Consider the following 115,343-nt stretch of genomic DNA (forward strand, 5'->3'; position numbering starts at 1 on the left):
ATAAAGCCCGGGCCGGCAAGGGTGCTGGCCTGGCGTTCGAATATGGCGCGCTGCGCGGCCTCTACACGCGGGGCCCAGGCATAGGCCTGGGTACGGTGCAGCAGCGGCCGGGCATAACCGGCAAATTCCCGGGGGGTTATTTCATCGGAATAGCTGAAAAACCAGCGCAGCCCATCCAGGCGCTGCTGCTGTTCGGCAAAACGCTCGGCGATGCGGCCAAAGCGCTCTCCCGCCAGCAACTCGAAGCGCTGGCGCAGCTGCTGGTTGTACAACGACTGCGCGGCCAGAGCCAGGGCGGCCGTCAACAAGCCGCCGGCCAGCAGCGCAATCAGGGCCATCACCCAGGCGGACATCGCCTCTGCGCGCAGGCCAGGCACCCGCGCAAGCACGCCACACTTTGACATACACCCGTCTCGTCACGTCAGCGTCCTGCGGATTATCCAGCCATGAACCAAGTTATAGCTATTGGCCACTACCCGCGCAATGTACCCCGTCGGCTCAGCGCAGCTGGAAGCGCCAGGCTCGGTGGATACGGTTGTTGCGGGCGAAATCCGGGTCCAGCGTCTGGGCTGTGATTTCCTCCACTGCGTAGCGCGCCATCAGGTGTTCGTCCAGCTGGAACTTGCGGAAGTTGTTGGAGAAGTAAAGCACGCCACCGGGCGCCAGGCGGGCCATGGCCAAGTCCAGCAACTGCACATGGTCACGTTGCACGTCGAACACACCTTCCATCCGTTTGGAGTTGGAGAAGGTCGGCGGGTCGATGAAGATCAGGTCGTAGCTGTCACGGTTACCCTCCAACCAGGCCATGACATCACTCTGCTCCAGCCGATTACGCTCGGAATAACCATTGAGCGCCAGGTTGCGCCGCGCCCAGTCCAGGTAGGTTTTCGACAGGTCGACGCTAGTGGTGCTGCGCGCCCCACCCTTGGCCGCGTGCACGGTGGCCGTGGCGGTGTAGCAGAACAGGTTGAGGAAGCGCTTGCCGGCTGCTTCGCGCTGAATACGCATGCGCATCGGGCGATGGTCGAGGAACAGGCCGGTGTCGAGGTAATCGGTGAGGTTGACCAACAACTTCACGCCGCCTTCGTTGACTTCCTGGAAACGGCCCTCGGTAGCCTGACGCTCGTACTGGCGGGTACCGCTTTGCCGCTCGCGGCGCTTGAGCACCACGCGCTGCGGGGCAATGCCCAATGCCTGCGGAATGGCCGCCAGGGCATCGAGCAGGCGCGCCTGGGCCTTGTCCGGGTCCACCGAGCGTGGTGCGGCATATTCCTGCACGTGTACCCAGTCGTGGTACAGATCGACTGCCAGGGCATACTCAGGCATGTCGGCATCGTACAGGCGATAGCAGTCGACCTGCTCGCGTCGGGCCCATTTGCCCAGTTGCCTGAGGTTTTTCTGCAGGCGGTTGGCAAACATCTGCGCCCCTTCCGACAGGCGTGCCGGCTCGCTGGTGACGGGTACCTGCTGGCCGACCTCACGGGTGTCGGCCGGTGCCTCGCGGCGCTCACCGGTGACGAACTGGTCAGGCTGCACCTTGAACAACAGCAGCTTGCACGGCAACGCGCCGTTCCAGAACGCGTACTGCTTGTGGCTGCGAATGCCCATGCGCTTGCCCAGTTGCGGCGCCCCGGTGAATACCGCAGCCTCCCAACCCATGCACGCCTGGCGCAGACGCTCACCCAGGTTCTGGTAGAGGTACAGCAGGCTGGCTTCGTCGCCCAGGCGCTCACCGTAGGGCGGGTTGCTGATGACCAGGCCTTTCTGGTTCTGGTCCGGGCGCGGCTCGAAGGTGCTGACCTCGCCCTGGTAGATTTTCACCCAGTCACCCAGGCCTGCGCGCTCCACGTTGTTACGACCCGGCTGAATCAGCCGCGGGTCGGCCTCGTAGCCACGGATCCACAGCGGGGGTTTGGCCAGGCCAGCCTGGGCCCGTGCCTGCGCTTCTTCATGCACCTTGCGCCAGAGCGCCGGCACATGGCCGAGCCAGGCGCTGAAACCCCAGCGTTCACGCTTGAGGTTGGGCGCGATATCGGCAGCAATCATGGCGGCCTCTACCAGGAACGTACCTACACCGCACATCGGGTCGGCCAGCGCACCGCCTTGCGCGGCAATACGCGGCCAGCCGGAGCGGATCAGCACAGCGGCCGCCAGGTTTTCCTTGAGCGGCGCGGCGCCCTGCTGCAGGCGATAGCCACGCTGGTGCAGGCTGTGCCCGGACAGGTCGAGGGACAGGATCGCCTCGCCGCGCTCCAGGCGCAGGTGCACGCGAACGTCAGGATCGATTTTTTCCACCGACGGGCGCAGGCCTTCGCGGTTGCGCAGCTTGTCGACGATAGCATCCTTGACCTTCAACGCACCGAAATGGGTGTTGTCGATGCCCGAGCCATGGCCGCTGAACTCGACCGCCAGGGTGCCATCGGCCGCCAGGTGGTCCGCCCAGTCGACGGCGTGCACGCCGTCGTACAGGTCGTCGGCGTTCTTCATGGAAAAACGCTTGAGCACCAGCAGCACACGGTTGGCCAGACGCGACCAGATGCACAGGCGGTAGGCGGTTTCCATGTCGGCGGCGCCGCGGATGGCCGAGGTGTGCTCACGCACTTCGTCCAGGCCAAGGCCTTTGGCCTCTTCGGCAAGCAGGCCTTCAAGGCCTTTGGGGCAGGTGAGGTAGAGTTCGAAACGGTCCGACATGAATATTCCAGAGCCTTGGGCTATTGACTGACGAGGCGACGCATCGCCCCGCGATGTTTGCCCGCACGCCTTTCCAGCAGGCGTGCAGGTGGCCGGTTGGGCACAACGTGTGCCGCAGCGGGCCGGGCCACCTGACAGATCTGCGCTTTGCCGGGTGGCAAAGACAGCTTAGATCATCAGGCAGTACGAAAAATTCTGGCGACGTAGAGCCCTGTGTGACCCTTCGTCGCATTTCAAATTATTTCTCTGTTCCTTGAGTGACGCTGGCAAAATGACGTCAATGATCGGCAAACCCCGATCGTAGCGGGCTCAACGCTAAACAAGGTTGAGTCGCATTTCTTTACTTATCCCCACACCCTCACAAACGTTACGTCCTTATGACAAATCGATCATTCACACCGTGACTCGCATTCGATAGAACTGGTCTCAGGCCGCTTCGCAACGAGGCGGCACATTCAGCTCGCGACGCCGGCAGCGAGCGCAAACCGGCAGAAAGACTCTGCCCGGCCTCGGAGAGGCCGACGGGACATTACAGTCAACAAGTGAGGGCAACACCCTATGAGAAGACTTAAGCGTGATCCGTTGGAAAGAGCATATTCACGTGGCTACCAATACGGGGTCACCGGCAAATCCCGCGAACTTTGCCCGTTCAATCTTCCTTCTGTTCGCCAAGCCTGGATCAACGGCTGGCGTGAAGGTCGCGGCGATAACTGGGACGGAATGACTGGCACCGCTGGCATCCATAGACTCAACGAAAATCACGCCGTAGGCTGATCGAGGATACTGAATTCGATTTACATGCACGCCCCAGTCGGGCGGCGGGCGTAGGCCCAGGGGCCCCTTCAAGGGGCCCTTTTTAATGGGCTGGCAAAGCGCCAAACTAGCGCGGCATCGCCGCGATCGCATCCACCGCTTCGCGAATCAGTGCCGGCCCCTTGTAAATGAAGCCCGAATAGATCTGCACCAGGCTCGCCCCAGCAGCGATCTTCTCGGCAGCGTGGCGCCCTTCGGTGATGCCACCGGCGGCAATGATCGGCAACTTGCCACCCAGTTCGCCCGCCAGCACCTTGACGATATGGGTGCTCTTCTCCAGCACCGGCGCGCCTGACAGGCCACCTGCCTCGCCCCCATACGGCAGCGCTTCGACACCCTCACGGCCCAGCGTGGTGTTGGTGGCAATCACCGCATCCATGCCCGACTCCATCAATGCAGCCGCCACCAGGGCGGTTTCTTCGTCGCTCATGTCCGGGGCGATCTTGATCGCCAGCGGCACGCGCTTGCCATGTGCAGCAGCCAGCTGCTCACGGCGCTCGGCCAGGGCATCGAGCAGTTGCTTGAGCGAATCGCCGAACTGCAGGCTGCGCAGGCCCGGGGTGTTCGGCGAACTGACGTTGACCGTGATATAGCTGGCAGCGGTGTACACCTTGTCCAGGCAGATCAGGTAGTCGTCGACCGCGCGCTCGACCGGGGTGTCGAAGTTCTTGCCGATGTTGATACCCAGCACACCGCTGTAGCGCGACGCACGAACACGACCCAGCAGGTGATCGACCCCCAGGTTGTTGAAGCCCATGCGGTTGATGATGGCGGTGGCTTGCGGCAGGCGGAACAGCCGAGGCTTGGGGTTGCCCGGCTGCGGGCGCGGCGTGACGGTGCCGATTTCGACGAAACCGAAGCCCAACTGGGCAAAGCCGTCGATGGCCGCGCCATTCTTGTCCAGGCCGGCGGCCAGGCCGACCGGGTTGGCGAAGTTCAAGCCCATGACCGAAACCGGCAACGCCGCCGGTTGCTTGCACAGCATGCCGTTTAGGCCAAGACGGCCACCGGCACCGATCAGGTCCAGGGACAGGTCGTGGGAAGTTTCCGGGGAAAGCTTGAACAGCAGCTGGCGGGCCAGGGTATACATGGGCGGGCAAGGCTCAGGGTGAGTGAGGGGGCGATTATAGCCAGCGCGGCGCCGGCATGACAGCACATCGTGGGGCCATGGGGCGAGGTGGTCGCGTAAATGGCACATCGGTTGCACCCCAACTGCCCACAGCCTTATCAGTATGGGCGAGGAACCTTGTGAACACCGCACCCCGAGCAACGCCCCTGGCCTGGGTCAACGGCAGCGACGCGCCGGAGAAACCCAGCCTCAACATCGGTTTCATGGGCCTCACCGACTGCGCCTCGGTCGTGGTCGCCGCCACCCAGGGCTTCGCCCAGCAGCACGGCCTGACCCTCAACCTCAAGCGCCAGGGCTCGTGGGCCGGCCTGCGGGACAAACTGGTCAGTGGCGAACTGGACGCCGCGCACTGCCTGTATGGGCTGGTCTACGCCGTGCACCTGGGTATCGGTGGCGTGCCGGGCAGCGACATGGCCGTGCTCATGGGGCTGAACCAGAACGCCCAGGCCATCAACCTGTCCCCAACCCTGCAACGCAAAGGCGTGACCAACCCTGAGGCACTGGCGCGGCTGGTGCACCAACATGGCCCACGGCTGACCTTCGCCCAGACCTTCCCCACGGGCACTCACGCCATGTGGCTGTATTACTGGCTGGCCAGCCAGGGCATCCACCCATTGCGTGACGTCGACAGCGTAGTCGTACCGCCTGCGCAGATGGCCGCACACATCCAGGCCGGGCGCATCGACGGCTTCTGCGTCGGCGAGCCGTGGGCCGCCGACGCGGTAGCCAAAGGCCAGGGCTTTACCCTGGCCACCAGCCAGTCGATCTGGCCCGACCACCCGGAAAAGGTCCTGGCCTGTGCCCGGGCCTTCGCCGAACAATACCCCAACAGCGCGCGCGCATTGATCAAGGCGATCCTCGCTGCCAGCCGGTTCATCGAGCAAAACCCGGACAACCGCCGCAGCGCCGCGCAACTGCTCAGTGGCAGCGCCTACCTGGACACCGCGCTGGCCAGCATCGAGCCACGCCTGCTCGGCCACTATCAGGACGGCCTGGGCAACCACTGGCAAGACCCGCACGCCCTGCGCCTGTTCGACCAGGGCCGAGCCAACTTTCCATACCTGTCCGACGGAATGTGGTTCATGACCCAGTTTCGCCGCTGGGGCCTGCTGCGCGAAGACCCGGATTACCTCCAGGTCGCGGGCCAGGTCCAGCACCTGGCGCTGTACACCGAGGCCGCCCAGAGCCTGGGCGTGGCATGCCCGGCGCACCCCATGCGCAGCAGCCTGCTGATAGACGGTAGCCGCTGGGACGGCAGCGACCCCTACGGCTATGCCCGTAGCTTCAGCCTGCATGCGTTGGGCGAGCTGCCCGACGCCCAGGTTGGCAGGTAAGGGGGGACGACCATGCTGCGCATCCTGCTGATCGACGACACCCAGAGCAAACTAGGCCGCCTCAAGGCCGCTTTGACCGAGGCCGGCTTCGACGTCACCGAAGCCCCAGGCCTGACCATCGACCTGCCCGCCTGCGTCGAAACGGTGCGCCCGGACGTGGTGCTGATCGATACCGATTCACCGGACCGCGATGTGATGGAGCATGTGGTGCTGGTCAGCCGTGACCAACCCCGACCGATCGTGCTGTTCACTGACGAACACGACCCCGGGGTGATGCGCCAGGCGATCCAGGCAGGGGTCAGTGCCTATATCGTGGAAGGTATCCATGCGGCGCGGTTGCAGCCGATTCTGGACGTGGCCATGGCTCGCTTCGAAAGCGACCAGGCCCTGCGCGCCCAGTTGCTGGCGCGCGACCAGCAACTGGCCGAACGCAAGCGTATCGAGCAAGCCAAGGGCCTGCTGATGAAAATGAAAGACTGCAACGAAGAACAGGCCTACACCCTGATGCGCCGCCAGGCCATGAGCCGCCAACAGAAGCTGATCCAGGTGGCCGAGCAGATCATCGCCATGCACGAGATGCTCGGCTGAGGGGGCCGGTGCACTGCCTGGCCCCCCTGACCAGGCACAGTTGGCCCATCTCTTGCTCAACAAAACGCACCGGTAACCAACGGCGGTTGCCCCACTTAAATTCCGACAAAGACGTCGCTCGCCCCTCCACAGCCGTGGAGCGGGTGGCGGCGTCTTTTTCGTTCCGTTGCATGACCGAGTGAGGTGTTCGATGAGTACCAGCTTCTGGAAATCCGGGCATGTGCCCACGCTGTTCGCCGCGTTCCTGTACTTCGACCTCAGCTTCATGGTCTGGTACCTGCTGGGCCCGCTGGCGGTGCAGATTGCCGCCGACCTGCAATTGAGCGCACAACAGCGGGGCTTGATGGTGGCGGTGCCGATCCTGGCCGGGGCCATCCTGCGCTTTGCCATGGGCGTGCTGGTGGACCGCCTGTCGCCCAAGACCGCCGGGCTGATCGGCCAGGTAGTGGTCATCGTCGCGCTGGCCGCTGCCTGGCGCCTGGGCGTGCACAGCTATGAACAGGCACTGCTGCTGGGCGTGTTCCTCGGTTTTGCCGGCGCCTCGTTCGCCGTGTCGCTGCCACTGGCTTCGCAGTGGTACCCGCCACAGCATCAAGGCAAGGCCATGGGCATCGCCGGGGCCGGCAACTCGGGCACGGTGTTCGCGGCCCTGCTCGCCCCGGCACTGGCAGCCGGCTTTGGCTGGAACAATGTCTTCGGCTTTGCATTGCTGCCACTGTCGCTGGCGCTGGTGGTCTTCGCCTTGCTGGCACGTAACGCCCCACAACGGCCCAAGCCCAAAGCCATGGCCGACTACCTCAAGGCACTGGGCGACCGCGACAGCTGGTGGTTCATGTTCTTCTACAGCGTCACGTTCGGTGGTTTCATCGGCCTGGCCAGCGCGCTGCCCGGCTACTTCAGCGATCAGTACGGCCTGAGCCCGGTCACCGCCGGCTACTACACGGCGGCCTGCGTGTTCGCCGGCAGCCTGATGCGCCCGCTTGGTGGCGCCCTGGCCGACCGCTTTGGCGGCATCCGCACGCTGCTGGGCATGTACAGCGTAGCGGCCGTCTGCATTGCTGCCGTCGGCTTCAACCTGCCCTCCGCGGCCGCCGCCCTGGCCCTGTTCGTCAGCGCCATGCTCGGCCTGGGTGCCGGCAATGGCGCAGTGTTCCAACTGGTGCCGCAACGTTTCCGCCAGGAAATCGGCGTGATGACCGGGCTGATCGGCATGGCCGGTGGTATGGGTGGCTTCCTGCTGGCGGCGGGGCTGGGCACCATCAAGCAGCACACTGGCGATTACCAACTGGGGTTGTGGCTGTTCGCCAGCCTGGGCCTGCTGGCCTGGTTCGGCCTGCACGGCGTGAAACAACGCTGGCGCACCACCTGGGGCTCGGCGGCCGTGACCGCAGCGCGGGTCTGAGGCACACCCATGAGCCTGCAACTGAGCTTTGCCCAGGCCAGCGCCACCGGGCCGCGCGCGGAAAACCAGGATGCCTTGCGCCTGGTCACCCCGGCGCCCGAACTGGCCGCCAGCAAGGGCTACCTGTTCGCCCTGGCCGACGGGGTCAGCCAATGTGCCGACGGCGGCCTTGCCGCGCGGGCCAGCCTGCAGGCGCTGGCCCTGGACTACTACGCCACGCCGGCCACCTGGGGCGTGGCCCAGGCCCTCGACCGCCTGCTGCTGGCACAGAACCGCTGGCTGCGCGCCCAAGGGAATGGCCAGCCGTTGCTGACCACCCTCAGCGCACTGGTGCTGCGTGGGCGGCGCTTCACCCTGGCCCACGTAGGCGACTGCCGGGTGTATCGCTGGCACGCCGGCCAGCTGCAGTGCCTGAGCGAAGACCATGTCTGGGACCAGCCCGGCATGCAGCATGTACTCAAACGCGCGCTGGGCCTGGACCAGCATCTGCTGGTGGATTACCTGGAAGGCGAATTGCAGCCGGGTGAATGTTATCTGCTGGTCAGCGACGGTGTGTGGGCCAGCCTGGGCGACCAGCACATCCAGGCGGTGCTGCGCGAGCAACCCGACCTGCAGCTGGCCGTGGACACGTTGGTTGCCAGCGCCCACCTCAACGGTAGCCAGGATAACGCCAGCGCCATGCTGGTGCAGGTCGAACAACCGGGCACGGCGAACCTTGGCGACACCTTGGCCCAACTGCAGCACTGGCCCGTGCCCGAGCCGTTACGGGCAGGCCAGTCGATCGATGGCTGGCAGGTCGAACAACTGCGCGCACACAGCCGTCAGTCCCTGTTGTACCGGGTGCGCGATGGCCAGGGCCAGGCGTGGCTGCTCAAGACCTTGCCGCCCGAGCGGCGGCAGGAGCCTGGTGCGGCGCAGGGCCTGCTGCTCGAAGAATGGTTCATGCGAAGGGTCGCCGGCCGGCACTTTCCCGAGCTGCACGCCTGCAGCCAGCGCCAGCAGTTGTACTACGTGATGCGCGAATACCCGGGCCAGAGCCTGGCCGCACTGCTGGCCGAAAATGGCCCACTGCCGTTGGCCCAGTGGCTGGAGCTCGCCCGGCAGTTGCTACAGGCGGTAGGGGTGCTGCACCGGCGCAACCTGCTGCACCGCGACATCAAGCCCGACAACCTGCACCTGGGCTGCGATGGCCAGTTGCGCCTGCTGGACTTCGGCCTGGCGTACTGCCCCGGGCTCTGCGAAGACCCGCAACATGCCTTGCCCGGCACCCCGTCCTACATCGCCCCGGAAGCCTTCGACGGCCAGCCGCCCAGCCCCCGCCAGGACCTGTATGCCGCAGGCGTGACGCTGTATCACCTGCTGACCGGGCACTACCCGTATGGGGAAGTGGAAGCTTTTCAGCGGCCACGCTTCGGCCAACCGGTCAACCCGGCGCGCTACCGGCCCGACCTGCCGGAGTGGCTGCAGCACAACCTGCAGCAGGCCGTGGCCGCCGACCCGGCGCAGCGCTTCGAAACCGCCGAACACTGGTTGCTGCTGCTCGAACGGGGCGACCGCCAGGAATTGCCCGGCCGCCCGCGGCCATTGCTGGAGCGCGAGCCACTGAAAGTCTGGCGCACCCTGGCCGTGCTGTCGTTACTGATCAACCTGATATTGCTGCTCACCCTGCTCAAGGGCTGAATGCACCTTGCCAATGAGGAAACACGAATGAATGCAAAAGTGTGGCTGGTTGGCGCCGGCCCGGGTGACCCGGAACTGCTCACCCTCAAGGCTGTACGCGCCTTGCAGGAAGCGGCAGTGGTGATGATCGATGACCTGGTCAACCCGGCAGTGCTGGCGCATTGCCCGCAGGCGCGGGTTATTGCAGTGGGCAAGCGTGGCGGCTGCCGCTCGACGCCGCAGGCGTTCATCCAGCGCCTGATGTTGCGCCACGCCCGCCAAGGGCGCTGTGTGGTGCGGCTCAAGGGTGGCGACCCGTGCATTTTCGGCCGCGGCGGCGAGGAAGCCCTGTGGCTGCAGGGGCATGGTATCGAGGTGGAGATTGTCAACGGCATCACCGCAGGCCTGGCAGGCGCCACGCAGTGCGGTATTTCCCTGACCTCGCGGGGCGTCAGCCGCGGGGTAACGCTGGTGACCGCGCATACCCAGGATGACAGCGCACTGAACTGGGCAGCATTGGCCCAGGCTGGCACCACGTTGGTGGTGTACATGGGCGTGGCCCGGCTGGAGCAGGTCCGCCAAGGGTTGCTGGACGGGGGGATGCCACCCTGCATGCCGGTGGCCATGATCGAGAATGCCTCGCTGCCCGAGCAACGCGAGTGCAGGAGCGATGTGCAGGGGATGGTCGAGGATGCGCGTGGGTTCGCCTTGCGTAGCCCGGCGATCCTGGTGATTGGCGAGGTGGTTGGGACGCAGGTGGTTCAGCAGTGGGTGGCCGCTACCGGCTGACAGCCACGGCCCGCCGGCCGGTAAAACCCAGCCAAAGAAAAACCCGGCCGAGGCCGGGTTTTTCGTGAAGCTTCAAACCAATTACTTGGCCTGGGCTTCTACCTGAGCTTCAACGCGACGGTTGATAGCACGGCCTTCTTCGGTGGCGTTGTCAGCAACCGGACGGGTTTCGCCGTAGCCAACCGAGTCAACACGGCTGGATTCTACGCCGTACTGCTGGGTCAGGACTTGCTTGACAGCGTTGGCACGACGCTCGGACAGCTTCTGGTTGTAAGCGTCTGGACCCACGGAGTCAGTGTGACCTTCAACCACGGTGGTGGTTTGTGGGTACTGCTTCATGAAGTCAGCCAGGTTCTTGATGTCGCCGTAGCTGTTTGGCTTGACGACCGACTTGTCGAAGTCGAACTTCACGTCCAGCTCAACACGAACGACTTCGGCAACAGCCGGGCAGCCGTCGGCGTCAACGGTAACGTTGGCCGGGGTGTCTGGGCACTTGTCGACGTTGTCGCACACGCCGTCGTTGTCGGAGTCGGAGCAAACTTCAGCAACAGGTGCTGGAGCAGGGGCTGCGGTTTGCTTCGGGCTACCGCCGAAGTTCAGACCAACACCAACGCTTGGGGCCCACTCGGTGTCGCCCTGGTCGATGTTGTACTGGGCTTCAACGCCAGCACGGGCGTAGAACATGTCGGTGATGTACCACTTGGCACCGGCGCCAACGTTGGCGAAGGTGGAGTGGTCACGACCGCCACGGCCGGTCTGGCCCAGCGACTGGTGCGAGAAACCAGCGGAAACGTACGGACGGATAGCGTCGTACGGGTTGTTGAAGTGGTAAACGGCGTCCAGGGCGGTGTTCGAGCCCTTGATGTTCTTGCCGTCATCGCCACGAGCATTGTGCACTTCGTCGTAGCCCAGACGCAGTTCAACGTCGTCGGTCAGGAAGTAACCGATCGAACCGCCGAACAGGTTGCCGTCGTTCTTGAAGTCGCGCTGGCTGTCGAAGAATTCTTTCTTGTAGAAGATTTCAGTCTCGACCGCGCCTTGACCTTGTGCCATAGCGCCAATCGAGGTGGCGGCTACGAGCGAACCAATGGCCAAGCCCAAGGTGTTTTTCAATTTCATCCGTTAAATCCCCATCTGGTGATAGTTAAGCAGTCCCACCATAAACAAGGGGGACAACTCGACGGCAAGTCTAGCAGAACTCGCCGATTCGTTAGAGATATTTGCAGACGACTAAGTTTCATCGAGGCCCGCAAATTTCTCACGAAGCTTGTCTAGCGCACGCTTGTATCGCATCTTGGTCGCGCTCAGGCCCATGTGCATGATGTCGGCGATCTCCTGGAACTCCAGCTCTGCGACAAAACGCAGCACCAGGATCTCGCGGTCGATCGGGTTCACATGCACCAGCCACTTGTCCAGCCCGCCTTTTTCTTCCGGCTTCGGTGCCTTGTCCTCGGACGCCTCTTCAACAGGGTCCAGGCTCAGGGCATCCATCAACCGGCGTTTGCGGCGCTCCTTGCGGTACTGGGTAATGCACTCGTTGTAGGTGATGCTGTAGAGCCAGGTCTTGAACTTGGATTTACCCTCGAAGTTCTTCAGGCCATACAGCACCTTCAGCATCACTTCCTGACAGACATCGTCCGCGTCACGGTCGTTCCCTAAATAACGTGCACAAACGTTGAACAGGGTCCGCTGGTAGCGCCGCATGAGCTCCTCATAGGCGCGGGTGACGTGGTACAGCTCCTCATGCGAACGCGCCACCAACTCTTCGTCGGTGAGCTCGCGAGGGTCATAACGCATGGGCGGCGTAGGAACTTTATTCAAAACGGATCTGGCCGACAGTCAGGTCAATGTCGCCGCGCGACCCCGTGGGTCGAATTTCGCGGCGGCATACATTAACAGCTTTCACGCGGTTAGCGGCTATTGACTCGCTGTTCCAGCAGCTCGCGATTGGACAACGACACCAGCTCCCCCTCATCGGTCAGCAGGGTGGTTTTCACCGTGCCGATTTCCTCGATGAGCCCTTCGACCTCTCCAATCCGCACCTGCTGGCCTACCTGGTACAACTCGCGAACATAAATGCCGGCCAGAATCTGCCCGGCAATTTCGCGGCTGCCCAGGCCCATGGCCAGGGCAACCGCCAGACCAACGGTAATCAGGCCGATGACGATCACATGGTTGAGCAGGTCGGTTTTCACCTCCAGCTGGCTGATGGCCACCGAAATGCTGATGATGATGACCAGCCCTTGCGCGATACGCCCCAGGCCAGCCGAATACTCCAGGCCAATGCCTTCTGCAGCACCGCGCACCAGGCCATTGGCCACCTGTGCCAGCAGCACGCCGGCCAGCAACACCAGGGCCCCGCCGAACACCTTCGGCAAGTACAGGGCAAGCATGTCGAGGGTCGCCGAAACCCGCTCCAGGCCCAGCGATTCAGCGGCGGAAACCAGGAAGATGAGCAGAACGAACCAGTAGACGATCTTGCCGATGAGGGTGGAAATGGGCACTTGTATGCCGACCCGGCCCAGCATTTTGGTCAGGCCGGTACCGGCCATGAGGCGGTCCAGGCCGAATTTGGCCAGCAGTTTGGACAGCAGTGTATCGAGCAGCTTGGCTACCACGAAACCGAGCAGCACCACGACCAGTGCGCCGAACAGGTTAGGGATGAAGTTCGCCACTTTGGTCCAAAGGGCGGTCATCGCGGTGACCAGGCTCTGGGTCCAGAGATCGAGTTCCATATTCAATCGGCCTTATCTGCTTTGCTGCCAGTGGCAGCGTTGCGGGAAGTGTGTCGACGCACCGGCGCGACATGCGCCGAGCCATTGTTCACGGCGATCAGCAGCGCCTGGCTCCAGCGGCCAAGCAAGCTGAACAGATCACCCGCACCGACCTGGCGGTTGGCGGTTTTCAGCACGCGGCCCAAGCAGGCAGCGTCATCCCGGTCGTCCCGGTCGTTGCCGGAGGGTGACGCCTTGAGCAGGTCGCGCAGGGATTCTTCAAACGGATCGTGCATGTGCACCTCGCGCAGTGTCAGCTAGAGACGAGATGGCCCGGCGATGGGTCACACATCCGATTGGCACGAATGTTTCGAATGGTGTGATGTTCGCCTGCAGCCCACCCACGCGTCATACCCACCGCAACCGGCGGAACAACCACCACTGCCCCACCGCCAGCCCCAGCACCACAATGCAGGCGAACAGGAAGCCGTAGGGGTTTTGCGCCCCCGGAATGCCACCGACATTGATGCCCAGCAGCCCGGTGATGAAGCTCATCGGCAGAAAGATGCAGGTGATGATGCCAAAGCGGTACATGGTGCGGTTCATCCGCTCGCTACGGCGCCGGTCTTCGCTCTCCAGCACCAGCGCGGCGCGCTCGCGGGTCAGCTCCAGCTCCTCCAGGTAGCGGATCAGGCTGTTGTTAAGCTCGTTCCAGTAATCGGCATCGGCATAGGCGAACCAGCCCCATTTACTGCGTGACAACTGGGCATAGATTTCCCGTTGCGGGGCCAGGAACCGGCGCAACCCGGCGGCCCGCCGACGGATCTGCTGCAGGCTGCCCTGTTCGGGGGTATACCGTTCGTCGGATTCGACCTTTTCTTCTTCCAGGTCGACCAGTTCGGCGAGGTCACTGACCAGGCCCTGCACCTTTTCGGTCAGCAGTTCCCCCATCAGCAGCAGCAGTTCGGATGCGGATGTGGGCCCCCTGCCCTGTTCCAGTAGCTGGAGTACTTCGTCGCTGGCGCGCAGGGGCCGCAAGCGCAGCGAGATGACCCGCTGCGCCTCGGCGAAAATGCGCACCGAGACCATGTCTTCCGGCTCGGCACCCGGGTTCAGGTTGACCCCACGCAAGAACAGCAGCAGCTGTTCATCGGCCATGGGCAGCAAGCGCGGGCGAGTGTTTTCCTCCAGCAGCAGCTCGCAGGCGAACTCGCTGAGGCCGCTTTCATGCAGCAGCCAGGTACGGGTTTGCGGGTGGCTGCGGTCCCAGTGCAGCCACAGGCTCTGCTGGGGCTGCAATTGCAGGTCGGCCAGTTCGGTACGGGCAATCGGGCGCGCGCCGCCTTTGCCATCGAGCACCAGGGCGTGCACCAGCCCCCACTGCGCGTTGTCTTCCTCGAACATCAAAGCTCCATCAGCGCGTGCGGCGCATCACTCCGGCATTTTCAGCGGGCTTGGCGACACCAGCACGCCATTGTTGTCGGCGTACACATACTCGCCCGGGCGGAACGTCACGCCGGCGAAGGTCACTGCCACGTTGAGGTCGCCGATGCCGCGCTTGTCGGTCTTCATAGGGTGGCTGGCCAGCGCCTGCACGCCGACGTCGGTCTGGATCAATACATCGACGTCGCGTACGCAGCCGTAGATCAACAAGCCTTCCCAGCCGTTTCTGGCAGCCTTCTCGGCAAGCATATCCCCCAGCAATGCCCGACGCAGTGACCCACCGCCATCGACTACCAGCACCTTGCCTTTGCCATCGAGTTCGACCTGCTCCTTGACCAGCGAGTTGTCCTCGAAGCACTTGATGGTGACGATCTGGCCGCCAAACGAATCGCGGCCACCGAAGTTGCTGAACATCGGTTCCAGCACCTGAACCAGGTCCGGGTAGGCGTCACACAGGTCGGGCGTTACGTAATGCTGCATGGGAAGCTCCTGTCAGTCACAACGAAAGCGGGTATCGGCCAAGGCTACACCGTAGAGCCCATTGCAGTCATCCGGGACCAAGCAGTCAGTTGGGTTTTGCCTGTGCTGACCTCTTCGCGGGCATGCCCGCTCCCACAGGTTCACACAGGGCTGAATGCTGTGAGGTCCTTGTGGGAGCGGGCGCGCCCGCGAAGAGGCCAGCACAGGCGACGCAAACTCAGCTGACCGGCACAGGCTCTGCAACCACTGTGGACGCATGCACCGGCAACAGCGGGTTACGCAGCCAGCGCTCCACCAGCGGCCACACCTGCACCTGCGCAGCCTTGCTCACCAGCATGTCGACATGCCCGAAGGCTTCAAAACCTTCTTCACGCCCCAGCCGCAGGAACTGCTTGCGCTCGCCCCCCACCTGCTCGAACAGCTTGCGGCAGGCCCACACCGGGTCCTGGAAGTCGCCGGCGCCGGCCACTGCCAACAGCGGCACATCAACCTCAGCCAGCCCTGCCCACCAATCCTGCTTCTTGTCGCCAAAACGCCCGAACAAGCCATGCCAGCGCAGGCTTTCCAGGGCCAGCCCCAGGGGTTCGTCCTCTGGCCCACGCTTGAAGCGCGGCCCGGAAATCTGCCCCCAGCGCTTGAGCAGCCACTTCGCGCCCCAGGCCACTGGCGGGACTTTCAACGGCCAGTACACACGGCTGACCTGTGTGCCGAACAGTGCCACGCTCGCGACCTGGTCGGCGGTCAGAAAACCGCCACCCAAGGCTGCCACCAAGGTTGTTCCACCCAGTGAGTGGCCCACCCAGTGCGGCGCCTGGCCGGCTTTTTCGCGCACGAAGGCGTTGATGGTTGGCAGGTCGTCACGGGCGTAGCCGGCTACGCTGTTGTGTCGCCAGGCTGCATTGCGTGGCGACAGGCCGTGGCCACGCATTTCCGGGATCCATACGTCGAAACCGGCACGTGCCAGATAGGCCCCCAGGCCGATGCCCTTGGGCGAATACCAGAAACGCCGGTTGGAAAAACTGCCATGCAGCAGAATCACCGGCACGCCCTGGGCGTGCTCCTGGTCTGCCAGCCCCAGGCGGGTAACGGCCAATTCCACACTGGGATCAGGGCTGTTGCCGGCCTTGATCCGGTACACGTCTTCACTGAGGTCGCCGCGGCGCTCGGCACTGAGCAAGGCCACGGGAAATAAACGGCTACTGCTTTGCATAAGGTTGCTTGGTGCACAAAAAAGGGCGGGATCCATTGCTGGAACTCGCCCTGGAAAAAACCAGGCGGGGGCACGCCAGACGCCCCCCGCGTTTTATTGCGTCAGGCTGCGCCCTGGCCTTCGGCGAGGAAGAACCAGGTTTCGAGTACCGAGTCGGGGTTCAGCGACACGCTTTCGATGCCCTGCTCCATCAGCCACTTGGCCAGGTCCGGGTGGTCCGAAGGGCCCTGGCCGCAGATGCCGATGTACTTGCCAGCCTTGTTGCACGCGGCAATGGCGTTGGCCAGCAGCTTCTTCACGGCCGGGTTACGCTCGTCGAACAGGTGGGCAATGATGCCCGAGTCACGGTCCAGGCCCAGGGTAAGCTGGGTCAGGTCGTTGGAGCCGATCGAGAAGCCGTCGAAGTACTCCAGGAATTCCTCGGCGAGAATGGCGTTGGACGGCAGCTCGCACATCATGATCACGCGCAGGCCGTTGTCGCCACGGGCCAGGCCGTTTTCTGCCAGCAGGTCGACGACCTGGCTGGCCTCGCCCAGGGTACGCACGAAGGGCACCATGATTTCAACGTTGGTCAGGCCCATCTCGTTGCGCACGCGCTTGAGCGCGCGGCACTCGAGTTCGAAGCAGTCACGGAACGACTCGCTGATGTAGCGCGAGGCACCGCGGAAGCCCAGCATCGGGTTCTCTTCTTCCGGCTCGTACAGCTTGCCGCCGATCAGGTTGGCGTACTCGTTGGACTTGAAGTCCGACAGGCGCACGATGACCTTTTTCGGGTAGAAGGCCGCGGCCAGGGTGCTGATGCCCTCGACCAGTTTCTCGACGTAGAAGCCGACCGGGTCGTCGTAGCCGGCAATGCGCTTGTCGACGCTGTCCTTGAGGTCGGCAGGCAGGCCTGCGTAGTTCAGCAGTGCCTTGGGGTGCACGCCGATCATGCGGTTGATGATGAATTCCAGGCGCGCCAGGCCCACGCCTGCGTTGGGCAACTGGGCAAAATCGAAGGCCCGGTCCGGGTTGCCGACGTTCATCATGATCTTGAACGGCAGCTCGGGCATGGCATCGACCGAGTTCTGCTTGACGTCAAAGCCCAGTTCACCCTCGAAGATGAAGCCGGTGTCGCCTTCGGCGCAGGAAACCGTGACGCCCTGGCCGTCTTTGAGCACCTGGGTGGCGTTGCCGCAACCGACCACGGCCGGAATACCCAGCTCACGGGCAATGATCGCCGCGTGGCAGGTACGGCCGCCGCGGTTGGTGACAATGGCGCTGGCGCGCTTCATTACCGGTTCCCAGTCCGGGTCGGTCATGTCGGAAACCAGCACGTCGCCCGGCTGCACCTTGTCCATTTCCGATACATCGTGGATCACGCGGACCTTGCCGGCGCCGATGCGCTGGCCGATGGCACGGCCTTCGACCAGTACCGTGCCCTTTTCCTTCAGCAGGTAGCGCTCCATGACATTGGCGCTGGAGCGGCTTTTCACGGTTTCAGGGCGGGCCTGGACAATGTACAGCTTGCCGTCGTCACCGTCCTTGGCCCATTCGATGTCCATCGGGCGCTGGTAGTGCTGCTCGATGATCATCGCCTGCTTGGCCAGTTCGCTGACCTCGGCGTCGCTCAGGCAGAAGCGCGCACGTTCGGCGCGGTCGACTTCCACGGTTTTCACCGAACGGCCGGCCTTGGCTTCGTCGCCATAGACCATCTTGATCGCCTTGCTGCCCAGGTTGCGGCGCAGGATAGCCGGGCGGCCAGCCTGCAGGGTGTTCTTGTGCACGTAGAATTCGTCAGGGTTGACCGCACCCTGTACCACGGTTTCACCCAGGCCATAGGCGCCGGTGATGAACACCACGTCGCGGAAGCCCGATTCGGTATCGAGGGTGAACATGACACCGGCGGTGCCGGTTTCGGAACGAACCATGCGCTGCACACCGGCAGACAGGGCGACCAGTTTGTGATCGAAGCCCTGGTGCACGCGGTAGGCAATGGCACGGTCGTTGAACAGCGAAGCGAACACTTCCTTGGCCGCGCGGATCACGTTGTCCACGCCGCGGATGTTGAGGAACGTTTCCTGCTGGCCGGCGAACGAGGCGTCCGGCAAGTCTTCAGCAGTGGCAGAGGAGCGCACGGCAACGGCCATGTTGTCGTTGCCAGCGGCCATTTCGGCAAACGCCGTACGGATTTCCGAATCCAGACGCGCCGGGAAGTCGGCTTCCATGACCCACTGGCGGATCTGCGCGCCGGTCTTGGTCAGGGCGTTGATGTCATCCACGTCGAGGGCGTCGAGCGCCGCATGGATTCGGTCGTTGAGGCCACTCTGCTCGAGAAAATCGCGGTACGCCTGCGCCGTAGTGGCAAAGCCGCCCGGCACCGATACACCAGCACCGGCAAGGTTGCTGATCATCTCGCCCAGGGATGCGTTCTTGCCCCCCACATGCTCCACATCATGGACGCCGAGCTTATCGAGGGAAACTACGTACTCTACCAAGGTGATCTCTCCACTAACTGTGTTGGAAAAGCTCAAAGGGCGCCCGCCTGTCCGCTATGACTTGGCCGGGCGTTTGTGGCCTGTACCTGGAAAATAGGCTTTGCAAATGTGGCAGAATGTCGACAGCCGCATTCGGCAAACCGAACTTATCATATCCAAGAATCTTCATCAGCTTAAGGCCCAGGTCGCAAATGAAACGAACCGCGTTCTTCATCTCCGATGGCACCGGTATCACAGCCGAAACCCTGGGCCAGAGTCTGCTCGCGCAATTCGAGAGCATCCCGTTCAACAAATTCACCCGGCCGTACATCGATTCGCCCGACAAGGCGCGGACCATGGTCCAGCAGATCAATGCCGCGGCCGAGCGTGACGGGGTGCGCCCGATCATCTTCGACACCATCGTCAACCAGGACATACGTGAGATCCTGGCCACGTCGAATGGCTTCATGATCGACATCTTTTCGTCGTTTTTATCCCCTCTTGAGCAGGAATTGACCGCCCATTCGTCGTATTCCGTGGGTAAGTCCCATTCGATCGGCGGCAATTCCAACTACATGGAACGCATCGAGGCGGTGAACTTCGCCCTGGACAACGACGACGGCGCGCGCACGCACTACTACGACAAGGCCGACCTGATCCTGGTGGGTGTGTCGCGCTGCGGCAAGACCCCAACCTGCCTGTACATGGCCATGCAGTTTGGCATCAGGGCCGCCAACTACCCCCTGACCGAAGACGACATGGAACGCCTGCAGTTGCCGGCAGTGCTGAAAAAGCACCACAACAAGCTGTTCGGCCTGACCATCGACCCTGACCGCCTCACGGCCATCCGCCACGAGCGCAAGCCCAACAGTCGTTACTCAAGCTTTGCCCAGTGCGAGTTCGAGGTGCGCGAGGTGGAGAGTTTGTTCCGCCGGGAGAACATTCCCAACATCAATTCCACGCATTTTTCGGTGGAAGAGATTTCGGCGAAGATCCTGGTGGAGAAAGGCGTGGAGCGGCGGTTCAAGTAAACCTGCACCGGCCGCTTCGCGGGTAAACCCGCTCCTACAGGTATTGCACAGACCCGAAGGCTTGTGGGGTACCTGTAGGAGCGGGTTTACCCGCGAAGAGGCCGGGACAAGGAATACAAAAAGCCCCGGCATCGCTGCCGGGGCTTTGTTTTACCTCACGACAAGGCTCAGGACGGCACCACCGCGGCCTGCCCGCTCATGGCCAGGTCGACCAGCTCGCGGTTGGCCACCGCATACATCGCATAGTCGTTGCCGCTGGCATTGCGCAGGTCATCGAGCATGGCGCGCCAGCGCTCTACCATCACCCGGTGCTGCTCGGCCCACAGCGCCACACGGGCGTCCATGTCTTGCGGCCCGTCGGCCATTTGCAGGACCGAAATGGTGATCGCCCGCTGCTGCAAGTCGATGTCGTCACGGAAGGCCTCGCGGGCCAGCGCCTGCCAGTTGTTTTCCACCGGCAGGTTGCTGATTTCCTGCAGGTACCAGGTCAGGTCCAGCGCGCTGCCCACGGCGAAGAACGCCTTGGCCACCTGCGCCGGCTCATGCCCGGTAACGTCAGCCGCCTCGATGATCGGCAGCAACGTGTACAGGTGGCTGGTACCGGCCACCATGCGCGCCAGCAGTTCCGGCACGCCAGCCTCGACGAAGCCCTGGTAGCGCACCATCCAGCGTTCGCGGGTCGGGCCTTCGAGCAACTCATCCAGCTTAAGCCCGAGCTGCGCGATTTTCGGCCCGAAGTGCGCGGTGTCGCGCCCGGCGTCCTGCTCGTTGCGGCGGCTGCGCAGGAACCAGCGGGTCGCGCGACGGCCCAGGCGCATCAGCTCATCCATCAACGTCAGCTGGACCTCCGCCGGCACCTGGTAGTCGAGGGCCTCGATCTGGCGGAACCAGTGCGGCAGGTGGAAGATGTCGCGCACGATCACGTAGGCCCCGGCCACGTTGGCTGGGCTCATGCCAGTCGACTCCTTCAGGCGCTGGACGAAGGTGATGCCCATATTGTTGACCAGGTCGTTGGCGATCTGGGTGCTGACGATTTCACGCTTCAGGCGGTGGCGGCGCATGGATTCGGCGAACTTGCTGACCAGCGACGGCGGGAAGGCGGTTTCCATGTCGCGGGTCAGGTAGTCGTCGTCGGGCACCTGCGACTTCAGCAACTGCTCCTTGAGGTCGATCTTGCTGTACGAGATCAGCACCGACAGCTCGGCGCGGGTCAGGCCATGGCCGGCGGCCAGGCGTTCGGCCAGTTGCTCCTCGGACGGCAGGAACTCGATGGCACGGTCCAGCTTGCCCCGCGCCTCCAGGTCAGCCATCAGGCGCTTGTACTCGGCAATGCGTTCGCGGGCGCGGCGGGCGGCCAGCGACAGCGCCTGGGTCTGCTTGTAGTTGTTGCCCAGCACCAGGCTGGCGACTTCATCGGTCATGCTGCCGAGCAGCTGGTTACGCTGCTTCTCGGTCATGTCGCCACCCTGCACCACTTCATTGAGCAGGATCTTGATATTGACCTCGTGGTCAGAGCAGTCCACGCCGCCGGCGTTGTCGATGAAGTCGGTGTTGGTCGCCCCGCCGTGCAGGCCGAACTCGACCCGGCCAAGCTGGGTCATGCCCAGGTTGCCACCCTCGCCCACCACCTTGCAGCGCAGCTCGTTGCCGTTGACCCGCAGCGCGTCGTTGGCCTTGTCGCCGACGTCGGCGTGGCTTTCGCTGCTGGCCTTGACGTAGGTGCCGATCCCGCCATTCCACAGCAGATCGACCGGGGCCTTGAGCAACGCGTTCAGCAACTCGGTCGGGGTCAGGCGGTCGGCTTCGATGGCGAAGCGTTCTTTCATCTGCGGGCTGATGGCAATGCTCTTGGCGCTGCGCGGGAAGATGCCACCGCCTTCGGACATGATGCTGGTGTCGTAGTCGGTCCAGGCCGAGCGCGGCAGGTCGAACAGGCGCTTGCGTTCGGCGAAGCTGGAAGCCGGCTCGGGGTTGGGGTCGATGAAGATGTGCAGGTGGTTGAACGCGGCCACCAATTGCAGCTTGTCGGACATCAGCAGGCCGTTGCCGAATACGTCGCCGGCCATGTCCCCCACACCGATGACGGTGATCGGGTCTTCCTGCACGTTGATGCCGCGCTCACGGAAGTGCCGCTGCACGCCGACCCAGGCGCCGCGCGCGGTAATGCCCATTTTCTTGTGGTCGTAGCCGGCCGAACCGCCCGAGGCGAAGGCGTCGCCCAGCCAGAAGCCGTAGTCGATGGCAATGCCGTTGGCGATGTCGGAGAAGGTCGCGGTGCCCTTGTCGGCCGCCACCACCAGGTACGGGTCGTCATCATCGTGGCGCACCACGTTGGCCGGCGGCACCACGCCGCCATCCTTGAGGTTGTCGGTGATGTCGAGCAATCCGGAAATGAAGATGCGGTAGCACGCCACGCCTTCGGCCGCGATCTCGTCACGGCTGCCGCCCAGCGGCAGGCGCCGCGGCAGGAAGCCGCCCTTGGCACCCACCGGCACGATCACCGAGTTCTTCACCTGCTGGGCCTTGACCAGGCCGAGCACTTCGGTGCGGAAGTCTTCTTCGCGGTCGGACCAGCGCAGGCCGCCACGGGCCACGTTGCCAAAGCGCAGGTGCACGCCCTCGACCCGCGGCGAATAGACGAATATCTCGAACTTGGGCACCGGCTTGGGCAGCTCGGGAATCAGCCGCGGGTTGAACTTGAAGCTGAAATACGACTTGTTCTGGCCATTGGCGTCCGGTTGGTAGAAGTTGGTGCGCAGGGTGGCCTTGATCAGGTCCAGGTAGCGGCGCAGGATGCGGTCTTCGTTGAGTACCTGCACCTCGTCCAGCGCGGTCAGAATGGCCTGTTCCAGGCGCTGCTGCTTGTCGTCCAGGTCGTCCTGGGTCAGCTTGCGCGCCAGGTAGAAGCGGGTCTTGAACAGCCGGGTCAACTCACGGGCGATGTCGGTGTGGTTGTTCAGGGTGCTGGCGATGTAGCCAAGGTCGAAGCCCAGGCGGATCTGCTTGAGGTAACGGGCGTAGGCACGCAGCAGTGCCACGTCGCGCCAAGGCAGGCCGGCGGTCAGCACCAGGCGGTTGAAGGCATCGTTCTCGGCATCGCCGCGCACGATATGGATGAACGCGTCCTGCAGGGTGTCATTGAGCTGCTGGATATCCAGGCTAAGGCCTTCGCTGTAGGTGAAGGCGAAGTCGTGGATCCAGTATTCACGGCCACTGGCATGGCGCAGCCGGTACGGGAACTCGCCGAGTACGCGCAGGCCGAGGTTTTCCAGAATCGGCAACACATCGGACAGCGCCAGCGGCGTGTCCACGTGGTACAGCTTGCAGTGCAGGATGCGCTCGCCGACCTGGGTCAATGGCTGGTAGAAGCTCATCGCCAGGGGCTTGCTTTCCGACAGGTTGAGCACGTGCTGCAGGTCGACCACCGCCGAGTGGGCGGCGAAACGCTCGCGGTAGCCCGCCGGGAAGCCGGTGGGGAAGTCGGCCAGGATGTTGGTGCCCTGGGCTTCGCCGAAGTTCTCCACGACCAGCGCAGAATAGTCGTCGCGCCACGAGCGGCAGGCCTGCACCACTTCGCGCTCCAGCTGCTGCGGGTCGATGTCGATGCGGTTTTTCGGGTCGACCCGCAGAATCAGCTGCACGCGGGCCAGCACCGACTCGGAGAAGAACGTCCAGAACTCGCAGTCGCTGGCCTTCAGGCGCTCCATCAATACCTGCTGGATCTTCTGCCGCACTTCGGTGGAGTAGATTTCCCGCGGCACGTAGGCCAGGCAGTAGCAGAAGCGGCCGTACGGGTCCTTGCGCAGGAACACGCGGATCTTGTTGCGCTCCTGGATCTGCACGATCGCCATGACTGTGGTGAACAGCTCGTCGATCGGCGTCTGGAACAGGTCGTCGCGCGGCAGCACCTCCAGCACCTGGGCCAGCTCCTTGCCCAGGTGAGCCTTGGGATCGAAGCCCGAGCGGCGCTCCACTTCAGCGACCTTGCCGCGGATGTACGGTATGGCATGCACGCTTTCGCCGTACACCGACGAGGTGTACAGGCCCATGAAGCGGTGCTCCTTGATGACCTTGCCGTCGGCGTCCAGCTGGCGGATCGAGACGTAGTCCGGGTAGGCCGGGCGGTGCACGCGGCTGGGCAGCGCGGCCTTGGCGAACGACAGCAACAGCGGCTCGTTGAGGTAAGCCACGGCGTAGTCTTCGATGCGCAGTTCGTCGGCCGTCAGGCCCACACGCAGGCGGCGCGGCAGGCCGAGGAACGACTGTTCGTCGTAGACCATCTGGCCGCCATCGGCGGTGCTGGCAACGGTGAATTCCTCATAGCCGAGGAAGGTGAAGTGGTTGTCCAGCAGCCACTCGAGGAAGGCCTTGACCTCGCCCTTCTCGTTTTGCGCCGGGCCGAACGCGGTTTGCTCCACCTTGGCGAGCACTTCCTGCAGCTTGGCTTTCATCGGCTCGAAGTCGGCAACCGCCACCCGAACCTCAGCCAGCACCTGTTCGATCTCGCGGGTCAACACGGCCAGTTCGGCGGCATTGGCGCAGCGGTCGATCTCCAGGTACATCAGCGACTCGTGCTGCACCCCCTCGCCCCGGCTACCCTTGGGCAGCAGCTCCAGCAGCTCGCCGTTGGCGCCCCGGCGCACGCTGAGCACGGTGGTTTGCAGGGTGTGGATGCTATAGCCGCGGCGGTTGAGCTCGGTACGTACCGAGTCGACGAGGAACGGCAGGTCGTGGTGCAGCACCTCGACCACGGTGTGGGTCGACTGCCAGCCGTTGCGTTCGTAATCGGGGTTGTACACGCGTACTTGCGGGGACTGGGGGTCGAAACGCTCGATGATGCGCCAGGCCGACAGGGTGCAGCCGGCCAGGTCGGAAAGCCTGCGCTGGGTGAGTTCGTCCAGAGAGATGATGCCGAAGAACTGATCGGCGAACAGCGCCACTTGTGGCAGGGACTGTTCGCTGATGTGCTGCGCCAGGGCCGCTTGCAGTTGGTGCTGGAAGTCGGCTTTGCTGGCTGCGGTGAAGAACGCCATCTGTGGTACTCCGCTTGGGCTTTGTAATAGTTGAAGCGTCGCTGCGTGCGCCATTTACGGATCAACGATAGCCAACCCGTGGCAAGGCGGACGGTAAAAACCAGAGGTGGAACGTGCGCAGGCACGCCCGGGCCTGGCGAAGCTTAACGACTGATCGGTCATCAAGGCTTGCAGCGCTGCGACAATTTCGGTCAAGGGGCGGTAACTTTACGTTTATGCATGTAGCCAAGACTGTCAGAATTCCCTTCCGTTTCCTTTGATCCGAGCCTGCTCATGCAAATCAACACCGCCCTGCTGTTCGCCACCCCTTGCGATGACGAGGAAGACAACATGGCGACCCTTTGCTGCCATAGCGACAAGGGCCAGATGTTCCTGCTTACCCGCTACCCGGACGAAGACACCGTCGACCTGACCCTGGATGACGAGCCGTCGACGCTGGACGGGCTGAAAGTGACCTTGTGTGCCAAGCGCCTGCTGATCGAAGTGGCCGCCGGTGACCGCGATGCGCTGAAGGGGGATGAGGTGCTGGAAATCAACCTGACCAGCGACCTCAGTGACCTGGATGAGGTGAAGGAAACCCTGGAGAACATCCTGGCCGGCACTGGCACCTTCGTCTGCGAGCTTTAGGGCTTCATACGCCGCGCGTCGCCCCTGATCATGCCAGCGCTTGTTGCATTGCTTTAGCCTGCGCCCGCAATGCCTCACAAAACGGCTCCACCGCAGCCGAAGCCGGCCGATGATCCGGGCGGATCAGCATCACCTGGTATGGCACCGATACCCGCAACGGCCGGATCGGCAGCCCGCCCTGCGCGGCCTCCAGCCCGCTCAGCGGGTTGATGATGGCAACCCCCAGGCCCTGGCGCACCATGGCGCAGACCGAGGCCGCACTGGTCGTCTCGATCACCGTGCGGCGGTTCACACCCGCCGCGCGGAAGTGCTGGTCCAGTTGCTGGCGGTAGGTGTCCAGGCTGGCCAGGTTGATGAAATCGACTTCGTGAAAATCGCTCAACGCCAGCTCGGCCTTGGCCTGCAACGGGTGGTGTTCGGGCAGCACGCACACCATGTTGGCGCTGAACAGCCGCTCCCCATACGCCCCGCGGGGTATCTGCTCGACCTCGGTCAGGCCCAGGTCGTGCTGCTGGGCCACCAGTGACTCCTCCAGCAACGGCGATTCCTGGGCCAGAATGCTCACACTCACCCCCCGGTGCTGCTGGTGGAAGCGCTGGCAGGCCTTGGGCAGCAGGGTTTGCGAGAACAGCGGCAGGCAGGTGATGGCCAACCGGCCCTGCTCGAAATTGCGAATGGCCTGGGCAAAGCGGTCGATCCGCTCCAGCCCGACATAGGCGCGCTCCACCTCCTCGATCAACAGCAGTGCCTGGGCTGTCGGCACCAGCCGCCCACCTTCGCGCTGGAACAGGTTCAGCCCGGTGACCTGCTCCAGCCGGGCCAGCTCGCGGCTGACGGTGGGCTGCGAAGTGAACAGCAGGCGAGCTGCGGCGGTGACGCTGCCCGCCGCCATGATGGCGCGGAACACTTCGATATGGCGGACGGACAATTTCACGGCAACGCCCTGCGTAATGACAGTGGCCATATCAGATATGAATGGCCGACAGAAAAAAAGCTATTTTTCTGAATTCCTGCTTTATCGCATCCTGCTTTCCTTCCTGGTATCACCTGAGCGAGTAGCGCCAACATGACAACACCCTTCACCCTCCTGGCCGAGGCAGTGCGCCAACATGGCTCGCCGTTGTGGGCCTACGACACCGGCACCATCGCCGAGCGTGTCGAACAGCTGAAGGTGTTCGACACCGTACGCTTCGCCCAGAAAGCCAACCCCAACCTGCACGTGCTGCGCCTGATGCGCGGCCACGGCCTGGTGCTGGACGCCGTGTCGCTGGGCGAGATGGAGCGGGCCTTCGCTGCCGGCGCCAGCGTTCAGGGCGATCCGGCCGGCGTGGTGCTGACCTGCGATGCACTGGACCGGCCTACCCTGGAGCGGGTGGTGGCAGAAAAGATCGAAGTGAACGCCGGCTCCATCGACATGCTGCGCCAGCTGGGCGAGCGCTCCCCTGGCCACCGCGTGTGGGTCCGCATCAACCCCGGCTTTGGCCACGGCCACAGCCGCAAGACCAACACCGGCGGTGAAAACAGCAAGCACGGCATCTGGCATGAGCAGCTGGACGAAGCGCTGGGCGTGATCAAGGCACACGGCCTGCACCTGGTCGGCGTGCACATGCACATTGGCTCGGGCGTGGATTACCAGCACCTGGAACAGGTAGCCCGCTCGATGATCGAGCTGGTCGGCCGCCTGGGGGTGGACATCGAGGCGTTTTCCATCGGGGGCGGGCTTTCCACCCCCTACCGCAGCAGCGACAAGCCGGTCGACCTGCAGCGCTACGCCCAGACCTGGGCAGTGGCACGCAAGGAAATCGAAGCGATGCTCGGCCACCCGGTGCGTATGGAGATCGAACCCGGCCGCTTCCTGGTGGCCGAGTGCGGCTACCTGGTGGCCGAGGTGCGGGCGGTGAAACAGGTGGGGCGCAATACCTTCGTGATGATCGACGCCGGCTTCAACGACCTGATGCGCCCGGCCATGTACGGCGCCTACCACGGCATGACCCTGCTCGATGCCAACGGCCAGCCGGTGGAGCGCCCACGCCAGCCAACCGTGGTGGCCGGGCCGCTGTGCGAGTCGGGTGACGTATTCACCCAGGACGACCAGGAACTCACCCCGCAAGACCTGCCGCAAGCACAGGTGGGCGACCTGCTGGTGATCCACGATGCCGGGGCCTATGGCGCATCGATGTCGTCCAACTACAACAGCCGGCCACTGCTGCCAGAGTTCCTGATCGAGAACGGCGCACTGCGGATGATCCGCCGGCGGCAGACCGTGCAGGACCTGCTGGACCTGGAAGCGGGCCTTTAAGCACCCTTCTGCCGGCTAGGCCATACCGCCCATGTAGTGCTCGAGGCGGCCGCGCAGCCAGCGCTCGGCCGGGTCATTGTCGGTAGTGCTCAGCCAGACCATGGCCAGCTCCAGCGCCGTGGCCGCGAACGGCAGTTGCTCGGCCTGCAGGTTGCCCCAGCGCTCCATCCCCTGGGCCGCGTAATCGGGGCAGCAGGCCAGCAGTTCGGTACCGGCCAGGATCGCCGGCAGCGTACTGAATTGCGGCACCGACAACACCACCTGGCGTTCGCGCCCCAGCTCCTTGAGCCAGTCATCGACTACACCGTGGGTATTGGCCGTGGGCGAAACCTGAACGTGCGGGCGGGCGCAGAACTCATCCAACGTCAACGCCGTGGTCGATTTGTCGGCGCGCACCACCCTGGCCTGCATGCAGCGCAATACCTTGCGCTTGGCATTGGCCGGCAGGCCCCGGGTCTGGCTGATGCCGACCGTGACATCACCCGCCGCCAGCAAGTCGGGAATGCGCCAGTAATCCACGTGCTGCACGACCACCACCACGTTCGGCGCCTCGACCCGCAGCGCCCGCAACAAGGGCGGCAACAGCCCGGACTCGACGTCATCGGACAAACCGATGCGAAAGGTCATCTTGCTGGAAAGCGGGTCGAAGTCGTGGGTCAGGCTAAGGGCCACAGACATCGCATCCAGGGCCGGGGTGAGGTGCTTGATCACCTCCTGGGCGCGAGCCGATGGCTCCATGCGGTTGCCCACACGGATCAGCAACGGGTCATTGAACATCGCCCGCAACCTCGCCAGCGCAGCGCTGACCGTAGGTTGGGCGACGAACAGCTTTTCTGCGGCGCGGGTAAGGTTGCGCTCCTGCATCAGCGCTTCGAACACCACCATCAGGTTGATATCGGCTTTGCGCAGTTCGTTGCGGTTCATTGGCGCTCCCGGCCCATTGTGGTTGTGCTTGCTCGATTTCAGCACTGACAAGCACCCTGGTCGAGTCAACGTTGGTAGATAACCTGGCAGCACGGCCCTTGGCGGCGACCCGATTGCCCGACAACGGACAGTCCGGTTACCCTTGCTTCCCATCCCCTCACGGCCGCCCCAGCCGTGCTCCGCCCAGGCTCCCACCGCGATGAACCGTAAAGCTGACCCGCCACCGTCCGACTGGGTAATCCGCAGCGACCAGCCGGGCGGCATCGAGCGTATCGAGGCCTGGTTCGGCAGCCACGGTTACGACCCGCATCGCCACGATACCTACTCGGTCGGGCGAACCCTGGCCGGCGTGCAAAGCTTCCATTACAAGGGCTCGCTGCGCCACGGCATACCCGGCAACACCCTGGTGCTGCACCCGGACGAGCTGCATGACGGCATGGCCGGCACCAACGCAGGCTTTCGCTACCGCATGGCTTACGTCGACCCGGCCCTGATCCAGAACGTCCTGGGTGGCCAGCCGCTGCCCTTCATCGCTGGCGGGCTGTCCAGCGACCCACGGCTGTACCAGGCCAGCGAGGCACTGGTACAGGCCGTGGACCACCCGTTGGAGCCGCTGGAGCAGCAGGACGCCCTGTACGACCTGGCCATGGCCTTGTTGGCGGTCGGCGGCAAACCACGCGGGCGCAAGCGCCTGGACTACCAAGCCGCCGAACGTGCCCGAGCCTTCATCATGGCGCACCTGCACCAGAGCATTACCCTGGACATGCTCGAACAGGCCAGCGGCCGCGAGCGCTGGAGCCTGTCGCGTGATTTTCGCACGCTGTACGGCACCAGCCCCTACCGCTTCGTCACCTTGCGCCGCCTGGACTGTTTGCGGCGCATGGTGGTCGACGGGTTCAGCCTGGTCGATGCGGCGCTTGCTGCCGGCTTTCATGACCAAAGCCACATGACCCGGCATTTCACCCGTTGCTATGGGGTGCCGCCCATGCGCTGGCTGGAGCGCCTGCGCCCCACGCGCTGACTTGCAGGATCGTACAAGATGCGCCTCTTGCAGACCGTTAGGCTGGCCACTCCACTCAACGAGGAATTGTCATGTCTGAAGCCCGTATCCCCTCCCAGCCTGCCAACCTGCTGCACAAAGCGTCGCTGATCGAGCAGCAGTGGAGCCCCAGGGTCGTTGCCGAAATGAACGACTACCAGTTCAAGGTGGTGCGCATCGAAGGCGAATTCATCTGGCACGCACACCCGGAAACCGACGAAGCATTTCTGGTGCTGGAGGGTGTTTTGCGCATCGATCTGCCCGATGGCTGTGTGTACGTCAACCCCGGTGAGCTGTACGTCGTGCCGCGCGGTATCGAACACAGGACAGCCGCAGAGGGCGAAGCGAAACTGATGATGATCGAGCCCCGCGGCATTCTGAACACCGGGCATGAAGGCGGCGAGCGCACCGCGGTCAATGATGTCTGGATCTGACAAAAGAAGCCGCGTTACTTGTTGCGCGTAGCACTCGCCTGGCAATAATTCACCACGTTCAACTGCCAAACAGCCATTTTGCGTCTTGCTCACCCCTTTTCCATGCCTACCATCGCAACCCGATAAAAATCCACCGCCGTATAATTGGATCCAATATCGAGGATGCCTTGAATGCGAACACTGGAAAGGGACTACGGCCACGGCGACCAGGTCGCCAGCCATTGCCACGCTGAAGACCAGCTGATCTATGCCGCCAGCGGGGTAATGCGCGTCAGCAGCGTGGGAGGCGACTGGGTGATCCCCGGCGGGCATGCACTGTGGGTGCCTGCCGGGGTCAGCCACGCCATCCGCATGCAGGGCGTGGTGAGCATGCGCACGTTGCTGCTCGACGCCGGCATCGCGTGCTGCCAGGTCATCGTGGTATCCGGCTTGCTGCGGGAACTGATCCTGGCCGCGTCACGCATGCTCGACCGGCGTGACGGCGAGCATGCACGGGCATTGATCCTGAACGAGTTGTCCGCCGCTCGGCGCATCCATGCCTTCGTGCCCACGCCCTCGCACCCGCGCTTGCGTGCCTGGTGCGAGGGCTTTCTCCAGGACCCGGCCCAGGACCTGACGCTGGCGCAGTGTGGCGCGCAGTTGAACCTGAGTGCGCGCAGCGTGGCGCGGCTGTTTCAACGCGAACTGGGCATGTCGTATGGCGAGTGGCGCGCCCGCGCGCGGGTAATGCTCAGCCAGCAATGCCTGGCGCAGGGGCAGCCGATTCTCAACGTGGCGCTGGAGCACGGTTACCAAAGTGCAAGCGCGTTCACCGCCATGTTCAAGCGCATCCTCGGCTACGCGCCGAGTGACTGGCAGCACAACCTCACTCGCGGCCACTGAACAGCAGGTTGTCCCGCTTGCGCGCAGGCTTGTCCTGCTTGCGACAGCGCCGCTTTCCCGTCCCTGGTTAACCTCGCATCACCCTCTTCAAGTGGCCTGTGTGATGCCTTTACTGCACTTTTCTCCCTTCGCTGCCCGGCTGGGCGCCACGCTCGCCGTGCTCGGTGCCCTCACGGCGTGCACGCGGCAGCCGGCCCCCGCCGCGCCGCCACCCGTGCTGCAGGCAAACCCGTTGGCAGACCTGCCGGCGGGGGTCAGCCAGCAGCCGTTACCCGCGCAATGGTGGGCGCTGTTCCAGGACCCGCAACTCAACCACTGGGTACAGCTGGCCCTGGCGCATAACCAGGACCTGGCCCAGGCAGACGCCACTGTGCAGGCCATGCTGGCGGGTATCGGTGAATTCGACGCGCGCCGCTGGCCCGCCACTGCAGTGGAGATTGGCGCAACCTATGGCAAGAGCGCCGATGACCAGACCCTGGCCGAGGCCACTGACAGCCATGCGCCGTCACAATGGCAATTCAGCCCCGGCATCGAGCTGGCCTACCAAGTGGATGTCTGGGGCCAGGTACGTGCGGCCATCGAGCGTGCCCGCGCTCAAGCCGATGCCAGCGCTGCAGCACGGGACCTGGTACGCCTGCAGGTGGTCACCCAGACCAGCCGCGCCTACCTGGCTCAATGCGTGTATGGCGCACGCCTGGCCCAGGCCAGGCAGTCGTTGCAAAGCCTCGAGCGCAGCGTGCAACTGAGTGAACGCCAGCAACAGGCCGGCGTGGCAACGGCGCTCGACAGCGAGCGCCTGCTGGGCTTGCGTGAGCAGGTGCGGGCGCAACTGCCGATGCTCGTTGCCAGGCGGCAAATGGCGCTTTACGAACTGGCCATGCTCAGTGGCCAGGCGGCTGCGGCACCGGTAGGCGACTGCAGCGCCATCCCCACGGTGTCGGTGCCGCTACCGCTTGGCGATGGGTGGCGCCTGCTTGAGCGAAGGCCGGATCTGCGCCAGGCAGAACGGGAACTGCGGGCTGCTGCGCTGGAGACCGAAATCGCCCGGGCGGACCTGTACCCGAAGGTCAGCTTCGGCGCCTCGTTGACCTCCTCCGCCGCTCACCTGGCCGACCTCGGCGACAGCCGCGCGGTGATGTTCGGTATCGGCCCGCTGATTCACTGGCAGTTCCCCAACCTGAAGGCCAATCGCGCTCGGGTTGGCAAGGCCCGAGCATTGCAGCAGGCGCAAGTCGCCCGCTACCAGGGCGTAGCGTTGAATGCGCTAAAGGACGTGCGCCAGGCCCTGGCGCGTTACGCCGGTGAGCGGCAGCGCCTGCAGGCACTGGAGGCAGCGCTTGGCCATAGCGAGCGGGGCTTTGCCCTGGCCCAGAACAACTACCGCGCCGGCACGGTGGACGGCCTGGCATTGCTCGACAGCGAACGCGAACTGATCCGCTTGCGCGCCAGCCAGGTCGAGGCCCAAGGGCGCCTGGCGCAGGCACAGGTCAACCTGTTCCGCGCGCTGGGTGGTCGGTGGTAGCGCGCAGCAACAACCCACAGGGACCGCGCTGGGCCGAGAGCCTTTTCAATGATCAGGGAGTCGCTGCCCTGTAACAAACGCCAAGGCCAGCGCGGTCCCTGTGGGAGCTGGCTTGCCGGCGATGGGCTGCGCAGCAGCCCCAACATCAGAAATGGAAACCGAACATGAATGCCGCCGTAGAACAGAACGCCCCCGCCGAAGCAGCACAGCAAGCTAGCACCAGACCCCGTCGCCGCCAGGCGTGGATCGCCGGCGGCAGCCTGGCGGCCGTCACGGTGCTGGCCTTCGCCAGCTACTGGCTCACCACCGGCCGCTACCTGCAGACCACCGACGATGCTTATGTCCGTGCCGATTGGGTGGCACTGAGCCCGCGCGTCGCCGGCTATGTTGCCAAGGTGGAAGTGGCGGACGACCAGCCAGTCCAGGCCGGCGATGTACTGGTACGGCTGCAAGACCAGGACTACCGCGCGCGCGTCGAGCAGGCCCAGGCCAGCGTGGCCGAAGCCCAGGCAGCACTAGCCGCCGCACAGGCAGGCCAACAGCTGGCGGCCGAGCGCATCAACCAGCGCCAGCACGCCATCCAGCAGGCTGAAGCGACCGTGCGCAGCGCCACCGCCGAACGCCAACGCACTGCCCTGGACGTGCACCGCTACCGCGGCCTGGTACGCGATCAAGCGGCCACCGCGCAGCGGCTGGAAAGTGCCAACGCCCAGGCGGCTCAGGCCCAAGCGGCGCTGCAAGGGGCCCAGGCCGCGCTGCGCGAACAACGCGCTCAACTGGCCATGGCCAAGGCCCGCTCCACCCAGGCCGACGCCGAACTGCAACAGCGCGCAGCCGCCTTGGCCCACGCCCAGGCTCGCCAGCGACTGGCCAGCCAGGACCAGCACGACACCGTGATTCGCGCCCCGCTCGCTGGCATCGTGGGCCAACGCCGCGTGCGTGCTGGCCAGTACGTGGTGCCGGGCCAGCCGCTGCTGGCAGTGGTGCCGGTACAGCAGGCCTACGTGGTCGCCAACTACAAGGAAACCCAACTGGCCCGCATGCGCCCCGGGCAACCCGTCGAAATCCGCGTCGACAGCTTTGCCGGCCAGCCACTGCACGGCCGTGTGGCCAGTTTCTCCCCCGCCTCGGGCAATGTCTTCGCCCTGCTGCCGTCGGACAACGCCACTGGCAACTTCACCAAGATCGTCCAGCGCTTCCCGGTGCGCATCCTGCTCGACCCAGCGCCCGCAGGCCTGCAGCTGCTGCCGGGCATGTCGGTGGTGAGCATCGTCGACACCCGCCCCGCCGAGGTTGCCGATGGCCACTGAGCAACCCGTCACGTTGCGCGCCTGGGTCGCCGTGCTCGGCGGCCTGTTCGGCTGCTTCATGGCCGGCATGAACGTGCATGTCACCAGCGCCGCGCTGCCGGAAATCCGTGGCTCGCTGGGGGCCAGCTTCGAGGAAGGCTCATGGATCTCTACCGCCTACCTGGTGGCGGAAATCGTCATGATCCCGCTGACCGCGTGGCTGGTCGAAGTGTTTTCGCTGCGCCGGGTGATGTGGACCGGCTCGCTGATCTTCCTGCTGGCCTCGGTGGCCTGCTCGTGGGCCCCCAACCTGGAAACGATGATCACCCTGCGCGTAGTACAGGGCGCGGCCGGCGCGGTGCTGATCCCGCTGTCGTTCCAGTTGATCATCACCGAGCTGCCAGCCAGCAAGATGGCCATGGGCATGGCGCTGTTCAGCCTGGCCAACAGCGTGGCACAGGCGGCCGGGCCGTCGATTGGCGGCTGGCTGACCGACGCCTATTCATGGCGCTGGATCTTCTACCTGCAACTGTTCCCGGGTATCGCCCTGCTGTTCGCCATCGCTTGGTCGATCGACGCCAGGCCGATGCAACTCGCGCTGCTGCGCAAGGGCGACTGGCTGGGTATCGCGGCCATGGTGATCGGCCTGGGTGGCTTGCAGATCGTGCTGGAAGAAGGCGGCAGGCTAGACTGGTTCGGCTCATCGTTCATCGTTGGCATGAGCGCGATTGCCGCCATTGCCCTGGTGGTGTTCGTGGTTACCCAACTGCGCGGCCAGCGCGCCTTCATCAATTTGCGCTTGCTGGGGCGTTACAACTTCGGCGTCGCCAGTGTGGCCATGTTCATCTTCGGCGCGGCAACCTTCGGCCTGGTGTTCCTGGTGCCCAACTACCTGTCGCAACTGCAGGGCTTCAGCGCCCACGACGTGGGTGTAGCACTGATTGCCTATGGCGTGGTGCAGTTGCTGCTGGCGCCCATGATGCCGCGGCTGATGGGCTGGACCAGCGCCAAGTTCATGGTCGCCAGCGGTTTCCTGATCATGGCGCTGGGTTGCTGGCTGGGGGCAGGCCTGAGCGCCGACAGTGCCGACAACGTGATCATCCCATCCACTGTGGTACGTGGCATCGGCCAGCCGTTCATCATGGTTGCGTTGTCGGTGCTGGCGGTGGCCGGGCTGGACAAGCGTGAAGCCGGGTCGGCGTCGGCCGTGTTCTCGATGCTGCGCAACCTGGGGGGCGCGGTCGGGACGGCCGGGTTGACCCAGCTGGTGGCCACCCGCGAGCGTTTCCACAGCGAACGCATCCACGAGCAGGTCAGCGTGTTCGAGCCGGGCATGCAGGAACGCATCAACCACACGGTGCAGAGCTGGTTGCCGCAGCAGCAACAGGCGCTGGAGGGGTTGGCGGCGACCATTCGCCGCGAAGCGTACCTGATGGCCTACAGCGACGCATTCTACCTGGCGTGCCTGGCCTTGCTCGGGTGCGCCCTGGCGGCGATGCTGTTGCGGGCCCGGCAGAACACCTGAAAAGCGTCAGCGGGCCCCGTAAATGCTGGGCTGCACCGCCAGGTGCAGCCTGCTCGCCGACCACCCGGCGCAGGTCGCTGGTACACTCTCGGCCGACGACAGGTGCGAGACAGAACACAGGTATGAACCCGACGCGCTATGCCACTGTAGCCAAGGACTTGATGGCAGGCATTGCCAGTGGCCGCTATCCGGTGGGCAGCCTGCTGCCAACCGAGCACGAGCTGTGCGACCTTTACGGTGTGAGCCGGCACACGGTACGTGCCGCGATCGACCAGTTGCTCGGCCAGGGGCTGGTATCGCGACGCAAGCGCGTCGGCACCCGGGTCGAGGCCAGGAGCCCGCGCGGGGGCTACACGCAGTCGCTGGCCAGCGTCGCCGACCTGACACAGCTGGCGCCAGATCAGCGCTGGCAGATCCGCGATGTGCAGCACTTCGTTGCCGACCTGGGCCAGGCGGCACGGCTGGGGCTGGTGCCGGGTGAGCACTACTTTTGCCTGTCGAGCATCGCCGTGGCGCAGGCTGCGCCGCCGCTATGCTGCACCCAGGTCTATGCACAGCGGGACTACGGCGAAGTCATCGAACGCGCCCGCGAGCAGCCCGAACAGCCGATTGCCAGGCTGATCGAGCAGCATTACGGCCGCGCGATCGCGGTGATCGACCAGCAAGTACGGGCGGTAGCGCTGACGGCCGAGCTGGCCCTCGCGCTGAAGGCGCAGGTGGGTTCGGCGGGGTTGCAGATCATTCGCCACTACCGCGAAGAGAACGGCGACCTGATGGCCGTGACCGAGACGATCCACCCGCATGACCGTTTTACCCTGGTTACCCAGTTGCGCCGGGATCGCGCAGCGGGGTAAGCCGTTTCACAACTCAAGGCGCCCTTACAGCGCTCAACCCAAGGCAAGGTCGACAGGCATGGCAGCAGACAACACGCGGATGCTTACAGTGGGCGAAGTCGCCAAGCGCAGCGGTGTGGCAGTGTCAGCGCTGCACTTTTATGAAGCCAAGGGGCTGATCGCCAGCGTTCGTACGGCGGGCAACCAGCGCCGCTACCCTTCGCTGGTACTGCGCACCCTGGCGATCATCAAGGTGGCACAGCGCACCGGTATCGCACTGGAGGAAATCCGCCAGGCATTGAGCCGCTATGCGCCCAACAGCAAGCTGACCGCGGCGCAGTGGGGCGAAATGTCGAGCGCCTGGCGCGAAGACCTGAATGCACGCATCCGTACCCTGGAGGCGCTGCGCGACAGCCTCGACAACTGTATTGGCTGCGGCTGCCTGTCACTGCAGGACTGCCCCCTGCGCAACCCCGGGGATGTGCTGGCCAAGGAAGGGAGCGGCGCGCGGATTCTGGAAAAGAAGGCGCGCTAGCCTCGCCCACTCACGCCACGTGCGATTCCCTGCAGGGGCGTGTGGCTTGAAGGTGATGAGTAGTTGGAACCATTGCCGCCCTTCACCTCCCTAACCCTGTGCTATCAACCCAAAGCCGCTTACAGGAAGGAATATAGCCATCATGAAACGCGAACAGATCGAAGGTGTTGCCGAGAACCTTGCAGGCAAGGCGCAGAGCGCTGTAGGCCGGCTGGTCGAAGACCCGGCGCTGGAAGCCGAAGGCGATGCGCGTCAGGCGGCAGGCCAAGTGACCAAGACCTATGGTGATGCCGTGGACACGGTGACTTCGTTCGTCAAGGAAAAGCCTTTCGCCGCACTGGCCATCACCGCCGCCGTCACACTGGTGATTTCTCGCCTGCTGCGCCGTTGACCCAAGGCGCAACAGGTGGTTCAGGGCCGGACATGGCGTCCGGCCCACGCCATCACCGCTGGCGATATCGTAGCCAAGACAAAGGTGCAATACCTGTGGGAGCGGGCATGCCCGCGAACACCGGCTCAGCCGGTGCCATGCACCGCGCTGGTTTCTTCGCGGGCTTGCCCGCTCCCACAGGGATCGCATCAGGGCTGGCAGTTGTTGGCCAGAAGGTGCTGAAGAGGCTGGGGCGAGCGACCTGCGGTGTTAGTCATTCTTCCCCAACATGTACTGTTCAAAATGCTTGATATGCTCGTCCAGGTTATCTTCGAGCATCATCCGGTACTGCTCGCAGAAGTATTTCAGGATCTCGTCCCGCGCAGCGCCCAGTTCGGCGCCGCTCTTGAAACTGCGGGCGCTCATCCAGGCGCTGAAGCGCGCAGCACCAAAGGTCAGCGAGGCGCTAACCTTGCCCAGGTCCTCGACCCTGTCGATCTGCTGGTTGGCCAGTTCTATGTGCGCATCGGCACGGTCGTAGAAGGCCTGGTCGGTAGCTTGGGTCATGGCGGTTCACCTGGTTGTGCAAGACGAGCGAAAGGCCAAGCCTTGCATGTCGCGGCGCATACGTGCAAGGCTGAAAAAGGATTACCAAAGTCGAAAAAGGACTCACAGTACCTCATGCTCGGAATCACACGTATCCATCGCTATTTGCGCCCACTGCCTGCAAAACCGACTGCAGCCAGTGGGCGTGACCTCAAGGCCAAACGTGCCGCCCGCCTCGCTTCCAGGTTCGCCAACCTGCTGTGTACCCCCCGCTCCATCCCCCCCTACCTCTGCGTTAACCCCCAGCGCCCTCCTGTCGAACGCGTGCCCCCTACCTGACTGCCATTGCTGCAGCTCGCACGCCAAGCTCGCCTGTTGCAGGCGGGATGTCCGACCCACCGACAAGGGGCAACAACCCATGCTTTTCTTTCACGGCAAACGCATCTTCAGCGCTATCTTCGATATGGATGGCACCCTCTTCGACACCGAACGCCTGCGCTTCAAGACCCTCAAGCAAGCGTCGCTGGAAATCTTCGGCAAACCGCTGGGCGACCACACACTGCTCGGCTCTCTGGGCCTGAGCGCGAAAAAAGCCGAAGCCTTGGCCAAGGCGCATAACGGCGAAGACTTCCCCTATGCCGCCATCCGCCAGCGCGCCGATGAACTGGAGCTGGAGTACGTGCGCAATCACGGCGTGCCGATCAAGCCCGGCTTGCTGGAGGTGCTGGAGCGCCTGCGCAAGGCCGGCTTGACCATGGCCGTGGCCACCTCGAGCCGCCGCGCCATCGCCGAGGAATACCTGATCAACGCAAATGTGCTGAAGTACTTCGACATCACCGTGTGTGGCGATGAAGTCAGCCAGGGCAAACCCCACCCGGAGATCTTCCTGAAGGCCGCCCGCGCACTCAACTGCACGCCAGCGCAGTGCTTCATGGTCGAGGATTCGGAAAACGGCATGCTGTCGGCCATGCGTGCCGAGGGCCAGGCGATTCTGATCGAAGACATCAAGCCACCTGCCGCCGACATCAAGGCCGGCGCACTCAAGGCTTACCACAGCATGCCGGAGTTCCTCGCCGACCTGAGTGCATGCGTGCCCGAGCTGGGCATGCCCGCGCTCAGCGAACCCTTCCCGGCGTCGTTGAACCAGTTCCGTGTCGGTATTCATGGCTTTGGCGCCATCGGCGGCGGTTACCTGACCCAGGTGTTTTCCCATTGGGACGGCTACACCCGGCCCTGCGAAATCATCGCCGCTACCCGCTCACGCATGCTGCGCGAGAGCGTGAGTGCCTTCGGCAGCTACAGCGTGCGCTATGGCAGCACCTCGTTCGACCAGACCATCGACAATGTGCGCATGATCGACCTGGACGACGAACAGGCGGTGATCGCCATGTACAACGACGCCGAGATCATCGGCCTGAGCCTGCCTGAACAGGCCATTCGCAACCAGGCCAGGGTAATTGCCCAAGGCCTGCTGCAGCGTTTCGAGCGCCGCGGCCGCGAACTGACGTTGCTGATCGTGCTGAACAAGGTGGGTGGCGGCGCGTTCGTGCGCCGGCATGTGCAAGCCGAGCTGGCGACCTTGTGCCCGCCAGCGATCTGCGAGCAGGTAATGCTCAAGACCCATTTCGCGGAAACGGTAGTCAGCCGCATCGTTTCCAAGCTGAGCAACGATGCGCTGGTGCGGCAATTGCGGATCAAGTCGCAGATGTTTCGCAACAGCCTGGAAGAAGAGCCTGCCGCCCCCCGCAGTGCCTCGGCGCCGCCGGCTGAATACGAGCGATTGCTCGGGCATTTCAGGCCCTTTGCGCAGCCCAGCAGCGCCATGAGCCAACTGCACCTGGTGCTGTTCAACAGCGAAGCCGACATGCCGTTGTATGTCGAGCGCGGCAGCGATCTGCTCGAACGCCTGCGCCAAGTGCACACGGTGCCGGATATTACCGAGATCCAGGTCATCAAGAACCGCCTGTGGAACGGCCCGCACGCGATCATTGCCTGGTACGCCAGCCTGCTGGGCCATGCGTGGGTGGGCCAGGGCATGGGCGACGCCCGCGTCAATGCCCTGGCCGAGCGGCTGATACGCCAGGAAGTGGCGCCCGCCCTGGAAGCGGAGTACCCGCAAATGAGCGAGGTGATCAGCCGGTTCGCCGACGCCTTTCTGGCGCGCTGCAAAACCTCGTTCAAGGACCCGTGCGCCCGCGTCGGCCGCGACCCGCTGCGCAAACTGCAGCGCAATGAACGTATCCTCAGCAGCATCGAGCTGGCCAGCAGGCACGGCATCGACACCCCGGCCCTGGCCTTTGGCGCGGCATTGGCCATTCACCACGCCCTGCGCTGCGACGATGCGAAGAACCTGGACGCCCAGGCGATCAGGCAGGTGTACCTGGACCATGATCACAGCGTCGAGGCTGTGCTGACCTACCAGGGCATCTGCAACGGCAAGCGCTTCCCGGCCTTGAACCCGCTCAGCGACGCGCCGCTGATCAATGCCATTGCCGAGGCCTTCCGGCAATACCAGCACGCGCACCCGGCCCCGCTGCCCGCTTCGCGCTGCATAGGCGCGTAACGCGCGCCTTTTTGCCGCGGCGCCAGCTGCGAACACCGGCCCGGCCGGTGTAAGCGCCTGCGCCGCGCGCTTTGCCAACGCCCCCTCGCGCACCTCCTTGCCGCCCGGCCCGCCACCTCTGGAGCCCCACTGCAGGCTAATTGTGTCATTCCCTGCTTGAAAATGACACAAGGTGTCATTATGATCGCCGTGTGTCCTGGCGACCTCCCTGTGTCGCTCAGCAATTCACCGCCCTTTCCTGCAGGTACCGCCCATGACGACCACCATGCACGCCCCCAAGGACCAACTGGTCAAGCACGCCCAGCAGCAGATGCTGACGGCCCTGGCCGACAACACCTACAGTACCCGGCAAAAGCTGGCCCTCACCTGCCGCATCCTGTTCGACGGCGGCCACGACTCGGGGCTGGCCGGGCAGATCACCGCCCGCGCCCAGGAGCCTGGCACCTATTACACCCAGCAACTGGGCCTGGGCTTCGACGAAATCGCCGCCTCCAACCTGCTGGTGGTGGACGAAGACCTGACCGTGCTGCAAGGCCGTGGAATGGCCAACCCGGCCAACCGTTTCCACAGCTGGCTCTACCGCGCCCGGCCTGACGTCAACTGCATCATCCACACCCACCCGCTGCACAGCGCCGCCCTGTCGATGCTGGAGGTACCGCTGGCCATCTCGCACATGGACCTGTGCCCGCTGTTCGACGATTGCGCCTTCCTCAAGGACTGGCCTGGTGTGCCGGTAGGCAATGAAGAAGGCGAAATCATCGCGGCGGCCATCGGCGACAAGCGCGCGATCCTGCTTTCCCACCATGGCCTGCTGATCGCCGGCGGCTCGATCGAAGAAGCCTGCGTGCTTGCCCTGCTGTTCGAGCGGGCCGCCAGGATGCAGTTGCTGGCCATGGGGGCCGGTGACATCCGCCCCATCCCCGAAGCCCTGGGCAAGGAAGCCCACGACTGGATCTCCACCCCTAAGCGTCATGGCGCCGCGTTCAGCTATTACGCGCGGCGTGCCTTGCGGGCCCACGGCGACTGCCTGGCCTGACTCGAAGCTGTACTCTTCCCTCAACAACGGCAAAGGTGCCTGGTCATGTCTACACCTGTAATTCGCGGCGTCATCGGCTACACCATCACTCCCTTCTCGGCAGACGGCACACTCGACCTGGAGGCTTTGGGCACGTCCATCGACCAATTGATCAAGCATGGCGTGCACGCCATCGCGCCGCTGGGCAGCACCGGCGAAGGGGCCTACCTGAGCGACAGCGAATGGGAAAGCGTAGTGCGCTTCAGCCAGGCGCGCATCGCCGGGCGCGTACCCAGCGTGGTCAGCGTCTCCGACCTGACCACCGCACGCACCGTGGAGCGTGCGCGCCTGGCGCAGGCATGCGGGGCCACGGCGGTCATGGTGCTGCCCATTTCGTACTGGAAGCTCACAGAAGCGGAAGTGGTGGCCCACTACAAGGCCGTCGGCGCCGCCATCGACATCCCGATCATGCTTTACAACAACCCGGGCACCAGCGGCACCGACCTGTCAGTGGAACTGATCCTGCGCATCCTCGCCGAGGTGCCGAATGTGACTATGGTCAAGGAAAGCACCGGTGACATTCAGCGCATGCACCGCCTGTTCCAGGCCAGCAAGGGTCAGGTAGCGTTCTACAACGGTTGCAACCCGCTGACCCTGGAGGCCCTGGTGGCAGGCGCGAGCGGCTGGTGCACCGCCGCGCCCAACCTGATCCCGGCATTGAACCTGGCATTGTGGGACGCCGTGCAGCAAGGCCAACTGGCCGAAGCCCGCACGCTGTTCTACCGCCAGTACGAACTGCTGGAATACATCACCCGCCGCGGCCTGCCCACCACCATCAAGGCCGGCCTGAAGCTGCTGGGCCAGGATGTCGGCGCGCCCCGCCTGCCGTTGCAGGCGCTGGATGTGCAAGGCAGCGACTATCTGAAAAACCTGCTGACCGAACTGGCTGCCTGACCCTCGACAGCGCAGCCCTTTAAGCGCGGGTTACCCGCGCAACAGGCAACGCGCTTGGTGGCGGGATCGCTGCCGGCGTTTGCATGGCCGCCTTCGGGCGCTGCGCAGCTACGCCCGCCAAGCGGGCATTCCATCCCCCTTGCCGTGCGCCAGGCGCGCACGCTGTCTACAGGTCCCGACATGCGCTACGTTGCTGCCCCCAAGCTGCTGACCCAGGTTGCCGCCGTACATTTCGTCAGCCATGTGCACATCATGCTGGTCCCGGCACTGCTGCCAGTGCTGCCCTCCCTGCTGGGGGTCGGTTTCGTCGAACTCGGCGTCGCCCTGGCGGTGTTCAATATCGTCTCTGCCCTGGTGCAGGCCCCACTGGGTCACGCCGTCGACCACTTTGGCGCGCGCAAGGTGCTCAAGGCCGGGCTGCTGTTGGGCAGCCTCAGTTTCCTGCTGCTGGCCGCCAGCCCCGGCCATGCGGCGTTGCTGGTGAGCATGGCGCTGGCCGGCCTGGCCAATGGGGTGTACCACCCGGCCGACTATGCGCTGCTGGCCAAGGGTATCGAGCCAGACCGGCTGGGGCGGTCATTCTCCATTCATACCTTCGCCGGCTTTCTCGGCTCGGCGATAACCCCGGCACTATTCCTCGGTATCGCTACCGTGTTGGGTACACGGGCAGCCCTGGCGACGGGCGCAGTGTTCGGCGCTGCTGCGCTGCTATTGATATCGCTGCCAGGCAGTGGGGTGTACCGGGTAACGGAGATGGGCAACCCAAGCATTACCGGCGCGCCCCCGGCAAACGGCCGAGTGCGCTTGTTCACCCCCATGATCGGCGTGCTGACAGTGCTGTTCATATTGCTCAACCTGAGCACCAGTGCCATCGAGAAATTCTCCGTTGCCGCACTGGTGCAAGGCCAAGGCCTGACCTTGGCCTGGGCCAATACCGCGCTTACCGCCTTCTTGCTCTGCAGCGCCGCAGGGGTGCTGTGTGGCGGTGCCCTGGCCGACCGTACCCGCCGGCATGGCCTGGTGGCGGCGCTGGCTTTCGCCCTGGCCGCTGTGCTGACCGCAGTGGTTGCCCTGGGTGTGCTGCGCGAATGGGCATTGGTGGTGGTGCTGGGCAGCATCGGCCTGCTGACCGGAATGATCGCCCCGTCGCGGGATATGCTGGTAAAAGCGGCCGCGCCCAAGGGTGCCGAGGGCAAGACCTTCGGGCTGGTCTCGACCGGGTTCAACATCGGTGGCGCCGTCGGGCCAGTGGCGTTCGGCTGGATGCTCGACCGGGGGCTGCCAAATGGCATTTTCGTTGCTTCGGTAGCGTTCATGGTGCTGACGGTGGCGCTGACCTTGGCGCAGGAGGGGTATATGGCTCGAAAACGCAGGAACGCGCAGCGATGAATGAATGGGGTGGCGACCCCCTGCCACCCCAGGCGCATTTACCCCACCGGATTCCCATGCACCACCCGCCCCGCCACCCCTGGCCGGTTGACAAACAACACATCCAGCACGCTGTTACGCAACCCTTTCAGCGCATTCCAGTTCGCCGAAGCGTGCACATACTTGTCGCGCAATAAGCGCTGCTCTTGCTCGCTCAGCGCCAATTGCCCGGTTTCGCCCAAAGCGAAGCCATGCAATTTTGCGCTGATCACCTGCAATTCAGCCGGCAAACGGTGCTCCGCCTGGCCGCCCAACGGCGCAAACGGCACGCCAGCCCGTACCGCCAGCTCGCGCATCACGCTCAGGTAGACGCGCGACAAGTGCCCGGCCACCTCTCGCTCGCGGGCTACCGCTGCGTAGACTTGCTTCTCTGCTTCACGCGGGTGGCCGCCAGCGATCGGCTCCTCCCAGGTGATCACCCGTGGCCGGGGTTCCCCCATGTCGGCAAAATCCGTCGCCAACAGGCCCTGCATCACGGCATGCACGCGGCATTGCCCGGCAGGCGTCGCCACCGGCACGCGCTGGGACTGGGGTTTGCACAACAGCACCTGTTCCCATGCGGTTTCCGGGTAGCCGCCACCGATATTCGAGTGCACACCCGGCAGCACTATGTCGTGGCCACTGCTCACCAGCGGGAAGTTATGCCGCTGCTCATCGCGCGCCACCAGGTGCACCACCTGCCGGGCAATACCCGCCCCCAGGCCCAGGCGCAAGCCACCGTGGCGCTCGTCGGCGGGGTCGAAGTCGCCCTGCAACGGCGCGATGATCGCGGCCACCGTGTCGAACAAGCCCATGAAGTTGATCGCGATGTCACACGCTACCGGCAACAATCCCCCGGCACCGTCGTGCAACAGGTTGGCCAGGTGGCGTACCGCCGCCGCGCCACGGCTGAAGCCGAACAAGTCGAACTCCAGGCGTGCCGGCACACACTGCGGGTGCGCCTGGCACCAACCCTGCAGTTGCCCGGCAATCACCTGCAACGCCTCGGCCACCCGGGCTTCGACGCCCGTGCGGCCACGCCCGGTGGCAGAGGCATACACCGGGTCGGTTTCACCGGCCAAGGTGCCGATGCCTTCCATGTAGCATTTGAAAAAGACCTGGCGCGCCTCGCCATCGGCCGCTTGCGCCGGGTACAACGCATGCAGCAGGGCTACGTTGCTCAGCGCATTGGCATAACTGCCGCCGTGCCCCGCCAATACCGTGGCGTTGTGCTGATTGTTACCGGTGCCATCGAAGAACACCCCGAAACGCAGGGTTACCCGCCGAGGGGTCGGCGTACCGCCGTTGCTCGCTACCATCTTCGTGCCTTGTGCTTGACCCAAAAGCACAAGCAGGCGCCAGTACGCCGTCAGGCAACATCAGGCAATCGCCAAGCCTTCGTGAGAGTTTTCCATACCCCAGGCCCGCTGCAGCGATAAATTTACCCCGTGCCATTAGTCGCCGCCCCCCCGGATGGATTAAAGTATCAGCCCTTGCCAGGGCAGCTGCCGTCAGCCGCCTCCGGCCCCCTACCAGGAACCGTCGCCGATGGAACACCGTGAAGCGCTGATCGCGCTGCGCACCTTTCTTTCAACCCAGATCCTAGGCCAGGAGAAACTGGTCGAGCGGCTGTTGATCGTGCTGCTGGCAGACGGCCACATGCTGGTCGAGGGGGCGCCCGGGCTGGCCAAGACCAAGGCCATCAAAGAGTTGGCCGAGGGCATAGAAGCGCAGTTCCACCGCATCCAGTTCACCCCTGACCTGCTTCCGGCCGACATCACCGGCACGGAAATCTACCGCCCGGAAACCGGCAGTTTCGTGTTCCAGCAGGGGCCGATCTTCCATAACCTGGTGCTGGCCGACGAAATCAACCGCGCACCGGCCAAGGTGCAGTCGGCACTGCTCGAGGCCATGGCCGAACGCCAGGTCAGTGTGGGCCGCAGCACCTACGACCTGTCACCCCTGTTCCTGGTCATGGCCACGCAGAACCCGATCGAGCAGGAAGGCACCTACCCGCTGCCCGAAGCCCAGCTCGACCGCTTCCTGATGCACGTGAAAATCGGCTTCCCGGACGCCGCGGTCGAGCGGCGCATCCTGGCGCAGGCCCGCGGCGAAGCGCTGGGCGGCGAAGTGAAACCCGAACGGCGGGTCAGCCAGCAGGCGATCTTTGCCGCGCGCAAGGAAATCCTCAACCTGTACATGGCCGATGCCGTCGAGGAGTACCTGGTGCAGCTGGTCATGGCCACCCGCACCCCGGCCAAATTCGATACCGAGCTGGCTGACTGGATCGCCTACGGCGCCAGCCCGCGCGGTTCCATTTCGCTGGACCGCTGCGCACGTGCCCACGCCTGGCTGGCCGGGCGCGACTTCGTCAGCCCCGAAGACATCCAGGCGGTGCTGTTCGACGTACTGCGCCACCGCATCATCCTCTCCTTCGAAGCCGAGGCCGCGGGGATCGACCAGGACCGCGTGGTCCAGCGCATCCTCGACGTCGTCGCCGTTGCCTGACCCCATGCCCACTGCGCACCTGGCCGAACCCGGCATCCGCATCGGCCTCGCCGAGCTGATCGACATGCGCCACCGCGTGCGCGAAATCCAGCTGTTTTCCAAGCCCGGCCAACGCAGCCCGCTGGTCGGCCTGCACCATTCCAAACTGCGCGGGCGCGGTGTGGACTTCGACCAGGTGCGCGTGTACCAGGCCGGCGACGACGTGCGCAACATCGACTGGCGCGTGACCGCACGCACCCAGGAGCCCCACACCAAGCTGTTTCACGAAGAACGCGAACGGCCTATCTTCATCCTGGTCGAGCAGAGCCAGCGGCTGTTCTTCGGCTCGGGCCTGATGTTCAAGTCGGTGCTCGCGGCCCAGGCCGCCGCCTTGTTCGGCTGGGCCGCGCTGGCCCATAACGACCGCATCGGCGGCCTGGTGTTCGGCGACAACGAGCACCACGAAATCAAGCCCCGGCGCAGCAAACAGAGCCTGCTGCAGTTGCTCAACCGCATGGCCAAGGTCAACCAGGCACTGCACACCGAGGCGGTTGCCGGGGCCGACAGCCTTGGCCTGGCCCTGCGCCGCGCCCGCGAAGTGCTGCGCCCGGGCAGCCTGGCCATCGTGATCTGCGACGAGCGTTCGCTCAGCGCACAAGTGGAGCAGCACCTGGCCATGCTGTCACGGCATTGCGACCTGCTGCTGCTGCCGGTGTCCGACCCGCTCGACCATGCCCTGCCGGCCGCTGGCCTGCTGCGTTTTGCCCAACGCAGCGCGCAGCTGGAGCTCGACACCCTCGACGCCAACCTGCGCCAGGCCTACCGCCAGCAGGCCGAAGCCCGCATCGAGCGCTGGGAGCTGCTGGCGCAAAAGCTGCGGGTGCTGCTGATGCCGCTGAGCACGCAAAGTGAAATGATCGAGCAATTGCGCGAATACCTGAGCGCACAGCGCCCGCGGAGCGCGTCATGAACCCGCTCGATCAGTTGCAACCGCTGATCGAACCGGCGCCCATCGGCCTGTGGCCGCCAGCACCCGGCTGGTGGGCATTGCTGGTCATCCTGCCAGTGCTGGGCTGGGGCCTGTGGCGGCTGCGGCACTGGCGCCCGCGCAAGCGCCGTGTCGTACGCGCCGAGCAACCGCTGGACCCGGTGCGGGTAGAAGCGCTGGCCGAGCTGGCACGCCTGCCACGCCCCTACGACGGCGCCCCCGCCGGCGCCTGGCTGCAACAGATCAACGCCCTGCTCAAGCGCCTGTGCCGCAGCCACTACCCGGGCGCCAACAGCCACACCCTCAACGGCCGCCAGTGGCTGGCATTTCTCGACAACCGCTGCCCCGCAGCCGGCCTCACACGCTGGATGGTGCTGGTCGAAGGCGCCTATAAACCCGAGTGCAAACTCGACGACAAGGCCATCGCCGGGCTGAGCCAAGCCGTCGAAACCTGGATCCGCAAGCATGTTTGAACTGGCTTGGCCGTGGGTCTTTGCCCTGTTGCCGCTGCCGTGGCTGGCGCGCCTGCTGCTGCCCGCCGCCGACAGCGGCGAACCGGTACTCAAGGTTGGCTTCCTCAACGAACTGGAAGGCCTGGCCGGGCGGCGCGCGCGGCTGAACCTGCCCACCTGGCGCCAGCAAGGGCCATTCGTGGTCATCTGGCTGTTGCTGCTGTGCGCTGCCGCGCGCCCGCAATGGCTCGGTGACCCGGTGCCGGTGGCGGCCAGCGGCCGCGACCTGCTGGTGGCGGTGGACGTGTCCGGGTCGATGGACTTCCCGGACATGCAGTGGAAAAACGAAGACATCAGCCGCCTCGACCTGGTCAAGGCCCTGCTCGGCGATTTCCTGCAGGACCGAGAAGGCGATCGCGTGGGCCTGATCCTGTTCGGCAGCCAGGCCTACCTGCAGGCCCCGCTCACGTTCGACCGGCGTACCGTGCGCACCTTCCTCGACGAAGCGCAAATCGGCATCGCCGGCAAGAACACGGCCATCGGCGACGCCATTGGCCTGGCGGTGAAACGCCTGCGCCAGCGCCCGGCGCAAAGCCGGGTACTGGTGCTGATTACCGACGGTGCCAACAACGGCGGGCAGATCCACCCGCTGACGGCAGCCCGCCTGGCAGCCCAGGAAGGCGTGCGCATCTACACCATCGGCATTGGCGCCAACCCCGAAGCCAGTGGCACACCAGGCCTGCTCGGCCTCAACCCGAGCCTGGACCTGGACGAAGCCGCACTCAGGGAAATCGGCGAAATCACCCACGGCGCCTACTTCCGCGCGCATGACGGTGCCGAACTGGATGCTATTGGCGACACCCTCGACCAACTCGAACCGGTGGCCCAGCAACCGACCCAGGCCCGCACCGCCCAAGCCCTGTACGCCTGGCCGTTGGCCCTGGCGCTGCTGCTGAGCGTGCTGCTGGTGGTGGCCGTGCAATGGCCCGACAACCTGATGCAGCGCCTGCTGCGCAAGCCGCGCTTCTTGCAGCCACACCCGGAATGGCGCCAACGCCTGAAGCGCTTGCGCTTGAGGAGGCGGCGATGATCGACCTGTGGCCGCAATGGTTGCGCCCGCTGTGGCTGCTGGCCGTGCCCTTGCTTGGCTGGCTGCTGTACAAGCTGTGGCATCGGCGCAAACGCGCCGGGCGCTGGCAGCTGATCCTGCCGCCGGCATTCCACGCTGTGCTGCTGGGCGGCGGCAACGGCAACACCAGCAAACTGCCGTGGGTGGCGCTGGGGTTGGCCTGGCTATTGGTGATCCTGGCCCTGCTCGGGCCCAGTTGGCAGCGGGTGGAAGAAAACCGCCAGCGCCCGGCCGACCCGCTGGTGATATTGCTGGAGCTGACCCCGCAGATGCTCGCCGAGGACAGCCCGCCCAATCGCCTGGAACAGGCCCGGCGCAAAATCCTCGACCTGCTGGAGCACCGCCGCGACAGCCAGACGGCGCTGGTGGTCTATGCCGGCTCCGCACACACCCTGGTGCCGCTGTCCGATGACCTGGCCACCACGCGCAACCTGCTGGAGGCCATCGACCCGTCGATCATGCCCAAGCCCGGCCAGCGCGCCGACCTGGCCGTGCAGAAGGGCCTGGCCCTGCTGGCCCAGAGCGGGCTCGGCCAGGGCCGCCTGCTGCTGATCGGGTCGTCGCTCAGCGCCCCGGAGCGCCAGGGCATCGCCCAGGCCCTTGGCCGGCAGGGCCCAAGCCTGCTGATGCTGGGTATCGGTAGCCGTGACGGTGCCCCGGTGCGCCAGGCCAATGGCGAATACCTCAAGGATGACCAAGGCGGCATTCTGGTGCCCCGCCTGGACAACGCCAGCCTCAAGGGTTTCATCAACGGCACCGGCGGGCGCTACCGGCATGCGCGTATCGACGACCTGGACCTGCGCGGCCTGGGCCTGTTCGACCAGCCGCGGGCCGGGCGCAACGACGGCCAGACCCTGCAGCTGGACAGCTGGGCCGACCAGGGCTACTGGTTGCTGATTCCGCTGCTGCTGCTGGCCGCGTGTGCCGGCCGGCGCGGTTGGCTGTTCTGCCTGCCGTTGCTGCTGGCCCTGCCCCAGCCCAGCCAGGCTTTCGAGCTCGATGACCTATGGCTGCGCCCCGACCAGCAAGGCCAACGCCTGCTCGAGCTGAACCGCCCAGCCAGCGCGGCTCGGCACTTCCAGGACACGCAGTGGCGCGGCCTGGCGCTGTACCAGGCGGGCGACTACGCGGGTGCGGCCGAGGCATTTTCCCAAGGCGACACGGCCGCCGACCACTACAATCGAGGCAATGCACTGGCCCGTGCCGGTGAGCTGGAAGCGGCCCTGGACGCCTACGAGCAGGCGCTGGAGCGCCAACCCGATCTGCAAGTGGCACTGGACAACCAGGCATTGGTGCAACAGCTGCTGCAACAGCGCCAGGCCAAGGCCAAGGAACAACCGCCCGGTAACGATGCCCAAGGCACGCCCGGCAGCGACACCGAAGGCAACAGCAGTTCGGCCAGCAGCGCCGCCCAGGGCACCCCCAGCGGTGATGAACAAGCCAGCGCCGAGCAGCCTGGCGAAAGCAGCAGCAACAGCCAGGGCGCACCGGGTAACCAGCCGGGTGCCGATGAGGGCGTCATCCAGCCGCCCCAGCGCCCGGTGTCGACCAGCCTCGACGCCGAACAGCGCCAAGCCCTGGAACAATGGCTGCGGGAGATCCCCGATAACCCGGCGGAGCTGCTGCGGCGCAAATTCTGGTACGAACAGCAACTGCAACAGGAAACCCCACGATGAGTCGCTTCGGCGTCTTGCTCCTCTCCCTGCTGTGGGCCACCCTGGCCCAGGCTGAACCCCTGCTGCAGGCCAGCGTCGACCGCACCCGCCTGGAGGCTGGCGAAAGCCTGGAACTGACCCTGGAAAGCCAGGACGTCACCCAGTTCGGCAAGCCCGACCTGCGCGCCCTGGAAGGCGACTTCGAGGTGCGCGGCACGCGCCAGCTGAACAGCCTGCATACCCTCGACGGTGAAACCCGCGCCAGCACCCGCTGGATCATCACCTTGCTGCCGCGGCGCAGCGGCAGCCTGCGTATCCCCGAGCTGCAGCTGGGTCAGTCACGCAGCCAGGCCATCGACCTGCAAGTGCTGCAGGCCGATGCCAGTCGCCAGGACACTTCACAGGTCTTCATCGAGGCCACCCTCGACAGCCCCGACGTCTACGTGCAGGCGCAGGCTGTGCTCACCTTGCGCATCTATCACTCGGTGGCGCTCTATGACGACAGCAGCCTGAGCCCGCTGCAGCTGGAAGGCGCCAAGGTCGAACCGCTCGGCGAATCGCGCACCTATGAAAAGGAAATCAATGGCGTGCGCCACGGCGTGATCGAAACCCGCTATGCCGTGTACCCCCAGCAAAGTGGCACGCTCGAGATCCCGCCATTGACGTTCAGCGCCACCGCCGCAGCCAGCAGCGACGAAACCCCGCAAGCCAATGGCACGGCCCGGGCCGGGCACCAGGTACAGGTCAGCTCGCTGCCGCTGCGGCTGGCGGTACGCCCGATTCCCGCCGCCTGGCCTGCGGGTGTGCCGTGGTTGCCGGCGCGTAGCCTGACACTGGAAGAGCACTGGAACCCCGACCCCGGCAACCAGCAGGTGCAGATTGGCGACTCGCTGACGCGCAACATCACCTTGCGCGCCGAAGGCCTTTCCAGCACCCAGTTGCCGCCGTTACCCGCCACCGAGATCATCGGCCTGCGCCGCTACCCCGACCAGCCGCTGCTGCGCAACGAAATCAACGAACGCGGCATGACCGCCAACCGCGAGGAACGCGAAGCACTGGTGCCCACCCATGCCGGCACGTTGGCCCTGCCGGCGCTGGAAGTGGCGTGGTGGAACACCCGTGAAGATCACCTGGAGCACAGCAGCCTGCCGGCGCGTACGCTGAACGTGCAAGACAACCCGGCATTGAGTGCCGACAGCCCGGTGGGCGATAGCAGCAGCGCCAGCAGCGCGCTGTGGCCTTGGCAACTGGCGACTCTGCTGTTCGCCCTTTCCACCGTACTGGGCTTCGCCCTGTGGTGGCGCGCCCGCTCGCAACCGGCGGTGCTGCGTGCGGCGCAGAACGGGCCGAGCCCGCGCACCTTGCTGGATGACCTCAAGCGCGCCTGCCTGGCGAACGACCCCCAGGCCACCCGCCAGGCGCTGGACGCCTGGGCCCGGCAGCAACCGGAGACCCTGGCCGAGATGGCGGCGCGCTTCGTGCCGTTGTCGGATGCGCTGGATGGGTTGAATGGCGCGTTGTACAGCGAGAGTGGGCAGTATTGGCAGGGTGAGGATTTGTGGCGGGCGATCGGCACGATACCGCCGGCCGAGCAGGTGTTGTTGCCGGCTGGGGAGAACGGCAGCTTGCCGCCGCTTTATCCCAAGTAGCCGGCTGCCTGCCAGGGCCTCTTCGCGGGCATGCCCGCTCCCGCAGGTACAACGTATGCCTGAGCTTTGCGCGGTGCCTGTAGGAGCGGGCGCGCCCGCGAACACCGGCGCAGCCGGTGCCAGCCCTCCCCCCATTCCCCGCCCTGCCCCCCACCCCCCTGCTTGGGTTACCATACCGCCCTCGCGCAACGCCCATCCCCAAAGCCAAGCCCTCTGGCTTGCTCGACTCGACACCACAGGTCATCCATGCGTCTGTTTCATACCTCCGACTGGCACCTGGGCCAAAGCCTGCACGGCCAGGAACGCGATTTCGAACACGCCTGCTTCCTCGACTGGCTGCTCGGCCAGCTTCGCCTGCGCCAGCCGGATGCGCTGCTCATCGCCGGCGATATCTTCGACACGGTCAACCCCCCGGTCAAAGCTCAGGAGCGCCTCTACGACTTCATCGTCCAGGCGCATGAACAACAGCCCAAGCTGGACATCGTGATGATCGCCGGCAACCACGATTCCGGCTCGCGCATCGAGCTGCCTGCCGCACTCATGCGCCGCCTGCGCACCCACGCCCTGGGCCGTGTGCACTGGCTGGACGAGGGCCAACTGGATGCCGAGCGGCTGCTGATCCCGCTGACCAATGGCCGCGGCAAGGTCGCAGCCTGGTGCCTGGCGCTGCCGTTCCTGCGGCCGGCCGAAGTCACCGGCCCCCACCTGGGCGACGACTACCTGCAAGGCATCACCCAGGTGCACCAGCAACTGATCGCCGCAGCACTGCAAAAACGCAAGAAAGACCAGGCGCTGATTGCCATCAGCCATGCGCACATGGCCGGGGGCGCAGTGTCGGAAGACTCCGAGCGCAGCCTGATCATCGGCAACGCCGAGGCGCTGCCGGCCAAGCTGTTCGACAAGGCCATCAGCTATGTCGCCCTCGGCCACCTGCACAAGCCACAGAAGGTCAACCGCGAAGAACGCATCCGCTACAGCGGCTCACCGATCCCACTGTCGTTCGCCGAAATCAACTACCCGCACCAGGTGCTGGAGGTGGAACTGGACGGCAGCGGCCTGGTCAGCGTCGAGCCGCGCCCGGTACCGCGCGCCGTGGCCCTGCAACGCATCGGCCCGGCACCGCTGGGTGAGCTGTTACAGCTACTGGCAGACCTGCCGGTAATCGACCTGCTGGAAGACCCCAATCGCCAACCCTGGCTGGAGGTGCGGGTCATTCTCGACGAGCCGCAACCGGACCTGCGCCAGCAGATCGAGACCGCGCTGGCGGGCAAGGCAGTGCGGTTGGTGCGCATCAGTGCCGAGTATGCTGGGCGCAACAGTAGCGAAGATGATGACCTGGCCTTTGTCGAACTGGCCCAGATGACCCCGCAAGACCTGTTCAGCCGGGCCTGGGAGCAAGCCTACGGCAGCGCTGTCGACGAGCAGGCGCTGGCCGACTTTGCCCTGCTGTTGCAGGACGTGCAGCAGGAAGAGGAGCAGCCATGAAGATTCTTGCCATCCGCCTGAAGAACCTGGCATCGCTGGCCGGCCCCGTCGACATCGACTTCACTGCCGAGCCCCTGGCCAGCGCCGGCCTGTTCGCCATTACCGGGCCCACCGGCGCCGGCAAGAGTACCCTGCTCGACGCCCTGTGCCTGGCCCTGTTCGGCACCGTTCCGCGGCTCAATGACATCGGTCGGGAAGCCAAGGTGCCGGATGCCGACGGCGACATCCCCACATCCGACCCGCGCAACCTGCTGCGCCGTGGTACCGGCAGCGGCTTTGCCGAAGTCGATTTCGTCGGCGTCGACGGCCGCCGCTACCGTGCCCGCTGGGAAGCCAACCGCGCCCGCGACAAGGCCAACGGCAAGTTGCAGCACAGCCGCCAGAGCTTTTACGACCTGGACAGCGAGCAGGTCCTGGCCAGCGGCAAGAACGAATACAAACAGTTGGTCGAAGCCCGCCTGGGCCTGAACTTCGAGCAGTTCACCCGCGCGGTGATGCTGGCCCAGAGCGAGTTTGGCGCGTTTCTCAAGGCCGACGACAGAGAGCGCAGCGAACTGCTGGAAAAACTGACCAACACCGCCATCTACACCCGCCTGGGCCAGCGCGCGTTCAGCAAGGCCCGCGAGGCCGGTGAGGTGCACAACGACTTGCTCGCGCGCGCCAGCCACCTGCTGCCGATGGACGCCGAAGCCCGCGCCCAGCTCGACCAGCAACTGGAGCAGGCGCAGCAGCACCTGAAGGCTGACCAGGCCGGTGAGCGCCAGCTGGAACAGCAACGCAACTGGCTGCACGAGCAAAACCGGCTACAAGCCCAGCACGCCGAGGCGGCCCGCGCGCTGCAGGCCGCCGAGCAGGACTGGCAGCAGTTGGCCGAACCGCGCCTGGACCTGCTGCGCCTGGAGCGCCTGGCACCTCAGCGCCACCAGTTCCACCGCCAGCAGGCGCTGAACGCACAACTGGCCCCACTGGCGGCAAGAATTGCGCAGCAGCAACAGCAGCAGGACGAACTCCAGGCACGCGCAAATACCCTGGAGCAAGCACTGAACGCCGCACGCCAGGCGCTCGCCGACAGCCAGGCGCAACACGGCGAGAATGCCCCACGCCTGCGCCAGGCCTTCGCCGCCCAGGACAACCTGGCGCGCCTGGACGAAGCGCTGGCCGCGCAACGCAGCAGCAGCCAACAGGCTGAACAACACGTCGCCGATGGCCAGCAGCAGTTGCAACAGCTGGAGGCCAACCAGCAGCGCAGCCTGCAGCAATTGGCGCAGATCGACAGTGCCCTTGCCGACAGCGAGCACCTAGCAGGCCTGGCCAGTGCGTGGCACGCCTACCTGCCGCAACTCAAACAGGTGATGCTGATTGGCGGCCGCCTGGCCAAGGGCCGCGAAGAGCTGCCCGGCCTGCAGGCCCAGGCCAGCCAGGCCAATGTGCAGCTGCAGGCCGAGCGCGATGCCTACGAGCTGCTGTTCCGCGAAGCCAAGGCCGAACCCCAGGCCCTGGCCGAGCAGATCGACCTGCTCGGTGGCATGCTGCAGGACAACCGCAAGCAGCAGCGCGCCGTTGAAGAGATGTCGCGCCTGCACGGCCGCGAACTGGAACTGCGCCAGCAACTGGACAGCGTTCGTGAACGCCAGCAACAGGCCATGCAGCAACGCCAGCAGTTGATCAGCGAGGGCACCGCGGCGAAGGCCGAGCTGGAGGCGGCCGAACAGGCGCTCAACCTCACCCGCCAGTTGCTGGAGCGGCAACGCCTGGCGCGCACCACCAGCGTGGAGGCACTGCGCGACCAATTGCGCGATGGCGAACCTTGCCCAGTCTGCGGCAGTGCCGAACACCCGTTCCACCAGCCTGACGCACTGCTGCACAGCCTGGGCCGCCATGACCAGGCTGAAGAAGCTGCCGCGCAGCAACAGGTCGACACCCTCAACGCCAAGCTGGTCGAGCTGCGCACCCAGCTGGGCGTGGTCAACGCCCAGCTCAAGGACTTCCAGCAACAACAGCAGCAACTGGGCGATCAGTTGCAACCGCTGGTGGCGCAAGTTCAGGCGCACAGCCTGTGGCCGGCCCTGGCCCCGCAGGATGACAAGGCCCGTAGCACCTGGCTGGCCAGCCAGCTGCAGCGCCTGGAGGCGGAAATTGCGCAGGACGAGAAACGCCAGAGCGCGCTGCTCACGCTGCAACGCGATGCTGCCCGCCTCAACCAGCAACTGCAGGCCGCCCAAGACGCTCAACAGCAGGCCCAGCGCCACCTCGAACAACAGCACCAGGCCCTGGCCAACGACGAGCAGCAGTTGCAGCAAGGCTTGCACGACTTGGCCGGTGTGCTGCCCGAACAGGCCCTGAAGGCACTCGACGAAGACCCGGCCAATGCCTTCCTGGCCCTGGACCAGCAGATCGCCCAGCGCTTGCAGCAACTGGAACAGCGCAAGGACGAACTGGAAGAACAGCAGGCCCGGCAGACGCAACTCGACAAGCTGCGCGACCAGCACCAGGCCCGCGTGCAAGGCCTGCAGCAGTTGCAGCAGCAACTTGCCGCCCTGGACGAGCAGCGCCAGCAGGCCCAGGCCGCCCTCGGCGAACTGCTCGGTGAACACGCCACTGCCGAAGCCTGGCAACAGCACATGGACGCCGCGCTGGACCAAGCCCGCGCCCTGGACGCAGACACCGCCCAGCGCCTGCAGGAGCTGCGCACGCAAGCCGTGCAACTGGCCAGCGAGCTGAAGGCCGACGGCCAGCAGCAACAGGCGCTGGTTGCCGAATGCCAGCAGTTGCAGGGCCAGATCGCGCAGTGGCGCAGCCAGCACCCGGAGCTGGATGACGCCGGGCTGGACCGCCTGCTGGCCATGGAGGATGCGCAGGTCACAGCATTGCGCCAGCGCTTGCAAGGCGCGGAAAAAACCATCGAACAAAGCCGCGTGTTGCTGCAGGAACGCGAACAGCGCCTGCAACAGCATGTGGCCGACATGACAGTGGACACCACGGCCGAAGCCCTCGAGCAAGCCCTGCTGGAACTGCGCGAGCGCATGGCCAGCCACGAGCAGCAATGCGCCGAACTGCGGGCGCAGCAGGCCGATGACCAGCGCCGCCAGCAGGCCCATCAGGCACTGGCAGCCGAGATCGAGCAAGCCCGCCAGCAGTGGCAGCGCTGGGCCCGCCTGAATGCCCTGATCGGCTCGGCCTCGGGCGATGTGTTCCGCAAGATCGCCCAGGGTTACAACCTCGACCTGCTGTTGCACCATGCCAACAGCCAACTGCGCCAACTGGCCCGCCGCTACCGCCTCAAGCGAGGCGGCAGTGCCCTGGGCCTGTTGGTCCTGGACACCGAAATGGGCGACGAGCTGCGCTCGGTGCACTCTCTGTCCGGCGGCGAAACCTTCCTGGTGTCGCTGGCGTTGGCCCTTGGCCTGGCTTCGATGGCTTCCAGCACCCTGCGCATCGAATCGCTGTTCATCGACGAAGGTTTCGGCAGCCTGGACCCCGAGTCGCTGCAGCTGGCCATGGATGCCCTTGACGGCTTGCAGGCCCAGGGGCGCAAGGTGGCAGTGATTTCCCACGTGCAGGAAATGCACGAGCGCATCCCGGTGCAGATTCAGGTGCGCCGCCAAGGCAATGGCCTGAGCGAAGTGCAGGTGTGCGGGTGATCCTGTACTCGTTCCGTCGCTGCCCGTGGGCCATGCGCGCGCGCCTGGCCCTGCGCTATGCCGGCTGTGAGGTCGAGGTGTGCGAAGTGGCGCTGAAGAACAAGCCGGCAGAACTGCTGGCCTTGTCCCCCAAGGGCACGGTGCCGGTGCTGGATACCGGCAGCCAGGTGCTGGAAGAGAGCCTGGATATCATGCGCTGGGCGCTGGCGCAGAACGACCCGCAGGATTGGCAACTGCACGCCGACCCCATTGCGGCGCAGCAGGCGCATGCCCTGATCGCGCGTAATGACAGCACGTTCAAGGCGCAGGTGAACCTGTACAAGTATGCCGAGCGCTACCCGCAGCACCCTCGCGCCTACTACCGCCAGCAGGCCGAGGCCTGGCTGGCGGAGCTCGAAGGGTTGCTGGAGAGCCGGCCGTACCTGTTGGCTGACCAGCCGAGCATCGCCGACGCCGCCTTGCTGCCCCTGATGCGCCAGTTTGCCGGGGTGGAACCGCAGTGGTTCGCAGAGGCCGCTTATCCGCGGCTGCGGAGCTGGCTGGAGGGGTGGCTGGCATCAGACCTGTTCCGCTCGATCATGGCCAGGTAGCTTCACGCGGCTCCCTGTAGGAGCGGCCTTGTGTCGCGAAAGGGTCGCGCAGCGGCCCCGGGTTCTTGCGTTACCGCCGACATTGCCGGGGCCGCGCTGCGGCCCTTTCGCGACACAAGGCCGCTCCTACAAGGCGTGGTGTTTGATATCAGTCGATGAACTTCAAGTCCGAGGGTGCGTCCTGGGCCAGGGTCTGCACCGTCTCGCCCAGCTTGCCAGTGGTAGTGTCACGGCGCATGACCACGATCTGGTTGCTCTTCTGGTTGGCCACCAGCAGGAAGCGGTTGTCGGGGTCCAAGGCAAACTCGCGGGGGTGGTCGCCCTCCACGGAGCGGCGCTGCACAAACGTCAGCTTGCCATCGCCCTCGCCAACCGCAAACACCACGATTTCATTCGCTGTACCGCGATTGCTCACGTACAGGAAGCGCCCGTCCGCCGACAGGTGCAACCCGCCCGCCGCCTTGGCCGTCGACGTCGAGGCTTCGGTGAGTGCCAGGCGCTGACCCTCGGTCAGGCCCGCACCCTTGACATCGAACATCACCACTTCACCGCTCATTTCCAACGTGAGGTAGGCATGCTGCCCCGTGGCATCGAACAGCAGGTGGCGTGGTCCGCTGCCTGGCGGCAACGCCACCGACGCCGGCGTGGCAGGGCTCAGCGGCTGGTCCGGGCTGGCGCCGTCGTAGCGGTAGATGAATACCTTGTCGGCACCGAGGTCGCAGGCGTACAGATACTGCCCATTGGGTGACAGCACCAGTGAATGCACATGCCCCCCCGCCTGGCGCTCGCGGTTGACGCCACTGGGCCGGTGTCGCAGTTGCTGCACGACCGGCTTGAGCTGACCGTCCCTGGCTACCGGCATCACTGCCAGGCTGCCGCCGGGGTCAGGGTTGACCGCGTAGTTGGCCACGAACAGGTAGCGCTGGTCATGGCTGAGGCTGGCATGGGTTGGCTCGTCGCCTTGGCTGGCCACCTGGTTGAGCGGCTTGATGTCGCCCTTTGCACTGACACTGAAACTGCTGGCATTGCCGCCCGGGGTTTCATTGACAGCGAACAGCAGGCGGCGGTCGGCCGACAGCACCAGCCACGACGGGCTGACACTTTTCACCACTTGCTGCGGGGTAGGGTCGATGTGGCCCCGTTGTTCGTCGAACTGGTAGCGGTAGATACCCTGGCTGGCACCATCGGTATAGCTGCCCACCAGCAGGGTCGCGGCGTGGGTCGGGATAGTCAGGCTCATCAGGCTAGCGGTCAGCAGGGTCGTCCAGGTGCGGTTCATCTTGGTCTTCATCCGGGGCGCGAAAGGCACTCATGCAGACTAGCCGATGCGCGCCGTTGGCATCGTCCAGTTGCCACTCGTCACCCATGGCGGTCGCCGCGGCGACCTGCTCGGGGGTAAACGACCAGCGGCGCAGTTGGCGGCCGTCCATGCACTCGACGCGCAGGCCAGTGGTATCGGCGGTGAAGTCGAAGGCGTGCAGGCCGTCGATCAGGAGCATGTCGCAGGACTGCAGGGCGTGGTTGAGGGAGGACATTGGGTTACCTGTCAGGGAAGTGCTGCCAGTATACCCTGTGACATCCCTGTGGGAGCTGGCTTGCCGGCGATTGGGCCGCAACGCGGCCCCCTGCCTTCAATGGGCGAAAATCGACCCTCCTTGCTTGCCCACCATCTTTTCCGGCTTGATCAGGAACCGCGCCAGGGCCGGCAGCAGCCACAACGCCCCGAACATGTTCCAGAGCAACATGAAGGTCAGCATCAGGCCCATGTCGGCCTGGAACTTGATCGCCGAGAAGATCCAGGTGCACACACCAATGGCCAGGCACAGCCCGGTGAACAGCACTGCCTTGCCGGTCGAGCGCAGGGTCTGGTAGTACGCCTCCTGCAACGGCAACCCGGCGCGCAGGAAACTTTCCAGGCGGCTGTAGATGTAGATGCCGTAGTCAACGCCAATGCCCACGCCCAGCGCCACCACCGGCAAGGTGGCCACCTTCACACCGATGCCCATGTAGGCCATCAGCGCGTTACCCAGCACCGAGGTCAACACCAGCGGCAGAACGATGCACAGGGTAGCGGCCAACGAGCGGAAGGTGATCAGGCACATCACTGCCACACAGATGTACACCAGGATCAGGATGGTCAGTTCGGCCGACTTGATCACCTCGTTGGTCGCGGCCTCGATCCCGGCATTGCCTGCTGCCAGCAGGAACTGCAGGCCCTCCTTGTTGTGGCTGTCGGCAAACGCCTGGGCTACCGCCGTGACCCGCTCCAGGGTTTCGGCCTTGTGGTCGTTGAGGAACACCAGTACCGGCGCCAGCGAGCAGTCACCGTTGTACAGCCCATCGGCACGGGCGATGGAGTTGTTGAGGATGTCGGGGTTGCGCGACAGGGTTTCCCATTTCAGGCTGCCCTCGTTCATGCCCTTGATCACCTGCTTGGACACGGTGACGAGGGAGATCGCCGACTGGACCCCCGGGGTGTTTTCCATGGTCCACATCAGCTCGTCGATCGGGGTCATGGTCGAGTGGATGGAACACTGCTCGGCCGGCGTCTTGACCATGATCACCAGCACATCGGAACTGGTCGAGTAGTTGCTGATGACGAAGTTGTTGTCCTGGTTGTAGCGCGAGTCGGGGCGCAGCTCCGGCGCGCCCTGGTCGAGGTCGCCGATTTTCAGGTTCTGGCTATACCACAGCCCCCCGCCGAAGGCGAGCAGCGCCAGCGCCACCGACACCGGCGCCACCCTGGCGCTGGCAAAGTTCGACAGCAGGCGCCAGAACGGGTGTTCGCGGGTGGCGTCCTTCTTGCTGCGTTCGATGGCCTTCTTGCTGATACCGACATAGGAGATGGCGACCGGCAGCAGGATCAGGTTGGTGAACACGATCACCGCCACCCCGATGGACGCGCCGATGGCCAGCTCGCGAATCACCCCGATGTCGATGATCAGCAGGGTGATGAAGCCCACCGCATCGGCCAGGATGGCGATCATGCCCGGCAGGAACAACTGCCGGAACGTTCGCCGTGCAGCGGTGAGCGCGTTGTCGGCGTCACTCGACTGCAAGGCGATGCCGTTGATTTTCTGCACCCCGTGGGAAATGCCAATGGCGAAGATCAGGAACGGCACCAGCATCGAGTACGGGTCCAGGCCGAAACCCACCGCGTGCATCAGCCCCAGTTGCCAGACCACCGCCACCAGGGTGGTGATGAGCACGGCGATGGTGCTGCGGATACACCAGGTGAACCAGTACAACAGCACCCAGGTGATCACCAGGGCGACGCCGAAGAACATCGCCACCATCACCAGGCCGTCGATCAGGTCACCGACCTTCTTGGCAAAGCCGACAATGTGCACTTTCACATTGGGGTTCTGCGCCTGGAACTTGTCACGCACCTTCTCTTCCAGCAGGTGCGAGAACTGCTGGTAATCCAGTTTCAGCAGCCGGCTGGGGTCCTGCGGGTCAGGGTAGCTTTCCAGCAGTGGCACATCGATGATACTGGACTTGAAGTTGTTGCCGACCAGCCGCCCGACCTGGCCGGACTTGAGCACATTGTCGCGCAGGGTATCGAGGCTGTCCTGGGAGCCGTTGTAGGTGTTGGGGATCACCTCGCCACCGGAAAAGCCCTCTTCCGTGACCTCGCTCCAGCGCACGCTGGGGCTCCACAGCGACTTCAGCCCGGCACGGTCGACGCCAGGCAGGTAAAACACCTCGTCATGGATCTGGCGCAGGGTCTCCATGTAATCCTTGTCGAAAATGTCACCCTTGACCGCCTCCACCGAGATGCGCACGGTGTTGCCGAGGTTGGCCAGGTCGTTGCGGTGCTCCATCATCTGCTCGATGAACGGGTGCTGCAGCGGGATCATCTTCTCGAAACTGGTGGAGGGGCGAATCTGCGTCGCCTGCCAGAACAGGAAAATACTGATCAGCACGCACAGGGCGATGACCACGGGGCGGTTGTTGAAGATCAGCCGTTCGAGCAGCGTAGGCTTGTCCTGGTGATGCGGATGCATGGTGATGCTCTCCCGGCTGGTCATTGGCGCGGCTCCTCGGCAATGCGATCGGCACCTTGCGCGGTTGCCAGGTGCACACCGCCCTGGCCCACCAGCAGCAGGCCGCCATCGGCCAGACCACTGACGCCGGCCAGGGCGATGCGGTCGCCACGGTTGTACACGCTGAAGGTCTGGCCATCGTCGGTACTGCGCAGCACGCTGCCGCCGTTGCCGACCAGCACCAGGGCGCCATCAGCCAGCAGCGCAGCGCCAGCCAGGCCGAATTCCAGGCTGCCGCGCGCGGCCTTCAATTCGACCTGCTGCCAGCTGTCACCGAAGTCGGCTGAACGGAACAGGTTGCCGCGCAAGCCATAGGCCAGCAGGGTGCGGGGTGAACGGGTGCCGATCACGCCAAACAGCGAGCCCTCGTAGGGGCCTTGCACCTTGGCCCAGGTCTGGCCGTTATCTGCAGAGCGGAACATGCCGCCCTGCTCGCCAACGATGAACAGGCCGGCATCGCGCACCTGGGTGATGCCGTTGAGGTGCAACTGGTCGGGGTTGTCCAGGCGCTCGGCCACGTCCTGCCAGTGCTGGCCGCCGTCAGTGGTTTCCAGGAAGGCCCCGTAGGCGCCCACGGCAAAGCCATGCCGGGCATCCAGGAAGGTGACATCCAGCAACGGCGCTTCACGGGCAAGGTCTTCGAACTGCTTGGTCCAGGTGGCGCCGCCGTCGCTGCTGGTGAGCACCTGGGCGTCATGGCCGACGGCCCAGCCGCGCTTGTCGTCGATGAAGAACACGGCGGTGAGCAACTGCCGGGTAGGTACCCGGGCCTGGGTCCAGGTGTTGCCCTGGTCGTCGGAGAACAGGATATGGCCGCGATCACCGACCACCACCAGGCGCTTGCCGGCGTGGGTGGCGCCGATCAACAGGCTCTGGCTGGCCTTGGCCGATTCGGTGGAGTACTGGTCGGCACTGGCGGCTTGCACGCTGCCGGCCCACGCGCCCAGTGCCAGCGCCAATGCCGCTGCCAATGGCCAGGCGCGGCGCCTGTTGTGTTCCCTCATGACTGTCCCCTTGGTGTTTTTATTCGGCGGGTCAATGCATTGCAGGCACTGCGAAAAGCCTGATCTAGAGGCCTGCAACAGCTTGAAGGGATCGTAGCGGGGATGTTCGCGGGATTACAACGGGCGGGGTGTTATGTTTTGTTGTCGGCCTGAAAAGCTTCGCGGGTGAACCCGCTCCTACAGGCACCGCACCGCCCATGAAAGCAGTGCAGTTCCTGTAGGAGCGGGTTCACCCGCGAAGAGGCCAGCCCAGGCTACAGAATCATCAAGCCAGGCTCTTGCTCACCACTTCATAAACATCACTGGACAGCTCACCCGAAGCCAGAATCCGCTCCAGCTCGCCCTTCATCAGCGCCTGGCGCGCCTCGTCATACTTGCGCCAGCGTGTCAGCGGCGCCAGCTGACGCGAAGCGATCTGCGGGTTCAGCGCATTCAGTTCGATCACAAGGTCAGCCAGGAAACGGTAGCCAGAACCATCGGCGGCATGGAAGTTGACCAGGTTCTGCCCGGCAAACGCACCGATCAGCGCACGCACCTTGTTGGGGTTCTTCAGGGTGAACGCCGGGTGCTGCATCAACGCCTTGACCCGCGCCAGCCCGCCCGGCAAGGTGCTGGCCGCCTGCACGCTGAACCACTGGTCCATCACCAGCGGGTTGTCCTTGAAGTGCTCGGCGAACGCCTCCAGCGCTTTCGCCCGCTCGGCCTGGAACGGCGAGTTGACCAGCACCGCCAGCGCGGTCAGGCGCTCGGTCATGTTGTCGCAGTGCTCGAACTGCTCCAGGGTCGCTTCCAGCACGTGCGGCTTGCCGCTCAGCATCAGGTACGACAGGGCGATGTTCTGCAAGCTGCGGCGGGCGAAGTGCTCGGCCGAGGCCACATAGGCAGTGCTGCGCGAGGCTTCGCGGTGGGCCTGGTAGCGCGCCCACAACGCGTCGAACAGTTGCTCGGCGATCTGCTGGCGGGCGAACTCGCGGGCGGCATGGATGGCGTCCACGTCGGCCACCTGGCTGATTTCGGTGAGGTAGGCCTCACCCGGCAGCGAGAGCATTTCGGCAACCATGGCCGGGTCCAGCGACGGGTTGCCCAGTACCGTGCCCAAGGCCGTGATCAGGCGCTGGTCCAGTTTCAGGGCTTCGCCACGCTGGTGCTGGCCGATCAGTTCCTGCAACACCTGGACCGCCAGCTGCTGGCCCGCTTCCCAGCGGTTGAAACCATCGCTGTCATGTTGCATCAGGAACATCAACTGGTCGCGGTCGTACGGGAAACTGAGCTTGACCGGGGCGCTGAAGCCACGCAGCAGCGACGGCAGCGGCTTGGCCTGGATACCCTGGAAGGTGAAGGTCTGCTCGGCCTCGGTCACCGACAGCACCCGACTGGTGGCTGGTTCGGCCGCCGTGGCGGCGCCTTCACCTGCCAGTTGCAGCGGCAGGTCGTTGCCGGCAGCATCCAGCAGGCCCAACTCCACCGGGATCACGAACGGCAGCTTCTCGGCCTTGTCCGGGGTGGGCGGGCAGCTTTGGCGGAACGTCAGGCTGTAGGTCTGGGCGGCGGCGTCGTACGCTTCGCTGACTTCCAGGCGCGGGGTGCCTGCCTGGCTGTACCAGCGCTTGAACTGGGTAAAGTCCACGCCGTTGGCGTCTTCCATGGCCTTGATGAAGTCGTCGGTGGTCACCGCCTGGCCATCGTGGCGCTCGAAATACAGGTCGCTGCCTTTGCGGAAACCATCGGCACCCAGCAAGGTGCGGACCATGCGCACCACTTCGGCGCCCTTCTCGTACACTGTCAGGGTGTAGAAGTTGGAAATCTCGATGAAGCTGTCCGGGCGCACGGGGTGGGCCATGGGGCCGGCATCTTCGGCAAACTGGTGAGTACGCAGGTAGGCCACGTCCTCGATGCGTTTGACCGTGCGCGAGTTCATGTCGGCACTGAACTCGGCATCGCGGAACACCGTGAACCCTTCCTTCAGCGACAGCTGGAACCAGTCGCGGCACGTGACGCGGTTGCCCGACCAGTTGTGGAAATACTCGTGGGCGACCACACCTTCGACACGCTGATGCGCGGCATCGGTGGCCGTTTCGGCGCGGGCCAGCACACAGCTGGAGTTGAAGATGTTCAGGCCCTTGTTTTCCATGGCGCCCATGTTGAAGTCGTTGACGGCAACGATCATGAAGATGTCCAGGTCGTATTCACGGCCGTAGACTTCCTCGTCCCAACGCATCGACTTCTTCAGGCTGACCATGGCGTGGTCGCACTTGTCCAGGTTCTCGGGCTCGACATAGATGCGCAGCAGCACATCACGGCCCGACTGGCGCGTGAAGGTGTCTTCGACGCACCACAGGTCACCGGCCACCAAGGCGAACAGGTAGGCTGGCTTCTTGAACGGGTCTTCCCAGGTGGCCCAGTGGCGGCCGTCCTCGGCCGGCCCGCTGCCGGTGGGGTTACCGTTGGACAGCAGCACCGGGTAGCGATGCTGCTCGGCGATCACCGTGGTGGTGAAACTGCTCATCACGTCCGGGCGGTCGAGGTAGTAGGTGATCTTGCGGAACCCCTCGGCCTCGCACTGGGTGCAGAACATCTTGCCGGATTTGTACAAACCTTCGAGCGCAGTGTTGCTTTCCGGGTGGATCTTCACGCTGGTGTCGAGGGTGAAGTGCTCGGCTTGCGGCTGCACGGTCAGGCTGTCACCGTCCAGCTGGTAGTCGGCGGCCTGCAATTCCCGGTCATCCAGCGCGGCACGCAGCAGCTCCAGCTGCTGGCCATCGAGCACCAGCGGCGGCAAGCCGGCACCGCGTGCCGGGTTGCGACGCATCACCAGCTGCGCGTGAACCAGGGTGTGGTCCTCGAACAGCTCGAAGGTCAGGTGCGTCTCGTCGATCAGGTACTCGGGCGCCTGGTAATCCTTCAGGTAGATCACTTGCGGTTGTTCGGTGCGCATGTGCAGGTCCTTTTTACTGGAGCACGGCCAACTGGTAGGCCGTGTACTTGCGAATATTGATCACACCGGTGTCGAAGATCAGGTACTGGCCCTTGATGCCCAGCAGCGTGCCTTCGGCGACCGGGTCCTTGTCCAGGTTGAAGCTGACGATCTTTTGCGGGTAGGCCTGGACCGGGTAGTTGATCTGCACCACTTCGGCGTCCGGCAGCGGCTGGATCGCCTGCAGCCCGAAACGCCCCTGCAGCTCGCCCAGGCGCTCGGCGCACGCGTCGAATACCTGCTCACGAATGGCCGCCAGGTCGAGCACCTCGGCATCGCCCTTGAGCAGTGCACGCCAATTGGTGCGGTCGGGCACCTGGCTGCGCAGCACGTCTTCGACCAGGCCAGACTGCTGGCGGGTAGCCACGCGCATGATCGGCAGGGCCTGGCTGGCCCCTTGGTCGAGCCACCGGGTGGGCAGTTGGCTGGCGCGGGTGATGCCGACCTTGATCCCTGACGAGTTGGCCAGGTAGACCACGTGGTCGGTCATGCAGAACTGTTCGCCCCAGGCCGGTTCACGGCAGGTGCCGGCCTCGTAATGGCATTTTTCCGGGGCCATGATGCACACATCGCACTGGGCCAGCCGGGTCATGCACGGGTAGCAGTAACCTTGGCTGAAGCTGGTCTTGGTGCGCTTGCCGCAATGGCTGCAGTGAATGGCGCCAAGGTATTCCAGGCGCAGGCGCTGGCCGATCAGCGGGTTGACCGGCACCTGCGTGTCACCCAGGCGGAAGCTGTACTGCACCACCGGCGCCTGCAGGCTTACCGCCATTTTGCTCAACGAGCCACGAGCGAGTTCGATCAATGTACCGAGTCCGACTTGAACAGAATGTTGGCGATCGGTGCAGACTTCGACGCGCATTCCTGGGGGCCCATGTAACCGGTGCGCTGGTCTTCTGGCAGGTTTTTCATCTCCCAGGCGATCACGGCCTGCAGCGACAGCTCTTTCTGCTCGGCGGTGAGCTTGCGGCCATCCGACCATTTGCCGATTTCCACGGCCAGTTTCAGGCTTTCGTAGATTTCCGGGGTGATGTTTTCAATCATTTGCGCGAAAGTGGACATACAGTCTCCTGATTCAAGCCGACAGTTTACGCCGGGCCAGCGCCCCACCCAAGAGCCCGGTCAGGCATCCGATGAGCAGCCCGCCAACGTGGGCGGCGTTGGCGATCTGGCCAAGGCCGAGGCTGCCGACCACACCGGTCAGGCACACCACCAGCCAGATCAGCATCATCACCAGCACACCCTTGGGCAGGTTGAAGTAACGGTTCGGTGCCAGCCACTGGAACAGCCATACATGCCCCAGCAGGCCGTACAGTACGCCAGACAGCCCGCCGAACAGGCTCGGCCCGCTGGTGTAGTGCTGCGCCAGGTTGGAGACCAGGCTGTACAGCAGGGTCAGGCCCAGCAGCATCCAGGGGCCCTGGCGCAGCTCGATGCGCTTGCCCAGCTCCCAGTACCACAGGCTGTTCATGGCCAGATGCAGCACGCCGAAGTGCAGCAGCATGGGTGATACCAACCGCCACCATTGCCCTTGGTCGAGGGTTTCTGCCAGCGGGGTGAAATACAGGTAGTCGCCCTGCACCCGGAAGTCGAGGAAGGTAAACCAGCTGATGGTGGTGAAGTTGTCGCCCAGGCTGGTCAGGCCGGCGACGATGAAGCACGCCAGCAGGGTGAGCGTGGTGACCTTGCAGGCCCGGGCCTGTTCTGCCAGGGACGGCACTTTCGCAGACATGCCCGCTGCCACCGGCTCGGGGGCAGCCGGCAGCTCGGCGTTGCCTTGCGGGTAGCGCTGGTAAAGTTCGCGGACGTCTTCGGCCAGGGTGTCGGGCGCCCAGAGTACCTGCACGTCCCCCTCTTCGCTGACCCGGTGCGGCACCTGCAGGCGCTGCAGCATGTGAATGAAGCCGCTGAGGTCGACCGACAGCGGCAGGCGCATCACTTCGATTATGTTCATTGGTTGGCCTGTGGGCGGTCTACGTCGACCCACACGAACTTGTGCGGGTCGATGCGGGTTTCGTCGTCCAGCCGGTAGGCCGCCAGCTTGCCGTACAGCACCGCGCTGTAGTCCAGGCAGGCCAGGTTGGGGCGAATCGGCGCGGGGTGGCCGCTGCGCCAGTAGTGGCCGACGAACAGCATCGGCTCGTCTTCGGCATAACGCAGCAAGGCATTTTTCTGGCTGTGGCTGAGGGGCGCATTGGCTACCTCGGCCGGCAGGGCATCAGGCTGGAACACGATGTCGCCGTAGGTTTGCGGGTCTTCCTCCCAGAACTTGGTGCGGAAGAAGGCGCGCGTCAGGCCGTCGCCGCCGGTCAAGGTCAGGCCGTCGGGCAGGCGCATGTCGGTACCGCGCAACAGGCGGTTGCACACGGTGGCGGCGAAGCTGTTGCTCACGGCAGAAGCCTGGATGAAGTGCTCATCGATGCGCCCGTCGGGGTACTGCTGGCGCAGCGGCTCGATCAGTTGCCGGTCCCAGCAGGCGTGTACCAGGCGGAAACGCCCGGCATCGATGAATAACGGCAGCTGGTAGAACCAGTTGACGAAGTCGTGCCAGTCAGCGGGGTGCTGGGCGAACTGGGCCAGGGTTTCGTCGATCAGCCGGGCGTGCCGCGGGGTGTGCTCGCGGACGAAGGCCTTGCCGCTGCCGGGCAGCGCCGGCGTGACCCAGCCCAAGGCGTTGTACTCGTGGTTGCCCATGATGCAGAACGCCTGGCCAGCCTCGACCATGTCGTGGACGATGTGCAGGGCCTCGCGGATGCGTGGCCCACGGTCGACGATGTCGCCGAGGAACAGCGCCTGGCGCCGTGGGTGGCGCCACACGCCGGCCACGCGCTTGTAGCCGAGGGTATCGAGCAGGCGTTCAAGGGTATGCGCACAACCGTGCACGTCGCCGATGATGTCGAAACTGCGCGCCGGGTCGAGCATCAGTCGTCACTGCTCCCAAGGCGGCTGCCCCAACCAAGCTTGGTGCGGCAGACCTCGTAGTAATTGTGGTCGAGCGGGTGGATCAGGCGCAGCTTCTGCGGTTTTTTGCTGACCGTGATGGTGTCGCCGGGGGCACAGGTGAAATGGTTCTGGCCATCACAGGAAACCTGCGGGTAGATCTGCAGGTCCTTGGACACCACGATCTTCAGTTCGCTGTTGCCGTCGACCACGATCGGCCGCCCCGACAGGGTGTGCGGGTACATTGGCACGATGACGATGGCGTCCAGCTTGGGGTGCATGATCGGGCCGCCAGCCGACAACGCGTAGGCGGTGGAGCCGGTGGGGGTGGCAACGATCAGGCCGTCGGCCTTCTGGCTGCAGACGAACTGGCCGTCGATATAGATTTCGAACTCGATCATGCGCGTGGACTTGCCCGGGTGCAGTACCACGTCGTTCAGCGCATCGCCCTGGCCAATGGCTTCGTGATGGCGGCGCACCTCGGCCTGCAGCAGGAAGCGGTTTTCCACCAGGTAGTGGCCGTCGAGCACCTCGGCGACCTTTTCTTCCAGCTCGTCGGGGCGGATGTCGGTGAGAAAGCCCAGGTTGCCCCGGTTGATGCCCAGCACCGGAATATTGTGACGGGCCAGGGCCCGGGCGGCGCCGAGCAGGCTGCCGTCGCCGCCCACCACGATGACCAGGTCGCAGACTTCGCCCAGCAGCTTGCGCGTGGAGGTCTGCAAGCCATGCCCGGGCAGCACTTCGGCAATGGTGTCCTCGAGAATCACGTGCAGGTGGCGGTCGAGGAGGAATTTTTTCAGTCGGCGGATGGTGTCGAGCACCTGCGAGCTACCGAGGCGACCGATGATACCGATATTGCGAAATTGCTCCATGGGGCTCCTGCAAGGCTCTGCGGCGGGTGACGATGCGCCGATTATGGGCGAAACCACCGGGCAGCGGCAAACCGGCTATGCTCGCAGGATGACACCCTTCAGCCAACTCCACGATCTGCCCCGGCAACTGCAGCGCCCGGCCGTACGCGACCTGGCCTGGGCAGTGCTGTCGCCGCCCTTGCTCGCTGGCACGCCCTGCCCTCAGCGCCACCCGCTGGCGGGCAGCCTGTGGGCACAGCAGCCGCACCGCCTGGAGCAGTGGCTGCGGGCGCTGGATAAGGATGACCATCCGTTGCGCGATTGGCTGGCGAAACTGGGCAGCCGGCGCCTGGGGCTTTACTACGAACGCCTGTGGCAATTCGCCCTGAGCCACGCACCGGGCATTGAACTGCTGGCCGCCAACCTGGCCATTCGCGAGGGCGGCCTGACCTTGGGCGAGCTGGATGTACTGCTGCGTGATGCAGACGGGGTCCACCACCTGGAGTTGGCGATCAAGCTGTACCTGGGCCCGCCCGGTGGCGGGCACGATACCCAGGCCTGGCTGGGGCCAGGCTGTCATGACCGGCTGGGAGCCAAGCTGACCCACCTGGCGCAGCACCAGTTGCCGATGTCGCGGGGGACGCACAGCCAGCAGGCGCTGGCCCGGCTTGGGGCGCAACAGGTGCAGGCGCATATGTGGCTGGGGGGCTATCTGTTCTATCCGTGGCCTGGGCATGCCGAGGAACCGGAAGGCGCCAACCCGCAGCACCTGCGCGGGCGCTGGGTCAGGCGGCGGGATTGGGCCATAGCGGTTGGCGAGCGCTGGCAACCGCTGCCGCGCAGCGCGTGGCTGGCGCCAGCGCGGGTCGAAGCGGCGCAATGCTGGCAGGCAGAGCAGTTTGCAGCGTGGCTGCATGTGCTGGACCCGCAGGCCCCGGCGCAACTGCTGGTACGGCTTGAGCAGGAGGCCGATGGCGCCTGGCAGGAAGCCGAACGGGTGTTTCTGGTGGCTGACAATTGGCCGCAGCTTCGCAGTGATTGATGCGGGCCTGACGCAGGTCAACGCCAGCCCGCACAAAAGCCCGTGCAGGCAACACAATTTTCACAGGCCTGGCGCAACTATCTGCTGCCGGTAGCCATTAAAGTGACACCTGAGCGCCAACAAGAGCGCTATTCAAACCTGATGACGAGGACTGATCATGGTTTCATCCACCCCAGCACCGCATTACGCACGCCTGTCCATTGCCCTGCACTGGCTGATGCTGGTGCTGCTGGCCGCTGTCTACGCCCTTATCGAACTGCGTGGCCTGTTCCCCAAGGACAGCGCCGAACGCAACCTGATGAAAGACCTGCACTTCATGCTTGGCCTCAGTGTCTTCGTGCTGGTCTGGTTGCGCCTGGCGATGCGCCTGAGCCGGCCTACCCCGCCGATCCTGCCCAAGCCGCCCGCCTGGCAGACCGGCCTTGCCCACCTGATGCACCTGGCACTGTACCTGCTGATGATCGGCATGCCGCTGGCCGGCTGGCTGATCCTCAGCGCCGCCGACAAACCGGTACCGTTCTTCGGCCTGGAGCTGCCGCACCTGATCGGCCCGAACCCGGACCAGGCCAAGTTCATCAAGGGCTGGCATGAGCGCGTCGGCAGTTGGGGCTACTGGCTGATCGGCCTGCATGCGCTGGCCGGGCTTTACCACCACTATGTGGTGCGCGACAACACGCTGTTGCGCATGCTGCCCTACAAGTAACCACGTCGGCCTTGCAGGCCGCCGGTATGCACGAAGATCATGCGGCTGCCGGGCGCCAACAGCCCGGCGGCGACATGATCGCGCAGGGCCAACAGGGCCTTGCCGGTATAGAGCGCTTCCAGCGGCACCCCCGTGTGCTGCTCGCAGTCGGCGATGAAGGCCAGCAGTTCGTCGTCGAACCGGGCAAACCCACCTCGGCAGGCCTCGTGTAGCTGGTAGCCATGTGCGCCCGCCAGTGCTGCCACCCCTTGCGCCACACCGTGGTCTGCAGGTACCGCCAAGGCGCCATGCACGGTACGCGCGCCCGCCTCGGCCATGGCCAGGCCAGCCACGGTAGTGCCTGTTCCGGCAGCCAACCACCAGCCATCGTAGTCCGGCCAGCCCAGGGCCGAGATCTGCGCCTGCGCCTGCTGCACGATCAGCGCGCAGCCCTGCGCGCCAGCCAGCCCACCGCCGCCTTCGGGAATGCACTGCCAGCCCGGATAGCGCGCTTGCCAAGGTTTCCAGAAACCGGGCTGGTGGCGTGCGCGGTAGCCGCCATAACCCAGCCAGTGCAGGTGCATGCCCAGCGCCTGCAGGTCCCGTACGGTGGGCGTGTCCTGGGCATGGCCGCGTAGCAGGCCGGCAGTGGCGAAGCCAAACCGCTTGCCGGCCGCAGCCAGCGCATGCAGGTGGTTGGAGTGGTTGCCACCCAGGCTGATCAGCCCGGGGGCATTGCCAGTGGCGGCCTGCTGCAGGTGGTGGCGGAGCTTGAACCACTTGTTGCCGCTGATCAGCGGATCGATCAGGTCCAGGCGCAGAATGGCAACCTGCACCTGGGCGTGTTGCAACCACGGCAGGTTCAAGCGTTGCAGTGGGGCTTGAGGAAGGTCGAATGCATGCATGGATCGCAGTTTACAGGCAAAGCCCGGGGCAGCGCTTGTGGGCTGCCCCGGGCCGATCTCAGAGCTGCGCCGCCAACCGCGACCCTTGGTTGATCGCCCGCTTGGCATCCAGTTCTGCCGCCACGTCGGCGCCGCCGATCAGATGCACCGATTGCCCCGCAGCCACCAACCCATCCTGCAGTTCGCGCAGCGGCTCCTGCCCGGCGCAGATCACGACGTTGTCCACGGCCAACACCTGCGGCTCACCGCCCGCCACGCGAATGTGCAAACCGGCATCGTCTATGCCCAGGTACTCGACACTGTTGAGCATCTGCACGCGCTTGTTCTTCAAGCCGGTGCGGTGGATCCAGCCGGTGGTCTTGCCCAACCCGTCCCCCACCTTCGATGCCTTGCGCTGCAGCAGGAAAACCTGACGCGCCGGCGCATGCGGCTCGGCCTTGATGCCGGCAACGCCGCCGCGTGCCTCAAGCCGGGTATCGATGCCCCACTCCTTCCAGAACGCATCACGGTCCAGGCTGCTGGCCCGCCCTTCCTGCACCAGGTATTCGGATACATCAAAACCGATACCGCCGGCCCCGATCACGGCCACCGCCTTGCCCACCGGCTTGCGCTCGAGCAGTACATCCAGGTAGGTGAGCACCTTGGCATGCTCGACCCCGGGGATGGCCGGGGTGCGCGGGGCAATGCCAGTGGCCAGGATGATCTCGTCATAGCCGCCCTGCACCAGCGCCTGCACATCCACGCGGGTATTGAGGTGCAGGTCGACGCCAGTGCTCTGCAGCTTGTTGCGGAAGTAGCGCAGCGTTTCGAAGAACTCTTCCTTGCCCGGGACGCGCTTGGCGACATTGAACTGGCCGCCAATTTCGCTGGCAGCGTCGAACAGCGTCACGTGATGCCCGCGCTCGGCGGCAACGGTGGCGGCGGCCAGGCCCGCCGGGCCGGCGCCGACCACGGCAATGCGCTTCGGCGCTGGCGCAGGCAGGTAGTTGAGCTCGGTTTCGTGGCAGGCCCGCGGGTTGACCAGGCAACTGGTCAGCTTGCCGCCGAAGGTGTGGTCCAGGCAGGCCTGGTTGCAACCGATGCAGGTATTGATTTCGTCGGCACGACCGGCAGCAGCCTTGTTGACGAAATCCGGGTCGGCCAGGAACGGCCGAGCCATCGAAACCATGTCGGCATCACCTTCGGCCAGCACCGCCTCGGCCACTTCCGGGGTGTTGATGCGGTTGGTGGTAATCAGCGGAATGCTCACCACACCCCGCAGCTTGGCCGTGACCTTGCTGAACGCCGCACGCGGGACCTTGGTGGCGATGGTCGGGATCCGCGCCTCATGCCAGCCGATCCCGGTGTTGATCAGGGTAGCGCCGGCCTGCTCGATGGCCTTGGCCAACTGCTCGATTTCCGCCCAGTCGCTGCCGCCCTCGACCAGGTCAAGCATCGACAGGCGGAAGATGATGATGAAGTTCGGCCCTACTGCCGCGCGTACCCGGCTGACGATTTCCACCGCCAGGCGCATGCGGTTTTCGTAGCTGCCGCCCCAACGGTCGGTGCGCTGGTTGGTGTGGGCGGCGAGAAACTGGTTGATGAAGTAACCTTCCGAACCCATGATTTCGACGCCGTCGTAACCGGCACGCTGGGCCAGCACCGCGCAATTGACGAAGTCGGCGATCTGCTTCTCGATGCCTTGCTCGTCCAGCTCCTTGGGCTTGAACGGGTTGATCGGCGCCTGTATCGCGCTGGGTGCCACCTGCCGTGGGCTATAGGCATAGCGCCCGGCATGCAGGATTTGCAGGCAGATCTTGCCACCGGCGGCGTGCACCGCCTCGGTGACGATGCGGTGCTGGTCGGCCTCCGCCTCGGTGCTGAGTTTGGCCGCGCCGGAATACACCCCGCCTTCATCATTGGGCGCAATACCGCCCGTGACCATCAGGCCGACGCCGCCCCGGGCACGCTCGGCAAAGTAGGCCGCCATGCGCTCGAAACCCCCGGGGCGCTCCTCGAGGCCGGTGTGCATCGAGCCCATCAGGGTGCGGTTGCGCAAGGTGGTGAAGCCAAGGTCCAGCGGGGCAAGCAGGTGCGGGTAACGTTCGGCGGCCATGGAAAGGTCCCCAGGTGGCGTGATTCACGGTATGCGGGTGCCTCACCGAATGGCGGGCCTCCGTCGTTTGTCTGTCAGCGACATTAAACAGCCGTTTGAATTGGCTCAATGATCGAAACTGACAAGTTATTGATCCTGGCAAACAGGGCGCTTACCCTAGAGAGCCTTCGTCAGCCAATGTGCCGTCCTGTTTCATGCGAAAACTTCTGGCAAGCGCCCTGGCGCTGGTAATGATCGCCGCGCTCTGCGGCTACGGTTTCTGGAGCCAGCAGCGCCCGGAAGGCCACTACCTGTCCGACCTGCGCATCGAACTGGCGTTGAACCATGGCGTGCCGGGGGACCGCGGCAACCTGCTGGGTATCGAGCCGTTGCTGTTCCCCAGCGACTACCAGAACCTGCAACGCCTGCACCGCAAGCTGGCCGCCTACCTTGAGCAGGCGCGCGCCCAGGGCCTGGTCGGCCCGCGCACCGTGGTCGTGCTGCCGGAACACATCGGTACCTGGCTGTGGGCACGCGGCGAAAAGAACGAGCTGTACCAGGTCACTCAGAGCCGCGAGGCCCAGCAATGGCTGGAACTGAGCAACCCGCTGCGCTACGCGCTGGCCATGCTCGCAGCCGAGGGCGACGACCGGCGTGCCGACGCCCACCTGCGCATGAAGGCCGAGCAGATGGCTGCCGACTATCAACAGCTGTTCGGTGGCCTGGCCAAGGAGTTTGGCGTGACCCTGGTGGCCGGCTCCATCGTGCTGCCCGCCCCCTATGTGCAACAAGGCGTGCTGCATGCCGGGCGTGGCGCACTGTTCAACAGCAGCGTGGTGTTCGCCGGTGACGGTTCCCTGCTCGGCCAACCGCAACGCCAGCAATACCCCGACAGTGACATGCGCCGGTATGTGCAGGAAGGCCGCGATTATCCGCTGCAGGTCGTGCAAACCCCCGCCGGGCGCCTGGGCGTGCTGGTTGGCAGTGACAGCTGGTACCCGCAGAACCATCAGCAACTGGCCAGCCAGGGCGTGCAGCTGGTAGCCAACCCGGTGTTTCTCAGCGGCAAAGGCAGCTGGCAAGCCCCCTGGCGTGGCAACCGCCACCAGGCGGCCAGTGCCGAGCTGGCCGTGCAGCGCGGCCAGGTCAGTGAACAAACGGCCTGGCAACGCCTGACCGAGGCGGCCGGGGCCAGGGTCAGCAGCATGAGCGTATTCATGCGGGGGCAGTTCTGGGAACACGGCAGTGACGGCCAAGGCTTCGCCCGCCAGGCCGGTGAGTTGCTGGCAGGCACGCCGAGCCCTGGCGCCCGCTTGCTGAACCTGTGGTTGTAAGGCCATGGCCCGCCCCCGCGTGCGCCTGGGCGAGCTGTCGGTCGGCTTTGTTCAGCCGCTGATCGAAGCCCTGCGCGAACTGGGCCACGCCCCCGAACCGCTGCTGCGCCGCTATGGGCTGGAGGCACCGCGCCTGAGCGAAGCCAATGCGCGCCTTTCGATCCCGCGCTACATGCACCTGGGCCATGCAGCCATCGAGCAATGTGGCGAAGCCGCGCTGGGCTTGCACATGGGCCGCCTGAGCCGGCTGGCCCAGGCGGGCCTGGCGGGGGTCACTGCAGCCCAGGCGCCTACCGTGGGCGAAGCCGCGCGCGCCTTGCTGCGCTTCGAACCGCTGTACGCCGCCAACTACCGCGGCCACTCCAGCTTTCATGAAGACGCCGAAGGTGCCTGGCTGCGTTTCTACTCCATCAGCCCCTACAACGCCTACAACCGCTTTGTGGTGGACTCGGTGCTGGCAGGCTGGCTGGCTCAACTGGCCGACCTGGCGGGCGTTGCGCTGCAGGCCGAGCGCCTCGAAATCGAATTTGCCGCCCCCGCCTACGCCGCGCAGTACCAGGCGCTGTGCAGCACCCCGGTGCAGTTCGCTGCCGACGGTAATCAATTGCGCCTGAGCCGCGCCACCTTGCAGTTGGCCAACCCCAGGCACTGCCCCAGCACCTGGCAGCACCTGCTGCAGTTGTGTGAAGCAGACATGCTGCAGCGCACTCGGGTGCGCAGCCTGGGTGAGCGCATCACCCACCTGCTTGGCCCATTGCTCAACGGTGGTCGCGAACCGGACCTGGTCGAGGTAGCCCTGCACTTGCAGCTGCCCACCTGGACACTGCGGCGCAAGCTGGCCGAAGAAGGCACGCGGTTTCGTGACCTGCTCAATGAAACACGACGCGACCTGGCCGAGACCTATATCCGTGATACGGAACTGGCGTTCGGCGAGATTGCTTATTTATTGGGGTTCGCTTCGGCCGAGGCCTTCCAGCGCGCGTTCAAGCGCTGGACGGGCCTTACGCCGGGAGAGTTTCGCCGCAGCCAGCGGCGGGCAGGTCAAAGCTCGGTGGCGTCGTCGGCCGGTTCCGGGGTGTCCAGCTCGTAGGCTTGGGATTCGAGTAGTTCTTCCTGGTATTCATCCATGGTCCTGCTCCCTCTTTACTCATTTCATCTTCGTAGTTATCGCCGTCATGCTAAGCCAGTGGCATGACGCAATGATGACAAGCTTATGATCGGGCAACGCGGCCATCGTTCCAGTGAAGACGCGATGCAACGCTGCTCGAGTACCACAAAATCCTTTTTAGGAGGACAGGCGTTCAGGCGCCAGCGGAAATGTTTTCAGGAATTGTCAGCCCAGTCGCAATAGCACTGGCGACGAGCTTGGCACGCTCGCTATCAAGCACCTCATACGCGGCCTGCAGCGTCTGAATCCTGGCCTGGATTTCAGCCATTTTGCCAGTGACCAGCAGTGCACCCTGCACGCAATCGAGGGTATTGCCGCGCCTGGCGGCCAGTATCTCCCCTATTTCGGCAAGCGTGAAACCGCCCCGCTGGGCAGTTTGCACGAAGTTCAGGTCAGCGACGGCCTGCTCGCTGTAGCTGCGATAATTGTTGGCTTGCCGCTGGGCCACGATCAGCCCGAGCTGCTCGTAATAGCGCAACGCATGGCGGCCGACGCCGCTGCGGCGCTCCAGCTCCCCGATGTTCATGGCACAAAACCCCTTGACCTTAGAGTGCGCTCTACACCCTAACCTGCGCCCATCTTGCAGACAAGGAAACTGACATGAGCGTGGAATGCTTCGTTACCGGCGGTAGTGGTTTTATCGGCCAGCATCTACTGGCGCGGCTCACCGCCACCGGGCACACCGTGCGGGTGCTGATGCGCCACCCGGAAAACCTCGCCCGGCTCCGTGAACAGGTAGGCCGCCTGGGGGGCAAGCCTGAATGCGTACAGGCAGTTGCCGGCGATATCGGCACAGAAGGCCTTGGGCTCAGCGAAGCCGACCGCCAACGCGTGTCGGCTGCCGCAGTGGTGTTCCACCTCGCGGCGCACTTCACCTGGGGGCTTTCCCTGGAACATGCCCGTGCCGTGAATGTGCAAGGTGCGCTGCGGGTCGCGCAGATGGCGGCGAGCCAGGGCACCCGCCTGCTGATGGTGGGCGGCTACATGCTGCAGAACCTCACCCACTTGGCCAGCATCGGGGTGGATCACGAGCACCCGGAGCTTACCGACTGGCCCGCGGTTTACCGCCGCGTAGGCGGTTATGAGGCGAGCAAGCTGGAAGCGCATTACGCTGTCATCCGCTACATGCAGGGTGCGGGCGCAGCGTACTCGATCGTTCACCCTGCCACGGTCTGCGGCGACAGTGTGCGCGGGCACATCCTCGACGGGCAGCCGTTGGCAGCGCTGATTAGCGGCCTGGCGTTGGGCCGGTTCAAGGCCATTCCGGGCTCGCCCAACCATTGGCTGCCACTGGTCAGCGTCGACTACCTGGTTACCCTGATGGCCTGCGTGGCATTCGACCCTTCAATGGCCAACCGCCAGGTGCTTGCACTCGACCCGCACACCCCTAACCTGCAAGGCTTGCTGGAGGACATCGCCGCCACCCTGCAGGTAAAAGCCCCGCGCCACCACGTGCCGATAGGCGTGCTGAAGTGCTTGTTGGCAATTCCCGGGGTAGCGACCCGCCTGGCAATCAGCCCCGAGTCGCTGAACTTCATCCAGCCGCAGCGCTTCGACCTAAGTTTCAGCGAGCAACTGGAACGCAGGTATCAGCTCACTCACCCGGACATCAAACACACATTGGCAAAAACCGTGCGCCACGTCGAACGCAACCTGGGCCACGGCAGCATGCCTGGGGCAAACATACCGACCAACACCTGAACCCACATGGCCGCCCGCAAGCGCCTGCACGTCGCCCCGGCGCGGCCGGCCACTCAGGCTGAGCCGCCAGGGCTGACTGCGGCGCTCAGCCCTTACCAGAGGGCGATGTCGTAGGTCAGGTAGATGCGGTTGCTGTCACGCCCGCGGGAGAAGTCGGCGCGGTACACGTAGTTGCGCAGCTTCACGCCAAGGCCCTTGACCGGCCCGGATTGCACCACGTAGGCAAGCTCCATGTCGCGCTCCCACTCGCTCAGCCCGGCGTCAGCCGAGCGCCCGTTATCCCCGCTGAGGTAGCGGGTCATGAAGGTAAGCCCTGGGATGCCCGCCGCAGCGAAGTTGTAGGCATAGCTGGCCATCCAGGTTTTCTCTTCTTCCTCGATGAACTTGCCGATACCCACGTTACTGAACGAGTACACCGTGGCGCCGCTGATGTAGGGCAGCCCGGCCTTGCCGTCGAGCACTTGGTAGCCACCACCGAACGTGTGCCCGGAGTGGGTGTACGACAGTTGCCCGCTAAACATGTCATTGTCGATTTCGCCGCCCCGGGCAGCGCCGCTGTCGCGGCTGTTGAAATAGCGCAAGTCGGTGGTGAGCACGCCGCCGGCCAAGGGCAGGTCGTAGATCAGGCCGGCAAAGTCCTGGCGGTAGAAGTGTTCCAGCTGGCCGTGGAAATAGCTCAACTTCAACTGCTTGTTGACGGCGTAATCGGCGCCGGCAAAGTTGAAATCGCCAGACTCGTCACCGCTGTAGCCGTCCATGTACAGGCCAGTGCTGTCAGAGGAATCGCGCAGCTTGAAGCGGTTCAGGTGCCCGGCAGTCAGGGTCAGGTTGTCGATGTCGGTGCTGGTCAGCTGGGTGCCCTGGTAGGTTTGCGGCAACAAGCGTGCATCGTTGTAGATCAGCACCGGGGTTTTCGGCAGCAAGGTGCCATGCTTGACCACGGTCTGCCCCAGGCGCGCCTTGGCCGTCACGCCGGCACTGGCAAACTCGTCAGCGGCGCGGCCATCGTCATGCGTCGGCAGCAAACCGGTACCGCTGCGGCCGCGGCCCGAATCGAGCCGCACGCCGAGCAGCCCCATGGCGTCGAGCCCCAGCCCCAGGGGGCCCTGGGTGAAGCCGGACTGATAGTCGAGCAGGAAGCCCTGCGCCCATTCCACCCGCTCGCTCTTGGCGGTGGCGGCGGCGCGCGGGCTCATGCCCTGTTCGTCGCGGAAGTTTTCGTTGAAGTACACATTGCGCAGTTGCAGCTTCAGCTTGCTATCGTCGATAAAACCGGCGGCGCCGGCCACAGGCAGCCAGCCGCACAGCAGGCCACAGGTGGCCCCACGGAAAACAGCTCGGGACATGATCGATACTCTATTGTTGTTTTTGGAGGAGCTGGGCGCCCCGCGGCGCCCGAGGCAGTTCAGACGAACAAGGACAAGGCACCCGTGGCGATCGCCAGCGCAGTGATCACCAGCGATGTGAGCACCGCCCATTTCACCGTGGCTTTCTGGAAGTCGCCGATATCGCGGTCGACCATCCCCACCAACAGCAGGGTCGAGGCCACCAGCGGGCTCATCAGGTGCACCGGCTGGCCCAGTACCGAGGCGCGGGCGATTTCAATCGGGTCGATGCCGTAGGCAGTCGCGGCATTGGCCAGGATCGGTACCACGCCAAAGTAGTAGGCATCATTGGACAGCACGAAGGTCAGCGGCATGCTGGTCAGGGCCACCACCAGCGGGAACCAGTGGCTCCAGGCGGCAGGAATCCAGTCGACCAGGGTCTGCGCCAGGGCGTCGACCATCTTGGTGCCCGAGAAGATCCCGGCGAAGATGCCTGCGGCAAATACCAGCAACACCACGGTCATGGCATTGCCCGAATGGGCGAGGATGCGTTCTTTCTGCAGGTCCAGTTGTGGGTAGTTGATCATCAGCGCGGCGACGAAGCCGATCATGAAGAGGATCGCTGCGTGCATTACCCCGAATACCAACGCGGTCATCACGGCGATCACCAGGGCCAGGTTCACATAGGCCAGGCGTGGACGCTTGTGGGGAGCGTCGCCGAGGATTTCCTTGATGTAGCAATTGCCACCACCCGACTCCAGGGCGGTGTTCCCGATGCGGCGACGCTCGGCACGGCCCAGCAGGAAGGCGGTGAACACCACCCAGGCAGCGCCACCGATCACGGTCGGCAACATCGGGATGAAGTATTCGGTGGCGTCCAGGCCCAACGCGGCGATGGCTCGGGTCGCCGGCCCGCCCCAGGGGCTCATGCCACTCATGATACTCAGCGACAGCATCGATACCGTGGCCAGGATCATCGGGTTCATGCCGATGCGCCGGTACAACGGCAGCATGGCAGCGCACGTGATCATGTACGTGGTGGTGCCGTCACCGTCCAGCGCTACCACCAGCGACAACAGCGCGGTGCCGATGGCGATCTTGACCGGGTCGCCATTGACGCGCTTGAGGATCTTGCGGATCAGCGGGTCGAACAGGCCGGCATCGATCATCAGGCCGAAGAACAGGATGGCGAACAACAGCAGTGCGGCTGACGGTGCCACCATTTTCAAGCCATCGAGCATCATCTTGCCCAGTTCGGGGGCAAAGCCACCGATCACTGCAAAGACAATCGGTACGACGGTGAGCGCCACGATGGGTGACAGGCGTTTACTCATGATCAGGTAGGTGAAGGTCACCACCATGATCAGGCCCAGGAGTGCGAGCATGGTTTTTTCTCTTGTTTTTATTGTGTTGCGGCCGCCAGCAGGGCAGACGGCCCCCTACCCCACCCGCACCGTCAGGGTGCTGGGTGGGATTTCAAGTCAGCGAGGACAGATGGAAAAGGTATTCAGACGTGGTGCCGAGGCTCTGCAGCCCAGTCGGCCTGCGCCGTGTCGGTTTCGTCTGCAGCGGCCGGGATCCCGTTCAGGCGGCGCAGCAGCGTTTTCCGGTCACAGGCATTCTCCGACAAGGAGATGACCACGGTCGCGACGGCGTTGCTGGCCAGGCTGGTCAGGGCGCGCGCTTCGGACATGAAGCGGTCGATACCGATCAGCAAGGCAAGCCCGGCCAGCGGGATGTCGTGGATCACGGTGAGGGTCGAGGCCAGGGCCACGAAACCACTGCCGGTCACGCCTGCTGCCCCTTTGGACGACAGCAGCATGATCGCCAGCATGGTCACCGTCTGGCCAAGGGTCAGGTCGATGTTGCAGGCCTGGGCGATGAACACCGCGGCCAGCGACAGGTAGATGGCAGTGCCGTCGAGGTTGAAGGAATAGCCAGTCGGCAGCACCAGCCCGACCACGCCCTTCTTGCAGCCCAGTTTCTCCAGCTTCTCCAGCATGCGCGGCAGCACCGGCTCGGTGGAGGACGTGCCGAGTACCACCAGGAATTCCTCGCGGAAGTAGCGCAGCAGCTTCCACAGGCTGAAGCCATACGCACGGCAGATGCCGCCGAGCACCACCAGCACGAAGAACGCACAGGCGATGTACAGCGTACCGACCAGCTTGGCCAAGGCACCCAGCGAGGTCACGCCGTACTGGCCGACCGTGAACGCCAGTGCACCGAAGGCGCCGATGGGGGCGAAGCGCATCAGGTAGCCGAAGATGCGGAACACCATGGTCGAGGCCGATTCCAGCACATTCAGTACCGGCTTGCCCTTCTCGCCCATGGACGACAGGGCAAAACCGCTGAGCACGGCGATGAACAGCACCGGCAGCACCTCACCCTTGTTGAACGCACCGATGAAGGTATCCGGGATGATGTGCATGAAGAAGTCGACCACGCTGAGCTTGGCCGCCGACGCAGCGTACTGGCTCAGCCCGGCAGTGCTGAGGGTCGCAGGGTCAATGTTCATGCCGACGCCCGGGCGGAACAGGTACACCGCCGCCAGGCCGATCATCAGGCTGACCACGGTCAAGCCCAGGAACAACAGCAATGTCTTGCTCATCAAGCGCCCCAGGGAGCGCTTGTCGGTCATGCCGGCGATGCCGGTGACGATGGTGCAGAACACCACGGGGGCAATCATCATCTTGATCAGCTTGATGAAAGCATCACCCAGCGGCTTGAGCGCAACAGCCTGTTGCGCCCAGAAGTGGCCGACCACTACGCCCAGCAGGACGGCGCAGAGGATCTGAAAGTACAGCGATTTGGCGAGTCTCATGAGGCATCACCCATTGTTGAAATTGTGCGGATGCGCTTGTTGCAATTGTTTGGAGCTGAACGGCTGCCAGAGCTACCCGGCCAATCTGCGGAATGTAGGGGCGTAAACGAAACCTGAGAACAACCGTCGGGCAGTTCGCACCACCGAGGCCTGGATGGTCTTGCCATCGGCGCCGGTGCGCGACAATGCCACATCGATGCCACCGCTTGGGTGTTCCAGGCGCACTTCGGTCAATTGCTCGGCGCCCTCGCCCAGCAGTTCACCGATCACGGTGCCAGGGCTGACACAGGCAGTGGCCAACCCGATCGAACCTGTAATGGCCAGCGCGCGGTGGCAGCTGTGCGGCATGAAGTAGCGAACCTGCAGGGTGCCGTCATAGCGCGGCTTGGAAACCAACACCGGCTTGGGGATGACCATCCCGCTGACATCGCCCAGGCCCATGGCCTTGCCGGCCTTCAGGCGCAGCGCTTCCAGGCGCTTGAGCAGGTCTTCGTTGGCATCGAGTTCGGCAGGCGTTTCCGAACCGGTGACACCGAGCTGGCTGGCCTCGACCACCATCATCGGCATGGCCATGTCGATGCAGGTGACCGGTACGCCGTCAATCACGTCCGTGGCCTGGCCGGTCGGGAACAGCTTGCCGGTCTTGCTGCCAACCGCATCGAGGAACGTCAGCTGCACCGGGGCGGCAGTGCCTGGAACGCCATCGATCGCCGTGCGGCCTTCGTAACGCACGATCCCGCCGGGGGTTTCCACCAGCGAGTTGACGAACGTTCCGGTGTTGAGGTTGCGGATGCGCACCAGGGTCTTGCCTTCCTGGCCCTTGACCAACCCTTGCTCGATGGCGAACGGGCCAACGGCGCACAGCATGTTGCCGCAGTTAGGGGCAGTGTCGACCCGGCGCTGCGCGACCATGACCTGCACGAACAGGTAATCTACGTCAGCGTCGGCATGCAGCGAAGGGCTTACAATCGCCACCTTGCTGGTCTGCGGGCTACCGCCACCGATCCCGTCGATCTCCAGTTCATGCCCGGAGCCCATCAGGTTGATCAGTAATTCGTCGCGCTCGACCACGTTGGCAGGCAGGTCCCAGGCGTGGAAAAACGGCCCCTTGGAGGTGCCACCGCGCATGAGTACGCAAGGAATTCGTTGCATGATTTCGCACTCTTGTTGATCAATGGACATCATTGATGTTGTGGACACAAGATTGACAGGGATGGATAAATCAATCCAATGCAAATATCGTAGTTATTATTCCGATCCAGGCATCAATTAGACACCGGGGCCAGAGAGCGATTCGAGATGGAATATGAACTCCAAGACATCCGATCTTTCGTGAAAATCGCCGAACTCGGCAGTTTCCACGAGGCTGCGGAAGCGCTGCATTTGTCCCAGCCGGCGCTCAGCCGGCGGATCAAGAAGCTGGAAGAAGGGTTGGGCACGTCCCTGCTTGAGCGCACCACCCGTCGCGTCAGCCTGACCAGTGTCGGGCGCGACTTCCTGCCCAAGGCCAGGCGCCTGCTGGATGACTTCGAAGACTCGATCCTGAGCATTCGCGAGCTGGCCGAGCGCCAGACCGGCCAGGTGACCCTGGCCTGCATCCCCACCGCCGCGTTCTATTTCCTGCCGTCGGTGATTCGCGACTACAACGAGCAATACCCGAAGATCCGTATCCGCCTGCTTGACCTCAGTGCCAACGACGGGCTTGAAGCCGTGCTGCGCGGTGAAGCCGACTTCGGCATCAACATGATGAGCGGCCAGCACCCGGACATCGAGTTCGTCTCGCTGGTACAGGAGCATTTCGTGCTGGCTTGCCGTCGCGACCACAAGCTGGCAAACCGGGATTGCGTGACCTGGACGGAACTGGCCGACTACCGCCTGATTGGCGTGGGCCGGCTGAGCGGCAACCGAATGCTGCTGGACCACGCCCTGTCCGGGCTCAACCTGCGGCCCAAGTGGTTTTATGAAGTGCAGCACCTGTCCACCTCGCTGGGCATGGTCGAAGCCGGGCTGGGCGTGTCGGCCATGCCCAGCCTGGCGATGCCCAACGCCGACCACCCGACGCTGGTCAGCGTGCCGCTGACCGAGCCCGAGGTCACTCGCACCCTGGGCCTGGTCTACCGGCGTGGCGCCTCGCTGTCGCCGGCGGCGGAAAAATTCGTCTCGATCCTGCTGGAGAAATGGCCCAACCGCTGACCGGTCAGCCTGGCGTTGGCCTGGGTGCAGCGAGGGGTACAGGGCGGCAGCACTCATCGTCATTCCCCGCCCAGGCCGAGGGTGTTGGGGCGGCGCTTCTCGATGGCGAACTTGAGCAGGGCGGCCGAGCGGAACAGCCCATGGGCAAACTTGCCATAGGGCAACGTGATGAACAGCGCCATGACCGTACCCAGGTGCAGCGCCAGCACGATCGCCATCGCTGCGGTATCACGCAGGCCCAGCAAGGCAAGGCCACTGGCGCTGACCAGCAGCAGGAGCAGAATGAAGGCACGGTCCATGGGGCGCTGGGCGACGTCGCCCTGCTCCGGGGCCCGGCGCAGGTTCAGCGCCAGCAACCCGAGCGGGCCGACGATCAGGCCGATACCCCCCAGGGTACCCAGCAGCACCGGCGCGCTGAGCAGCGGGTATGGCGCCTGCTGGCCCAGCAGGTAGTGGTAGCCGGTAGCGACCACCGTGGCGGCAAAGCACAGCATGAAGCCGTAGAAGGTCATGTGATGGAACCGCCGGCGCCACAGCGTGTAGCGGTCATCGGCATTGTTGCAGCCCTGGCCATGGCCACCGTCCAGGTACTTCAAGGTCAACACCGCGCTGGTTGCCTCCAGCACGGCGCCTTGGGCGGGTTGCGCCTGGGCGTTTGCAGGCGAGACAGCGCGCCAGAAGCGACGTACCGCCACCCCAAGCGCCAGGCCCGCCGCAGCGAATACCCCACCGAACATCAATGCCAGGGTGTTGTGCGGGAATACCGCGTAGAAGTTGCCGGCCAGCCGCCCAGGCAACAACGTGCCATTGAGCCACAAGGTCAGCAGCAGGAACAGCGATAGGGCCAGCGACAGGGCAACGGCGACGTAGGTGCCGTTGTGCTGATACAGCCGGCCGAAGCGGGCCGGCCAGGCATACTCGGCGTAGGTCTGGCCACGCACCTTGGCCATGGCCTGGGGCACGTTCACAACAAATTCGTGGGGGTCGGCGTACTGGCAGGCATGCAGGCAGGCCCCACAGTTGTGGCACAGGTTGGCCAGGTAGTGGATGTCGGCCTTGCCGAACTCAAGCCGACGGGTCATTGCCGGGAATACGGCACAAAAGCCTTCGCAGTAGCGGCAGGCATTGCAGATACGCATTTGCCGGTCGACTTCCTGCTCTTCCAGGTTCAGCGCAGGTATCAGTTCGAGTGCTGCGGGTTGGGCGACGGGCTGGCGTGCTTCAGGCAGTTGCGCGGTCATGGTCGTTCTCGTGTTCTGGATAGTCGTGGCCGGTTGCGGCAGCGGCGCTGGTGCCGGCGATGCGGCCGAAGGCAGTGCCGATGGACATGCCGACACCTGCCGTGTAGCCCTTGCCCAGCACATTGCCCGCCATCATTTCGCCGGCGACGAACAGGTTGGGGCTGGGGCGACCGGCAAAATGCACGGCCGCCGTTTCATCGGTGCGCAGCCCCAGGTAGGTGAAGGTCACGCCGGGGCGCAGCGGGTAGCCGTAGTAAGGCGGCGTGTCGAGCGGCCGAGCCCAGTGGCTTTTCACCGGTTGCAGGCCTTGGGTGTGGCAGTCGTCCAGGCGGGTGTGATCGAAGCTGCCGACCCGGCAGGCGCGGTTGTAGGCCTGCACCGTCTCGACGAAGGCCGGCACGGGCAAACCGAGCAACGCCGCCAGCCCCTCCAGGGTGTCGGCGCGGGCGCCCGGGAACACTGGCGGCATGAAACGACCTAGGGCTTTCTGGTCAATGATCGAGAAGCCCACCTGCCCTGGCTGCTGAGCCACCAGCCGGCCCCAGATGGCATAGCGCTTGGGCCAGAAATCCTCGCCTTCATCGTAAAAGCGCTGGCCGTCGCGGTTGACCACCACCCCCAGCGACACACAGTCGATACGCGTGCAGATGCCGCCGTCATAAAGCGGCGCCCGGGCGTCGATCGCCACCATGTGCGCTTGCGTGGGGTCGCCGATGGTGTCGGCACCCTGTTCGATCATGCGGCGCAACAGCACCCCTTCGTTGAACCGCGTACCACGAATCAGGAAGTTGTCCGCAGGCCATTCGCCCCGCTCGTTCTGCCCCCAGGCATCGCGCAACCACTGGCGGTTGGACTCGAAGCCACCGGCCGCCAGCACACAACTGCGCGCCTCGATACGTTCGCCCGGCAGGGTGCGCCCCTGAACCTCGCGCGCCGGCACATGGGCCGCAACGAAGCGGCCGTTGTCCAGCTCGATGTCGGCCACAGGCGTGTCGTAGCGTATCTGCACGCCCAGCGCTTCGGCGCTGCGGAAATAGGCATTGACCAGCGCCTTGCCACCCCCCATGAAAAACGCGTTGGTGCGGGCAGTGTGCAGCGCACCGGACAAGGAAGGCTGAAAATGCACGCCATGCCGGCGCATCCAGCCCCGGCAACTGGCAGAGGCACGGATCACCAGGCGCGCGAGCTTTTCGTCGGTCTGGCCCCCGGTGACCTTGAGCAGGTCCTGCCAGAACTCCTCTTCCGGGTATGCCTCGACCAGCACGTCCTGCGGGGCGTCATGCATGCAGCGCAGGTTGCGCGTGTGTTGGGAATTGCCACCACGCCAGGCGCGGGGTGCGGCTTCGAGCAGCAGCACGCTGGCTCCGGCCTCGCGCGCCATCAGCGCGGCACAGAGGGCGGCATTACCCCCTCCGATGACTAGCACATCGATCATTTCGCCTCCAGATCACGAAGCGCCGAATGGTCGGCTGCTCCTCGTGGTCAGGGACTTTAATCAGTGCCCGGGCGGGGCGAAACGCGATGACACCGGGGGGGCCTTCAGTTTTTCTAAAGGGTGGGCAAGCGGCGTGCCGCCATCAGAGCAGCCGGGCGCCAGGCCACCGCCCCTGCTCCACCAGCGCCCGCGCCACTTCCTGCAGCACGATCCGGGTCGCCAGTGCAGCCGGTGACAGCTCGTCGTCGGCCAGGCTGACCATCACGTTGCGGCGCTGCGCCTGGGCATCATCAATGGCATAGACCCGCAACCCCGCCTGGTGCGCCCGGGCCACCGTGGCGCCCGGCTGCAGGGTGGCAGCATGGCCCGCACAAACGCAATCCATCAGCAGCGACAGGCCATCGACTTCCATGACAATGTTGGCCTCCAGCCCGGCACGCTCGAAGATCGCGCGCAGGGTCGCGCGCAAGCCGTGCTGTGTGCTGGGCATCACCAAGGGCAGCGTGGCGATCTGCTGCAACGTCAGCGATTCACCCCATTCGGGGCGCACCAGCGCGGCGGGGATGAGTGCAAACAGCCGCTCGGTCAGCAGCGGCCGCACATCCAGCCGCGGGCCCGCTTCTGCCTGGAACAACACCGCAAGGTCAAGGTGCCTGGCGTTGAGCTGGTTCACCAGGTAGCCCGACAGCATCTCCACCAGGTGCAGGCGGATGTCGGGGTAGCGTTCACGCATCTTGTCGATCAGCGCCAGGCCCAGCACCGACGCTGTAGTCGGCGCCAGGCCCACGCTGACATAGCCGCTCATGCGGCCGCTTTGCGCGGCCAGCACAGCGTGCTCTGCCTGGCGCAGGGCCAGGCGCGCGTGGTACTCGAAGGCCAGGCCCGCAGCAGTCGGCGACACGCCGGTGCTCGAGCGCGTCAGCAACCGGGTACAGACCTCGCTTTCCAGCTTCGACAATTGCTGGCTCAGTGCCGAAGCACCGACGCCAAGCTCGACCGCAGCCCTGCCAAGGCTGCCGTGCTCCAGGACACTCAGGAAATAGCGAAGTTGACGTAACTCCATACAGCTCTCTTTCAACGATAGGGGGCTATCCTTGCGCATCTTAGCCTGTAGCAGGCCCGATGGCGCCGCCCCCTGCCGCTAACCGCGCGAATGGGGCAGTGGCTTCAGGCCGCTGTCCTCGATCGCTGCGTCGGCTTGTGGCGATGCCAGGTAGTCAAGCAGCGCCTGCGCGGCGGCATGGTGCTGGCTGTTGCTGACCACCGCGCCCGAATACAGGGTCATTTTCTGGGCTTCGGCCGGGATCAGGCCAACGATATCGATGCCCTTGACGGGTTTGAGCTCGCTCAACTGCTGGAAGCCGATTTCGGCCTGGCCGCGAGCGATCACAGCGCCTACCGGCTCGGCAGGAATCATGTGGGCCTTGGCCGCGAAGCCAGCACCCAGGTGCATGCCGGGGAACAGGGTCTTGGACAGGTAGACGCCGCTGGCGCTGTCGGAGTACGCCACCGATTTGCTGTTGAGCAGTACGGCGCGCAAGCCCTGCAAGGTGCTGATATCCGGCTTGGGCTGGCCTTGGCGCACGGCCATGGCGATGAATGATTGGCCCAGGTCGACCCGGCTGCTCTTGTCAGCCTGGCCAACCGCCACCAGCTTGTCCAGGGCAGCACCCACCATCAGCACAACGTCCGCCGGCTCGGCACGGGCAAGCCTGTTGGGAATGGCCTGTGGCGTTTCGCCCATGGAAGGCGCGGCCAGCACCTGCAGCTTGACCCCGAATTTCTTCTCGTAGGCAGGCGCCACTTCCCGGATTGCGCCCATGATGCCGCCGGAGCTCAGGACCGTAAGGGTCGGCGGTTCGGCAGGCGCAGCCTGGGCGAGCGAGCAGGCCAATGAAGACGCTAATACAGCAGCACAGGACAACATTCGAAACACTGGAGTTTTCTCCGCAGTAAAAGCACGGCATGCTAGCGAAGCGGGAAGCGCCTGCGGCGTGAAGCAGCCATTAAGAATGTTTCACGTTCGGTATTCGGAGCGCTTTTCAACACCCAGTTGTCAATTGAATAACGACCACCGAGCATGGCCTGGGCGAAGCCGTGTGCCTGTCCGTTACGGCCGGCGCACACCGCGGGTGCGCTCCCCCCCATGATCCTTTTCGAGATTGCATCTTGGCCAAACCACGCTCTCCCGCTTCCCCCGACGGCGCCCTCGACTGGCTGAACTTCTTTTTGGCAGATGTGCGCGACGGGCTTGGGCCATACCTGGCCATCTATCTGCTGGCGGTGCATCAATGGCAACCGGCAAGCATCGGCCTGGTAATGAGCCTGGCAGGCATTGCTGCACTGTTGGCGCAAACCCCGGCAGGGGCATTGATCGACCGTACCAAAGCCAAGCGTGCCGTGGTGGTGATCGCTGCGCTGCTGGTGACTGGCAGCTGCCTGCTGTTGCCGTGGATTTCCTCGTTCAGCGGGGTAGCCCTGACCCAGACCATCAGTGCCCTGGCGGGCTCGATCTTTGCGCCAGCGATTGCCGCCATATCCTTGGGCATCAGCGGCCCCAAGGCCTTTACCCGCCGGGTAGGCCGAAACGAAACCTTCAACCATGCTGGCAACGCCTGTTCGGCGCTGCTGGCCGGCGGCCTGGCCTACCTGTTCGGCCCGGTAGTGGTGTTCTACCTGATGGCCGTGCTGACCGTGGCCAGTGTCGTGGCGGTGAGCTGCGTGCCTGCCACGGCCATCGATCACCAGCTGGCCCGCGGCCTGATGCACGGCCCTGGCGGTGATGACGCCCCTGCAGGGCTGCGGGTACTGCTGCACAACCGGACCCTGCTGGTATTCGCCGCGTGTTGCGCGCTGTTTCACCTGGCCAACGCGGCCATGCTGCCACTGGTCAGCCAGAAGCTCTCGCAGGTCGACCTGCAGCTGGCCACCCCGCTGACCTCCGCCTGCATCGTTGCCGCGCAACTGGTGATGGTGCCCATGGCGCTGCTGGTAGGCGCCAAGGCCGAACACTGGGGCCGCAAGCCGTTCCTGCTGATCGGTTTCCTGATACTGCCGCTTCGCGGGGCGCTCTATGTGGTGTCTGACAACCCGTTCTGGCTGGTGGGCGTGCAACTGCTCGATGGCATCGGCGCCGGGATCTTCGGTGCGCTGTTCCCGATTGTGGTCAAGGACCTGACCGAAGGCACCGGCCGATTCAATGTGAGCCTCGGCGCGCTGACCGCGGTGTTCGGGCTGGGCGCTGCGCTCAGCCCTGGCATCGCCGGGCTGGTGGTGCAGGCTGCGGGCTACGATGCGGCGTTCCTGACCCTGGCCGGTATCGCCGGGGTCGCCTTCATCCTGGTAGTGCTGGCGCTACCAGAAACGCACCCGCGCAGCCTGCCAGCGCCACTGCCCACCCCTGTCGGAAACTGAGCGCCTTATGCCTGTCAGTGAAAGTGCATTGATCATCTGGGCGGTCGCCGCACTGGCGACCTGCGGCGTCATTTTGCGCCCATGGCGCGTTCCGGAGTACGTCTGGGCCATGGGCGGGGCGGTGCTGCTGGTCGGCCTTGGCCTGATGACGCCTCGGCGGGCCCTGGCCGCGGTGGCCGAAGGCGGTGACGTCTACCTGTTTCTGATCGGCATGATGGTACTGGCCGAACTCGCTCGCCAGGAAGGCCTGTTCGACTGGCTGGCACGGTATGCCGTGCAGCATGCGCGGGGTTCCGGGCAACGGCTGTTCGACCTGGTATTCCTGGTGGGCACGCTGGTTACGGTGTTCCTCTCCAACGACGCCACGGCCGTGGTCCTGACCCCGGCAGTCTATGCCGCGTGCAAGGCCGCCAAGGCCGACCCGCTGCCCTACCTGTTCATCTGCGCCTTCATCGCCAACGCCGCGAGTTTCGTACTGCCTATCTCCAACCCTGCCAACCTGGTGGTATTCGGCAGCCATATGCCGCCACTGCTGGACTGGCTACGCCAGTTCAGCCTGCCTTCCCTGGCCGCAATCTGCCTGACCTATGGGGTGCTGCGGGTGACTCAGCGCCGGCAGATCCGCCAACCGCTGGCGCTGAGCGTGAGCGGCGCGCCCCTGACGACTGGCGCCCGCCTGTGTGCAATGGGCATCGTGGTCACCGGCGCGTTGCTGCTGGGCGCCTCGGCACTGGACCGGGCGCTGGGGCTGCCAACATTCTGTGCCGGGGTGGCGACCACGGCACTGATCCACCTGTGGCAGCGGCGCAGCCCACTGCCGGTGCTGCGCCACGTGGCCTGGGGCGTGCTGCCCTTGGTGGCAGGCCTGTTCATACTGGTCGAAGCCGTTGCACAGACCGGGCTGATCGAACGCCTCGCCCAGGCACTGGCCAGCCTGTCCGCACAAACACCGGTTACCGCCAGCTGGGTCGGCGGCGTGGGTGTGGCGATCGCCAGCAACCTGATGAACAACCTGCCCACCGGGTTGATCGCCGGGTCCATGGGCTCGCTGGTGGCGCTGCCCCAGCAAACCACTGCAGCCTTGCTGATCGGCGTCGACCTGGGGCCGAACCTGTCGATTACCGGCTCCCTGGCTACCCTGTTGTGGCTGGTGGCGATCCGCCGGGAGGGGGAGCATGTCAGCGCATGGCGTTTTCTGTGCCTGGGTGCGCTGGTGATGCCGCCTGCGTTGGCCGCCGCGCTGCTGGCCCTGTGGGTATGACAGGGCTCGCCAGCGGCCAGCACTGCTAAAGCATCAAGGCGTGGCCGTGGCTGCCTCGGCCGGCTGCGCTTCCTGCTGCACCTGAATCGGCGCCGCTTCGGGCGGCGGTGCCAGCGGCTGCGAACCTTGGCTGTCATCCACCACGGGTGCCACTGGCGCCTCCGTGGCTGGGGCAGCCGCTGCTGGCGCGGGCTGCGCTTCGGAGACAGGCGCGGCCTGCGCGGCGGGCGTAGTTTCAGCAGCGGGCGCCGGCGCTGCTGCCGCTGGGGTCGGTGCCAGCGGGTTCGCCGCCGCTTGCTCCGGCAGCCCCAGGGTAACCGCCGGCTTTTCCACTTTTGGCGCTTCGACCTTGGCTTTGCTGACCTTCTTCGGCTTGGGCAGGTAACTTTCCACCAAGGCAAAATAGCGATCGTAGAATTGCGCCGCCGTTACCGTCTCGCTCGCGACCTTGACCATCGAGTCGTCGCTAGAGCCAATCGGCATCGACACCGACCCCAGCACGCCCACGCCCAGGCTGGCCGAGGTGTTGGATTTTTTCAGCGCGTAGCGGTCCTGCAGGGCGTTGGCGAACATGGTCGAGTGCTGGTCGTCACTCGCGTCTGGCGCGCAGGTAACGTTGAAGCTGATCTGCAGGTGGTTTTCGCTGTTCTGCTGGAAGCTCTTGTTGCCCACTACCTGGTTGGCACCGCTGCTGGTGATGATGTAGCCCTGGCTGAGCAAGGCGCGCCGCGCCGCCTCGCAAGAGCCGGCATCGCTTACCGGGAAACTGCGCGAGAACGTACCCGAGTCAGCGAAGTTCTCGTGCTCGTAGACGGCCGCTTTTTTCGAGGAACAACCGCTCACGCCCGCCAGCACCAGGGCCAGCCCGAGCGCACCAAAGACGGAAGATCTGGTCATTGCGTATTCCGGGTATGTCGAGAGGGTGCCTATTGTGCAACACAGCAGGCAAGCACACCAACCACTGGTCGGTGAAGAACCTGTAAGGTTGGTGTAAATGTGGGCCCAGGCCAATAACAGCCAGGTACCAGAACGAAAAAAGCGACCCGAAGGTCGCTTTGACGTTGCCTCAAGGCGTTCATGGGGCCTTGGGGCGAAGATGGCGCAGCGGACGGGACTCGAACCCGCGACCCCCGGCGTGACAGGCCGGTATTCTAACCGACTGAACTACCGCTGCGTATCATTCAGGCTTGCGCCCGATTGAAACTGGGTCTGACCTTGGGCACGAGGGCCACGAGGCAGGCACAAAAAAAGCGACTGGATCATCGCTTCTCTCGTGTTTGCTTCAAGGCGTTCTAGGGACCTTGAAACGAAGATGGCGCAGCGGACGGGACTCGAACCCGCGACCCCCGGCGTGACAGGCCGGTATTCTAACCGACTGAACTACCGCTGCGTATCGTTCAGGCTTGCGCCCGATTGAAACTGGGATCAGCCCAAGGCCTTGGCCTTGTGGCTTCAGACCGGTGCCAGGCACCCATCTGTTACTGAAAAATGGCGCAGCGGACGGGACTCGAACCCGCGACCCCCGGCGTGACAGGCCGGTATTCTAACCGACTGAACTACCGCTGCGCAGCGCGTTCCTCTCTGGCTCTGGGCTTCTTGCGAAACCTGAAGCGGCAGGAACATCTCAGGAAGTGGTGGGTGATGACGGGATCGAACCGCCGACCCTCTGCTTGTAAGGCAGATGCTCTCCCGGCTGAGCTAATCACCCTCGCGATGTTACTTGTTGCGTTTGCTTCGCTGAGGCCGCGAAATTTACGCAGGTGGCGAAGCTAAGTCAATAGCCCCATTGGATTTTTTTCAAAAATGACAAAATACTGCGTTGCCTGTGCCGGCCTATTCGCGGGTGAACCCGCTCCTACAAGGGTATGCGATCGTTGTCGGAGCGGGTTCACCCGCGAATGGGGCGGCACAGGATAAACAGGATGCTCAGGTGTAGATCATCTTGCGGGTCATGCCGCCATCGACCACGAACTCCTGGCCAGTGACGAACGCCGCCTGCCGTGACAGCAACCAGGCAACCATGGCAGCCACATCCTCCACGGTCCCTACCCTGCCCGTCGGGTGCTGGGCGTGGTCGGCTTCGCTCAATGGCTCGGCACGGCGCTGCGCCGGGTCACGGGCATCGATCCAGCCAGGGCTCACCGCGTTGACGCGGATCTCCGGGCCCAAACTTATCGCCAGCGCATGGGTCAAGGCCACCAGGCCGCCCTTGCTCGCCGCGTAGGCCTCGGTATCAGGCTCGGACTGCCGCGCCCGGGTGGAGGTGAGGTTGACGATCGCCCCGTTGTGCGCACGCAGGTACGGCGCACAATGCTTGGCCAGCAGCATCGGGCCATTGAGGTTCACCGCCAGCACCCGGTTCCACTGCGCCAGGCTCAGGCTTTCCAGGGTCTGGTTGTGCGGGTTGGCGATCGCTGCATTGCACACCAGCGCATCCAGCCGGCCAAATTGCCCGAGCACCTCGGACACCCCGGCACTGACCTGGGCCTCGTCGGCAACGTCCATGGTGATGAACCAGGCATTGTCACCCAGGGCCTTGGCCACCTTGGCGCCCCGCTGCCGGTCTAGGTCGCTGAGCACCACCTGCCAACCCTCGCAGATCAACCAGGCGGCAATGCCCAGGCCGATGCCGCGCGCGGCACCGGTCACCAGGGCTACCCGGCCGTTGTGGCCCGGGGTGCTGCCGCCAATCTGCATCACAGCGCGGCCAACCCACGCGCCAGGTCGGCCTGCAGGTCTGCCACGTCTTCCAGGCCCACGGCAACGCGGATCAGGCTGTCGCGAATACCTGCAGCCTCACGCTCCTGCGGCGACAGGCGGCCGTGGGACGTGGTGGCCGGGTGGGCGATGGTGGTCTTGCTGTCGCCCAGGTTGGTGGTGATGGAAATCACCCGAGTGGCGTCGATGAAGCGCCAGGCGCCCTCTTTGCCGCCCTTGACCTCGAAGCTGACCACTGCACCAAAGCCACTCATCTGGCGCTTGGCCAGAGCGTGCTGGGGGTGGCTTGGCAAGCCGGCGTAATGCACCTTCTCCACGCCGTCCTGTTGCTCCAGCCACTCAGCCAGGGCCTGGGCACTTTCGCAATGCGCACGCATGCGCAACCGCAAGGTTTCCAGGCCCTTGGTGAAGATCCAGGCATTGAACGGGCTGAGGGTCGGGCCTGCGGTACGCAGGAAGCCCACCACCTCTTTCATCTGCTCGGCTCGGCCGGCCACTGCGCCGCCCATGCAACGCCCCTGGCCGTCGATGAACTTGGTCGCCGAGTGGAACACGATATCGGCACCCAGCTTCAACGGTTGCTGCAGTGCCGGGGTGCTGAAGCAGTTGTCGACGACCAGCATGGCGCCATGGGCATGGGCGATTTCACTGAGGGCAGTGATATCGACCAGTTCGGCCAGCGGGTTGGACGGCGATTCGACGATCAGCAGCTTGGTATTGGCCTTGATGGCCTTTTCCCAGCCCGCGAGGTCGGCCAGCGGCACGTAGTCCACCTGCAGGCCGAAGCGCTTGAAGTACTTCTCGAACAGGCTGATGGTCGAGCCAAATACGCTCTGCGACACCAGCACATGGTCACCGCCACTGCACAACGACATGACCACCGCAAGCAGCGCCGCCATGCCGGTGGAGGTGCCCACGGCCTGCTCGGCGCCTTCCATCGCTGCCAGCCGCTCTTCGAAGACGCGCACCGACGGGTTGGTGTAACGCGAATAGACGTTGCCTGGCGTTTCGCCGGCGAAACGCGCAGCGGCGTCGGCCGCCGTGCGGAACACATAGCTGGAGGTCAGGAACAGCGCTTCGCTGTGCTCGCCTTCCGGTGTACGGCTTTGGCCAGCGCGCACCGCCAGGGTGTCGAAACCGACACCCTCGAGGTCGCTGTCCAGTCGCCCGGCATCCCATTGATCCGTCATGCCGTCGCTCCCTGAATCAGTTGTTGTAGAGGTCGATGATCGCGCTGACCGCCTGGTTCTTGACCTTGGCCAGGTCGTTACGGGCCTGCTCGATGCGGTCGAGGTAGGCTTCGTCGATATCGCCGGTGACATACTCACCGTTGAACACCGCGCAGTCGAAGTGCTCGATCTTGATCTTGCCGCCGCCGACCGAGTCGATCAGGTCCGGCAGGTCCTGATAGACCAGCCAGTCGGCGCCAATCAACTCACCCACCTGTTCGGTGGTGCGGTTATGGGCGATCAGTTCGTGCACGCTCGGCATGTCGATGCCGTAGACGTTGGGGAAGCGCACTGCCGGGGCTGCCGAGCAGAAGTAGACATTCTTGGCGCCGGCTTCGCGGGCCATCTGGATGATCTGCTTGCACGTGGTACCGCGCACGATCGAATCGTCCACCAGCATCACGTTCTTGCCACGGAATTCCAGTTCGATGGCGTTGAGCTTCTGGCGCACCGACTTCTTGCGCGCCGCCTGGCCAGGCATGATGAAGGTACGGCCGATGTAACGGTTCTTGACGAAGCCTTCGCGGAACTTGACACCCAGGCGGTTGGCCAGCTCCAGGGCGGCGGTGCGGCTGGTGTCGGGAATCGGGATGACCACGTCGATGTCGTGATCGGGGCGCTCGCGCATGATCTTGTCGGCGAGCTTTTCACCCATGCGCAGGCGCGCCTTGTACACCGACACACCGTCGATGATCGAGTCTGGGCGGGCCAGGTAGACATGCTCGAAGATGCACGGTTGCAGCTTCGGCGCTTCGGCGCACTGCTTGGTGAACAGCTGGCCTTCTTCGGTGATGTACACCGCTTCGCCGGGTGCCAGGTCGCGGATCAGGGTGAAACCCAGCACGTCCAGGGCGACGCTTTCGGAGGCGATCATGTATTCCACGCCTTCGTCGGTGTGACGCTGGCCGAACACCACCGGGCGAATGCCGTGCGGGTCACGGAAGCCGACGATACCGTAGCCGGTGATCATTGCCACCACGGCGTAGCCACCCACACAGCGGCTGTGCACGTGGGAAACGGCAGCGAACACGTCTTCTTCGGTCGGCTGCAGTTTTCCGCGCACCGCCAGCTCGTGGGCGAACACGTTGAGCAGCACTTCCGAGTCGGAGTTGGTGTTGACGTGGCGCAGGTCGGACTCGTAGATCTCCTTGGCCAACTGTTCGACGTTGGTCAGGTTGCCGTTATGCGCCAGGGTGATGCCATACGGGGAGTTGACGTAGAACGGCTGGGCCTCGGCCGAGGTCGAGCTGCCCGCGGTCGGGTAGCGCACATGGCCGATGCCGATGTTGCCCACCAGGCGCTGCATGTGGCGCTGCTGGAACACGTCGCGCACCAGGCCATTATCCTTGCGCAGGAACAACCGGCCGTCATGGCTGGTCACGATACCGGCAGCGTCCTGGCCGCGGTGCTGGAGGACCGTAAGCGCGTCATACAGCGCCTGATTGACGTTCGACTTACCGACGATACCGACGATGCCACACATGCGACGCAACCCCTACTTTGATGAAACTTGAGTGAATAGCGCTCAGGGCTTAGCTGGCCCGAGCAACTGTTCCTTGAACGGAAGATCAGCCGGAGCGCTGATCAGACCACCGGGCGACCACTGGCCGGCGAAACCCAGAATCAGGTTTTTCGACCAGTCGGCGACCAGAAGAAATTGTGGTATCAGGCGCGATTCCTGCCACCAGGTGTCCTGTTGAACCGGCCCCAGGCTGATCAGGCCGATGGCCACCACTACCAGCAAGGCCCCGCGCGCGGCGCCGAAGGCCATGCCCAGGAAGCGATCGGTGCCGGACAGCCCGGTCACGCGGATCAGCTCGCCGACCAGGAAGTTGACCATGGCCCCCACCAGCAAGGTGGCGACGAAAAGAATGGCGCAGCCGGCGATGACGCGCATCGATGGCGTCTGGATGTAGCTTTCAAGATACACCGAGAGCGAACCGCCGAACATCCAGGCAACCGCACCGGCAATGATCCAGATGAGCAAGGACAAGGCTTCCTTGACGAAGCCGCGCTTGAGACTGATCAGTGTGGAGACGGCGATGATCGCGATGATCGCCCAATCAACCAGGGTAAATGCCACGGTGCTGCCTGCAGACGTTTGAGGCGGCGCATTTTACCAGAGCGGTGGGGGCTTGGGTAAGCGGAATGTCAGGTGGATTGGTGTTTGCTTCATCGCCAGCAAGCCAGCTCCCACAGGGATTGTATAAACCTCAAGCCATGTGCAGCCCTTGTGGGAGATTCTATGGTTTCTGGCAAGGGTAGCCGTAGCATCTCCAGCGCCTGTGAGATCGAGCGCCGCCCGCGCGGCGCTTCGCGGGTAAACCCGCTCCTACATTTGTTTCGGGCCAATTATGCCTGTGGAATTTGCGCGCGAACGCCCTGGCGCCCACCACGATATCGCGTCGTACAGACAAGGCGGTCGCGCGCGTCCGGCACAGGCGATACTGGCCCGAAACAAACGTAGGAGCGGGTTTACCCGCGAAGCGCCGCGCGGGCGGCGCTCGCTCTCACAGGCGCTGCATATCTTCTGACAAACACCTGCCAGCCCTGATGCGATCTCTGTGTGTGTGTGGCTTGCCGGCGATGGGCGGCAAAGCCGCCCCGGCGATATCAGCCGCGCTCAGGCTGGAAGCGCACCACAAAGCCCTTCAGGCTGTTCTGGCGGTTGACCGCATCGCGCACGCGCTCGGCCTCGGCGCGCTCGATCAATGGCCCCACATACACCCGGTTCATGCCGCCGGCCGAACGGATATAGGCGTTGTGACCCTGGCTACGCAAGGTTTGCTGCAGCTTCTCGGCACCGGCGCGGTTGGACAGGCTGGCCAGCTGGATCGACCAGCTGACCGGCAGCCCGTTGACGTCGATCTTCGATGGCGCAGCCTGGGCCGGCGTCGCTGCAGGTTTGGTTTCGACCTTGGCCGCCGGTGCGGCGGCCTGCGGCTTGGCCGGCTGGGCCTGTGCCTGGGTCTGTGGCGAGGCCGTGATCGGCTGGCTGGGCGTGCTGGCAGGGGCAGTCGACTCGTCGACCACCACCGGCGCCGACTGCGGTGCTTCAGGAACTTCCTGCGGCTGCGGCACGGTCACCGGGTCTACCTTCACTTCCGGCAGGCTGGGCATGGCAGGTGCCTGCGGGGCTTCGACGCGCACCTGGCGCATCTCGTCCTCGCGGGTGAACAGCATCGGCAGGAAGATCACCGCCAGTGCCACCAGCACCAGCGCACCGACCATGCGCTGTTTCATCCCTTTATCCAGCACTGCCATCTACTCAACCCTCCTGGGCATGCCGCTCCAGCCACGCCAGGGCCTGGGCGACACAGAAAAACGAACCGAACAGCACGATCTGGTCATCTGCCGTTGCCTGCGCGCATTGCCCTTCGAGGGCCGCGTCGACTCCGGCATAAGACTTCACCGCCGCGCCAAGGTTCGTCAAGGCGTCGGCCAACTCGGCAGCCGGCCGGCTGCGCGGGGTGTCCAGCGGGGCCACGGCCCAGTCATCGATCAGCCCGTGCAGCGGCGCGACCACGCCTGCCAGGTCCTTGTCGGCGAGCAGGCCGAATACCGCCAGCCGGCGCCCCTTCAGCGGCCGGCTCGCCAGGCGCCGGGCCAGGTACTGCGCCGCATGCGGGTTGTGCCCGACATCCAGCAGCAGCTCCACCGGCCGGCCCTGCCAGACCAGCTGGCGACGGTCTAGACGCCCGGTAATCCGGGTATCCAGCAACGCCTGGCGCACCTGCGCGGCATCCCACGGCAGGCCCATCAACAGGTACGCCTGCAGGGCCAGCGCGGCGTTTTCCATCGGCAGGTCGAGCAACGGCAGGCCGTTCAGCTCAACGGGCGCGCCATCGGCTGCAGTGCCACGCCAGTTCCAGCCGTTTTCGGTGCTTGCCAGGTCAAAGTCACGGCCGCGCAGGAACAATGGCGCTGCCAGTTCGGCGGCTTTGTCCAGCAGCGGTTGTGGCGGGTCGAGATCGCCGCACAGGGCCGGTTTGCCCGGGCGGAAGATACCGGCCTTTTCAAAGGCCACCTGCTCGCGGGTGTCGCCCAGGTAATCGACATGGTCAACGCCGATACTGGTCACCAGGGCCAGGTCGGCGTCCACCACGTTCACGGTGTCCAGGCGCCCGCCAAGACCCACTTCCAGCACCACGGCATCGAGCTGCGAATGGTGGAACAACCAGAACGCAGCCAGCGTGCCCATCTCGAAGTAGGTCAGGGAAATATCGCCCCGCGCCGCCTCCACGGCGGCGAAGGCTTCGCACAGGCGCTCATCGCTGGCCTCCAGGCCATCGATCAGCACCCGCTCGTTGTAGCGCAACAGGTGCGGCGAGCTGTACACGCCGACCTTGAGCCCCTGGGCGCGCAGCATCGAGGCCACGAAGGCGCAGGTCGAACCCTTGCCGTTGGTGCCGGTCACGGTCACCACGCGGGGCGCCAGCTTACCCAGCGCCAGCCGGGCAAGCACCTGCTGCGACCGCTCCAGGCCCATGTCGATGGCCGAGGGGTGCAACTGCTCGAGGTAGGCGAGCCATTCGCCCAGGGATCGTTGTTTCATCACGCGACGGCAGCCGCCTCACGCGCTTGCTCGGGGGTTTCCTGGCCAGTCATCTGCGCCAGCAGGCGAGCCAGGCGCGGGCGCAGTTCGCCACGGGAGATGATCAGGTCGATGGCGCCGTGCTCCAGCAGGAACTCGCTACGCTGGAAGCCTTCCGGCAGCTTTTCGCGTACGGTCTGTTCGATCACGCGCGGGCCGGCGAAGCCGATCAGCGCCTTCGGTTCGCCGACGATGACGTCGCCGAGCATGGCCAGGCTGGCGGACACACCGCCGTAGACCGGGTCGGTCAGCACCGAGATGAACGGAATGCCTTCTTCGCGCAGGCGCGCCAGCACCGCCGAGGTCTTGGCCATCTGCATCAGCGAGATCAGCGCCTCTTGCATGCGCGCACCGCCGGAAGCGGAGAAGCAGACCATTGGGCAACGGTGCTCCAGGGCGTAGTTGGCAGCGCGGACGAAGCGCTCACCGACGATGGCGCCCATGGAACCGCCCATGAACGAGAACTCGAAGGCACTGACCACGATCGGCATGCCCATCAGGGTACCGCTCATGGAGATCAACGCGTCTTTTTCGCCAGTCTGCTTCTGCGCGCCGGTCAGGCGATCCTTGTACTTCTTGCTATCGCGGAATTTCAGGCGGTCGACCGGCTCGAGGTCGGCGCCCAGTTCGGCACGGCCTTCGGCGTCGAGGAAGATGTCGATGCGCGCGCGTGCGCCGATGCGCATGTGATGGTTGCACTTGGGGCAGACATCGAGGGTTTTTTCCAGCTCCGGGCGATACAGCACGGCCTCGCAGGACGGGCACTTGTGCCACAGGCCTTCAGGCACCGAGCTCTTTTTCACCTCGGAACGCATGATCGAAGGGATCAGTTTGTCGACTAACCAGTTGCTCATGCTTTTTTTCTCCAGTATTGGCAGGCGGGGCCGTTATCGTCGGCCTGCCCTGCCCTTGAGCTCAAAATCTGTTACGAAACGATGATGGAGCGGCCGCCGGGGCTTCCAGCGCGCCACTCCACCGCTAATGCGTTGTGTTGCCGCCACCATGGGTGCGGCTGCCCGGCAGGGCTGCGAATGCTATGGACGATGGCGCGCAGCCAGCCGTCACATCTGCCATCACGCCTGCCTCACCGCCTGCATGAAGGCTTCGATCTTCGCGGCGTCCTTGATGCCCTTGGCCTGCTCGACCCCACCGCTGACATCCACCGCATAGGGCCGTACCTGGGCGATGGCCTGGCCGACATTGGCCGCCGAAAGCCCACCGGCAAGAATGATCGGTTTGCTCAGCCGCGCCGGTACCAGGGACCAGTCGAACGCCTCGCCGGTTCCTCCAGGCACACCCGCCACATAGGTATCGAGCAGAATGCCGCGAGCGCCGGCATAGCGCTGGCAGGCTGCCTCGAGGTCATCGCCCGGGCGCACCCGCAGGGCTTTGATCCAGGGGCGGTGGTAGCCCTCGCAGTCCTCCGGGGCTTCATCGCCGTGGAACTGTAGCAGGTCCAGTGGAACCACTTCGAGGATCTCGTTCAATTCGCACCGCGAGGCATTGACGAACAGCCCTACCGTGGTCACGAACGGCGGCAGTTCAGCAATGATTGCCCGCGCCTGGCGCACGTCCACTGCGCGTGGGCTTTTGGCATAAAAGACGAAACCGATGGCATCGGCCCCGGCCTCGACAGCAGCCAACGCGTCTTCGATGCGGGTAATCCCGCAGATCTTGCTGCGAACATAGCTCATGAAACGCGAACCCTGATGATAACGGTCAAAGGCCGGATGTTAGCAAATGGCTTTTCGCCCGTCAGTCCGCCAACCCTTCATAACCGCTTAAAAAGTGTGGGCCAATGTAACGCCTGGGCAGGGTGAACGTGTCGGGGTACTCCACCTGCACCAAGTACAGCCCATAGGGATGGGCGGTTACCCCGCCTTCGCGGCGGTCACGCCCTTCCAGCACCTCACGCGCCCAGCTCACCGGGCGTTCGCCGCTACCGATGGCCATCAACACGCCGGCAATGTTGCGCACCATGTGGTGCAGGAAGGCGGTGGCGCGCACGTCCAGCACGATCATCTGGCCATGGCGGGTAACCCGCAGGTGGTAGATATGCTTGATCGGCGACTTGGCCTGGCACTGGCTGGCGCGGAAGGCGCTGAAATCGTGGGTGCCGAGCAGCGACTGTGCCGCCTGGGCCATACGCTCGACGTCGAGCGGGCGGTGGTTCCAGGTCACCTCCTCGGCCAGGTGCGCCGGGCGGATCGGGTCGTTGTAGATGACATAGCGGTAGCGCCGGGCGCATGCCTTGAAGCGGGCATGGAAATCAGCCGGCATCGGCTGCGACCAGACCACACTGATGTCGTGCGGCAGGTTGAAGTTGGTGCCCATGGTCCAGGCACGTTCGTCGCGCACGGCACGGGTGTCGAAATGCACAACCTGCCCACAGCCATGAACACCGGCATCGGTGCGGCCGGCGCAAACCACGGCGATCGGCTCGTTGGCGACCTTGGACAGCGCTTGCTCCAAGGCCTGCTGGACACTGGGCACGCCGCTGGCCTGGCGCTGCCAGCCGCGGTAGCGTGCGCCCTTGTATTCCACGCCCAGGGCGATGCGGGAGTAGCCTTCGGCCGCAGATTCGGTGGCGGCGGTGTCGATGATGTCCAAGAGCATGAAACCTGTGGGGTGTACGAAATGGCGGGGATTATAACGACAACGGCAGCCGCGTAGGGCTGCCGTTGCTTGTCCACTGTAACCGATGGCCGCCTCGCCGGCGTCAGACCAACCGGGACAGCATGTCCTTGGCTTCCTGGCGCTGAGTGTCGTCGCCGTCCTTGACCACTTCGTCGAGGATATCGCGTGCGCCCTGGCTGTCGCCCATGTCGATATAGGCGCGAGCCAGGTCCAGCTTGGTGGCCACTTCATCACTGCCGGAGAAGAAGTCGAAGTCGAGATCGTCCAGCGGCTCCGGCTCTGGCTGCGCGGCTGCATCTTCGCTGGTGAAGTGCGGTTCCAGCGAGGGCGCCTCCAGGCTCTGCGACAGCTTGTCCAGCTCGGCGTTCACGTCATCGAGTTCCGAGGCAAAGCTTTTGTCTGCCGGCGAGTCGTCTTCCAGCGACAGTGACAAGTCGAAGTCCGAGGGCAGATCGAACTCGGAGACCGGATCGAACTCTGGCACGCTGTCGAAGGCCGCCAGCTCGGCAGCCACATCGCCCGCGGCGGTGTCGGCTGCTGGCGCAGCAGCGGGGGTGACGGGTTCGGTGACATCGAGGTCGAAATCCGACAGGTCGACCGCGGGTTGCGGCTCGGCCTGGGCCAGCATGGCTTCGAAATCCGCATCGGCGTCGGCTTGCAGGTCCCCATCCAGGGCGAACGGCTGTTCTTCTGGTGGCGCACCTGGCTGCACCGGCTCGTCCAGCACCGGCTCGGCGATCACCAGCTCATCAGGCACTGGCGCCTGCGCCGCGGGCTCGTCGAGCATCGCCGCGGCCAGCGGATCGTCCTCGGGCAGGTCTTCCCCAAGGCTCAGGTCAAAGGCATGGTCCAGGTCCGGCTCGCCCAGCCCCTGATCCTCCAGGCCGGCGACGTCCAGGATAGGCACTTCATCGAGAGGGTCCAGCCCGGCATCAGGTTCAGCGCCAACCTCCGGCTCAGCCACTGCCTGCGGTTCGAGCTCTGGCACCTGCTCAGGCACCCCATCGGCAACCACCGGCGCCGCGGCGTCATCGTGCAACAACTCCTGCACGTACTGCTCGTCCATTTCGGCAGCCAAAGCTGCCGCGCCCAGGCCGGCAGCTGCCAGGCCCAGCATGGCTGGGTAGCGTTCTTTCAACTCGGCCACAGCGGCGCCATTGTGCTCGCCGGCTTGCAGCTGGCGCTCCTGTTCGGCGAAGGCCGTCTGATCACCCTGGCGGGCATACACGTCCATCAGCTTCAGGCGCAGGTCATCACGGGCCGGGGCAGCGGCCACGGCAGGCTCGAGCAGATCGGCGGCACGGTTCAGGCGCCCCTCGGCCAGGCACTGGTCGACCTCCGCCAGCAGCGCGGCGTGAGGGTCTGCCGGTGGCTCTGCGGCAGACGGTTCGGCCACTTTTTCCGCAGCCACGGCAGCGGCGGCCGATGCGGCGACCACTGCAGGCGACAAGGTGACGCTCGGCTCGGCCACTTCGACGCCGTCGAAGCTTTCGGTGTCGGTGTCGAAACCGGTGCCCTGCTCTTCTTCCAGCGCCCGCGCCATGCGCAGGTGCTTTTCCGCCTCTTGTTGAGCCTTGCGCTTGCGCGCCAGCAGCCACAACAGCAGTGCCAGGACAAGAATGGCAGACCCGGCGATCAGCCACAGCAGCCAAGGGTTACCGAGAATCTGCTCGAGCGCGCCGTTCGCCTGGCTGGCCGGCGCCGGGGCAAGCTCTGCCGCCGGCTTGCTGGCAGGTGCAGCCTGGGTAGGGGCTGGCTCGCCGCTCGCCTCGGCACCTGCCGCAGGCGCTGACGCGGCTTGCGGCGTGGGCGCCGAGGCGACGCCTGCCGGGGACGGCGTGGCGGCACCTTGCGCCTGAAGACGCGCCAACTGGTCGTTCTTCAGGTCGATCAGACGCTGCAGCTTGTCCAGCTGGCTCTGCAGGTCACTCATGCGGCTCTTGAGTTCGTCGTTGTCGCGGCGGCTGGTATCGAGACTTTCCTGCGCCACCGCCAGCTTGTCGCTTAGCGCTTTGGCCTGGTCGGCCCCCGCCTGGTTGCCCGGGCTGACCAGGCGCAGGTTGTCGCCCTGGGCAACACGCGCCGGGGCGGCGTCGGCGGCACCACGGCGAGTGGCGTCCAGCTGACGGGCCCGCGGGCCCAACCGACGGCCCTCACGCCAGGCCGCGTACTGCTCGGCCACCTCACGGTTGGCCTCGGCCTGGGCGATGCTCTGAACCTGCTGCTGGTCGGGCAGGCGCAGCACCTGGCCAACCTTCAGCTGGTTGATGTTATTGCCGATGAAGGCATCCGGGTTCAAGGCCTGGATGGCGATCATGGTCTGCTGGATCGAACCGCCCTGGGTGTTGCGAGCGGCAATTTGCCACAACGTGTCGCGACGCTGGGTGGTGTAGCTGCTGCTGGCAGCGGTACTGGCCGGGTTGAGATTGCCAGCAGCCGGTTTGTCGCTCTGGGCCTGGGCCTGGTCGAGCAACACGCTGTAGTCACGCAGCAGGCGGCCCTGCGGCCACATCACCTGGACCAGGAACTTGACCACGGGCCCAGGCAGCGGCTGGCTGGAGGTCACCCGCAGCACGCTTTTGCCGTTGGGGTTGATGACCGGCGTGAAGGTGAGGTCTTCGAGGTAGGCCGCGAATGGCACCCCGGCCTTGCTGAACTCTTGCGCAGGCGCCAGGCTGGGTGCCACTTCGGCGGCCTTGAGGTCGCGCACGTCGAGCAATTCGATCTCGGCGTCCAGCGGCTGATTCAGTGCCGACTTCAGGGTCAGCTCCCCCAGGCCCAGCGCATTCGCCATGCCAGATGACAGCGCTGAAGCTGCAGCCATGGCCAGAACCAGTTTGCGAATTCGAAGCATGACCTCTTCCCTTGTATGAATCGTCCCGAAACCTGCATGCGGAGCAGGACAAAAGTGCTCGCCAGTATCTTTTACAGCCTGTGTTTAATCAACAATTGCGCCACTTGCACAGCGTTGAGCGCGGCACCTTTGCGCACGTTGTCGGTGGTCAGCCAGAGGTTGAGCTGCTGCTGTTCATCAATACCGTGCCGTACACGACCAACATAGACCACGTCTTGCCCGACTGCGTCACCAACCGGGGTTGGATAGTCATCATTTTCCACCCGTTCGATACTGTCGGCAGCCTCCAGGGCCTGGTTGACCGCGGCCAGATCGACCGGGTGACGGCTTTGCACGGCCACACTGAAGCTATCGCCGAAAAACACCGGTACTTGAATGCAGCTCACGGAAATCTTCAGCTCAGGCAGGCCCAGCAGCACACGCAGCTCGTTGACCAGGCGGCGCTCCAGCGCGCTATGGCCCTGATCGTCGGCGGCACCGACCTGGGCCAACAGGTTGAACGCCACCTGTCGGTCGAAGAAGCGTGGCTCCAGCGGCCGGGCATTGAGCAGTTCGGCAGTTTGCCTGGCCAGTTCGCTGACGCCCTCGCGGCCTTGTGCCGAAACGGCCAGTGCGGCCATCACCTGGATACGCTCGATTTCCAGCAGGCCCTTGAGCGGCGCCAGGGCGACGGCCAAGGCGACAGCGGCCGAGCACGGGCTGATAATTCGCGCGGGCAGCGCCAGGCCGGCGATGCGCTCGGCGTTGGCCTCGGGCACCAGCGCCAGGGCGTCGTCCAGGCCACCGGACAGGTCGATCACCGTGCAACCGGCTTGCAGCGCCTTGCCGGCAAAGCTGCGGCTGACCGCAGCGCCAGTGGCGAAGAACGCCAGCTTGACCTGGCCGAAGTCGAAGCTGTCGACTTCGCGAACCTTCAGTTTCTTGCCGGCGAACATCACGCTGCTGCCGGCAGACTCCATACTGGCCAGCAGGTGCAGGGTTGCCACGGGGAAATCCAGTTCTTCGAGGATCTGTACCAAGGCTTCACCGACGCTGCCGGTGGCGCCGACGACGGCGATGTCCAATGGGTGTGTCATGGTAGGGATCCTCTTGCAGAAAACGGCGGGGGCGGCACTTTACTCGGATTGCAGGGTTTTGTCTGTGACGGCTTCAGCTTGGTTGGGCCAGCTGCGGTAGCAGACTGCTTGACGGGCCAGCGGTGGTTCGCGGAGGCTGCAGCAGCTGGCGCCAAACAAAAAACCCGTGCTGTTGCCAGCACGGGTTTTCGGACGAACCAGAACGATCAACGCTCCAGCAGAATCCGCAGCATGCGGCGCAGCGGCTCGGCAGCGCCCCACAGCAGCTGGTCACCCACGGTGAATGCGCCCAGGTACTGCGAGCCCATGTTCAGCTTGCGCAGGCGGCCAACCGGAATGTTCAGGGTGCCGGTGACCTTGGTCGGCGACAACTCCTGCATGCTGATTTCACGCTGGTTAGGCACCAGTTTCACCCAAGGGTTGTGCTGGCTGATCATGCCTTCGATATCGGCAATCGGCACATCCTTGTTCAGCTTGATGGTCAACGCCTGGCTGTGGCAACGCATGGCGCCGATGCGCACGCAGATACCATCGACCGGGATCGGGCTCTTGAAGCGGCCGAGGATCTTGTTGGTTTCGGCCTGGGCCTTCCACTCTTCACGGCTTTGGCCGTTCGGCAGTTCCTTGTCGATCCATGGGATCAGGCTGCCAGCCAGCGGTACGCCGAAGTTCTCGGTCGGGAACGCTTCGCTGCGCATGGCCTCGGCGACCTTGCGGTCAATGTCGAGAATGGCGCTGGCCGGGTTGGCCAGGTCGTCGGCGACGGCCGCGTGGGTAGCGCCCATCTGCTTGATCAGCTCACGCATGTTCTGTGCGCCAGCGCCCGAGGCTGCCTGGTAGGTCATGGCGCTCATCCACTCGACCAGGCCAGCTTCGAACAGGCCACCCAGGCCCATCAGCATCAGGCTGACAGTGCAGTTGCCGCCGATGTAGTTCTTGGTACCGGCGTCCAGTTGCTGGTCGATGACCTTGCGGTTGACCGGGTCGAGGATGATGACCGCGTCATCCTGCATGCGCAGGGACGAGGCGGCGTCGATCCAGTAACCCTGCCAGCCGGCTTCGCGCAGCTTGGGGAAGACCTCGTTGGTGTAGTCGCCGCCCTGGCAGGTCAGGATAACGTCGAGGGTCTTGAGTTCTTCAATCGAATAAGCGTCCTTGAGCGGCGCTGTATCCTTGCCCACGTTCGGGCCTTGGCCACCCACGTTGGAGGTGGTGAAGAACACCGGCTCGATAAGGTCGAAGTCCTGCTCCTCCAGCATCCGCTGCATGAGCACGGAACCGACCATACCGCGCCAACCGATCAGACCTACACGTTTCATCGCAACTACACCTTTGCTAAAAGTGGGCCGCCACCAGGAATGTGGGGTGGCGGGCCAGAGAGATTACAGATTCCGCAGGGCTGCGACTACTGCGTCGCCCATTTCCTGCGTACCAACTTTGGTGCAGCCTTCCGAGAAGATGTCGCCAGTGCGCAGCCCCTGGTCCAGAACCAGGCTCACGGCCTTCTCGATCGCCTCGGCGGCGGCCGACTGATTGAAGCTGTAACGCAGCATCATCGACACCGACAGAATGGTCGCCAGTGGGTTGGCGATACCCAGGCCGGCGATGTCCGGGGCCGAGCCGTGGCAAGGCTCGTACATGCCCTTGTTGTCGGCATCCAGCGACGCCGAAGGCAGCATGCCGATGGACCCGGTCAGCATGGAAGCTTCATCCGACAGAATGTCACCAAACATGTTGTCGGTCACCATCACGTCGAACTGCTTGGGGGCGCGCACCAGTTGCATGGCGGCGTTGTCGACGTACATGTGGCTCAGTTCCACATCCGGGTAGTCCTTGGCCACGTCTTCGACCACTTCGCGCCACAGCTGGCTGGAAGCGAGCACGTTGGCCTTGTCCACCGAGCACAGTTTCTTGCCGCGCACGCGGGCCATGTCGAAACCGACACGGGCAATGCGGCGCACTTCGCTTTCGCTGTACGGCAGGGTGTCGTAGGCCTGGCGCTCGCCACCTTCCAGTTCACGCTGGCCGCGTGGGGCACCGAAGTAGATACCGCCGGTCAGCTCACGAACGATGAGAATGTCCAGGCCGGAAACGATCTCGGGCTTGAGCGAAGACGCGTCGGCCAGTTGCGGGTAGAGGATGGCCGGGCGCAGGTTGGCGAACAGGCCCAGTTGCGAACGGATTTTCAGCAGGCCGCGCTCCGGGCGGATATCACGCTCGATCTTGTCCCACTTCGGCCCGCCCACCGCGCCCAGCAAGACCGCGTCGGCCTTGCGCGCACGCTCCAGGGTTTCGTCGGCCAGGGGCACGCCGTGCTTGTCGATGGCAGCGCCACCGATCACATCGTGGGCCAGGCTGAAACCGAGCTGGAACTTGTCGTTGGCCAGCTCCAGCACCTTGACCGCTTCGGCCATGATTTCCGGCCCGATACCGTCACCTGGGAGAATCAGAATCTGCTTGCTCATGCTTTCCTCTATCCATTCACACGGCGCGGCCAAGCGGGCCCCACCGAAAAAAACTTATCGCTCTGCCCACAGCACCAGTACATCGCTGCTGAACGAGCCATCGCTGTCGATCTGATAATACTGCCGTACTTCTTCGCCCATGGCTTGCTGCAATTGGCGGATAGCCACGCGCATCGGCTCGGGGGTACGCATGCGCTCGACCCAGCTGGAAAACTCCAGGCGCAGCGGCTGGCGGGTGTGGCTGCGCACGTGCAAACCGGCTTCGCTGACCTGGCGCTGCCATTCGGCGGCGGAATAATCGCGCACGTGGCTGGTGTCGCGCAGCACTTCGACCGTTTGCAGGTAGGTGTCGAGCAGCGGGCTGCCCGGTGACATCACATCGATGAACGCCGCCACGCCGCCTGGCTTGAGCACCCGGCGCACTTCGCGCAAGGCCAGGCCCAGGTCGCTCCAGTGGTGGGCCGAGTAGCGGCTGAAAACGAAGTCGAACGATGCATCGGCGAACGGCAGGCGTTCGGCCGCGCCGCGTTCGGTGATGATATTGCCCAGGCCGCGCTCGGCAGCGGCGCTGGCGACCACATCGAGCATGGCCTGCGACAGGTCGTAGGCGACCACTTCGGCGACCAGCGGCGCAACGTGGAAGCTGACATGCCCGGCACCGCAGCCCAGGTCCAGCACACGGGCGGCGCCCTGCCCTGCCAGTTCGGCCTGGAGCAAGGCAAATTCACTGCCCTGGGCGTGTACGGCGCTGCTGAGGTAGGCACTGGCTTGTTCGCCGAACTGGCGTTGGACCACGTCGGTGTGTTGGCTGCTGGTCATGTCTCGATCCTTTTGGTTCTGGGTTGGCTCTACGGGCGCTATCGCCGGCAAGCCAGCGCCCACAGGAGCACCACAGTCTGAAAGTTGTGGGAACCCTGTGGGCGCTGGCTTGCCGGCGATGAGGCCAGCGAACCCGGCTACATCATTCAGGCATCCCGGAACAGCCAAGGCTGCGCAGCACGGTGCTTGCCTTCGAAGGCCTTGATCGCATCGCTGTCCTGCAGGGTCAGGCCGATATCGTCCAGGCCGTTGAGCAGGCAGTGCTTGCGGAAGGCATCGATCTCGAAGTGCAGCACCTTGCCGTCTGGGCGGGTCACCGCCTGGGCCTGCAAGTCGATGGTCAGCTGGTAGCCCGGGTTGGCTTCCACCTGCTTGAACAACTCGTCCACTTCCTCATCACTGAGGATGATTGGCAGCAAGCCGTTCTTGAAGCTGTTGTTGAAGAAGATGTCAGCGAAGCTCGGCGCAATGATGCTGCGGAAGCCATACTCGTCCAGCGCCCAGGGGGCGTGCTCGCGGCTGGAGCCGCAACCGAAGTTTTCCCGCGCCAGCAACACACTGGCACCCTGGTAGCGTGGATAGTTGAGCACGAACTCCTGGTTGACCGGGCGCTTGCTGTTGTCCTGGTAAGGCTGGCCCACGTCCAGGTAACGCCACTCGTCGAACAGGTTCGGACCAAAGCCGGTGCGCTTGATCGACTTGAGGAACTGCTTGGGGATGATCTGGTCGGTGTCGACGTTGGCACGGTCCAACGGCGCGACGAGGCCAGTGTGCTGGGTAAAGGCTTTCATGCTGCGCTCCCTTGGATCAACTCGCGAACATCGATGAAATGACCGGCTACCGCGGCAGCGGCGGCCATGGCCGGGCTGACCAGGTGGGTACGCCCACCGGCACCCTGACGGCCTTCGAAGTTGCGGTTGGAGGTGGACGCGCAATGCTCGCCGCTCTCCAGGCGGTCCGGGTTCATCGCCAGGCACATCGAGCAGCCTGGTTCACGCCATTCGAAACCGGCTTCGAGGAAGATCTTGTCCAGGCCTTCACGTTCGGCCTGCGCTTTGACCAGGCCCGAACCCGGCACGACGATGGCTTGCTTGACGCTGGCGGCCACCTTGCGGCCCTTGGCGATTTCCGCCGCCGCGCGCAGGTCTTCGATGCGCGAGTTGGTGCACGAGCCGATGAATACGCGGTCCAGCTTGATGTCGGTGATGGCCTGGTTGGCCGTCAGCCCCATGTACTTCAAGGCACGCTCGATCGAGCCACGCTTGACCAGGTCGGCTTCGGCGGCCGGGTCCGGTACGCGCTGGTCGACGGCCAGGACCATCTCGGGCGAAGTGCCCCAGCTGACTTGCGGCTTGATCTGGCTGGCATCCAGCTCGACCACGGTGTCGAACACCGCATCGTCATCCGACACCAGGTCTTTCCACGCCTCGACCGCCTGCTTCCACTGCTCGCCCTTCGGCGCGTAGGGGCGCCCTTCGACGTAGGCAACGGTAGTGGCGTCGGTGGCCACCAGGCCCACGCGGGCACCGGCTTCGATGGACATGTTGCAGATGGTCATGCGGCCTTCCATCGACAGCGCACGAATGGCGCTGCCGGCGAATTCCATGGCGTGGCCGTTGCCACCGGCGGTGCCGATCTTGCCGATCACGGCCAGGACGATGTCCTTGGCGGTGACGCCGGCCGGCAGCTCGCCTTCCACCCGGACCAGCATGTTCTTCATTTTCTTGGCGACCAGGCACTGGGTGGCGAGCACGTGCTCGACCTCGGAGGTGCCGATACCGTGGGCAAGGGCCCCGAACGCGCCGTGGGTCGAGGTGTGCGAGTCGCCGCAGACCACGGTCATGCCCGGCAAGGTGGCGCCTTGCTCCGGGCTGATGACGTGGACGATGCCCTGGCGCTCGTCGTTCATCTTGAATTCGACGATGCCGTATTCGTCGCAGTTCTCGTCGAGGGTCTGCACCTGCAGGCGCGACACCTGGTCGACGATGGCCTCGATACCGCCCTTGCGCTCTGGCGTGGTTGGCACGTTGTGGTCCGGCGTCGCGATGTTGGCGTCGATGCGCCACGGTTTGCGGTTGGCCAGGCGCAGGCCTTCGAAGGCCTGGGGCGATGTCACTTCGTGGATGATGTGGCGATCGATGTAGATCAGGGACGAGCCGTCATCACGGCGCTTGACCTCATGGGCTTCCCAGAGTTTGTCGTAGAGCGTTTTGCCAGCCATCAGACTGTTCCTCATCAGCGTCTTTCTGTGCCAAAAACCCCTTGGCTTGTATGGACGATGCTATGGGGTTAGATTGAATAACTCAAATTCATAATTTTTATGCTTTGGATAGCCAAAAGGAATACCAAACCATGGACCTGGCCAACCTTAGTGCCTTTATCGCTATTGCGGAAAGCGGCAGCTTTTCCGGGGCAGCGGAACGCCTGTTCCTGACCCAGCCCGCCATCAGCAAGCGCATCGCGGGCCTGGAGCAGCAGCTGGACGTACGCCTGTTCGACCGTTTGGGGCGCGAAGTGACGCTGACCGAGGCCGGGCGGGCACTGCTGCCCCGCGCTTACCAGATCCTTAACGTCCTTGATGATACCCGACGGGCGCTGACCAACCTGAACGGGGCAGTGAGTGGTCGGCTGACCCTGGCCACCAGCCACCATATCGGTCTACACCGCCTGCCCCCGCTTTTACGGGCGTTCACCCGCGAATACCCAGCGGTAGCACTGGATATTCAGTTCATGGATTCAGAACAGGCCTACGACGAAATTCTTCATGGCCGCGCCGAAATTGCCGTGATCACCCTGGCGCCCGAACCGCACCACCTGGTCAAGGCGGTACCGGTATGGGACGACGCCCTGGATTTCGTCGCCGCGCCCGAGCACCCGCTGGCCAACAACCAGGCAGTGAGCCTGGCCGATGTCGCCCGCCACCCGGCGGTGTTCCCCGGTGGCAACACGTTTACCCACCATATCGTCCAGCGCCTGTTCGAAAGCCAGGGCCTGACGCCGAACATCGCCATGAGCACCAACTACCTGGAAACCATCAAGATGATGGTATCGATCGGCCTGGCCTGGAGCGTGCTGCCGCGCACCATGCTCGATGAACAGGTTGCACCCATCGCCTTGCCCGGCATACAGCTGTCGCGCCAGCTAGGCTACATTTTGCACACGGAGCGTACGCTGTCGAACGCGGCCAGGGCGTTCATGGCGTTGCTCGACAGCCACGCGGGGTCCGCCTGACCGGCCGTCAGCCCGGCATTTCCAACTCCAAGGACGCGTCTTACGCCAAAGGTCTGGTACCGATGCCCAAAACAGTGAACCGCTTTTTGCGCCTGCCGCGAATACCTGCGGCCGACCCGCAGGAATCCGAGCAGGCCTGGCAGAACGCCCCACAATTGCTGGCCGCGCTCAACGGCGCACGCCTGGGTGCCTGGCTATGGGATATCGAAAGCGGCCGTGTCAGCTGGTCACGCGGTACCCAGGCGCTGTTCGGCTTCGACCCCCAGCGCCCGCTGCCCGCCGATGCCGATTACCTCGACCTGCTGCCCGAAGAGGACCGTGCCCGTACCCGCCAGGTGTTCCAGGCGATTTTCAACGGCGAGCCGGTGGAGCGCGCCATGCGCCACCGCATCCGCTGGCCGGACGGCAGCCTGCACTGGCTGGAGATCAACGGCAGCCTGACCCACGACCAGCATGGCCGGCCACAGATGATCGGGGTGGTGCGTGAAATCACCCGCCAGCGCGAGCGGGAAGCGGCATTGATCAACTCGGAAAAGCGCTTCGCCACGCTGTTCCACCTCAGCCCCAACGCCATTTTGCTCTCCCGCCGCCACGACGGCATGATCTTCGAGGTCAACCAGCATTTCGAAGACATGTTCGGCTGGCCTGGCAGCCAGGTCATCGGCAAGACCAGCCTGGAGCTGGGCCTGTGGGTCAACCCCGAGCAGCGTCAGCAGGTGATCGAGTCGACCCGCGCCAACGGCGACCCGCAGATCATGGAGGTCCAGTTCCGGGCCATCAGCGGCAAGGTGCACGACGGCATTCTCTGCACCCAGGGCATCGAACTGGAAGGCGTGACGTTCCTGATCAGCACCTTCGTCGACACCAGCGAGCGCAAGCGCGCCGAGCAGGCCCTGAAAGACAGCCAGGAGCGCCTGGACCTGGCCCTGGACTCGGCGCAGCTGGGCACCTGGGACTGGCACATTCCCAGCGGCATGCTCTATGGCTCGGCCCGCGCCGCGCAGTTGCACGGCCTGCCGCCGATTCCTTTCCACGAGTCGTTCGACGCCTTCTTCGAGGGTGTACCGGAACAAGAGCGCAACTCGATGCGCCAGGCCTACCGAAGCCTGCGCGAAGGCCCTGCCGGCAACTACCAGATCACCTACCGGGTGCAGCTGGAAAACGGCGTTTCGCGCTACATCGAGAGCCGCGCCCGGCTTTACCGGGACGACCAGGGCAACCCGCTGCGCATGGCCGGCACGTTGCTCGACATTACCGACCAGGTCGAACGCGAGCAGCGCCTGAGCGCCTCCGAGGAGAAGTTCGCCAGCCTGTTCCAGGTCAGCCCCGACCCCATCTGCGTTACCCGCCAGGACACTGGCCAGTTCATCGAGATCAACCCGGCCTTCACCCAGAACTTCGGCTGGAGCAGCGAGCAAGTGCTTGGCCGCACTGCCGAGGAGATCGGCTTGTGGGCCGAATCCATCGAGCGTGCGCAACGCATCGAACGGGTAATTCGCGAACAGGCGCTGAGCAATGTCGCCGTGGTCGTCAACCACCGCAGTGGGGCGCCCCTGACGTGCGTGATCTCCAGCCGCCTGATTACTGTCGACGACCAGCCCTGCAGCGTGACCACCCTGCGCGACATCACCCAACAGCAACGCGCCGAAGCGGCCCTGAAATCCAGCGAGGAAAAGTTCGCCAAGGCCTTCCACTCC

The 115,343-nt window shown here is 64.6% G+C and carries 95 protein-coding genes and 4 tRNA genes (2 of these 99 cut by a window edge); 41 read left to right on the plus strand and 58 right to left on the minus strand.

Annotated elements, in window-relative coordinates; genetic code table 11:
- Together K4A76_RS16185 and rlmKL are read right to left on the minus strand one after the other, a co-directional pair.
- Positions 1–404, minus strand: the start of a protein-coding gene (locus K4A76_RS16185; RefSeq protein ID WP_274410693.1) for a sensor domain-containing diguanylate cyclase. It extends 1,987 nt beyond the left edge of the window; 404 of the gene's 2,391 nt are visible here — the first part of the coding sequence; it begins with the start codon at positions 402–404; its stop codon lies beyond the left edge, outside the window.
- A 94-nt stretch (positions 405–498) separates the two neighbouring features.
- Positions 499–2,691: a bifunctional 23S rRNA (guanine(2069)-N(7))-methyltransferase RlmK/23S rRNA (guanine(2445)-N(2))-methyltransferase RlmL gene (gene rlmKL, locus K4A76_RS16190; protein ID WP_274410694.1), complete on the minus strand. Its 2,193-nt coding sequence runs from the start codon at positions 2,689–2,691 to the stop codon at positions 499–501.
- Positions 2,692–3,249: 558 nt separating this feature from the next.
- On the opposite strand from rlmKL, the gene rmf reads away from it, so the two are divergent.
- On the plus strand, positions 3,250–3,465 hold the full coding sequence (gene rmf / locus K4A76_RS16195) for a ribosome modulation factor (protein ID WP_003248687.1): 216 nt from the start codon (positions 3,250–3,252) through the stop codon (positions 3,463–3,465).
- 106 nt (positions 3,466–3,571) lie between these two features.
- Here the strand turns inward: rmf and K4A76_RS16200 are convergent, their stop codons facing one another.
- The gene (locus K4A76_RS16200; protein WP_110679425.1) at positions 3,572–4,594 is read right to left on the minus strand and encodes a quinone-dependent dihydroorotate dehydrogenase; all 1,023 of its coding nucleotides are present in this window, start codon (positions 4,592–4,594) and stop codon (positions 3,572–3,574) included.
- A gap of 158 nt (positions 4,595–4,752) precedes the next feature.
- Here K4A76_RS16200 and K4A76_RS16205 point away from each other — a divergent pair, with 158 nt between their 5' ends.
- The 5 genes from K4A76_RS16205 (at position 4,753) to cobA (ending at position 10,405) form a co-directional block, all read left to right on the plus strand.
- Positions 4,753–5,967, plus strand: coding sequence for a CmpA/NrtA family ABC transporter substrate-binding protein (locus tag K4A76_RS16205; RefSeq protein WP_274410695.1), 1,215 nt, complete (start codon positions 4,753–4,755; stop codon positions 5,965–5,967).
- Positions 5,968–5,979: 12 nt separating this feature from the next.
- Complete coding sequence (locus tag K4A76_RS16210) at positions 5,980–6,555, plus strand: ANTAR domain-containing response regulator (protein WP_009684013.1); 576 nt, start codon at positions 5,980–5,982, stop codon at positions 6,553–6,555.
- A gap of 190 nt (positions 6,556–6,745) precedes the next feature.
- Positions 6,746–7,957 carry a nitrate/nitrite transporter gene (locus K4A76_RS16215; protein ID WP_029887899.1) on the plus strand — a complete coding sequence of 404 codons (1,212 nt, stop codon included), beginning with the start codon at positions 6,746–6,748 and terminating at the stop codon, positions 7,955–7,957.
- 9 nt (positions 7,958–7,966) lie between these two features.
- Entirely contained in the window at positions 7,967–9,637 is a 1,671-nt protein-coding gene (locus K4A76_RS16220) for a bifunctional protein-serine/threonine kinase/phosphatase (protein WP_054913133.1), read from the plus strand.
- A 27-nt stretch (positions 9,638–9,664) separates the two neighbouring features.
- Entirely contained in the window at positions 9,665–10,405 is a 741-nt protein-coding gene (gene cobA / locus K4A76_RS16225) for a uroporphyrinogen-III C-methyltransferase (protein WP_274410696.1), read from the plus strand.
- An 81-nt stretch (positions 10,406–10,486) separates the two neighbouring features.
- Here the strand turns inward: cobA and K4A76_RS16230 are convergent, their stop codons facing one another.
- From K4A76_RS16230 to ppsA, 8 genes are all read right to left on the minus strand, one after another.
- Positions 10,487–11,524 carry an OmpA family protein gene (locus K4A76_RS16230; protein ID WP_009684019.1) on the minus strand — a complete coding sequence of 346 codons (1,038 nt, stop codon included), beginning with the start codon at positions 11,522–11,524 and terminating at the stop codon, positions 10,487–10,489.
- Between the two features lie 111 nt (positions 11,525–11,635).
- Positions 11,636–12,202 carry an RNA polymerase sigma factor SigX gene (gene sigX, locus K4A76_RS16235; protein ID WP_003248665.1) on the minus strand — a complete coding sequence of 189 codons (567 nt, stop codon included), beginning with the start codon at positions 12,200–12,202 and terminating at the stop codon, positions 11,636–11,638.
- 113 nt (positions 12,203–12,315) lie between these two features.
- Entirely contained in the window at positions 12,316–13,140 is an 825-nt protein-coding gene (locus K4A76_RS16240) for a mechanosensitive ion channel family protein (RefSeq protein WP_029888071.1), read from the minus strand.
- A gap of 2 nt (positions 13,141–13,142) precedes the next feature.
- Positions 13,143–13,415, minus strand: a complete 273-nt coding sequence (locus tag K4A76_RS16245) for a hypothetical protein (protein WP_009684021.1) — start codon at positions 13,413–13,415, stop codon at positions 13,143–13,145.
- 112 nt (positions 13,416–13,527) lie between these two features.
- Complete coding sequence (locus K4A76_RS16250) at positions 13,528–14,523, minus strand: zinc transporter ZntB (protein WP_274410697.1); 996 nt, start codon at positions 14,521–14,523, stop codon at positions 13,528–13,530.
- A gap of 27 nt (positions 14,524–14,550) precedes the next feature.
- Positions 14,551–15,042: a ribonuclease E activity regulator RraA gene (gene rraA, locus K4A76_RS16255; protein ID WP_009684023.1), complete on the minus strand. Its 492-nt coding sequence runs from the start codon at positions 15,040–15,042 to the stop codon at positions 14,551–14,553.
- A 217-nt stretch (positions 15,043–15,259) separates the two neighbouring features.
- A complete protein-coding gene (locus K4A76_RS16260) occupies positions 15,260–16,252 on the minus strand; it encodes an alpha/beta fold hydrolase (RefSeq protein ID WP_029887869.1) in 993 nt (330 codons plus the stop codon).
- 101 nt (positions 16,253–16,353) lie between these two features.
- Positions 16,354–18,729, minus strand: a complete 2,376-nt coding sequence (ppsA, locus tag K4A76_RS16265) for a phosphoenolpyruvate synthase (RefSeq protein ID WP_274410698.1) — start codon at positions 18,727–18,729, stop codon at positions 16,354–16,356.
- A gap of 191 nt (positions 18,730–18,920) precedes the next feature.
- On the opposite strand from ppsA, the gene ppsR reads away from it, so the two are divergent.
- Positions 18,921–19,739, plus strand: coding sequence for a posphoenolpyruvate synthetase regulatory kinase/phosphorylase PpsR (ppsR, locus tag K4A76_RS16270; RefSeq protein WP_012271263.1), 819 nt, complete (start codon positions 18,921–18,923; stop codon positions 19,737–19,739).
- Between the two features lie 167 nt (positions 19,740–19,906).
- Here the strand turns inward: ppsR and K4A76_RS16275 are convergent, their stop codons facing one another.
- Positions 19,907–24,772: an NAD-glutamate dehydrogenase gene (locus tag K4A76_RS16275; RefSeq protein ID WP_029887871.1), complete on the minus strand. Its 4,866-nt coding sequence runs from the start codon at positions 24,770–24,772 to the stop codon at positions 19,907–19,909.
- 273 nt (positions 24,773–25,045) lie between these two features.
- Here K4A76_RS16275 and K4A76_RS16280 point away from each other — a divergent pair, with 273 nt between their 5' ends.
- The gene (locus tag K4A76_RS16280; protein ID WP_274410699.1) at positions 25,046–25,399 is read left to right on the plus strand and encodes a hypothetical protein; all 354 of its coding nucleotides are present in this window, start codon (positions 25,046–25,048) and stop codon (positions 25,397–25,399) included.
- 28 nt (positions 25,400–25,427) lie between these two features.
- On the opposite strand, the gene K4A76_RS16285 is transcribed toward K4A76_RS16280, so the two are convergent.
- Positions 25,428–26,333, minus strand: a complete 906-nt coding sequence (locus K4A76_RS16285; protein WP_029887872.1) for a LysR family transcriptional regulator — start codon at positions 26,331–26,333, stop codon at positions 25,428–25,430.
- Between the two features lie 132 nt (positions 26,334–26,465).
- Here K4A76_RS16285 and lysA point away from each other — a divergent pair, with 132 nt between their 5' ends.
- Positions 26,466–27,698, plus strand: coding sequence for a diaminopimelate decarboxylase (lysA, locus tag K4A76_RS16290; RefSeq protein ID WP_009684030.1), 1,233 nt, complete (start codon positions 26,466–26,468; stop codon positions 27,696–27,698).
- A 15-nt stretch (positions 27,699–27,713) separates the two neighbouring features.
- On the opposite strand, the gene K4A76_RS16295 is transcribed toward lysA, so the two are convergent.
- Positions 27,714–28,622, minus strand: coding sequence for a LysR substrate-binding domain-containing protein (locus K4A76_RS16295; protein WP_156326592.1), 909 nt, complete (start codon positions 28,620–28,622; stop codon positions 27,714–27,716).
- A gap of 199 nt (positions 28,623–28,821) precedes the next feature.
- On the opposite strand from K4A76_RS16295, the gene K4A76_RS16300 reads away from it, so the two are divergent.
- From K4A76_RS16300 to K4A76_RS16340, 9 genes are all read left to right on the plus strand, one after another.
- On the plus strand, positions 28,822–29,643 hold the full coding sequence (locus tag K4A76_RS16300; RefSeq protein ID WP_274410700.1) for an AraC family transcriptional regulator: 822 nt from the start codon (positions 28,822–28,824) through the stop codon (positions 29,641–29,643).
- 71 nt (positions 29,644–29,714) lie between these two features.
- Complete coding sequence (locus K4A76_RS16305) at positions 29,715–30,095, plus strand: cupin domain-containing protein (protein WP_009684033.1); 381 nt, start codon at positions 29,715–29,717, stop codon at positions 30,093–30,095.
- Positions 30,096–30,266: 171 nt separating this feature from the next.
- Positions 30,267–30,977, plus strand: coding sequence for an AraC family transcriptional regulator (locus tag K4A76_RS16310; RefSeq protein WP_274410701.1), 711 nt, complete (start codon positions 30,267–30,269; stop codon positions 30,975–30,977).
- 103 nt (positions 30,978–31,080) lie between these two features.
- Positions 31,081–32,499: an efflux transporter outer membrane subunit gene (locus K4A76_RS16315; RefSeq protein WP_274410702.1), complete on the plus strand. Its 1,419-nt coding sequence runs from the start codon at positions 31,081–31,083 to the stop codon at positions 32,497–32,499.
- Positions 32,500–32,663: 164 nt separating this feature from the next.
- Complete coding sequence (locus K4A76_RS16320) at positions 32,664–33,809, plus strand: HlyD family secretion protein (RefSeq protein WP_274410703.1); 1,146 nt, start codon at positions 32,664–32,666, stop codon at positions 33,807–33,809.
- The gene (locus K4A76_RS16325) at positions 33,799–35,313 is read left to right on the plus strand and encodes a DHA2 family efflux MFS transporter permease subunit (protein ID WP_274410704.1); all 1,515 of its coding nucleotides are present in this window, start codon (positions 33,799–33,801) and stop codon (positions 35,311–35,313) included. Before K4A76_RS16320 ends, K4A76_RS16325 begins: the two co-directional genes overlap by 11 nt.
- A 122-nt stretch (positions 35,314–35,435) precedes the next feature.
- The gene (locus K4A76_RS16330; RefSeq protein WP_274410705.1) at positions 35,436–36,167 is read left to right on the plus strand and encodes a GntR family transcriptional regulator; all 732 of its coding nucleotides are present in this window, start codon (positions 35,436–35,438) and stop codon (positions 36,165–36,167) included.
- A 58-nt stretch (positions 36,168–36,225) separates the two neighbouring features.
- Positions 36,226–36,681, plus strand: coding sequence for a redox-sensitive transcriptional activator SoxR (gene soxR, locus K4A76_RS16335; protein ID WP_029886682.1), 456 nt, complete (start codon positions 36,226–36,228; stop codon positions 36,679–36,681).
- A 142-nt stretch (positions 36,682–36,823) separates the two neighbouring features.
- Complete coding sequence (locus tag K4A76_RS16340) at positions 36,824–37,072, plus strand: CsbD family protein (protein ID WP_274410706.1); 249 nt, start codon at positions 36,824–36,826, stop codon at positions 37,070–37,072.
- A 249-nt stretch (positions 37,073–37,321) separates the two neighbouring features.
- On the opposite strand, the gene K4A76_RS16345 is transcribed toward K4A76_RS16340, so the two are convergent.
- Positions 37,322–37,618, minus strand: coding sequence for a DUF3144 domain-containing protein (locus K4A76_RS16345; protein ID WP_110679935.1), 297 nt, complete (start codon positions 37,616–37,618; stop codon positions 37,322–37,324).
- Positions 37,619–38,015: 397 nt separating this feature from the next.
- Here K4A76_RS16345 and mtlD point away from each other — a divergent pair, with 397 nt between their 5' ends.
- The 4 genes from mtlD to K4A76_RS16365 all read left to right on the plus strand — a co-directional run bounded on the left by mtlD (position 38,016) and on the right by K4A76_RS16365 (position 43,518).
- Positions 38,016–40,160, plus strand: a complete 2,145-nt coding sequence (mtlD, locus tag K4A76_RS16350) for a bifunctional mannitol-1-phosphate dehydrogenase/phosphatase (protein ID WP_274410707.1) — start codon at positions 38,016–38,018, stop codon at positions 40,158–40,160.
- 253 nt (positions 40,161–40,413) lie between these two features.
- Positions 40,414–41,196 (plus strand): aldolase, encoded by a 783-nt coding sequence (locus K4A76_RS16355; protein WP_009683476.1) that lies wholly within the window; start codon positions 40,414–40,416, stop codon positions 41,194–41,196.
- Positions 41,197–41,241: 45 nt separating this feature from the next.
- Entirely contained in the window at positions 41,242–42,129 is an 888-nt protein-coding gene (locus K4A76_RS16360; RefSeq protein WP_274410708.1) for a dihydrodipicolinate synthase family protein, read from the plus strand.
- A gap of 180 nt (positions 42,130–42,309) precedes the next feature.
- Positions 42,310–43,518 carry an MFS transporter gene (locus tag K4A76_RS16365; RefSeq protein ID WP_274410709.1) on the plus strand — a complete coding sequence of 403 codons (1,209 nt, stop codon included), beginning with the start codon at positions 42,310–42,312 and terminating at the stop codon, positions 43,516–43,518.
- Positions 43,519–43,556: 38 nt separating this feature from the next.
- On the opposite strand, the gene K4A76_RS16370 is transcribed toward K4A76_RS16365, so the two are convergent.
- Positions 43,557–44,855 carry a phospholipase effector Tle1 domain-containing protein gene (locus K4A76_RS16370; protein ID WP_274410710.1) on the minus strand — a complete coding sequence of 433 codons (1,299 nt, stop codon included), beginning with the start codon at positions 44,853–44,855 and terminating at the stop codon, positions 43,557–43,559.
- A gap of 229 nt (positions 44,856–45,084) precedes the next feature.
- Here K4A76_RS16370 and K4A76_RS16375 point away from each other — a divergent pair, with 229 nt between their 5' ends.
- The 9 genes from K4A76_RS16375 to K4A76_RS16415 all read left to right on the plus strand — a co-directional run bounded on the left by K4A76_RS16375 (position 45,085) and on the right by K4A76_RS16415 (position 57,612).
- On the plus strand, positions 45,085–46,044 hold the full coding sequence (locus tag K4A76_RS16375; RefSeq protein WP_009683481.1) for an AAA family ATPase: 960 nt from the start codon (positions 45,085–45,087) through the stop codon (positions 46,042–46,044).
- A 4-nt stretch (positions 46,045–46,048) separates the two neighbouring features.
- Positions 46,049–46,993: a DUF58 domain-containing protein gene (locus K4A76_RS16380; protein ID WP_029886675.1), complete on the plus strand. Its 945-nt coding sequence runs from the start codon at positions 46,049–46,051 to the stop codon at positions 46,991–46,993.
- The gene (locus K4A76_RS16385; protein ID WP_009683483.1) at positions 46,990–47,484 is read left to right on the plus strand and encodes a DUF4381 domain-containing protein; all 495 of its coding nucleotides are present in this window, start codon (positions 46,990–46,992) and stop codon (positions 47,482–47,484) included. The genes K4A76_RS16380 and K4A76_RS16385 overlap by 4 nt, the downstream gene beginning before the upstream one ends.
- Positions 47,477–48,553, plus strand: a complete 1,077-nt coding sequence (locus tag K4A76_RS16390) for a vWA domain-containing protein (RefSeq protein ID WP_047149559.1) — start codon at positions 47,477–47,479, stop codon at positions 48,551–48,553. Before K4A76_RS16385 ends, K4A76_RS16390 begins: the two co-directional genes overlap by 8 nt.
- A complete protein-coding gene (locus K4A76_RS16395; RefSeq protein ID WP_274410711.1) occupies positions 48,550–50,268 on the plus strand; it encodes a tetratricopeptide repeat protein in 1,719 nt (572 codons plus the stop codon). The genes K4A76_RS16390 and K4A76_RS16395 overlap by 4 nt, the downstream gene beginning before the upstream one ends.
- On the plus strand, positions 50,265–51,896 hold the full coding sequence (locus tag K4A76_RS16400; RefSeq protein ID WP_274410712.1) for a BatD family protein: 1,632 nt from the start codon (positions 50,265–50,267) through the stop codon (positions 51,894–51,896). The genes K4A76_RS16395 and K4A76_RS16400 overlap by 4 nt, the downstream gene beginning before the upstream one ends.
- A gap of 246 nt (positions 51,897–52,142) precedes the next feature.
- The gene (locus K4A76_RS16405; RefSeq protein WP_274410713.1) at positions 52,143–53,381 is read left to right on the plus strand and encodes an exonuclease SbcCD subunit D C-terminal domain-containing protein; all 1,239 of its coding nucleotides are present in this window, start codon (positions 52,143–52,145) and stop codon (positions 53,379–53,381) included.
- Positions 53,378–57,022, plus strand: a complete 3,645-nt coding sequence (locus K4A76_RS16410) for an AAA family ATPase (RefSeq protein ID WP_274410714.1) — start codon at positions 53,378–53,380, stop codon at positions 57,020–57,022. Before K4A76_RS16405 ends, K4A76_RS16410 begins: the two co-directional genes overlap by 4 nt.
- On the plus strand, positions 57,019–57,612 hold the full coding sequence (locus tag K4A76_RS16415; protein ID WP_274410715.1) for a glutathione S-transferase: 594 nt from the start codon (positions 57,019–57,021) through the stop codon (positions 57,610–57,612). Before K4A76_RS16410 ends, K4A76_RS16415 begins: the two co-directional genes overlap by 4 nt.
- 148 nt (positions 57,613–57,760) lie before the next feature.
- Here the strand turns inward: K4A76_RS16415 and K4A76_RS16420 are convergent, their stop codons facing one another.
- From K4A76_RS16420 to K4A76_RS16465, 10 genes are all read right to left on the minus strand, one after another.
- Positions 57,761–58,891, minus strand: a complete 1,131-nt coding sequence (locus K4A76_RS16420; protein ID WP_274410716.1) for a lactonase family protein — start codon at positions 58,889–58,891, stop codon at positions 57,761–57,763.
- Entirely contained in the window at positions 58,857–59,147 is a 291-nt protein-coding gene (locus K4A76_RS16425) for a DUF5629 family protein (protein ID WP_274410717.1), read from the minus strand. The genes K4A76_RS16420 and K4A76_RS16425 overlap by 35 nt, the downstream gene beginning before the upstream one ends.
- A gap of 96 nt (positions 59,148–59,243) precedes the next feature.
- A complete protein-coding gene (locus K4A76_RS16430; protein WP_033690558.1) occupies positions 59,244–61,619 on the minus strand; it encodes an efflux RND transporter permease subunit in 2,376 nt (791 codons plus the stop codon).
- 20 nt (positions 61,620–61,639) lie between these two features.
- Entirely contained in the window at positions 61,640–62,662 is a 1,023-nt protein-coding gene (locus K4A76_RS16435; RefSeq protein ID WP_274410718.1) for a WD40/YVTN/BNR-like repeat-containing protein, read from the minus strand.
- Positions 62,663–62,927: 265 nt separating this feature from the next.
- Entirely contained in the window at positions 62,928–65,597 is a 2,670-nt protein-coding gene (gene pepN / locus K4A76_RS16440) for an aminopeptidase N (protein WP_110679557.1), read from the minus strand.
- Between the two features lie 13 nt (positions 65,598–65,610).
- Positions 65,611–66,441 (minus strand): DUF2797 domain-containing protein, encoded by an 831-nt coding sequence (locus K4A76_RS16445; RefSeq protein ID WP_009683746.1) that lies wholly within the window; start codon positions 66,439–66,441, stop codon positions 65,611–65,613.
- Positions 66,438–66,698 carry a YeaC family protein gene (locus tag K4A76_RS16450; protein WP_003260154.1) on the minus strand — a complete coding sequence of 87 codons (261 nt, stop codon included), beginning with the start codon at positions 66,696–66,698 and terminating at the stop codon, positions 66,438–66,440. The genes K4A76_RS16445 and K4A76_RS16450 overlap by 4 nt, the downstream gene beginning before the upstream one ends.
- Positions 66,699–66,711: 13 nt before the next feature.
- Positions 66,712–67,590 carry a rhomboid family intramembrane serine protease gene (locus K4A76_RS16455; RefSeq protein ID WP_110679556.1) on the minus strand — a complete coding sequence of 293 codons (879 nt, stop codon included), beginning with the start codon at positions 67,588–67,590 and terminating at the stop codon, positions 66,712–66,714.
- On the minus strand, positions 67,587–68,558 hold the full coding sequence (locus tag K4A76_RS16460; RefSeq protein WP_009683748.1) for a metallophosphoesterase: 972 nt from the start codon (positions 68,556–68,558) through the stop codon (positions 67,587–67,589). The genes K4A76_RS16455 and K4A76_RS16460 overlap by 4 nt, the downstream gene beginning before the upstream one ends.
- Positions 68,558–69,448 (minus strand): NAD(+) kinase, encoded by an 891-nt coding sequence (locus K4A76_RS16465; protein ID WP_009683749.1) that lies wholly within the window; start codon positions 69,446–69,448, stop codon positions 68,558–68,560. Before K4A76_RS16465 ends, K4A76_RS16460 begins: the two co-directional genes overlap by 1 nt.
- On the opposite strand from K4A76_RS16465, the gene K4A76_RS16470 reads away from it, so the two are divergent.
- Positions 69,447–70,469: a DUF1853 family protein gene (locus tag K4A76_RS16470; RefSeq protein WP_274410719.1), complete on the plus strand. Its 1,023-nt coding sequence runs from the start codon at positions 69,447–69,449 to the stop codon at positions 70,467–70,469. The genes K4A76_RS16465 and K4A76_RS16470 overlap by 2 nt on opposite strands.
- Before the next feature lie 157 nt (positions 70,470–70,626).
- Positions 70,627–71,172: a cytochrome b gene (locus tag K4A76_RS16475; RefSeq protein ID WP_009683752.1), complete on the plus strand. Its 546-nt coding sequence runs from the start codon at positions 70,627–70,629 to the stop codon at positions 71,170–71,172.
- On the opposite strand, the gene K4A76_RS16480 is transcribed toward K4A76_RS16475, so the two are convergent.
- Both K4A76_RS16480 and K4A76_RS16485 read right to left on the minus strand, forming a co-directional pair.
- On the minus strand, positions 71,163–72,056 hold the full coding sequence (locus K4A76_RS16480) for a 1-aminocyclopropane-1-carboxylate deaminase/D-cysteine desulfhydrase (protein ID WP_125854878.1): 894 nt from the start codon (positions 72,054–72,056) through the stop codon (positions 71,163–71,165). The two genes, K4A76_RS16475 and K4A76_RS16480, sit on opposite strands and share 10 nt — an antisense overlap.
- A 58-nt stretch (positions 72,057–72,114) precedes the next feature.
- Entirely contained in the window at positions 72,115–74,151 is a 2,037-nt protein-coding gene (locus K4A76_RS16485; protein ID WP_274410720.1) for an NADPH-dependent 2,4-dienoyl-CoA reductase, read from the minus strand.
- Between the two features lie 194 nt (positions 74,152–74,345).
- Here K4A76_RS16485 and K4A76_RS16490 point away from each other — a divergent pair, with 194 nt between their 5' ends.
- Entirely contained in the window at positions 74,346–75,464 is a 1,119-nt protein-coding gene (locus tag K4A76_RS16490) for a carbon-nitrogen hydrolase family protein (protein ID WP_274410721.1), read from the plus strand.
- Positions 75,465–75,468: 4 nt separating this feature from the next.
- Entirely contained in the window at positions 75,469–76,554 is a 1,086-nt protein-coding gene (locus K4A76_RS16495; protein ID WP_274410722.1) for an AraC family transcriptional regulator, read from the plus strand.
- A 211-nt stretch (positions 76,555–76,765) separates the two neighbouring features.
- Here K4A76_RS16495 and K4A76_RS16500 read toward each other — a convergent pair whose 3' ends face one another.
- Positions 76,766–77,158 carry a MerR family transcriptional regulator gene (locus K4A76_RS16500; RefSeq protein WP_274410723.1) on the minus strand — a complete coding sequence of 131 codons (393 nt, stop codon included), beginning with the start codon at positions 77,156–77,158 and terminating at the stop codon, positions 76,766–76,768.
- A 74-nt stretch (positions 77,159–77,232) separates the two neighbouring features.
- Between K4A76_RS16500 and K4A76_RS16505 the strand changes: the two genes are divergently transcribed.
- A complete protein-coding gene (locus K4A76_RS16505; RefSeq protein WP_274410724.1) occupies positions 77,233–78,333 on the plus strand; it encodes an SDR family oxidoreductase in 1,101 nt (366 codons plus the stop codon).
- A gap of 92 nt (positions 78,334–78,425) precedes the next feature.
- Here the strand turns inward: K4A76_RS16505 and K4A76_RS16510 are convergent, their stop codons facing one another.
- The 4 genes from K4A76_RS16510 to K4A76_RS16525 all read right to left on the minus strand — a co-directional run bounded on the left by K4A76_RS16510 (position 78,426) and on the right by K4A76_RS16525 (position 83,631).
- Entirely contained in the window at positions 78,426–79,679 is a 1,254-nt protein-coding gene (locus K4A76_RS16510; protein WP_274410725.1) for an OprD family porin, read from the minus strand.
- Between the two features lie 59 nt (positions 79,680–79,738).
- The gene (locus tag K4A76_RS16515) at positions 79,739–81,043 is read right to left on the minus strand and encodes a CitMHS family transporter (protein WP_274410726.1); all 1,305 of its coding nucleotides are present in this window, start codon (positions 81,041–81,043) and stop codon (positions 79,739–79,741) included.
- A 122-nt stretch (positions 81,044–81,165) separates the two neighbouring features.
- Positions 81,166–82,479 (minus strand): dicarboxylate/amino acid:cation symporter, encoded by a 1,314-nt coding sequence (locus K4A76_RS16520; RefSeq protein ID WP_274410727.1) that lies wholly within the window; start codon positions 82,477–82,479, stop codon positions 81,166–81,168.
- A gap of 72 nt (positions 82,480–82,551) precedes the next feature.
- A complete protein-coding gene (locus tag K4A76_RS16525) occupies positions 82,552–83,631 on the minus strand; it encodes a 4-oxalomesaconate tautomerase (RefSeq protein ID WP_082416152.1) in 1,080 nt (359 codons plus the stop codon).
- A gap of 147 nt (positions 83,632–83,778) precedes the next feature.
- Here K4A76_RS16525 and K4A76_RS16530 point away from each other — a divergent pair, with 147 nt between their 5' ends.
- Positions 83,779–84,672 carry a LysR family transcriptional regulator gene (locus tag K4A76_RS16530; RefSeq protein ID WP_054912566.1) on the plus strand — a complete coding sequence of 298 codons (894 nt, stop codon included), beginning with the start codon at positions 83,779–83,781 and terminating at the stop codon, positions 84,670–84,672.
- Positions 84,673–84,731: 59 nt separating this feature from the next.
- Here the strand turns inward: K4A76_RS16530 and tcuB are convergent, their stop codons facing one another.
- The 4 genes from tcuB to K4A76_RS16550 all read right to left on the minus strand — a co-directional run bounded on the left by tcuB (position 84,732) and on the right by K4A76_RS16550 (position 89,284).
- The gene (gene tcuB, locus K4A76_RS16535) at positions 84,732–85,913 is read right to left on the minus strand and encodes a tricarballylate utilization 4Fe-4S protein TcuB (RefSeq protein ID WP_274410728.1); all 1,182 of its coding nucleotides are present in this window, start codon (positions 85,911–85,913) and stop codon (positions 84,732–84,734) included.
- Positions 85,894–87,348 carry an FAD-dependent tricarballylate dehydrogenase TcuA gene (gene tcuA, locus K4A76_RS16540; RefSeq protein ID WP_274410729.1) on the minus strand — a complete coding sequence of 485 codons (1,455 nt, stop codon included), beginning with the start codon at positions 87,346–87,348 and terminating at the stop codon, positions 85,894–85,896. Before tcuA ends, tcuB begins: the two co-directional genes overlap by 20 nt.
- A 142-nt stretch (positions 87,349–87,490) precedes the next feature.
- Positions 87,491–88,411, minus strand: coding sequence for a LysR family transcriptional regulator (locus K4A76_RS16545; protein ID WP_054905328.1), 921 nt, complete (start codon positions 88,409–88,411; stop codon positions 87,491–87,493).
- A 78-nt stretch (positions 88,412–88,489) separates the two neighbouring features.
- The gene (locus K4A76_RS16550; protein WP_274410730.1) at positions 88,490–89,284 is read right to left on the minus strand and encodes a substrate-binding domain-containing protein; all 795 of its coding nucleotides are present in this window, start codon (positions 89,282–89,284) and stop codon (positions 88,490–88,492) included.
- 233 nt (positions 89,285–89,517) lie between these two features.
- Between K4A76_RS16550 and K4A76_RS16555 the strand changes: the two genes are divergently transcribed.
- Together K4A76_RS16555 and K4A76_RS16560 are read left to right on the plus strand one after the other, a co-directional pair.
- Positions 89,518–90,762 (plus strand): MFS transporter, encoded by a 1,245-nt coding sequence (locus K4A76_RS16555; protein WP_274410731.1) that lies wholly within the window; start codon positions 89,518–89,520, stop codon positions 90,760–90,762.
- A 7-nt stretch (positions 90,763–90,769) separates the two neighbouring features.
- Positions 90,770–92,023: an arsenic transporter gene (locus tag K4A76_RS16560; RefSeq protein ID WP_029886330.1), complete on the plus strand. Its 1,254-nt coding sequence runs from the start codon at positions 90,770–90,772 to the stop codon at positions 92,021–92,023.
- 33 nt (positions 92,024–92,056) lie between these two features.
- On the opposite strand, the gene K4A76_RS16565 is transcribed toward K4A76_RS16560, so the two are convergent.
- The 21 genes from K4A76_RS16565 to leuC all read right to left on the minus strand — a co-directional run bounded on the left by K4A76_RS16565 (position 92,057) and on the right by leuC (position 112,636).
- Positions 92,057–92,920 carry a DUF2242 domain-containing protein gene (locus tag K4A76_RS16565; protein ID WP_274410732.1) on the minus strand — a complete coding sequence of 288 codons (864 nt, stop codon included), beginning with the start codon at positions 92,918–92,920 and terminating at the stop codon, positions 92,057–92,059.
- 200 nt (positions 92,921–93,120) lie between these two features.
- Positions 93,121–93,197, minus strand: a tRNA-Asp gene (locus K4A76_RS16570).
- Positions 93,198–93,336: 139 nt separating this feature from the next.
- Positions 93,337–93,413 (minus strand) — tRNA-Asp (locus K4A76_RS16575).
- Positions 93,414–93,512: 99 nt separating this feature from the next.
- A tRNA-Asp gene (locus K4A76_RS16580) sits at positions 93,513–93,589 on the minus strand.
- A 66-nt stretch (positions 93,590–93,655) separates the two neighbouring features.
- Positions 93,656–93,731 (minus strand) — tRNA-Val (locus K4A76_RS16585).
- Between the two features lie 218 nt (positions 93,732–93,949).
- A complete protein-coding gene (locus tag K4A76_RS16590) occupies positions 93,950–94,720 on the minus strand; it encodes an SDR family oxidoreductase (protein WP_161893395.1) in 771 nt (256 codons plus the stop codon).
- Positions 94,720–95,931: an O-succinylhomoserine sulfhydrylase gene (locus K4A76_RS16595; protein ID WP_054905333.1), complete on the minus strand. Its 1,212-nt coding sequence runs from the start codon at positions 95,929–95,931 to the stop codon at positions 94,720–94,722. The genes K4A76_RS16590 and K4A76_RS16595 overlap by 1 nt, the downstream gene beginning before the upstream one ends.
- Before the next feature lie 16 nt (positions 95,932–95,947).
- Positions 95,948–97,453, minus strand: a complete 1,506-nt coding sequence (purF, locus tag K4A76_RS16600; RefSeq protein WP_009683775.1) for an amidophosphoribosyltransferase — start codon at positions 97,451–97,453, stop codon at positions 95,948–95,950.
- 42 nt (positions 97,454–97,495) lie between these two features.
- Positions 97,496–98,053, minus strand: a complete 558-nt coding sequence (locus K4A76_RS16605) for a CvpA family protein (protein WP_029886425.1) — start codon at positions 98,051–98,053, stop codon at positions 97,496–97,498.
- A 530-nt stretch (positions 98,054–98,583) separates the two neighbouring features.
- Positions 98,584–99,234: an SPOR domain-containing protein gene (locus tag K4A76_RS16610; RefSeq protein WP_274410733.1), complete on the minus strand. Its 651-nt coding sequence runs from the start codon at positions 99,232–99,234 to the stop codon at positions 98,584–98,586.
- A gap of 4 nt (positions 99,235–99,238) precedes the next feature.
- Positions 99,239–100,525, minus strand: a complete 1,287-nt coding sequence (gene folC / locus K4A76_RS16615; protein WP_274410734.1) for a bifunctional tetrahydrofolate synthase/dihydrofolate synthase — start codon at positions 100,523–100,525, stop codon at positions 99,239–99,241.
- The gene (gene accD / locus K4A76_RS16620) at positions 100,525–101,418 is read right to left on the minus strand and encodes an acetyl-CoA carboxylase, carboxyltransferase subunit beta (RefSeq protein ID WP_054905870.1); all 894 of its coding nucleotides are present in this window, start codon (positions 101,416–101,418) and stop codon (positions 100,525–100,527) included. Before accD ends, folC begins: the two co-directional genes overlap by 1 nt.
- 219 nt (positions 101,419–101,637) lie before the next feature.
- Positions 101,638–102,258 carry a phosphoribosylanthranilate isomerase gene (locus tag K4A76_RS16625; RefSeq protein WP_029887583.1) on the minus strand — a complete coding sequence of 207 codons (621 nt, stop codon included), beginning with the start codon at positions 102,256–102,258 and terminating at the stop codon, positions 101,638–101,640.
- Positions 102,259–102,319: 61 nt separating this feature from the next.
- On the minus strand, positions 102,320–103,180 hold the full coding sequence (truA, locus tag K4A76_RS16630; protein ID WP_009686022.1) for a tRNA pseudouridine(38-40) synthase TruA: 861 nt from the start codon (positions 103,178–103,180) through the stop codon (positions 102,320–102,322).
- A gap of 103 nt (positions 103,181–103,283) precedes the next feature.
- Positions 103,284–106,055, minus strand: a complete 2,772-nt coding sequence (locus K4A76_RS16635; RefSeq protein WP_274410735.1) for a FimV/HubP family polar landmark protein — start codon at positions 106,053–106,055, stop codon at positions 103,284–103,286.
- 71 nt (positions 106,056–106,126) lie between these two features.
- Positions 106,127–107,131 carry an aspartate-semialdehyde dehydrogenase gene (locus K4A76_RS16640; RefSeq protein WP_274410736.1) on the minus strand — a complete coding sequence of 335 codons (1,005 nt, stop codon included), beginning with the start codon at positions 107,129–107,131 and terminating at the stop codon, positions 106,127–106,129.
- 206 nt (positions 107,132–107,337) lie between these two features.
- Positions 107,338–108,450: an aspartate-semialdehyde dehydrogenase gene (asd, locus tag K4A76_RS16645; RefSeq protein WP_029887368.1), complete on the minus strand. Its 1,113-nt coding sequence runs from the start codon at positions 108,448–108,450 to the stop codon at positions 107,338–107,340.
- A gap of 63 nt (positions 108,451–108,513) precedes the next feature.
- Positions 108,514–109,596, minus strand: coding sequence for a 3-isopropylmalate dehydrogenase (leuB, locus tag K4A76_RS16650; RefSeq protein WP_009681662.1), 1,083 nt, complete (start codon positions 109,594–109,596; stop codon positions 108,514–108,516).
- 54 nt (positions 109,597–109,650) lie between these two features.
- The gene (locus tag K4A76_RS16655; protein WP_009681663.1) at positions 109,651–110,415 is read right to left on the minus strand and encodes a class I SAM-dependent methyltransferase; all 765 of its coding nucleotides are present in this window, start codon (positions 110,413–110,415) and stop codon (positions 109,651–109,653) included.
- A 146-nt stretch (positions 110,416–110,561) separates the two neighbouring features.
- Positions 110,562–111,206 carry a 3-isopropylmalate dehydratase small subunit gene (leuD, locus tag K4A76_RS16660; RefSeq protein WP_009681664.1) on the minus strand — a complete coding sequence of 215 codons (645 nt, stop codon included), beginning with the start codon at positions 111,204–111,206 and terminating at the stop codon, positions 110,562–110,564.
- On the minus strand, positions 111,203–112,636 hold the full coding sequence (gene leuC / locus K4A76_RS16665) for a 3-isopropylmalate dehydratase large subunit (protein ID WP_009681665.1): 1,434 nt from the start codon (positions 112,634–112,636) through the stop codon (positions 111,203–111,205). Before leuC ends, leuD begins: the two co-directional genes overlap by 4 nt.
- 131 nt (positions 112,637–112,767) lie before the next feature.
- Here leuC and K4A76_RS16670 point away from each other — a divergent pair, with 131 nt between their 5' ends.
- Together K4A76_RS16670 and K4A76_RS16675 are read left to right on the plus strand one after the other, a co-directional pair.
- Positions 112,768–113,646: a LysR family transcriptional regulator gene (locus K4A76_RS16670; protein ID WP_125855449.1), complete on the plus strand. Its 879-nt coding sequence runs from the start codon at positions 112,768–112,770 to the stop codon at positions 113,644–113,646.
- Between the two features lie 62 nt (positions 113,647–113,708).
- Positions 113,709–115,343: the beginning of a PAS domain S-box protein gene (locus tag K4A76_RS16675; RefSeq protein ID WP_274410737.1), read on the plus strand. The gene runs 1,662 nt beyond the window's last position; the window shows 1,635 of its 3,297 coding nt (coding positions 1–1,635); its start codon is at positions 113,709–113,711; its stop codon lies off the right edge, out of view.

The sequence above is a fragment of the Pseudomonas sp. NEEL19 genome, assembly GCF_028751975.1.
In the GTDB taxonomy this organism is placed as follows: Bacteria; Pseudomonadota; Gammaproteobacteria; order Pseudomonadales; family Pseudomonadaceae; genus Aquipseudomonas; species Aquipseudomonas juntendi.

What these genes read in the sequence shown, in the direction of transcription:
- K4A76_RS16475 (WP_009683752.1), top strand. Translation starts at nt 70,627, where the DNA reads ATGGTTTCATCCACCCCAGCACCGCATTACGCACGCCTGTCCATTGCC.
- purF (WP_009683775.1), bottom strand. Translation starts at nt 97,453, where the DNA reads ATGTGTGGCATCGTCGGTATCGTCGGTAAGTCGAACGTCAATCAGGCG.
- K4A76_RS16455 (WP_110679556.1), bottom strand. Translation starts at nt 67,590, where the DNA reads ATGAACATAATCGAAGTGATGCGCCTGCCGCTGTCGGTCGACCTCAGC.
- K4A76_RS16530 (WP_054912566.1), top strand. Translation starts at nt 83,779, where the DNA reads ATGGAATATGAACTCCAAGACATCCGATCTTTCGTGAAAATCGCCGAA.
- K4A76_RS16300 (WP_274410700.1), top strand. Translation starts at nt 28,822, where the DNA reads ATGAACCGTAAAGCTGACCCGCCACCGTCCGACTGGGTAATCCGCAGC.
- K4A76_RS16425 (WP_274410717.1), bottom strand. Translation starts at nt 59,147, where the DNA reads ATGTCCTCCCTCAACCACGCCCTGCAGTCCTGCGACATGCTCCTGATC.
- rlmKL (WP_274410694.1), bottom strand. Translation starts at nt 2,691, where the DNA reads ATGTCGGACCGTTTCGAACTCTACCTCACCTGCCCCAAAGGCCTTGAA.
- ppsR (WP_012271263.1), top strand. Translation starts at nt 18,921, where the DNA reads ATGAAACGAACCGCGTTCTTCATCTCCGATGGCACCGGTATCACAGCC.
- tcuB (WP_274410728.1), bottom strand. Translation starts at nt 85,913, where the DNA reads ATGACCGCGCAACTGCCTGAAGCACGCCAGCCCGTCGCCCAACCCGCA.
- K4A76_RS16370 (WP_274410710.1), bottom strand. Translation starts at nt 44,855, where the DNA reads ATGGTAGCGAGCAACGGCGGTACGCCGACCCCTCGGCGGGTAACCCTG.
- sigX (WP_003248665.1), bottom strand. Translation starts at nt 12,202, where the DNA reads ATGCGTTATGACCCTCGCGAGCTCACCGACGAAGAGTTGGTGGCGCGT.
- K4A76_RS16545 (WP_054905328.1), bottom strand. Translation starts at nt 88,411, where the DNA reads ATGGAGTTACGTCAACTTCGCTATTTCCTGAGTGTCCTGGAGCACGGC.
- K4A76_RS16510 (WP_274410725.1), bottom strand. Translation starts at nt 79,679, where the DNA reads ATGTCCCGAGCTGTTTTCCGTGGGGCCACCTGTGGCCTGCTGTGCGGC.
- K4A76_RS16565 (WP_274410732.1), bottom strand. Translation starts at nt 92,920, where the DNA reads ATGACCAGATCTTCCGTCTTTGGTGCGCTCGGGCTGGCCCTGGTGCTG.
- K4A76_RS16295 (WP_156326592.1), bottom strand. Translation starts at nt 28,622, where the DNA reads ATGAACCGCAACGAACTGCGCAAAGCCGATATCAACCTGATGGTGGTG.
- K4A76_RS16275 (WP_029887871.1), bottom strand. Translation starts at nt 24,772, where the DNA reads ATGGCGTTCTTCACCGCAGCCAGCAAAGCCGACTTCCAGCACCAACTG.
- K4A76_RS16655 (WP_009681663.1), bottom strand. Translation starts at nt 110,415, where the DNA reads ATGACCAGCAGCCAACACACCGACGTGGTCCAACGCCAGTTCGGCGAA.
- K4A76_RS16215 (WP_029887899.1), top strand. Translation starts at nt 6,746, where the DNA reads ATGAGTACCAGCTTCTGGAAATCCGGGCATGTGCCCACGCTGTTCGCC.
- K4A76_RS16200 (WP_110679425.1), bottom strand. Translation starts at nt 4,594, where the DNA reads ATGTATACCCTGGCCCGCCAGCTGCTGTTCAAGCTTTCCCCGGAAACT.
- K4A76_RS16560 (WP_029886330.1), top strand. Translation starts at nt 90,770, where the DNA reads ATGCCTGTCAGTGAAAGTGCATTGATCATCTGGGCGGTCGCCGCACTG.
- K4A76_RS16340 (WP_274410706.1), top strand. Translation starts at nt 36,824, where the DNA reads ATGAAACGCGAACAGATCGAAGGTGTTGCCGAGAACCTTGCAGGCAAG.
- K4A76_RS16640 (WP_274410736.1), bottom strand. Translation starts at nt 107,131, where the DNA reads ATGACACACCCATTGGACATCGCCGTCGTCGGCGCCACCGGCAGCGTC.
- K4A76_RS16435 (WP_274410718.1), bottom strand. Translation starts at nt 62,662, where the DNA reads ATGAGGGAACACAACAGGCGCCGCGCCTGGCCATTGGCAGCGGCATTG.
- K4A76_RS16480 (WP_125854878.1), bottom strand. Translation starts at nt 72,056, where the DNA reads ATGCATGCATTCGACCTTCCTCAAGCCCCACTGCAACGCTTGAACCTG.
- K4A76_RS16220 (WP_054913133.1), top strand. Translation starts at nt 7,967, where the DNA reads ATGAGCCTGCAACTGAGCTTTGCCCAGGCCAGCGCCACCGGGCCGCGC.
- K4A76_RS16610 (WP_274410733.1), bottom strand. Translation starts at nt 99,234, where the DNA reads ATGGCAGTGCTGGATAAAGGGATGAAACAGCGCATGGTCGGTGCGCTG.
- rraA (WP_009684023.1), bottom strand. Translation starts at nt 15,042, where the DNA reads ATGCAGCATTACGTAACGCCCGACCTGTGTGACGCCTACCCGGACCTG.
- K4A76_RS16355 (WP_009683476.1), top strand. Translation starts at nt 40,414, where the DNA reads ATGACGACCACCATGCACGCCCCCAAGGACCAACTGGTCAAGCACGCC.
- K4A76_RS16345 (WP_110679935.1), bottom strand. Translation starts at nt 37,618, where the DNA reads ATGACCCAAGCTACCGACCAGGCCTTCTACGACCGTGCCGATGCGCAC.
- leuC (WP_009681665.1), bottom strand. Translation starts at nt 112,636, where the DNA reads ATGGCTGGCAAAACGCTCTACGACAAACTCTGGGAAGCCCATGAGGTC.
- K4A76_RS16230 (WP_009684019.1), bottom strand. Translation starts at nt 11,524, where the DNA reads ATGAAATTGAAAAACACCTTGGGCTTGGCCATTGGTTCGCTCGTAGCC.
- leuD (WP_009681664.1), bottom strand. Translation starts at nt 111,206, where the DNA reads ATGAAAGCCTTTACCCAGCACACTGGCCTCGTCGCGCCGTTGGACCGT.
- K4A76_RS16260 (WP_029887869.1), bottom strand. Translation starts at nt 16,252, where the DNA reads ATGCAAAGCAGTAGCCGTTTATTTCCCGTGGCCTTGCTCAGTGCCGAG.
- mtlD (WP_274410707.1), top strand. Translation starts at nt 38,016, where the DNA reads ATGCTTTTCTTTCACGGCAAACGCATCTTCAGCGCTATCTTCGATATG.
- K4A76_RS16625 (WP_029887583.1), bottom strand. Translation starts at nt 102,258, where the DNA reads ATGAGCTATGTTCGCAGCAAGATCTGCGGGATTACCCGCATCGAAGAC.
- K4A76_RS16405 (WP_274410713.1), top strand. Translation starts at nt 52,143, where the DNA reads ATGCGTCTGTTTCATACCTCCGACTGGCACCTGGGCCAAAGCCTGCAC.
- K4A76_RS16390 (WP_047149559.1), top strand. Translation starts at nt 47,477, where the DNA reads ATGTTTGAACTGGCTTGGCCGTGGGTCTTTGCCCTGTTGCCGCTGCCG.
- K4A76_RS16305 (WP_009684033.1), top strand. Translation starts at nt 29,715, where the DNA reads ATGTCTGAAGCCCGTATCCCCTCCCAGCCTGCCAACCTGCTGCACAAA.
- folC (WP_274410734.1), bottom strand. Translation starts at nt 100,525, where the DNA reads ATGAAACAACGATCCCTGGGCGAATGGCTCGCCTACCTCGAGCAGTTG.
- K4A76_RS16460 (WP_009683748.1), bottom strand. Translation starts at nt 68,558, where the DNA reads ATGCTCGACCCGGCGCGCAGTTTCGACATCATCGGCGACGTGCACGGT.
- K4A76_RS16430 (WP_033690558.1), bottom strand. Translation starts at nt 61,619, where the DNA reads ATGCATCCGCATCACCAGGACAAGCCTACGCTGCTCGAACGGCTGATC.
- K4A76_RS16320 (WP_274410703.1), top strand. Translation starts at nt 32,664, where the DNA reads ATGAATGCCGCCGTAGAACAGAACGCCCCCGCCGAAGCAGCACAGCAA.
- K4A76_RS16375 (WP_009683481.1), top strand. Translation starts at nt 45,085, where the DNA reads ATGGAACACCGTGAAGCGCTGATCGCGCTGCGCACCTTTCTTTCAACC.
- accD (WP_054905870.1), bottom strand. Translation starts at nt 101,418, where the DNA reads ATGAGCAACTGGTTAGTCGACAAACTGATCCCTTCGATCATGCGTTCC.
- K4A76_RS16525 (WP_082416152.1), bottom strand. Translation starts at nt 83,631, where the DNA reads ATGCAACGAATTCCTTGCGTACTCATGCGCGGTGGCACCTCCAAGGGG.
- truA (WP_009686022.1), bottom strand. Translation starts at nt 103,180, where the DNA reads ATGCTCTTGGACATCATCGACACCGCCGCCACCGAATCTGCGGCCGAA.
- K4A76_RS16210 (WP_009684013.1), top strand. Translation starts at nt 5,980, where the DNA reads ATGCTGCGCATCCTGCTGATCGACGACACCCAGAGCAAACTAGGCCGC.
- K4A76_RS16315 (WP_274410702.1), top strand. Translation starts at nt 31,081, where the DNA reads ATGCCTTTACTGCACTTTTCTCCCTTCGCTGCCCGGCTGGGCGCCACG.
- K4A76_RS16310 (WP_274410701.1), top strand. Translation starts at nt 30,267, where the DNA reads ATGCGAACACTGGAAAGGGACTACGGCCACGGCGACCAGGTCGCCAGC.
- asd (WP_029887368.1), bottom strand. Translation starts at nt 108,450, where the DNA reads ATGAAACGTGTAGGTCTGATCGGTTGGCGCGGTATGGTCGGTTCCGTG.
- tcuA (WP_274410729.1), bottom strand. Translation starts at nt 87,348, where the DNA reads ATGATCGATGTGCTAGTCATCGGAGGGGGTAATGCCGCCCTCTGTGCC.
- K4A76_RS16240 (WP_029888071.1), bottom strand. Translation starts at nt 13,140, where the DNA reads ATGGAACTCGATCTCTGGACCCAGAGCCTGGTCACCGCGATGACCGCC.
- K4A76_RS16520 (WP_274410727.1), bottom strand. Translation starts at nt 82,479, where the DNA reads ATGAGACTCGCCAAATCGCTGTACTTTCAGATCCTCTGCGCCGTCCTG.
- K4A76_RS16385 (WP_009683483.1), top strand. Translation starts at nt 46,990, where the DNA reads ATGAACCCGCTCGATCAGTTGCAACCGCTGATCGAACCGGCGCCCATC.
- K4A76_RS16280 (WP_274410699.1), top strand. Translation starts at nt 25,046, where the DNA reads ATGCAAATCAACACCGCCCTGCTGTTCGCCACCCCTTGCGATGACGAG.
- K4A76_RS16250 (WP_274410697.1), bottom strand. Translation starts at nt 14,523, where the DNA reads ATGTTCGAGGAAGACAACGCGCAGTGGGGGCTGGTGCACGCCCTGGTG.
- K4A76_RS16380 (WP_029886675.1), top strand. Translation starts at nt 46,049, where the DNA reads ATGCCCACTGCGCACCTGGCCGAACCCGGCATCCGCATCGGCCTCGCC.
- soxR (WP_029886682.1), top strand. Translation starts at nt 36,226, where the DNA reads ATGGCAGCAGACAACACGCGGATGCTTACAGTGGGCGAAGTCGCCAAG.
- K4A76_RS16470 (WP_274410719.1), top strand. Translation starts at nt 69,447, where the DNA reads ATGGGGCTCCTGCAAGGCTCTGCGGCGGGTGACGATGCGCCGATTATG.
- K4A76_RS16395 (WP_274410711.1), top strand. Translation starts at nt 48,550, where the DNA reads ATGATCGACCTGTGGCCGCAATGGTTGCGCCCGCTGTGGCTGCTGGCC.
- K4A76_RS16500 (WP_274410723.1), bottom strand. Translation starts at nt 77,158, where the DNA reads ATGAACATCGGGGAGCTGGAGCGCCGCAGCGGCGTCGGCCGCCATGCG.
- K4A76_RS16595 (WP_054905333.1), bottom strand. Translation starts at nt 95,931, where the DNA reads ATGACGGATCAATGGGATGCCGGGCGACTGGACAGCGACCTCGAGGGT.
- leuB (WP_009681662.1), bottom strand. Translation starts at nt 109,596, where the DNA reads ATGAGCAAGCAGATTCTGATTCTCCCAGGTGACGGTATCGGGCCGGAA.
- K4A76_RS16365 (WP_274410709.1), top strand. Translation starts at nt 42,310, where the DNA reads ATGCGCTACGTTGCTGCCCCCAAGCTGCTGACCCAGGTTGCCGCCGTA.
- K4A76_RS16515 (WP_274410726.1), bottom strand. Translation starts at nt 81,043, where the DNA reads ATGCTCGCACTCCTGGGCCTGATCATGGTGGTGACCTTCACCTACCTG.
- K4A76_RS16325 (WP_274410704.1), top strand. Translation starts at nt 33,799, where the DNA reads ATGGCCACTGAGCAACCCGTCACGTTGCGCGCCTGGGTCGCCGTGCTC.
- K4A76_RS16590 (WP_161893395.1), bottom strand. Translation starts at nt 94,720, where the DNA reads ATGCAGATTGGCGGCAGCACCCCGGGCCACAACGGCCGGGTAGCCCTG.
- lysA (WP_009684030.1), top strand. Translation starts at nt 26,466, where the DNA reads ATGACAACACCCTTCACCCTCCTGGCCGAGGCAGTGCGCCAACATGGC.
- K4A76_RS16330 (WP_274410705.1), top strand. Translation starts at nt 35,436, where the DNA reads ATGAACCCGACGCGCTATGCCACTGTAGCCAAGGACTTGATGGCAGGC.
- K4A76_RS16450 (WP_003260154.1), bottom strand. Translation starts at nt 66,698, where the DNA reads ATGTCCACTTTCGCGCAAATGATTGAAAACATCACCCCGGAAATCTAC.
- cobA (WP_274410696.1), top strand. Translation starts at nt 9,665, where the DNA reads ATGAATGCAAAAGTGTGGCTGGTTGGCGCCGGCCCGGGTGACCCGGAA.
- K4A76_RS16400 (WP_274410712.1), top strand. Translation starts at nt 50,265, where the DNA reads ATGAGTCGCTTCGGCGTCTTGCTCCTCTCCCTGCTGTGGGCCACCCTG.
- K4A76_RS16485 (WP_274410720.1), bottom strand. Translation starts at nt 74,151, where the DNA reads ATGGCCGCCGAACGTTACCCGCACCTGCTTGCCCCGCTGGACCTTGGC.
- pepN (WP_110679557.1), bottom strand. Translation starts at nt 65,597, where the DNA reads ATGCGCACCGAACAACCGCAAGTGATCTACCTGAAGGATTACCAGGCG.
- K4A76_RS16465 (WP_009683749.1), bottom strand. Translation starts at nt 69,448, where the DNA reads ATGGAGCAATTTCGCAATATCGGTATCATCGGTCGCCTCGGTAGCTCG.
- K4A76_RS16410 (WP_274410714.1), top strand. Translation starts at nt 53,378, where the DNA reads ATGAAGATTCTTGCCATCCGCCTGAAGAACCTGGCATCGCTGGCCGGC.
- K4A76_RS16635 (WP_274410735.1), bottom strand. Translation starts at nt 106,055, where the DNA reads ATGCTTCGAATTCGCAAACTGGTTCTGGCCATGGCTGCAGCTTCAGCG.
- K4A76_RS16490 (WP_274410721.1), top strand. Translation starts at nt 74,346, where the DNA reads ATGCGAAAACTTCTGGCAAGCGCCCTGGCGCTGGTAATGATCGCCGCG.
- K4A76_RS16420 (WP_274410716.1), bottom strand. Translation starts at nt 58,891, where the DNA reads ATGAACCGCACCTGGACGACCCTGCTGACCGCTAGCCTGATGAGCCTG.
- rmf (WP_003248687.1), top strand. Translation starts at nt 3,250, where the DNA reads ATGAGAAGACTTAAGCGTGATCCGTTGGAAAGAGCATATTCACGTGGC.
- K4A76_RS16505 (WP_274410724.1), top strand. Translation starts at nt 77,233, where the DNA reads ATGAGCGTGGAATGCTTCGTTACCGGCGGTAGTGGTTTTATCGGCCAG.
- K4A76_RS16245 (WP_009684021.1), bottom strand. Translation starts at nt 13,415, where the DNA reads ATGCACGATCCGTTTGAAGAATCCCTGCGCGACCTGCTCAAGGCGTCA.
- K4A76_RS16495 (WP_274410722.1), top strand. Translation starts at nt 75,469, where the DNA reads ATGGCCCGCCCCCGCGTGCGCCTGGGCGAGCTGTCGGTCGGCTTTGTT.
- K4A76_RS16670 (WP_125855449.1), top strand. Translation starts at nt 112,768, where the DNA reads ATGGACCTGGCCAACCTTAGTGCCTTTATCGCTATTGCGGAAAGCGGC.
- K4A76_RS16360 (WP_274410708.1), top strand. Translation starts at nt 41,242, where the DNA reads ATGTCTACACCTGTAATTCGCGGCGTCATCGGCTACACCATCACTCCC.